The sequence below is a fragment of the Thermococcus sp. JdF3 genome (assembly GCF_012027495.1).
Taxonomy (GTDB): Archaea; Methanobacteriota_B; Thermococci; order Thermococcales; family Thermococcaceae; genus Thermococcus.
In genome coordinates this window covers 223748-331497 of sequence record NZ_SNUK01000003.1, presented here as the reverse complement: position 1 = coordinate 331497, position 107750 = coordinate 223748, and the positions used below count along the sequence as shown (strand labels likewise).

Annotated in this window: 122 protein-coding genes, 3 tRNA genes, 1 pseudogene and 1 CRISPR repeat array (2 of these 127 running past the window's edge); of the genes and pseudogenes, 61 read left to right on the top strand and 65 right to left on the bottom strand. The window is 56.2% G+C overall.

The window, feature by feature from the left end:
- Positions 1–1873: the 3' portion of a CDC48 family AAA ATPase gene (locus tag E3E42_RS06835; protein WP_167903556.1), read on the top strand. The gene continues 641 nt to the left of window position 1, outside the view; only the last 1873 of its 2514 coding nucleotides appear in the window; its start codon lies beyond the left edge, outside the window; its stop codon occupies positions 1871–1873.
- 358 nt (positions 1874–2231) lie between these two features.
- Entirely contained in the window at positions 2232–2552 is a 321-nt protein-coding gene (locus E3E42_RS06830) for a PRC-barrel domain-containing protein (protein ID WP_167903555.1), read from the top strand.
- A gap of 10 nt (positions 2553–2562) precedes the next feature.
- Here the strand turns inward: E3E42_RS06830 and E3E42_RS06825 are convergent, their stop codons facing one another.
- A complete protein-coding gene (locus E3E42_RS06825; protein ID WP_167903554.1) occupies positions 2563–3270 on the bottom strand; it encodes a metallophosphoesterase in 708 nt (235 codons plus the stop codon).
- A gap of 90 nt (positions 3271–3360) precedes the next feature.
- The gene (acs, locus tag E3E42_RS06820; protein WP_167903553.1) at positions 3361–4755 is read right to left on the bottom strand and encodes an acetate--CoA ligase alpha subunit; all 1395 of its coding nucleotides are present in this window, start codon (positions 4753–4755) and stop codon (positions 3361–3363) included.
- A gap of 198 nt (positions 4756–4953) precedes the next feature.
- On the opposite strand from acs, the gene E3E42_RS06815 reads away from it, so the two are divergent.
- Together E3E42_RS06815 and fen are read left to right on the top strand one after the other, a co-directional pair.
- Positions 4954–5442, top strand: a complete 489-nt coding sequence (locus E3E42_RS06815; protein ID WP_167903552.1) for a phosphate-starvation-inducible PsiE family protein — start codon at positions 4954–4956, stop codon at positions 5440–5442.
- Positions 5443–5491: 49 nt separating this feature from the next.
- Positions 5492–6517: a flap endonuclease-1 gene (fen, locus tag E3E42_RS06810; RefSeq protein WP_167903551.1), complete on the top strand. Its 1026-nt coding sequence runs from the start codon at positions 5492–5494 to the stop codon at positions 6515–6517.
- A 13-nt stretch (positions 6518–6530) separates the two neighbouring features.
- Here the strand turns inward: fen and E3E42_RS06805 are convergent, their stop codons facing one another.
- From E3E42_RS06805 to E3E42_RS06770, 8 genes are all read right to left on the bottom strand, one after another.
- Entirely contained in the window at positions 6531–7430 is a 900-nt protein-coding gene (locus E3E42_RS06805) for a transcription initiation factor IIB (RefSeq protein ID WP_058938946.1), read from the bottom strand.
- Positions 7431–7468: 38 nt separating this feature from the next.
- Positions 7469–7747 carry a hypothetical protein gene (locus tag E3E42_RS06800; protein ID WP_167903550.1) on the bottom strand — a complete coding sequence of 93 codons (279 nt, stop codon included), beginning with the start codon at positions 7745–7747 and terminating at the stop codon, positions 7469–7471.
- A 17-nt stretch (positions 7748–7764) separates the two neighbouring features.
- Positions 7765–8103, bottom strand: coding sequence for a DNA-binding protein (locus tag E3E42_RS06795; RefSeq protein ID WP_167903680.1), 339 nt, complete (start codon positions 8101–8103; stop codon positions 7765–7767).
- Positions 8104–8162: 59 nt separating this feature from the next.
- Positions 8163–9140: a hypothetical protein gene (locus E3E42_RS06790; protein ID WP_167903549.1), complete on the bottom strand. Its 978-nt coding sequence runs from the start codon at positions 9138–9140 to the stop codon at positions 8163–8165.
- Positions 9141–9266: 126 nt separating this feature from the next.
- Positions 9267–9719, bottom strand: a complete 453-nt coding sequence (locus tag E3E42_RS06785) for a 30S ribosomal protein S19e (RefSeq protein WP_139681173.1) — start codon at positions 9717–9719, stop codon at positions 9267–9269.
- Between the two features lie 3 nt (positions 9720–9722).
- Positions 9723–10139 (bottom strand): YhbY family RNA-binding protein, encoded by a 417-nt coding sequence (locus E3E42_RS06780; protein WP_167903548.1) that lies wholly within the window; start codon positions 10137–10139, stop codon positions 9723–9725.
- A gap of 62 nt (positions 10140–10201) precedes the next feature.
- On the bottom strand, positions 10202–10600 hold the full coding sequence (locus E3E42_RS06775) for a type II toxin-antitoxin system VapC family toxin (RefSeq protein ID WP_167903547.1): 399 nt from the start codon (positions 10598–10600) through the stop codon (positions 10202–10204).
- A 1-nt stretch (position 10601) separates the two neighbouring features.
- Entirely contained in the window at positions 10602–10844 is a 243-nt protein-coding gene (locus E3E42_RS06770; protein WP_167903679.1) for an AbrB/MazE/SpoVT family DNA-binding domain-containing protein, read from the bottom strand.
- A gap of 92 nt (positions 10845–10936) precedes the next feature.
- Here E3E42_RS06770 and E3E42_RS06765 point away from each other — a divergent pair, with 92 nt between their 5' ends.
- The gene (locus E3E42_RS06765) at positions 10937–11542 is read left to right on the top strand and encodes an asparagine synthase-related protein (protein WP_167903678.1); all 606 of its coding nucleotides are present in this window, start codon (positions 10937–10939) and stop codon (positions 11540–11542) included.
- Positions 11543–11574: 32 nt separating this feature from the next.
- Entirely contained in the window at positions 11575–12342 is a 768-nt protein-coding gene (locus E3E42_RS06760) for a hypothetical protein (protein WP_167903546.1), read from the top strand.
- 9 nt (positions 12343–12351) lie between these two features.
- Here the strand turns inward: E3E42_RS06760 and rpl18a are convergent, their stop codons facing one another.
- From rpl18a to E3E42_RS06715, 9 genes are all read right to left on the bottom strand, one after another.
- Positions 12352–12582, bottom strand: a complete 231-nt coding sequence (gene rpl18a, locus E3E42_RS06755) for a 50S ribosomal protein L18Ae (protein ID WP_014013577.1) — start codon at positions 12580–12582, stop codon at positions 12352–12354.
- A gap of 17 nt (positions 12583–12599) precedes the next feature.
- On the bottom strand, positions 12600–13286 hold the full coding sequence (locus E3E42_RS06750) for a translation initiation factor IF-6 (RefSeq protein ID WP_167903545.1): 687 nt from the start codon (positions 13284–13286) through the stop codon (positions 12600–12602).
- Between the two features lie 27 nt (positions 13287–13313).
- A complete protein-coding gene (locus tag E3E42_RS06745) occupies positions 13314–13583 on the bottom strand; it encodes a 50S ribosomal protein L31e (RefSeq protein WP_167903544.1) in 270 nt (89 codons plus the stop codon).
- Positions 13584–13594: 11 nt separating this feature from the next.
- Positions 13595–13750, bottom strand: coding sequence for a 50S ribosomal protein L39e (locus E3E42_RS06740; protein ID WP_167903677.1), 156 nt, complete (start codon positions 13748–13750; stop codon positions 13595–13597).
- Between the two features lie 94 nt (positions 13751–13844).
- Positions 13845–15506 carry a CGP-CTERM sorting domain-containing protein gene (locus tag E3E42_RS12190; RefSeq protein ID WP_167903543.1) on the bottom strand — a complete coding sequence of 554 codons (1662 nt, stop codon included), beginning with the start codon at positions 15504–15506 and terminating at the stop codon, positions 13845–13847.
- A gap of 4 nt (positions 15507–15510) precedes the next feature.
- Positions 15511–15786: a hypothetical protein gene (locus tag E3E42_RS06730; protein WP_167903542.1), complete on the bottom strand. Its 276-nt coding sequence runs from the start codon at positions 15784–15786 to the stop codon at positions 15511–15513.
- A 71-nt stretch (positions 15787–15857) separates the two neighbouring features.
- A complete protein-coding gene (locus E3E42_RS06725; protein ID WP_167903676.1) occupies positions 15858–17546 on the bottom strand; it encodes a methylmalonyl-CoA mutase in 1689 nt (562 codons plus the stop codon).
- Positions 17547–17633: 87 nt separating this feature from the next.
- On the bottom strand, positions 17634–18449 hold the full coding sequence (locus tag E3E42_RS06720; RefSeq protein ID WP_167903541.1) for an ABC transporter permease: 816 nt from the start codon (positions 18447–18449) through the stop codon (positions 17634–17636).
- Positions 18446–19384, bottom strand: coding sequence for an ABC transporter ATP-binding protein (locus tag E3E42_RS06715; RefSeq protein WP_167903540.1), 939 nt, complete (start codon positions 19382–19384; stop codon positions 18446–18448). Before E3E42_RS06715 ends, E3E42_RS06720 begins: the two co-directional genes overlap by 4 nt.
- Positions 19385–19448: 64 nt before the next feature.
- Between E3E42_RS06715 and E3E42_RS06710 the strand changes: the two genes are divergently transcribed.
- From E3E42_RS06710 to E3E42_RS06700, 3 genes are all read left to right on the top strand, one after another.
- Positions 19449–20333, top strand: a complete 885-nt coding sequence (locus E3E42_RS06710; protein ID WP_167903539.1) for an MBL fold metallo-hydrolase — start codon at positions 19449–19451, stop codon at positions 20331–20333.
- A 365-nt stretch (positions 20334–20698) separates the two neighbouring features.
- Complete coding sequence (locus E3E42_RS06705; protein WP_167903538.1) at positions 20699–21184, top strand: Hsp20/alpha crystallin family protein; 486 nt, start codon at positions 20699–20701, stop codon at positions 21182–21184.
- A 196-nt stretch (positions 21185–21380) separates the two neighbouring features.
- On the top strand, positions 21381–23768 hold the full coding sequence (locus E3E42_RS06700) for a CDC48 family AAA ATPase (protein ID WP_167903536.1): 2388 nt from the start codon (positions 21381–21383) through the stop codon (positions 23766–23768).
- 180 nt (positions 23769–23948) lie between these two features.
- Here E3E42_RS06700 and E3E42_RS06695 read toward each other — a convergent pair whose 3' ends face one another.
- Together E3E42_RS06695 and E3E42_RS06690 are read right to left on the bottom strand one after the other, a co-directional pair.
- Positions 23949–24098: a hypothetical protein gene (locus E3E42_RS06695; RefSeq protein ID WP_167903534.1), complete on the bottom strand. Its 150-nt coding sequence runs from the start codon at positions 24096–24098 to the stop codon at positions 23949–23951.
- A 193-nt stretch (positions 24099–24291) separates the two neighbouring features.
- Positions 24292–24441, bottom strand: a complete 150-nt coding sequence (locus E3E42_RS06690) for a hypothetical protein (protein WP_167889536.1) — start codon at positions 24439–24441, stop codon at positions 24292–24294.
- A 64-nt stretch (positions 24442–24505) separates the two neighbouring features.
- Between E3E42_RS06690 and E3E42_RS06685 the strand changes: the two genes are divergently transcribed.
- Positions 24506–24904 carry a M67 family metallopeptidase gene (locus E3E42_RS06685; RefSeq protein WP_167903532.1) on the top strand — a complete coding sequence of 133 codons (399 nt, stop codon included), beginning with the start codon at positions 24506–24508 and terminating at the stop codon, positions 24902–24904.
- A 1-nt stretch (position 24905) separates the two neighbouring features.
- Here the strand turns inward: E3E42_RS06685 and mobB are convergent, their stop codons facing one another.
- Positions 24906–25640, bottom strand: coding sequence for a molybdopterin-guanine dinucleotide biosynthesis protein B (gene mobB, locus E3E42_RS06680; RefSeq protein ID WP_167903530.1), 735 nt, complete (start codon positions 25638–25640; stop codon positions 24906–24908).
- Between the two features lie 9 nt (positions 25641–25649).
- On the bottom strand, positions 25650–25865 hold the full coding sequence (locus tag E3E42_RS06675) for an LSm family protein (protein WP_167903528.1): 216 nt from the start codon (positions 25863–25865) through the stop codon (positions 25650–25652).
- Between the two features lie 62 nt (positions 25866–25927).
- Here E3E42_RS06675 and E3E42_RS06670 point away from each other — a divergent pair, with 62 nt between their 5' ends.
- Positions 25928–26755: a hypothetical protein gene (locus E3E42_RS06670; protein WP_167903526.1), complete on the top strand. Its 828-nt coding sequence runs from the start codon at positions 25928–25930 to the stop codon at positions 26753–26755.
- Here E3E42_RS06670 and E3E42_RS06665 read toward each other — a convergent pair.
- Entirely contained in the window at positions 26739–27446 is a 708-nt protein-coding gene (locus E3E42_RS06665; RefSeq protein ID WP_167903524.1) for a 6-hydroxymethylpterin diphosphokinase MptE-like protein, read from the bottom strand. The genes E3E42_RS06670 and E3E42_RS06665 overlap by 17 nt on opposite strands.
- A 168-nt stretch (positions 27447–27614) precedes the next feature.
- On the opposite strand from E3E42_RS06665, the gene E3E42_RS06660 reads away from it, so the two are divergent.
- The 5 genes from E3E42_RS06660 to E3E42_RS06640 are packed head-to-tail and all read left to right on the top strand — an operon-like array spanning position 27615 to position 33018.
- Positions 27615–29129 (top strand): ABC transporter substrate-binding protein, encoded by a 1515-nt coding sequence (locus E3E42_RS06660; protein ID WP_370519620.1) that lies wholly within the window; start codon positions 27615–27617, stop codon positions 29127–29129.
- A gap of 47 nt (positions 29130–29176) precedes the next feature.
- Complete coding sequence (locus E3E42_RS06655; protein ID WP_198362167.1) at positions 29177–30196, top strand: ABC transporter permease; 1020 nt, start codon at positions 29177–29179, stop codon at positions 30194–30196.
- 10 nt (positions 30197–30206) lie between these two features.
- On the top strand, positions 30207–31055 hold the full coding sequence (locus tag E3E42_RS06650) for an ABC transporter permease (RefSeq protein WP_148881901.1): 849 nt from the start codon (positions 30207–30209) through the stop codon (positions 31053–31055).
- A 5-nt stretch (positions 31056–31060) separates the two neighbouring features.
- A complete protein-coding gene (locus E3E42_RS06645; protein ID WP_167903520.1) occupies positions 31061–32032 on the top strand; it encodes an ABC transporter ATP-binding protein in 972 nt (323 codons plus the stop codon).
- Entirely contained in the window at positions 32029–33018 is a 990-nt protein-coding gene (locus E3E42_RS06640; RefSeq protein ID WP_167903518.1) for an ABC transporter ATP-binding protein, read from the top strand. The genes E3E42_RS06645 and E3E42_RS06640 overlap by 4 nt, the downstream gene beginning before the upstream one ends.
- On the opposite strand, the gene E3E42_RS06635 is transcribed toward E3E42_RS06640, so the two are convergent.
- Positions 33012–33479 (bottom strand): Mut7-C RNAse domain-containing protein, encoded by a 468-nt coding sequence (locus tag E3E42_RS06635; protein WP_167903516.1) that lies wholly within the window; start codon positions 33477–33479, stop codon positions 33012–33014. The two genes, E3E42_RS06640 and E3E42_RS06635, sit on opposite strands and share 7 nt — an antisense overlap.
- Positions 33480–33543: 64 nt before the next feature.
- Here E3E42_RS06635 and E3E42_RS06630 point away from each other — a divergent pair, with 64 nt between their 5' ends.
- Entirely contained in the window at positions 33544–34293 is a 750-nt protein-coding gene (locus tag E3E42_RS06630; protein WP_167903675.1) for an MBL fold metallo-hydrolase, read from the top strand.
- Positions 34294–34316: 23 nt separating this feature from the next.
- Positions 34317–34880 (top strand): nitroreductase family protein, encoded by a 564-nt coding sequence (locus E3E42_RS06625; protein ID WP_167903515.1) that lies wholly within the window; start codon positions 34317–34319, stop codon positions 34878–34880.
- On the opposite strand, the gene E3E42_RS06620 is transcribed toward E3E42_RS06625, so the two are convergent.
- On the bottom strand, positions 34867–35319 hold the full coding sequence (locus tag E3E42_RS06620; protein WP_167903513.1) for a dual specificity protein phosphatase family protein: 453 nt from the start codon (positions 35317–35319) through the stop codon (positions 34867–34869). The genes E3E42_RS06625 and E3E42_RS06620 overlap by 14 nt on opposite strands.
- A 126-nt stretch (positions 35320–35445) precedes the next feature.
- Between E3E42_RS06620 and E3E42_RS06615 the strand changes: the two genes are divergently transcribed.
- On the top strand, positions 35446–36177 hold the full coding sequence (locus tag E3E42_RS06615) for a DUF2202 domain-containing protein (protein WP_167903511.1): 732 nt from the start codon (positions 35446–35448) through the stop codon (positions 36175–36177).
- A gap of 3 nt (positions 36178–36180) precedes the next feature.
- On the opposite strand, the gene E3E42_RS06610 is transcribed toward E3E42_RS06615, so the two are convergent.
- Genes E3E42_RS06610 through E3E42_RS06600 form a run of 3 tightly spaced genes read right to left on the bottom strand, consistent with a single transcriptional unit; the run spans position 36181 to position 37876 of the window.
- Entirely contained in the window at positions 36181–36861 is a 681-nt protein-coding gene (locus E3E42_RS06610; RefSeq protein WP_167903509.1) for a carbon-nitrogen hydrolase family protein, read from the bottom strand.
- The gene (locus E3E42_RS06605; protein ID WP_167903507.1) at positions 36858–37478 is read right to left on the bottom strand and encodes a methyltransferase domain-containing protein; all 621 of its coding nucleotides are present in this window, start codon (positions 37476–37478) and stop codon (positions 36858–36860) included. The genes E3E42_RS06610 and E3E42_RS06605 overlap by 4 nt, the downstream gene beginning before the upstream one ends.
- Positions 37475–37876 (bottom strand): metallopeptidase TldD-related protein, encoded by a 402-nt coding sequence (locus E3E42_RS06600; protein WP_370519619.1) that lies wholly within the window; start codon positions 37874–37876, stop codon positions 37475–37477. Before E3E42_RS06600 ends, E3E42_RS06605 begins: the two co-directional genes overlap by 4 nt.
- Positions 37877–37950: 74 nt before the next feature.
- Here E3E42_RS06600 and E3E42_RS06595 point away from each other — a divergent pair, with 74 nt between their 5' ends.
- The 4 genes from E3E42_RS06595 (at position 37951) to E3E42_RS06580 (ending at position 42038) form a co-directional block, all read left to right on the top strand.
- Positions 37951–38880: a hypothetical protein gene (locus E3E42_RS06595; RefSeq protein ID WP_167903505.1), complete on the top strand. Its 930-nt coding sequence runs from the start codon at positions 37951–37953 to the stop codon at positions 38878–38880.
- 186 nt (positions 38881–39066) lie between these two features.
- On the top strand, positions 39067–39723 hold the full coding sequence (locus tag E3E42_RS06590; protein WP_167903503.1) for a hypothetical protein: 657 nt from the start codon (positions 39067–39069) through the stop codon (positions 39721–39723).
- 9 nt (positions 39724–39732) lie between these two features.
- Positions 39733–40122, top strand: coding sequence for a hypothetical protein (locus E3E42_RS06585; RefSeq protein WP_240913650.1), 390 nt, complete (start codon positions 39733–39735; stop codon positions 40120–40122).
- A 26-nt stretch (positions 40123–40148) separates the two neighbouring features.
- A complete protein-coding gene (locus tag E3E42_RS06580; RefSeq protein WP_167903501.1) occupies positions 40149–42038 on the top strand; it encodes a hypothetical protein in 1890 nt (629 codons plus the stop codon).
- A 13-nt stretch (positions 42039–42051) separates the two neighbouring features.
- Here the strand turns inward: E3E42_RS06580 and E3E42_RS06575 are convergent, their stop codons facing one another.
- Genes E3E42_RS06575 through E3E42_RS06565 form a run of 3 tightly spaced genes read right to left on the bottom strand, consistent with a single transcriptional unit; the run spans position 42052 to position 43203 of the window.
- Positions 42052–42261, bottom strand: a complete 210-nt coding sequence (locus E3E42_RS06575) for a hypothetical protein (protein WP_167903213.1) — start codon at positions 42259–42261, stop codon at positions 42052–42054.
- 2 nt (positions 42262–42263) lie between these two features.
- Positions 42264–42752, bottom strand: a complete 489-nt coding sequence (locus E3E42_RS06570) for a hypothetical protein (RefSeq protein WP_167903499.1) — start codon at positions 42750–42752, stop codon at positions 42264–42266.
- Positions 42753–42762: 10 nt separating this feature from the next.
- The gene (locus tag E3E42_RS06565) at positions 42763–43203 is read right to left on the bottom strand and encodes a winged helix-turn-helix domain-containing protein (protein WP_167903497.1); all 441 of its coding nucleotides are present in this window, start codon (positions 43201–43203) and stop codon (positions 42763–42765) included.
- A gap of 238 nt (positions 43204–43441) precedes the next feature.
- Between E3E42_RS06565 and E3E42_RS06560 the strand changes: the two genes are divergently transcribed.
- The 3 genes from E3E42_RS06560 to E3E42_RS06550 are packed head-to-tail and all read left to right on the top strand — an operon-like array spanning position 43442 to position 45923.
- Positions 43442–44254 carry a GNAT family N-acetyltransferase gene (locus E3E42_RS06560; RefSeq protein WP_167903495.1) on the top strand — a complete coding sequence of 271 codons (813 nt, stop codon included), beginning with the start codon at positions 43442–43444 and terminating at the stop codon, positions 44252–44254.
- A 9-nt stretch (positions 44255–44263) separates the two neighbouring features.
- Positions 44264–45289 (top strand): aminopeptidase, encoded by a 1026-nt coding sequence (locus tag E3E42_RS06555; RefSeq protein WP_167903493.1) that lies wholly within the window; start codon positions 44264–44266, stop codon positions 45287–45289.
- Positions 45290–45302: 13 nt separating this feature from the next.
- On the top strand, positions 45303–45923 hold the full coding sequence (locus tag E3E42_RS06550; protein WP_167903491.1) for a GNAT family N-acetyltransferase: 621 nt from the start codon (positions 45303–45305) through the stop codon (positions 45921–45923).
- Here the strand turns inward: E3E42_RS06550 and E3E42_RS06545 are convergent.
- Complete coding sequence (locus tag E3E42_RS06545) at positions 45916–46638, bottom strand: GNAT family N-acetyltransferase (protein WP_167903489.1); 723 nt, start codon at positions 46636–46638, stop codon at positions 45916–45918. The two genes, E3E42_RS06550 and E3E42_RS06545, sit on opposite strands and share 8 nt — an antisense overlap.
- A 58-nt stretch (positions 46639–46696) precedes the next feature.
- Here E3E42_RS06545 and E3E42_RS12005 point away from each other — a divergent pair, with 58 nt between their 5' ends.
- Positions 46697–47107, top strand: coding sequence for a hypothetical protein (locus E3E42_RS12005; RefSeq protein ID WP_240913649.1), 411 nt, complete (start codon positions 46697–46699; stop codon positions 47105–47107).
- Complete coding sequence (locus E3E42_RS12000) at positions 47086–47337, top strand: GNAT family N-acetyltransferase (protein ID WP_240913648.1); 252 nt, start codon at positions 47086–47088, stop codon at positions 47335–47337. The genes E3E42_RS12005 and E3E42_RS12000 overlap by 22 nt, the downstream gene beginning before the upstream one ends.
- On the opposite strand, the gene E3E42_RS06535 is transcribed toward E3E42_RS12000, so the two are convergent.
- Entirely contained in the window at positions 47310–48011 is a 702-nt protein-coding gene (locus tag E3E42_RS06535) for a hypothetical protein (protein WP_167903487.1), read from the bottom strand. The genes E3E42_RS12000 and E3E42_RS06535 overlap by 28 nt on opposite strands.
- A gap of 67 nt (positions 48012–48078) precedes the next feature.
- Between E3E42_RS06535 and E3E42_RS06530 the strand changes: the two genes are divergently transcribed.
- Positions 48079–49260 (top strand): MFS transporter, encoded by a 1182-nt coding sequence (locus E3E42_RS06530; RefSeq protein WP_167903485.1) that lies wholly within the window; start codon positions 48079–48081, stop codon positions 49258–49260.
- Positions 49261–49267: 7 nt separating this feature from the next.
- Entirely contained in the window at positions 49268–49546 is a 279-nt protein-coding gene (locus E3E42_RS06525) for a hypothetical protein (RefSeq protein WP_240913658.1), read from the top strand.
- Between the two features lie 131 nt (positions 49547–49677).
- Here the strand turns inward: E3E42_RS06525 and E3E42_RS06520 are convergent, their stop codons facing one another.
- Together E3E42_RS06520 and E3E42_RS06515 are read right to left on the bottom strand one after the other, a co-directional pair.
- On the bottom strand, positions 49678–50244 hold the full coding sequence (locus E3E42_RS06520) for a nicotinamide-nucleotide adenylyltransferase (RefSeq protein WP_167903483.1): 567 nt from the start codon (positions 50242–50244) through the stop codon (positions 49678–49680).
- On the bottom strand, positions 50245–51024 hold the full coding sequence (locus E3E42_RS06515; protein WP_167903672.1) for an S-adenosyl-l-methionine hydroxide adenosyltransferase family protein: 780 nt from the start codon (positions 51022–51024) through the stop codon (positions 50245–50247).
- A gap of 51 nt (positions 51025–51075) precedes the next feature.
- Between E3E42_RS06515 and E3E42_RS06510 the strand changes: the two genes are divergently transcribed.
- Genes E3E42_RS06510 through pgsA form a run of 3 tightly spaced genes read left to right on the top strand, consistent with a single transcriptional unit; the run spans position 51076 to position 53792 of the window.
- Positions 51076–52683, top strand: coding sequence for a transglutaminase-like domain-containing protein (locus tag E3E42_RS06510; RefSeq protein WP_167903481.1), 1608 nt, complete (start codon positions 51076–51078; stop codon positions 52681–52683).
- A complete protein-coding gene (locus E3E42_RS06505) occupies positions 52680–53216 on the top strand; it encodes a tRNA (cytidine(56)-2'-O)-methyltransferase (protein WP_167903479.1) in 537 nt (178 codons plus the stop codon). Before E3E42_RS06510 ends, E3E42_RS06505 begins: the two co-directional genes overlap by 4 nt.
- Before the next feature lie 9 nt (positions 53217–53225).
- Complete coding sequence (gene pgsA, locus E3E42_RS06500) at positions 53226–53792, top strand: archaetidylinositol phosphate synthase (protein ID WP_167903477.1); 567 nt, start codon at positions 53226–53228, stop codon at positions 53790–53792.
- Positions 53793–53865: 73 nt separating this feature from the next.
- Here the strand turns inward: pgsA and E3E42_RS06495 are convergent, their stop codons facing one another.
- Positions 53866–54576: a TIGR02253 family HAD-type hydrolase gene (locus tag E3E42_RS06495; RefSeq protein ID WP_167903671.1), complete on the bottom strand. Its 711-nt coding sequence runs from the start codon at positions 54574–54576 to the stop codon at positions 53866–53868.
- Between the two features lie 288 nt (positions 54577–54864).
- Here E3E42_RS06495 and pfdA point away from each other — a divergent pair, with 288 nt between their 5' ends.
- A complete protein-coding gene (gene pfdA / locus E3E42_RS06490) occupies positions 54865–55308 on the top strand; it encodes a prefoldin subunit alpha (RefSeq protein ID WP_167903475.1) in 444 nt (147 codons plus the stop codon).
- Between the two features lie 88 nt (positions 55309–55396).
- Positions 55397–57076 (top strand): DUF2341 domain-containing protein, encoded by a 1680-nt coding sequence (locus E3E42_RS06485; protein ID WP_167903473.1) that lies wholly within the window; start codon positions 55397–55399, stop codon positions 57074–57076.
- On the opposite strand, the gene E3E42_RS06480 is transcribed toward E3E42_RS06485, so the two are convergent.
- Positions 57051–57983 carry an SDR family oxidoreductase gene (locus E3E42_RS06480; protein ID WP_167903471.1) on the bottom strand — a complete coding sequence of 311 codons (933 nt, stop codon included), beginning with the start codon at positions 57981–57983 and terminating at the stop codon, positions 57051–57053. The genes E3E42_RS06485 and E3E42_RS06480 overlap by 26 nt on opposite strands.
- Before the next feature lie 35 nt (positions 57984–58018).
- Entirely contained in the window at positions 58019–58321 is a 303-nt protein-coding gene (locus E3E42_RS06475; RefSeq protein ID WP_167903469.1) for a hypothetical protein, read from the bottom strand.
- A gap of 112 nt (positions 58322–58433) precedes the next feature.
- Here E3E42_RS06475 and E3E42_RS06470 point away from each other — a divergent pair, with 112 nt between their 5' ends.
- From E3E42_RS06470 to E3E42_RS06450, 5 genes are all read left to right on the top strand, one after another.
- Positions 58434–59135 (top strand): ATPase domain-containing protein, encoded by a 702-nt coding sequence (locus tag E3E42_RS06470; protein WP_167903467.1) that lies wholly within the window; start codon positions 58434–58436, stop codon positions 59133–59135.
- 111 nt (positions 59136–59246) lie between these two features.
- A complete protein-coding gene (locus tag E3E42_RS06465; protein ID WP_167903465.1) occupies positions 59247–60296 on the top strand; it encodes a glycosyltransferase family 2 protein in 1050 nt (349 codons plus the stop codon).
- A 92-nt stretch (positions 60297–60388) separates the two neighbouring features.
- On the top strand, positions 60389–61297 hold the full coding sequence (locus tag E3E42_RS06460; protein WP_167903670.1) for an inorganic phosphate transporter: 909 nt from the start codon (positions 60389–60391) through the stop codon (positions 61295–61297).
- 41 nt (positions 61298–61338) lie between these two features.
- The gene (gene tgtA / locus E3E42_RS06455; RefSeq protein ID WP_167903463.1) at positions 61339–63081 is read left to right on the top strand and encodes a tRNA guanosine(15) transglycosylase TgtA; all 1743 of its coding nucleotides are present in this window, start codon (positions 61339–61341) and stop codon (positions 63079–63081) included.
- A 38-nt stretch (positions 63082–63119) separates the two neighbouring features.
- Positions 63120–63196 (top strand) — tRNA-Val (locus tag E3E42_RS06450).
- 380 nt (positions 63197–63576) lie between these two features.
- On the opposite strand, the gene E3E42_RS06445 is transcribed toward E3E42_RS06450, so the two are convergent.
- The 3 genes from E3E42_RS06445 to E3E42_RS06435 form a co-directional block, all read right to left on the bottom strand.
- A complete protein-coding gene (locus tag E3E42_RS06445) occupies positions 63577–64665 on the bottom strand; it encodes an ATP-binding protein (RefSeq protein WP_167903461.1) in 1089 nt (362 codons plus the stop codon).
- 194 nt (positions 64666–64859) lie between these two features.
- On the bottom strand, positions 64860–66152 hold the full coding sequence (locus E3E42_RS06440) for a DEAD/DEAH box helicase (RefSeq protein ID WP_167903459.1): 1293 nt from the start codon (positions 66150–66152) through the stop codon (positions 64860–64862).
- Positions 66153–66221: 69 nt separating this feature from the next.
- Positions 66222–66299 (bottom strand) — tRNA-Lys (locus E3E42_RS06435).
- A 112-nt stretch (positions 66300–66411) separates the two neighbouring features.
- Between E3E42_RS06435 and E3E42_RS06430 the strand changes: the two genes are divergently transcribed.
- The 3 genes from E3E42_RS06430 (at position 66412) to E3E42_RS06420 (ending at position 67807) form a co-directional block, all read left to right on the top strand.
- The gene (locus E3E42_RS06430; protein ID WP_167903457.1) at positions 66412–67158 is read left to right on the top strand and encodes a DUF835 domain-containing protein; all 747 of its coding nucleotides are present in this window, start codon (positions 66412–66414) and stop codon (positions 67156–67158) included.
- Between the two features lie 44 nt (positions 67159–67202).
- Positions 67203–67290 (top strand) — tRNA-Leu (locus E3E42_RS06425).
- A 154-nt stretch (positions 67291–67444) separates the two neighbouring features.
- A complete protein-coding gene (locus tag E3E42_RS06420) occupies positions 67445–67807 on the top strand; it encodes a hypothetical protein (RefSeq protein ID WP_167903456.1) in 363 nt (120 codons plus the stop codon).
- On the opposite strand, the gene E3E42_RS06415 is transcribed toward E3E42_RS06420, so the two are convergent.
- The gene (locus E3E42_RS06415) at positions 67800–69707 is read right to left on the bottom strand and encodes a helicase C-terminal domain-containing protein (RefSeq protein ID WP_167903455.1); all 1908 of its coding nucleotides are present in this window, start codon (positions 69705–69707) and stop codon (positions 67800–67802) included. The two genes, E3E42_RS06420 and E3E42_RS06415, sit on opposite strands and share 8 nt — an antisense overlap.
- 49 nt (positions 69708–69756) lie before the next feature.
- Here E3E42_RS06415 and E3E42_RS06410 point away from each other — a divergent pair, with 49 nt between their 5' ends.
- On the top strand, positions 69757–70107 hold the full coding sequence (locus E3E42_RS06410) for a hypothetical protein (RefSeq protein WP_167903669.1): 351 nt from the start codon (positions 69757–69759) through the stop codon (positions 70105–70107).
- Here the strand turns inward: E3E42_RS06410 and E3E42_RS06405 are convergent.
- A complete protein-coding gene (locus tag E3E42_RS06405) occupies positions 70097–70795 on the bottom strand; it encodes a hypothetical protein (RefSeq protein WP_167903454.1) in 699 nt (232 codons plus the stop codon). The two genes, E3E42_RS06410 and E3E42_RS06405, sit on opposite strands and share 11 nt — an antisense overlap.
- A 90-nt stretch (positions 70796–70885) precedes the next feature.
- Positions 70886–71932: a M42 family metallopeptidase gene (locus tag E3E42_RS06400; protein ID WP_167903667.1), complete on the bottom strand. Its 1047-nt coding sequence runs from the start codon at positions 71930–71932 to the stop codon at positions 70886–70888.
- A 225-nt stretch (positions 71933–72157) separates the two neighbouring features.
- Here E3E42_RS06400 and sfsA point away from each other — a divergent pair, with 225 nt between their 5' ends.
- Positions 72158–72868 (top strand): DNA/RNA nuclease SfsA, encoded by a 711-nt coding sequence (gene sfsA, locus E3E42_RS06395; RefSeq protein WP_167903453.1) that lies wholly within the window; start codon positions 72158–72160, stop codon positions 72866–72868.
- On the opposite strand, the gene E3E42_RS06390 is transcribed toward sfsA, so the two are convergent.
- On the bottom strand, positions 72865–74103 hold the full coding sequence (locus tag E3E42_RS06390; protein ID WP_167903452.1) for a glycosyltransferase family 2 protein: 1239 nt from the start codon (positions 74101–74103) through the stop codon (positions 72865–72867). The genes sfsA and E3E42_RS06390 overlap by 4 nt on opposite strands.
- 97 nt (positions 74104–74200) lie before the next feature.
- On the opposite strand from E3E42_RS06390, the gene E3E42_RS06385 reads away from it, so the two are divergent.
- Together E3E42_RS06385 and xerA are read left to right on the top strand one after the other, a co-directional pair.
- The gene (locus tag E3E42_RS06385; protein ID WP_167903665.1) at positions 74201–75100 is read left to right on the top strand and encodes a toprim domain-containing protein; all 900 of its coding nucleotides are present in this window, start codon (positions 74201–74203) and stop codon (positions 75098–75100) included.
- A 1-nt stretch (position 75101) separates the two neighbouring features.
- On the top strand, positions 75102–75944 hold the full coding sequence (xerA, locus tag E3E42_RS06380) for a site-specific tyrosine recombinase/integron integrase (protein WP_167903451.1): 843 nt from the start codon (positions 75102–75104) through the stop codon (positions 75942–75944).
- Positions 75945–75966: 22 nt separating this feature from the next.
- Here the strand turns inward: xerA and E3E42_RS06375 are convergent, their stop codons facing one another.
- The 3 genes from E3E42_RS06375 to E3E42_RS06365 all read right to left on the bottom strand — a co-directional run bounded on the left by E3E42_RS06375 (position 75967) and on the right by E3E42_RS06365 (position 79489).
- Positions 75967–77238 carry an ATP-binding protein gene (locus tag E3E42_RS06375; RefSeq protein ID WP_167903450.1) on the bottom strand — a complete coding sequence of 424 codons (1272 nt, stop codon included), beginning with the start codon at positions 77236–77238 and terminating at the stop codon, positions 75967–75969.
- Between the two features lie 72 nt (positions 77239–77310).
- Positions 77311–78690 (bottom strand): ADP-specific phosphofructokinase, encoded by a 1380-nt coding sequence (gene pfkC, locus E3E42_RS06370; protein ID WP_206206043.1) that lies wholly within the window; start codon positions 78688–78690, stop codon positions 77311–77313.
- An 85-nt stretch (positions 78691–78775) separates the two neighbouring features.
- Positions 78776–79489: an aspartate/glutamate racemase family protein gene (locus E3E42_RS06365; protein WP_167903449.1), complete on the bottom strand. Its 714-nt coding sequence runs from the start codon at positions 79487–79489 to the stop codon at positions 78776–78778.
- A 95-nt stretch (positions 79490–79584) separates the two neighbouring features.
- Between E3E42_RS06365 and E3E42_RS06360 the strand changes: the two genes are divergently transcribed.
- The 10 genes and pseudogenes from E3E42_RS06360 (at position 79585) to E3E42_RS06315 (ending at position 85972) form a co-directional block, all read left to right on the top strand.
- Positions 79585–80193, top strand: a complete 609-nt coding sequence (locus E3E42_RS06360; RefSeq protein ID WP_167903447.1) for a nitroreductase family protein — start codon at positions 79585–79587, stop codon at positions 80191–80193.
- Between the two features lie 44 nt (positions 80194–80237).
- Positions 80238–80564, top strand: a complete 327-nt coding sequence (locus tag E3E42_RS06355) for a hypothetical protein (protein WP_014013658.1) — start codon at positions 80238–80240, stop codon at positions 80562–80564.
- Positions 80565–80568: 4 nt separating this feature from the next.
- Positions 80569–81714 carry a tRNA uracil 4-sulfurtransferase ThiI gene (gene thiI / locus E3E42_RS06350; protein ID WP_167903445.1) on the top strand — a complete coding sequence of 382 codons (1146 nt, stop codon included), beginning with the start codon at positions 80569–80571 and terminating at the stop codon, positions 81712–81714.
- 48 nt (positions 81715–81762) lie between these two features.
- A complete protein-coding gene (locus tag E3E42_RS06345; RefSeq protein WP_206206055.1) occupies positions 81763–81930 on the top strand; it encodes an antitoxin family protein in 168 nt (55 codons plus the stop codon).
- Positions 81923–82300, top strand: a complete 378-nt coding sequence (locus E3E42_RS06340; protein ID WP_167903443.1) for a PIN domain-containing protein — start codon at positions 81923–81925, stop codon at positions 82298–82300. Before E3E42_RS06345 ends, E3E42_RS06340 begins: the two co-directional genes overlap by 8 nt.
- A 5-nt stretch (positions 82301–82305) precedes the next feature.
- Complete coding sequence (locus E3E42_RS06335; RefSeq protein WP_167903661.1) at positions 82306–82860, top strand: DUF998 domain-containing protein; 555 nt, start codon at positions 82306–82308, stop codon at positions 82858–82860.
- Positions 82861–82902: 42 nt separating this feature from the next.
- Complete coding sequence (locus tag E3E42_RS06330; protein ID WP_167903442.1) at positions 82903–83493, top strand: hypothetical protein; 591 nt, start codon at positions 82903–82905, stop codon at positions 83491–83493.
- 157 nt (positions 83494–83650) lie between these two features.
- A pseudogene (locus E3E42_RS06325) lies at positions 83651–84472 on the top strand (cysteine synthase family protein); the annotation flags it as partial.
- Positions 84469–84810 carry a hypothetical protein gene (locus E3E42_RS06320; protein WP_167903440.1) on the top strand — a complete coding sequence of 114 codons (342 nt, stop codon included), beginning with the start codon at positions 84469–84471 and terminating at the stop codon, positions 84808–84810. The pseudogene E3E42_RS06325 and the gene E3E42_RS06320, both read left to right, overlap by 4 nt.
- A gap of 37 nt (positions 84811–84847) precedes the next feature.
- Entirely contained in the window at positions 84848–85972 is a 1125-nt protein-coding gene (locus tag E3E42_RS06315) for an MFS transporter (protein WP_167903439.1), read from the top strand.
- Positions 85973–85994: 22 nt separating this feature from the next.
- Here E3E42_RS06315 and E3E42_RS06310 read toward each other — a convergent pair whose 3' ends face one another.
- The 4 genes from E3E42_RS06310 to E3E42_RS06295 form a co-directional block, all read right to left on the bottom strand.
- The gene (locus tag E3E42_RS06310) at positions 85995–86705 is read right to left on the bottom strand and encodes an acetate--CoA ligase family protein (RefSeq protein WP_058938905.1); all 711 of its coding nucleotides are present in this window, start codon (positions 86703–86705) and stop codon (positions 85995–85997) included.
- A gap of 26 nt (positions 86706–86731) precedes the next feature.
- Entirely contained in the window at positions 86732–88150 is a 1419-nt protein-coding gene (locus tag E3E42_RS06305; RefSeq protein ID WP_167903438.1) for an acetate--CoA ligase family protein, read from the bottom strand.
- A 103-nt stretch (positions 88151–88253) separates the two neighbouring features.
- Positions 88254–89021, bottom strand: coding sequence for a sugar phosphate isomerase/epimerase (locus tag E3E42_RS06300; RefSeq protein ID WP_167903437.1), 768 nt, complete (start codon positions 89019–89021; stop codon positions 88254–88256).
- Positions 89018–90211 carry a magnesium transporter gene (locus tag E3E42_RS06295; protein WP_167903659.1) on the bottom strand — a complete coding sequence of 398 codons (1194 nt, stop codon included), beginning with the start codon at positions 90209–90211 and terminating at the stop codon, positions 89018–89020. Before E3E42_RS06295 ends, E3E42_RS06300 begins: the two co-directional genes overlap by 4 nt.
- 109 nt (positions 90212–90320) lie before the next feature.
- Here E3E42_RS06295 and E3E42_RS06290 point away from each other — a divergent pair, with 109 nt between their 5' ends.
- Together E3E42_RS06290 and E3E42_RS06285 are read left to right on the top strand one after the other, a co-directional pair.
- Positions 90321–90929, top strand: coding sequence for a potassium channel family protein (locus tag E3E42_RS06290; RefSeq protein ID WP_167903435.1), 609 nt, complete (start codon positions 90321–90323; stop codon positions 90927–90929).
- Positions 90922–91500 carry a potassium channel family protein gene (locus E3E42_RS06285; RefSeq protein WP_167903433.1) on the top strand — a complete coding sequence of 193 codons (579 nt, stop codon included), beginning with the start codon at positions 90922–90924 and terminating at the stop codon, positions 91498–91500. The genes E3E42_RS06290 and E3E42_RS06285 overlap by 8 nt, the downstream gene beginning before the upstream one ends.
- A 97-nt stretch (positions 91501–91597) precedes the next feature.
- Here the strand turns inward: E3E42_RS06285 and E3E42_RS06280 are convergent, their stop codons facing one another.
- Together E3E42_RS06280 and E3E42_RS06275 are read right to left on the bottom strand one after the other, a co-directional pair.
- On the bottom strand, positions 91598–93943 hold the full coding sequence (locus tag E3E42_RS06280; protein ID WP_167903431.1) for a DEAD/DEAH box helicase: 2346 nt from the start codon (positions 93941–93943) through the stop codon (positions 91598–91600).
- A gap of 3 nt (positions 93944–93946) precedes the next feature.
- On the bottom strand, positions 93947–94375 hold the full coding sequence (locus E3E42_RS06275; protein ID WP_206206042.1) for a DUF5658 family protein: 429 nt from the start codon (positions 94373–94375) through the stop codon (positions 93947–93949).
- Between the two features lie 123 nt (positions 94376–94498).
- On the opposite strand from E3E42_RS06275, the gene E3E42_RS06270 reads away from it, so the two are divergent.
- Complete coding sequence (locus tag E3E42_RS06270) at positions 94499–94930, top strand: hypothetical protein (protein WP_167903429.1); 432 nt, start codon at positions 94499–94501, stop codon at positions 94928–94930.
- On the opposite strand, the gene E3E42_RS06265 is transcribed toward E3E42_RS06270, so the two are convergent.
- The 8 genes from E3E42_RS06265 to E3E42_RS06230 form a co-directional block, all read right to left on the bottom strand.
- Complete coding sequence (locus E3E42_RS06265; protein WP_167903427.1) at positions 94927–95586, bottom strand: ScpA family protein; 660 nt, start codon at positions 95584–95586, stop codon at positions 94927–94929. The genes E3E42_RS06270 and E3E42_RS06265 overlap by 4 nt on opposite strands.
- Positions 95587–95591: 5 nt before the next feature.
- Positions 95592–96011, bottom strand: a complete 420-nt coding sequence (locus E3E42_RS06260; protein WP_206206041.1) for a nucleotidyltransferase domain-containing protein — start codon at positions 96009–96011, stop codon at positions 95592–95594.
- A complete protein-coding gene (locus tag E3E42_RS06255) occupies positions 95998–96402 on the bottom strand; it encodes a HEPN domain-containing protein (RefSeq protein ID WP_167903426.1) in 405 nt (134 codons plus the stop codon). Before E3E42_RS06255 ends, E3E42_RS06260 begins: the two co-directional genes overlap by 14 nt.
- Before the next feature lie 5 nt (positions 96403–96407).
- Positions 96408–99974: a chromosome segregation protein SMC gene (gene smc / locus E3E42_RS06250; RefSeq protein WP_167903425.1), complete on the bottom strand. Its 3567-nt coding sequence runs from the start codon at positions 99972–99974 to the stop codon at positions 96408–96410.
- A gap of 95 nt (positions 99975–100069) precedes the next feature.
- Positions 100070–100495 carry a DUF835 domain-containing protein gene (locus E3E42_RS06245; protein WP_167903424.1) on the bottom strand — a complete coding sequence of 142 codons (426 nt, stop codon included), beginning with the start codon at positions 100493–100495 and terminating at the stop codon, positions 100070–100072.
- A 176-nt stretch (positions 100496–100671) separates the two neighbouring features.
- The gene (mce, locus tag E3E42_RS06240) at positions 100672–101073 is read right to left on the bottom strand and encodes a methylmalonyl-CoA epimerase (RefSeq protein WP_058938916.1); all 402 of its coding nucleotides are present in this window, start codon (positions 101071–101073) and stop codon (positions 100672–100674) included.
- The gene (meaB, locus tag E3E42_RS06235; protein WP_167903655.1) at positions 101070–102029 is read right to left on the bottom strand and encodes a methylmalonyl Co-A mutase-associated GTPase MeaB; all 960 of its coding nucleotides are present in this window, start codon (positions 102027–102029) and stop codon (positions 101070–101072) included. Before meaB ends, mce begins: the two co-directional genes overlap by 4 nt.
- Before the next feature lie 47 nt (positions 102030–102076).
- Entirely contained in the window at positions 102077–102508 is a 432-nt protein-coding gene (locus tag E3E42_RS06230) for a cobalamin B12-binding domain-containing protein (protein ID WP_167903653.1), read from the bottom strand.
- Between the two features lie 121 nt (positions 102509–102629).
- Between E3E42_RS06230 and E3E42_RS06225 the strand changes: the two genes are divergently transcribed.
- The gene (locus tag E3E42_RS06225) at positions 102630–103286 is read left to right on the top strand and encodes a PHP domain-containing protein (RefSeq protein WP_167903423.1); all 657 of its coding nucleotides are present in this window, start codon (positions 102630–102632) and stop codon (positions 103284–103286) included.
- Between the two features lie 27 nt (positions 103287–103313).
- Positions 103314–106438: direct repeats of the CRISPR family, unit length 30 nt; unit sequence CTTTCAATTCTCCTGGAGTCTTATTGCAAC.
- Positions 106439–106892: 454 nt separating this feature from the next.
- Here E3E42_RS06225 and E3E42_RS06220 read toward each other — a convergent pair.
- Positions 106893–107453: a Maf-like protein gene (locus tag E3E42_RS06220; protein WP_167903422.1), complete on the bottom strand. Its 561-nt coding sequence runs from the start codon at positions 107451–107453 to the stop codon at positions 106893–106895.
- A gap of 118 nt (positions 107454–107571) precedes the next feature.
- Positions 107572–107750, bottom strand: partial view of a hypothetical protein gene (locus E3E42_RS06215; protein WP_167903421.1) — the 3' portion only. It continues 55 nt past the right edge of the window; the window shows 179 of its 234 coding nt (coding positions 56–234); its start codon lies off the right edge, out of view — the gene reads right to left on this strand; the stop codon is at positions 107572–107574.

The window sequence follows — 107750 nt, the reverse complement described above, 5'->3', positions numbered from 1 at the left end:
CGGCCTGAACGATGCGATTCAAAAGATACGCGAGATGGTCGAGCTTCCGCTCAAGCACCCGGAGCTCTTTGAGCGCCTTGGAATTGAACCGCCGAAGGGTGTGCTCCTCTACGGTCCGCCCGGAACCGGTAAAACGCTGCTTGCGAAGGCCGTTGCCAACGAGGCCAACGCCCACTTCATAGCCATCAACGGTCCGGAGGTCATGAGCAAATTCTACGGTGAGAGCGAGGAGCGTTTGAGGGAGATATTCAAGGAGGCCGAAGAGAACGCCCCCAGCATCATATTCATCGATGAGATTGACGCGATAGCCCCCAAGAGAGAGGAGGTCGTTGGGGAGGTTGAAAAACGCGTTGTCAGCCAGCTGCTTACTCTGATGGACGGCCTGAAGGGACGCGGAAAGGTCATAGTCATAGCAGCTACCAACAGGCCGGATGCCCTGGATCCAGCCCTCAGAAGGCCCGGACGCTTCGACAGGGAGATAGAGGTGGGGGTTCCCGACAAGAAGGGCAGGAAGGAGATACTCCAGATACACACAAGGGGGATGCCCCTCGAGCCGGATTACGACAGGGAGACCGTCCTCAGGGTTCTGAAGGAGCTCCTCAAAAAGAAAGCCTTTGACGAGGAGGTTCTCAGAAAACTCGTGGAGCGCATCGAAGGGGCCAGGGACGGGGATGAGATAAAGGAAATCCTGAAGAGTGCGAGCGAGGTTTACCCTGAGGTCAGAACCCGGCTCATCGACAGGATGCTCGAAAGAATCGCGGAGAAGACGCACGGCTTCGTCGGCGCAGACTTAGCCGCCCTCGCCAGGGAGGCCGCGATGGTCGTCCTCAGGAGGCTCATAAACGAGGGCAAGATAAGCCCCGAACACGAGAAGATACCCCCCGAGGTTCTCCAGGAACTCCGTGTGAGGAAGGCGGACTTCTACGAGGCCCTCAAGATGGTCGAGCCGTCGGCGCTCAGGGAAGTGCTCATCGAGATGCCGAACGTCCGCTGGGAGGACATAGGCGGCCTTGAGGGGGTAAAGCAGGAGCTCAAAGAGGCGGTCGAGTGGCCGATGAAATATCCCAAGGCGTTCCAGAGGCTCGGCATTGAGCCACCGAGGGGTGTGCTCCTCTACGGCCCGCCCGGAACGGGTAAGACGCTCCTGGCCAAGGCCGTGGCGACGGAGAGCGAGGCCAACTTCATCGGTATCCGCGGCCCGGAGGTTCTCAGCAAGTGGGTGGGCGAGAGCGAGAAGCGCGTGAGGGAGATATTCAGGAAGGCAAGGCAGGCGGCTCCAACGGTGATATTCATAGACGAGATTGACGCGATAGCCCCCGCCAGGGGCATGGAGGGCGACCGCGTTACGGACAGGCTCATCAACCAGCTCCTCACCGAGATGGACGGCATAGAGCGCAACAGCGGTGTGGTCGTCATAGCGGCGACCAACAGGCCGGACATCCTCGACCCGGCTTTGCTGAGGCCGGGAAGGTTCGACAGGCTGATACTCGTTCCGGCACCCGATGAGAAGGCCAGACTGGAGATACTCAGGGTCCACACGAAGCGCGTTCCTCTTGCGGGGGATGTAAACCTCCGTGAGCTGGCGAAGAAGACCGAGGGATATTCCGGTGCCGACATCGAGGCCCTCGTCAGAGAAGCGGCCCTGCTGGCGATGCGCAGGATAATGGGAGAGATGCCGGTGGAGGTCGTCGAGGAGGAGAGCGAGGAGTTCCTTGAGAGGCTCAGGGTTTCCAGGAAGGACTTCGAGGCGGCCCTCAAGAAGGTACGCCCGAGCATAACGCCCTACATGGTCGAGTACTACCAGAACTTCGACGAGAACAGGAAGAAGAGGACCGGAAAGAAAACGGAGGGACCCGACTACTACACCTTCTGATTTCCCATTTTCTGTGATTTCGTTCTTTTCCCAATAACTATCTTTTGGGGAACATCTGCAAAATTAATCCTGTCGAAATCCTTAAATATTTCCCGGTCATTTAAACAACGGAAAGTCCCTCGGGAGTCCGCCTGTCTTTAATGGTATTCCCCGTACCCCTTTCCAGGGTCTAAACTCCGGGGAATTCGAATGATAACCCCAATCCGGTTTGCCGGTGGGGGTAACGGGCCTGGGGCCGGGCCTGTGGTGGGAACCGAAACCGGCAACGGGAATAGGTGATGAACCCACAAACCGATGGGAGATATGTTCTCCCAAAGGAGGCCGGACGATTAAACCGGGGGATATCGAGGTGACGAAAATGGTCAAGATAATGGCTTCCAAGCTTAGGGACGTCGAGCTCATAACCGACACCGGGGTAAGGCTCGGCTGGGTCTACGATCTCAGCTTTGATGAGGAAACCGGCGATATTCTTGTGATAGTGGCCGAGCCGGACGAGGACCTCGACACCGGCGAATTCGTCACGGATCACGAGGGTCTGCTCCTCATCCCCGTCAGCGCCGTTAAGAGCATCGGTGAGGTCATAATCATCGACTCGAGCAAACTCGCCGTCAAATCCAAGCTCAGAAGACCACCTTCCTCCGTGAAGGTCTCAGGGGGATCCTCCGGCCTCGGACGGTGATTCCTCCTTTTCAATACCCCTCGTACAGCCTCTCCGCCAGGAAGCGGGGCAGGTCGGCATCAAGTATCTTTCTCGCCGCTTCCTGAACGTCGTACTCCACCCTGCGGAACTCAACGTTATCAGGGGGCTCCCCATCGGTGTCGATCAGTGCACATGCCGCCCTCCAGTCCCCGTCCCTGGGCTGCCCAACGCCTCCGGGGTTGATGATCCTCCTGCCCCCCAGCACCCTCAGCATGGGCACGTGGGTGTGGCCGACCAGGAGATCGTCCTGACGGACGTAGCTCAAAACCGCTTTGAACTCCTCATCCGGGAGCCATGGAAAGAGGTACTCGTCCAGCGGGGCCCTCGGGGAGCCGTGGATGAGGAGGTAGCTCCGGCCGGTGTCGTCCGTAAAGAGTTGCCTCACTGGGAGTCTTCTGAGAAATTCGAGGTTTTCAATGCTCATCACCCGCTGGTGCCACCTGACGGCTTCCCGCGCGTAGGGGTTGAAGCCCCACTCCGCTCCGAAGGCTATAGCGTTGTCGTGGTTGCCGCGGACGCAGAGGAAAGTCCTTTTCTCCATCCGCTTCCTCACGAACTCAACGACCTCGTTTGGCGAAGCCCCGTAGCCGACCAGGTCGCCCATGCAGAGTATCGCGTCGGCCCGTTTAACCTCCCGCCAAACGGCTTTCAGCGCTTCGATGTTGGAGTGGATGTCGCTTATGAGGGCGATGAGCATGGCACTCCCCTATGTTTATATGGGAGACGCACGTTAAAAACACTTGGGAGGACTGGAGAACAGCGAAGAGATTTAGAAGAAATGAAAAAATCACTCCCTCCTCTGCCTGGCCTTCCAGTTGCTCCACTTGTAGAGGGCCGCGAGGGACTTGATGGCCCTCTCCGGCTCCGGATAGGCCGGGATGCCCTCCTCGTTGAGCATGTCGATGGCTTCCTTGGCCTCTATGCCGCCGACGATTGCAACGACGAGGGGCTTCTTCCTGCCGCTCTCGTTGTACTCGCGGATGACGATCCTGGCCAGGTCGCGCGGGTCGAGCACGGCGGTCTGGCAGTAGAGCACGGCCACGGCGTGCATGTTCGGGTTCGCAAGGGCGTCCCTGACGGCGCCCTCGTAGCTCTCCGCGCCGGCCATGCCGGTGAGGTCAACCGGGTTCTTGTAGCTTCCGAAGGGCGGCATGTGGTTGGCGAAGACCTTGAGCTCCTCGAGGTCGTCGTAGAGGTGCAGTCCCTCCTCCTCGGCGGCATCGGTGGCCATAACTCCTATTCCACCGCCGTTGGTGAGGATGACGACGTTCTCCCCCTCCGGCTCCGGGAGGTTGCTCAGAGTCCTGGCCCAGTCGAAAGCCTCGCCGATGGTGAGGGCCCTCAGGACGCCGCTCTGCTTGAACGCTGCGGTGTAGATGCTGTCAGCGCCGGCGAGCGAACCGGTGTGGGAAGCGGCTGCTTTGGCACCGCGCTCGCTCCTTCCGGCCTTGATGATGATTATCGGCTTCTCCTTGCTGACCTCCCTGGCAACCTCCATGAAGCGCCTCCCGTCCTTGACGCCCTCCATGTAGATGAGGATGGCCTTGGTGTTGTCGTCGGTCTTGAAGAACTCGAGAAGGTCGGCGTCATCTATGTCGCTCTTGTTTCCGACACTGACGACGGCTGAGAGGCCGACCTTCTCGAGGATGGTCCAGCCCATGAGGGCTATTCCCAGCGCACCGCTCTGGCTGATGAGGGCCAGGTTGCCCGGCATGACGTCGGTGGGCCCGAAGGTGGCGTTCATCTTGGCGGGGGTATAGACGACGCCGAAGATGTTCGGGCCGAGGATCCTCATGCCGTACCTGTGGGCGGTCTCGACTATCTGCCTCTCGACCTTCTTGCCCTCCTCTCCGAGCTCGCCGAAGCCCGAGCTGATGATCGGGAGAACCTTAACACCCTTCTGGCCGCACTCCTCGACGACCTGCGGGACGAACTTGGCCGGGACGACGATGACGGCCATATCGACCTCGTCCGGAACGTCGAGGATGCTCTTGTAGGACTTGAACTTCTTCCCGTTTATCTCTATCTCAACACCCTTAACGTTGACCGGGTATATCTTGCCCTCGTAGCCGTACTCAACGAGGTTCTTCATAACAGCGTAGCCGATCTTGCCCGGCTTCTCCGAAGCGCCGATAACGGCGATGCTCTTCGGTCTGAAAAGTGCCTCAAGGTTCCTGTCCATCTCAATCACCTCACTCCGATGAGAGTCACATTTTCCCGTCCGTAAAAGCGGTTATAACTTTTCTCCTCTCTTTTTGACGATGAGGGAATCGACGGACGTTAAAAGAACCAGAGGTTGGACACCGTTGATTTAAAACCCGGCCAAAACTCCAAAATCCTTATTAATCCCGACGTCCAAACCAACAATTCAGGTGATAGCGTGAGGACTTTCGGAAGCAGGGCCGAGCGAAGGGCCCTACGACTGCTGAGCATTCTCTTCGACTTCGTTGTCATAGCCCTCGGCACGCTCACCATGCTCTATGTCGTCAGGATGATACTGGACCTGGCGATAAACTCACTGGTCAATTTCGCGCCAGAGCAGGCTCTTCAGGGCATAGTCCTCGTCCTCATCTTCCTCGAAATCTTCGAGATAATCGTCATGTACATCATCTACCACCACGTTCCGATGAAGAACGTAGTTGAGATAGGCGTGCTGGCGCTGGTAAAGGAGCTCCTCATAACTCTCGACCTCACGGAACTCGGCTGGGGGGTGCTCCTCGGGATGGCGGCCCTCATAGCCGCTATGGGCTGGGTGTACACGCGGGAAAGGCAGCGGGAGGACAGCTACAAACGCTTCCTCATCGAACACGGCATCACCGAGGAGGACGCCGACGAGCTGACTAAGACCCTTGGGGAGGTCGAAGAATAGACAAACCCTAAATAGGGCCGTGACGTTCTTCCCATCAAGGGGTGATTGTATGGGCGTACAGATAGGCGAGCTCGTTCCTAGGAAGGAGATAGAGCTGGAGAACCTCTACGGAAGGAAGGTCGCGATAGATGCCTTCAACGCGATATACCAGTTCCTCTCGACCATTCGTCAGCGCGACGGAACGCCGCTCATGGACTCCCGGGGAAGGATAACCTCCCACCTCAGCGGGCTCTTCTACAGGAACATCAACCTCATGGAAGCTGGGATAAAGCCGGCGTACGTGTTCGACGGCAAGCCGCCGGAGTTCAAGAAGAGGGAGATAGAGAAGCGCCGCGAGGCAAGGGAAGAGGCCGAGGAGAAGTGGTACGAGGCCCTCGAAAGGGGCGACCTCGAAGAGGCGAAGAAGTACGCGATGCGCGCAACCCGCGTAAACGAGGGGCTCATAAACGACGCCAAGAGGCTCCTTGAGCTGATGGGAATCCCGGTAGTCCAGGCGCCGAGCGAGGGTGAGGCCCAGGCCGCCTACATGGCGGCGAGAAAGAAGGTCTACGCCTCCGCCAGCCAGGACTACGACTCGCTCCTCTTCGGTGCGCCCAGGCTTGTCAGAAACGTCACGATAACCGGGCGGAGAAAGCTCCCGGGGAAGAACGTCTACGTCGAGGTCAGGCCGGAGCTGATAGTTCTGGAGGAGGTTCTCAAGGAGCTCGGCATAGACAGGGAGAAGCTCATTGAGATGGCCATCTTGGTGGGCACCGACTACAATCCGGGCGGGATTAAAGGCATCGGGCCGAAAAAAGCCCTAACCATCGTCAAGCGCAGCAAGGACCCACTGAAGAAGTACAACAAGGACAGCGACGTTGATTTGTACGCCATAAAGGAGTTCTTCCTCAACCCGCCGGTTACCGATGAATACGAGCTCAAGTGGCGCGAGCCGGATGAGGAAGGAATCCTCAAGTTCCTCTGCGACGAGCACGACTTCAGCGAGGAGAGGGTGAAGAACGGTCTTGAGAGGCTGAAAAAGGCGGTAAAGGCGGGAAAGCAGGCAACGCTGGAGAGCTGGTTTGGGAAGCGCTGACCTTTTCTTTTCCTCAAACCGGTATCTTCAGGTTGAGCTTGTCCACGAGCTCCTTGTAGCGGTTCCTCACGGTGACCTCGGTGACGCGCGCTACCTCGGCCACCTCGCGCTGGGTTCTCTTCTCGTCCTCCAGTAGGCCGGCGATGTAGAGTGCAGCCGCAACCAGGCCGGCCGGGCTCTTTCCGCTTGTGAGTCCGCGGTCGTAGGCCTCCTCGAGTATCGCGATGGCCCTTCTCCTCACCCTCTCACTCAGGCCCAGCTCGTCCGCGAACTTGTTTACGTAGTCGGTTGGCTTGACGAAGAGCTTCTTTGGCGTGAGGTTGAGGTTCCGGGCTATGAAGCGGAAGCTCCTTCCTATCTCCTTCTTGTCAACGCGGGAGATGTCGGCTATCTCGTCGAGGGTTCTCGGGACCTTCAGAAGCCTGCAGGATGCGTAAACGCATGCCGCTATTACGCTTTCAATTGAACGGCCCCTTATAAGCCCCTTCCTCACTGCCTCACGGTAGAGCCTCGCGGCCTCCTCCTCCACGTGCCTCGGGAGCTTCAGCTGGGAGGCGATTCTATCCAGCTCGCTCAGTGCGAACGCGAGGTTACGCTCGGCGGCGTCGCTGACGCGGAGGCGGCTCTGCCACTTCCTGAGCCTGTACATCTTCTCACGCATCAGTCCGGAGAGGTTCCTGTCGATGCCGATGTCGGTTGAGAGTCCCTTGTCATGAAGGAGAATACTCTCCGGGGCTCCAACGCGGGCACGCTTCTCCCTCTGACTGGCGTCAAAAGCGCGCCACTCCGGTCCCGTATCAACGACGTTCTCCTCAATAACGTAACCGCAAACCTTACAGATTATCTCACCCCTACCCGGGTCGTATATGAACTCCGTCGAGCCGCAGACCGGGCAAACCCTACGATTGCTCACTCCAACACCCCCAACCGGCCGGCTATTTTATATAGCCCTTATAAACCTTCGCCTTTTTTAACCACGTAGCGGAGTAACCAGGCGAGGTCCTCGCGCTTGAAGGTTATCCTCTCCAGAATCCGAACGTCCCAGTCCTCCTCAACGATATTCGCGTAAATCCAGAGGAAAACGGGGTCGTCGTCGGTTCCAACGTGGAGGTTGCGGTAGAGAAGATCGACCGTCCCGTCCTTGTTCTTCTTCACCGAGACGGCCTTCCAGGTGTCCAGACTAACCTCTCCCTTTTCGTCAAGGATCTCCACTATCTGCCTGGCGTCCATTGGGTCACCTTCCGGGCTCACCACTTAATCGTGTAGTCCCTGCGCGTTCTCTCGTCTATCTGGGCCAGAATCCTCTTGAGCTTGGCGTCGTCGATGGGCTCCCTTATCTGGCCCGCCTGGTAGAGCTGGACCAGAACGAGCTCAACCTGTCTCGCGAGCTCTGGCTTGACGAGTTTAACCCTGCCAAGCCTCTCCCTGGCCTCGGGGGTAAGAATTCTCCGCATTATGGCATCGAGCTGGGCCTCAAGCTCCATCTCCTGCCTCAAAGCCTCCTCCTGGGCCTTCTGCTGTTCGAGGTACTTCCTCTGAAGTTCCATGAGCTTGCGCTTCCTGATCTCCTCTATGTCCTCAGCCATGGCCCTCACCTCCGGGTTAAGATTGGGGAGGGGGTTAAAAGGCTTTGCGTTTCAGGGCTTCACCTTCTCCCCAGGGTCAGGATGAGAACCACCGCCCCAAGGACCGCCACGACGAGCCACACCGCCGTTGTGAAATCTTCGGATGGTTCAGGGCCGCCGGAACATTGGGAATAATTGAAACTGACCCACCCGGGCCAAGAAGCTGACGACCCCGTATAAGCGGGTTCTACGAGGGTGTACACCGCGAGAGTTCCGCCGCGATAAAAGAGCAGTGGAACTTCGGAGGGATTCTCAATGGGAATCGAACTGTTGTCCGGGTGATGACCGGGAACGTAGTAGATGAGCACTCCACCGGCGACCGGAACCGCCGCGAGATGCTCGAGGTCCTGCCTGGAGTAGTATTCCTCCAGCTCCGCGAGGGGTATCTCGTACCGCCCCCCACCGCCCTCAACCACGAGGCTCTGACCGGAGATGCTGACGTTGAACCCGGGTGGAACGTAAGAGACGTGCTCCCCGGCGGGCTCGTTTACCCTGAAGAAAGCGTCTTCGGTAACGCGGTAAACCTCAAACGTCCCGTTGCGGTGGGCAACGTAAACGTCCGGCGGGCTGAGCCTCACGCTTCCGAAACCCTGGCGGAGTTCACCCAGCGTGCGAACGCATTTCTCTTCAGGCATGAACCAGAACAGATGGGTGCCGTTGAAGACGAGCCAGGCGTTGGAGGGCAGATCTGGGAAACCCGGAGGTACAAAGGCGACCGGCAAGTCCCCGGCGTATCCCGATCTTCCAACGTAGCTCAGGGAGGTGCCGTTGAAGTGGTAGATGTCAACCCAGGCGGAGACCGGTGCGGGGGAACAGCACGGCTCGGTTCCCGGGCACTGGCACTGATAGTCATAGAGCCACCAGGTGGCCAGCAGGAAAGCGTCCTCGCCGTTGGAGATGACCGTTATGGAGCTCAGACGGAACTCTCCGGCACTCGCAAGAGGGAGGATGAGCAGATACAGCACAGCAAGGACCGTGAGGGTTTTTCTCAGCGGCATATCCTCACCTTAGGTAGCGTTCGGGGTATCAATCGAAACCCATAGAAAAATTCGAGGTTGCCCTAAAAACATTTCCTGGCATAGACAGCCGGCAGAAGGGGGCAGAGGTTTGAAAAAAGGCCGAGCTCAGTACTTCTTGAGCTCGGGTATCTGCTCCTCGAGCTCCTTCTTGAGCTCGGTGGCAATCTTGTCAAGGAAGCTCTGTCCCTGCGGGGTAACGACCCTGCCCTCTCCCGGAACCTTCTGGACGAAGCCGGCAGCCTCGAGCTGCTGGAGGGCCTTCCTTATGATGCTTCCCCCGGCCTTGTAGAAGTGCTCCGGGGCGTGGCCGCGGTTTTTCCTGCCGCCGTACCAGGTCCTGAGCCTCTCGATGCCGACCGGGCCGTCGACGTAGACCTTCCTGAAGACGCTGGCAACGCGGTAGTACCACCAGTCGTCCTGCTCCGGGATTCTCTCCTTGTGCCTCCCGGTCTTGACGAACGGGGCCCACTCGGGCGGCTTTATAGCCTCTATCTCCTTGAGCTTCTGCGCAACCCTCTCAACGAGCAAATCACCGGGAACGTCGTAAACGGTCGCCATCCTTCAATCCCTCCCCTTCTTGAATTTCCTCCTGAATTGAGCGATATCGAGCCTGACTTTCTTAACGGGCTTCTCCTCCCGCTTTTCCTTCGAAAGCTCCTTTCTCTGGAGCTTCCTTAAATACTTTTCCCAACCTTCCCTCGGTTTGAACAATATAAACCTTTTGCCGCGCACGTCGATGAGTTCGCTGTCGGTCATTTCCGCGACTTTTCTGGCCAGGGTCTGCCTGTCGAGTCCAGTGTTGATAAGGGCGCCCTTCCTTATCTCAACCTTGAGGATGCCGTCCTTCTCCAGCTGAGTCCTTATCTCTTCGATGACACCCTCATCAAGCCCTCGCTTGCCTATCCACGCCCGTGGAGGGATATCGTAGTATCTCGCCCGCACGGCGCGTCTCACCTTACCCGGTAAGCGTTTCTCCATCTCTCTCACCTCTAAGCCTCTCGCGGTTTGCTGAAGGCCTTATAAAGGTTGGCCTTTTAAAGCTAATCCCCAAAATGCTGCATCGCTTCCTCGGGAGTCAAGACCTCGGGGAACCACTCGAAGTGCTTCTTGTTGTAGGTTATGAGCGGTGCGTTGAGCTTCAGGGCCAAAGCCCCTATCATGTAGTCCCTTGCGTTCTCGGAGAAGTCCCAGCGACCGAGGGCCTTTTCAACAGCCAGCCGGGCCGATTCGACGTCAAAGGCCATGACCTTAATTCCAATCGCCCATAGAAGGGTTTCAAAGTTCTCAAGCGCGATTCCAAAGTCGCCTTTCTTCTTGGCGATGTGGTAGAGGTACTCGGTGTAGGTTACTGTGCTTATGAAGGGCTCTAGGCTTGAGGATTTGAGCCACTTGAGAAACCTCCAGTTGTTAAAGGCGTTGGTATCCAGGACGACCTTCATCTCAGTCACCCAGTTCCTTCAGGGAGCCTTCCACTCCCTTCCCGAGTCCCCGTCTGAGGTCATCAACGGTCTTCTCCACGTCCTTTGCCAGCTCGGCCATCTCCTTCAGGAACTCGTCGAGGGGTTTTATCACATACCCCTCCGTGGTTCTCACGAAAACGACCTCGTCCCCGGCGTTGATCCCAAGGGCCTCCCTGACCTCCTTGGGTATCGTGACCTGGTATTTCTTCGTGACAACGGGCATTACATCCACCAATCAGGTATTACCCAACTCCCCTAAAACCCTTTCGGGTCAGCTTAATAAGGGCTCCCCACCTCATTCCCCTGGTGATCGTCGTGCTCGTCCATCATCTCTATTCAGGTGGAAAAGACTCAAGTTTAGCCGCGTGGATTCTAACCAGGCTCGGCTACGAGGTGAAGCTCGTAACGGTGAGCTTCGGCCTACTCGACAACTGGCGTTTCGCCAGGGAAACCGCGGAAAGGCTGGGCTTCGAGCACCAAACCCTCTACCTGCCCAGGGAAATTCTGGAAAATGCGGCTGAGATTGCCATTGAAGATGGGCATCCCAACAACGCGATACAGTTCATCCACGAGAAGGCTTTGGAGGCCCTCGCTTCTCTCCCGGAGGTTGAGAGGGTCAGCGACGGAACGAGGAGGGACGACAGGGTTCCGCTCCTCGACCTGCCGAAGGCCCGCTCGCTGGAGGACCGCTTTGGCGTTGCCTACGTACGCCCGCTCCTCGGCCTCGGCTACAGGACGGTACGCGAGCTGACCGAGAGGCTCTTCGTCGTTGAAATCAGGGAGAGCGAGGAGCTGGAGAAGGCCGACTACGAGGTCGAGCTGAGGCACCTCATAAGGGAGAATGGACTCGACCCCCTCGAAATCTTCCCGAGGAGGCACTACCAGTCGAGGGTTCTTGGCTGGAGGGAGAAAGGGATTTAAATTTTCTCTCCCACTCCTTTGGGGGACGTTGAATGAGAATCCTCACGATTTCCGGCGGTCGATTTTTCTCCAGCAGAGTCAGAAAACTTGTCGAGGAAGTTTCCGGGAGGATTGAGGTTCTGGAGAACGCGGTCCTGTTCCCAGAGAGCGTTGAGGTCGAATACGGAAGGTTCAACGCGGTAAGCTCCGTCCTTTTGGGTCCCAGGATAGGGGCAAGGGGCTCCAAGTACTACACCTCGGGCTGGCTCTTCAATACATCAAGAAAGTTCGTGCCGGAGGAGGGCGTCCTCTCCAGCGAGCTCCCATTGGTTCCGGCCCAGTACAGGGTCGAACTCGACGTCCCCGGCTCCGGAAGGATCGAGCTTCCTGGATACCGGCTCAAAAACGGTGTTCTGTTTCTCTACATTACGCCGAGTTACCGGGTCACGTTCCCGGGCGATGTTCTGGAGGCGGGAAACCTGGAAGACTACGCCCAGGTCTCCCTAAAACCTCTGGAAAACGGCTTTGAAGGAGCGATTGCATTAAACCTCCAGAAGGCCGGCTACGCTGACCTTCTTCTGCTCGGCAAGATGGTCGAGGATATCGTCTTCTTCGGAAGCGAGCAGGGAAGGTTCACCTACGAGTTCATCAGGGAACCGACGCTCATAATCTCCCACGAGAAAGTTCTCTCACCGCGGGGACTCCAGAAGGCCATGAGTGGCTTTATCGGCCTCAGCGGACACGGAAAATTCACGCTCAGGCTCAGCGTTGGAAAGGCAAGGGAAGAAATGGCTTTCTCAGTGAAGCTTGGGATGGAATAGAAAAGGAAATCAGAGCCCGCTGAGCTTTCTGACTATCGGGTTCTCGGCCTCTTCGGGCTTTATCTCCTCGACGCTCTCGATCCATATCTTGTTCCTCGGAACGCGGTGCTTGCTGCCGACCTCGGAGTAGAGTATCTCAACGACGTCCTCGGCTTTGAGGCCGCGGTATTCCCTGGTGAACCTCTCCCTCTTTCCGTTCCTCTCGAAAACGCCCTTAACGCGGAAGACCTTAACCTCCATAGCTCACACCTCCATCATCAATCAAGGAAGCCCAAGGCTTCTTCAATCTTCACTATCTCGGGTCCGGTGGTCAGGTGCCCAACGACGACACCGTGAGAGTTCGCCAGCATGCATGAGCCAACGAAGGGAACGCCCATGTTGGCGGTTCCGACGTAGATGTCAACCTTGAAGAGGTCGCGGAGCCACTCGAGCTCCTCGTCGGTCGCCTCCGGATGAACGAGTCCGCCCCTGTTGGTGACGACCCCGACGCTCCCGACGGCGTGGAAGTCACCTATCATCCCCCTCTCGACCTCGACGCCGAGTACGTCCTCGAGCCTCTTGGCCTCCTCGCGGCTGAACTTCGCGCTCACCAGCGCCGCCCTGTCGTTGGCGAGGATGAGGTTGCCGAAGGCGGTGAGGGTGCTCTGGAACGGGACTATCTCGGTGTCAATCCCGTGCTCTCTGAGCTGGCCGTTTATCCTCTCCAGCTCGGCGTCCCAGACGTACCAGGGGACGACTATGGTGCTGGAGTTGCCGGCCGCGAATATACCCACTATGCGCGACTTCATTATGCTCGTTTCAATGAGCGGAACCTTGAGAACCTCCCTGAGAACCTCGAGCTTCTTCTCGCCGAGGCCCTCCCTGATAAGGGCTACCCTGTCGGTGGCGGTACCGTAAACGCCCAGATACGGAGAGTTCTCAAAATCGAGCCTTTCTATGTGCATCTCGTCACCTCGTTAAATTAAAAGGAATCAGGCGAGGGCGACCTTGGCAATTCTCTTGCCGTCTTCCTCTTCGACGATAACCTTAACACGGAGCTTGCTGGGCGGCTTTTCTGCGCCGCGCTCCCAGAGCTTCTCGTTGACGTCGGTGCCGATGATGACCTCGTCGGCCTTGGCGTGCCTGGCTATCCACTCGCGGACGAACTTGGCGGCCCTCGGGGCCCTCTTCCAGCGTGGAACGCGCTTCTTTATTTTCTGTATGGGAACGACGAATATGACTTCCTCTCCGGGCTTGATCATCTTAACTCACCTCACTCCTTGAGCTTGGTTCTCCTCCACATTCTCCTCTTGGGGTGGGTCATGACATTCCTGTTGGTCTTGACGATGACCCAGACCGGAATGCGCCTGTTCTGCTTGGCGGCCTTGGCAAGTCTGAGCTTCTTCGCAAGCGGCTTGTTTCTCGCCATAACTACACCTCCCGGGATTATCATGATGCCTGTTGATGCTTTGGCTATCCTTTTTTAAGCTTTTTCGTGGGGTTTTAAGGTTTTCCACCCGGAGCTATCCCCGGCGTTTTCTCCTCAGGAGGAGGGGGATTACCGAGAACCCGATTATCGCGGCCGGACCGCAAACGCTCGAACCCTCTTCCCCTGGCAGGGTCTGAGTGGGCGTGCTTTCCTCCGGGAGCTCCGGGGAGACGTTGAGGGCGTTGCCCGTATCAATATACGGAATGCCGAGTTTAACGCTCCAGTTCCCGACTGGCACCGTTACAACGGCGGTCTCGGCCTTCAGAGCGGAAGTTATTCTGCCGTCTGAGTAGTAGAATGCCAGGCAGGTACCGTCGAGTGTGGTGGGGGCGTTTGAGGAGTAGTCGCCCCAGACGGTTGCCCAGCCGCGCCCCTCGAGCGCGATTCCCGTAACGTAGAATGGGTAATAAAAGAGTATCCCCTCCCCCACTTTAATCCCGCGGAGCATTGACGCAGCTTTTGAAGAGGGGACACACCGAGAGAGGTTTTCCAGAGGGATCCAGGAGATATCGAGGGAGGGCGTTATGAAACTAACGGCGCCCCGGTTGGCCTTCCACGCATGGAACTCATGGGAGGAATCACGTCCCAACGTGCTCACTTCAATGGGATGGAGAATCCTCCCAACGGGGTCGTAGACGAAGGTTTCGTTGAAAGCTGGTCCCCAGTAATCGATGCAAAAGTCTCTGAATCCTCCACTACTCAGCCTCCCGTACACCCACGAGCCATTGACGTTGAGGAACAGCCCTGGAAAAGGTGTCTGGAGGAAGGACACCGGTGACTCACCAAGCCTGGCATGGAGGATTTCCTCTCTGTTAACGCAAAGATCCACGAAAGTGAAGTTTTCTGGGGAGTAATGGGGTACGGTGCGGACGATGGAGATATAGACCCTGCCTTCATCGGGGGGAAGTTCCAGCTCGGGAACGGAAGAGTTTCCCCCAACCCGGGCAAGGGTTCCGTTTGGAAGCTTCAGAACTGGCTGAGCACAGGTAAACGCCTCACCGGAACCGTCGGAGGCCCGGACATAGGTCTCAACCGAGAGGTTCAGAAGGGGGCTGAGCTTTCCGTTGTGGTAGTACAGCAAAGGCGGGAAGAGTCGTTCTGTCAGGGGAGTCGCGCTGGCGTTATTGGGGGAGTAGACGAAACCGGAGTGCCCAACCCACATGTGGGGGAAGTAAACGCTGGACCTATTCCCAATGAGGAGGTATTCCCTGACGGAGTATGGCTCTGGAGTGTAGGCCTCAAGCCCGTAGCTTGGAAGGTAAAGGATGATTCCTCCGCGGAAGGGTACCGCCCGGAAGAGCTTCAGCAGGCTCTCCGCATTCAGGCCGCTGGAGTCGCTGAAGTTCAGGAGGCGGAGGTACTTCTCAAAGGCCTCAACCGGAACGGGATATGTTTCGTTGGCGTAGGGGAAGGAGAAGACCAGCGAGCCGTTGGAGAGTGTCCCGCTCACAGCCATAACACCGGGCAGGTTGAAGAGAACGTCCGAGTCAATTTGAGAAAGGCGAACGGGCCTCCCAATCCGTTCCTCCTCCGGGAGGTACTCCATGACGGTGTAGCTTACGTTGGTGCAGACGTCGAACTCGCAGGGGGAAAGGTGGCGGACACCGATGAGGAACCACTCCCTCCCGAGGGGAGCAACTGAAAGGACGGTGAAGTTGAACCTCGCCAACGAGTCCGTGACATTAACGTACTTCACGCCGTCACCGACTTCGAATGAGGATATATTCCCTTCCGGAGAGCTCGCGGCAGCCGATGTAAGTATCGGGAGAGTCTATTGGGCACATATGGTCGGGCAGCTTTCCATACTCGGACACAGTAATCCCAATGAGGGCGAAGCTTCCGTTGCTGGCGACGCTGAGGTGCATCATAACCGGATGGTCTGGAAACCGATACCCGGGTGCAGGTTCGGCAATAACCTGCTGGGAGAGAATGGCACCGATGAGGAGCAGAAGGACAAGGAAACGGGAGGTTCTCATACCACCACCGATTTAACTATCGCATGGAATTAAAAACGTTTTGGAATGGAAGAAGAAAATGAAACGATGCGTCAGAATATCAGCGGCGCCCTGTACTCGCCCCAGACCTCGCGCAGGACGTCGGTGACCTCCCCAAGGGTCGCGAGGTGCCTGTGGGCCTCGATGATGTAGGGCATGAGGTTCTCGTCGTCGGTTTCCGCCGCCTTCCTGAGCTTATCGAGGGCCTCCTCGACCTTCTTGCTGTCCCTCTCGGAGCGGAGCTTCTTGAGCCTCTCGATCTGCTTCTCCCTGATGCTTGGGTCGACCTTGAGTATCTCGACGTCGAGCGGCTCGTCGACGATGAACTCGTTCACACCGACGATGATGCGCTTCTTCTCCTCGACCTCCCTCTGGTACTTGTAAGCGCTCTCCGCTATCTCCTTCTGGATGTAGCCGCGCTCGATGGCCCTCATCATACCGCCCATCTTCTGGATCTTCTCAATGTACTTCAAAGCTTCCTCGTAGATGTGGTCGGTGAGCCACTCGATGTAGTAGCTGCCTCCGAGTGGGTCTATCGTATCAACGACGCCGCTCTCGTAGGCGATTATCTGCTGGGTCCTGAGGGCTATCCTAACGCTCTTCTCGGTCGGAAGGGAAAGGGCCTCGTCGTAGGAGTTGGTGTGCAGGGACTGAGTTCCTCCGAGAACCGCCGCAAGGGCCTGAATCGCGACCCTGACTATGTTGTTCTCCGGCTGCTGGGCGGTGAGCGTTGAGCCGGCCGTCTGGGTGTGGAAGCGCAGGAGCATCGAGCGCGGGTTCTTGGCGTTGAACCACTCCTTCATTATATACGCCCAGAGCCTTCTGGCGGCCCTGAACTTGGCGATCTCTTCAAGGAAGTTGTTGTGGGCGTTGAAGAAGAAGCTCAGCCTCCCGGCGAACTTGTCGACGTCCATGCCCCTGTCTATGACGGCTTTGACGTACTCGATACCGTCGGCGAGGGTGAACGCAACCTCCTGGACGGCGTTGGCTCCGGCCTCGCGGATGTGATAGCCGCTTATCGAGATTGGGTTCCACTTGGGGACGTTCTCGGCGCAGTACATTATGATGTCGGTCGTAAGGCGCATGCTCGGCTGCGGCGGGAAGATGTAGGTACCGCGCGCGATGTACTCCTTGAGGATGTCGTTCTGAACCGTTCCGCGGAGCTGGCTCGGAGCAACGCCCTGCTCTTCAGCCACAAGGATATACATGGCGAGGAGGTTAGCGGCGGTCGAGTTGATGGTCATCGAGGTTGAGACCTTGTCGAGCGGGATTCCGTCGAAGAGGACGCGCATGTCCCAGAGGGAGTCAATGGCGACACCGACCTTTCCAACTTCACCCTCGCTCATCGGGTGGTCGGAGTCGTAGCCTATCTGGGTCGGCAGGTCGAAGGCGACGCTGAGGCCGGTCTGGCCCTGTTCGAGGAGGTACTTGTAGCGCCTGTTGCTCTCCTCAGCGGTTCCGAAGCCGGCGTACTGCCTCATCGTCCAGAACCTTCCGCGGTACATGGTTGCATAAACTCCGCGGGTGAACGGGTACTCACCGGGGAAGCCGAGCTTTTCGAGGTAATCCCAGTCCTCGCCGAGGTCAGCGGGAGTGTAGGTGCGCTTTATTTCAAAACCGTCGTCGGTCATGAACTTCTCCTTTCTCTCGGGCCTCTTCTCAATGAACTTTTTAACCGTTGTTTCGTCCCAGCGCTTTTCCTCCTCCCTAATCTTCGCGAGCTTCTCCTTATCGAAAGTCATGCCTACCACCTGCCCCTATTTGGGCGCCGGCCTATAAAAAGCTTTTACATAACTAAAGGTTGTGCTTGACATCGGATAAATTATCCATCAATCGGGGAAGTCGCGGCCTACGAGCACCGCCCAGGCAACGGCCAGGAAGATGGCCCCAACTGCACCAAAAAAGACGGCCGTATGGGAGGGATTCCCGATGAAGGCGCCCAGGTCAACCTTATCGAACCCGGCCTTCAGCAGAACCACCGCCTGATAGCCGAGGGTGTAGCGCTCCGGGGTTTTGACGTAGGGAATCTGGGGCAGGAGGAACTGAAGGAGAAAGACTATCCCAAAGGTCGCCAGCGAGGCGTAGAGCGGGCGCGTTATGATGACCGAAACCAGCATCGCCAGGGCGCCGAGGGCGGCCAGAACAAGGAGCGTCGCTCCCAGGGCAAGGAGAAAGTCGGGCAGGCCTTTCCAGAGTCCGTTCGCACCGGTATCGTAAACGAGGGGGTTGTAGAGCCAGATAACGGTGTAGGGAACTCCAAAGAGAATCGCAAGGGCGCCGAGTCCAGCGAAAAACTTCGCGGCTACAACCTCGCTGAGCCTCACCGGCCTCGCAAGCAGTACCCTTATTGTTCCCCGGTCTATCTCACCCGCGAGGAGGTCGCTCATGAGGATTATCGCGATGAGCTGGCCGATTATACCCAGCCAGTAGTTGGGGACCAGATCAAGCATGAGAGCCTGAAACGCCTTGAGCATAGCATCAATGCCGGTTCCCGATGCGTTTGGGCTGAGAAGGTATATGAACGCAGGAAAGAACGTAACGAGGAATAGGACCTTGAGCTTCCTTGAGCGGATCAATCTCCTGAACTCGCTCTCAAAGACCACCCAGAGGGCGCTCTGGAAGGGCTTCATGCCGTTATCGCTCATTCCTTCCACCCCACGTTGAAGCGCTTCATCAGGATCCTCTCCAGCGGACTCGTGTGGGACTTGAAGAGCTTGAGGGCGAGTCCCTCTTTGGCCAGAAAGGCGGGTAGCTCAACGAAGAACCGCTCCGCGAACCTCTCGTCGAGCTTCACTCGGAGGATTCCCTCCTCTTCCCATGCCTCCCTCACGTAAACCCTGTCCTTCAGGAATTCCAGGAGCTTCCCGTTGTCCGAGACAACAACGTCGTAATCTGTCCCCTCGACGTTCACCAGGTCTCTAACGCGCCCCTGTTCGATGAGCTGGCCGTCCTTAATCAGGCCGACGTGGTTGCACATCCTCTCTATCTCGCTGACTATGTGTGAGCTTATGAAGATGGTCTTTCCAGCCTTGGCCAGTTCCAAAACCCTGCCGATGAATTCCATTCTCCCGAGGGGGTCGAGGTTGCTCGTCGGCTCGTCGAGGATTAGAAGCTCAGGGTTCCCAAGGAGGGCCATGGCAAAAGTAACCCTCTGCCTCTGACCGCTTGAGAGCTCCCGTATCCTGTTGAAGGCCAGCTTTCCAACTCCGGTGTAGGCCATCAGCTCCCTCGCCTGCTTCACGGCCTCCTCCTTGGGAAGACCTAAGAGACGGCCCATATAGGTCAGGAACTCGAAAATCGTTATGTCCTCATAGGCAAGGGGCTTCTCGGGCATATAGCCGACCTTTCGCATTATCTCAACCCTCTCACTCGGCATGTCCAGGCCAAAAATCCTTATCTCGCCGTAGGTCGGCTTCAGCGCCCCGGTAAGCATCTTTATTGTGGTGGTCTTTCCGGCGCCGTTGGGGCCGAGAAAGCCGTAGACTGCACCTTTAGGAACCTTCAGGTTGAGATGATACACAACGTTCATCCTGCCGAAGAATTTGGTGAGCTTCTCAGTCTCGATGATGTAAGTGGACATCTCAACACCCAGAGGAATGTCGAAACGAAGATAAATAAGGGTTTCGGGAGCTTATTCAAAAATAATGATAATAGACAACGTAGGCCTCGACAGCTCGGCCCGCTTTGCCTTCCAGAGCCACGCCCACACGGACCACTTCGTCAGCGGAGAGGTTATCTACTCCACCAGGGCGACCAAGTTCCTTAGCCACCTCCGAAAGGGCGGCTTCTACAGGGAAATCGAGTTCGGAAAGACCTTCTACCTCGGCGATTTCAAGGCGAAGCTCTATCCAGCCGGCCATATGCTCGGCTCGGCCGGAATAAAGCTGTGGCTCGAGAACGGGACGCTGTTCTACACCGGCGACACCAAGTGGTTCAAGCTCAGAACGGCCGAGAAGAGCCGCTTCCCGAGGGCGGACTTTCTGATAATCGAGGCCACCTTTGGCGTTCCGCACTTCACGTTTCCAACGCCGCGGGAAGCCGAGAAAAAGCTAATCGCCTTCGTCGAGGAGGCGCTGGAGAGGGGCAAAAAACCGGTTCTTTACGTCAACCAGATGGGGAAAGCTCAGGAAGTCATGAAGATACTCGACCTTCACGGCTACACCGTCAGGGCCTCGCGGGAGATGGTTAAAGTGGCGCGCGTTTATTCGAAGTTCGGCCTTTCCTTCGGCAACATCTCGGCAGATGGTGAAGTCCTCCTCCGTTCCTACCGCTCGCCCAAGGTTGAGAACTCCCTCTCGCCCTGGGAGCTGACGGTTTCCGGTTTTGGAACCCTCAAGCTCAGCAACCACGCCGACTTCTGGGAGCTGATGAGGATCGTGGAACGGGTAAACCCGGAGAGGGTTTTCACAGTTTACGGCTTTGCCGAGGAGTTTGCAAGGATTCTTAATGGGATTGGATACGAATCAACGGCTATCGAATCCACCACAACATTGTCGGGGTACTGGAAATTTTTTAACCGAACTTTTTAATCGTTGTTGAATGTACAACAAAGAACGCGAAAGATTAATATATATCCTGCACTTACATTACAGTGCAGGAGAAGTGGGCGACCAACATTTAAGTTTGTACGTAGCAGCGTTGCGGGCCCTGGTAGGAACGCCCGCTGCCCGGAAGCTTGAGGTCTCCCTCAAGAAAGAACGAAGGGGGTGGTGCCCCAAGCTTCCCCCCTCCCTCTTTGTACTTCTTCCAATCACAGTCCGTATAATGTTGTAGTTTTTCCACATCCCCGCTATGTCTCTGGCTCTTCTTTAATGTCCATTTATGAACACAAAACTTTTTAAACTCTTCCCTTTTAGTAACTACTGGTAACCAAAAGGTTGAGGGGGGTGGGAGTATGGTCTGGAGGAGGGACCGCTACTGGGACCCCTTTGACCTGATGAGGGAGATACAGGAGGAGATCGACGCCATCTTTAGGGACGTCTTCCATGGACCGCGGCTCTGGAGCACCCGGGAGCCCGAGCGCTACGAGTTCGTCAGCGAGACCTGGCGCGAGCCCTTCGTGGACATCTTCGACCGCGGTGACAGGTTCATCATAACCGTCGAGCTTCCGGGAGTGCGCAGGGAGGACATCAAGCTCCGCGTTACGGGGGACACCGTCTATCTCGAGGCCCAGGTGAAGCGCGAGAAGGAGCTTGAAACCGAGGGAGCCATAAGGATCGAGCGCTACTACAGCGGTTACAGAAGGGTCATCAGACTGCCGGAGGAGGTCATCCCGGAGAAGACCAAGGCCCGCTACAACAACGGCGTCCTTGAGATAGAGATACCCAAGAAGGCCCCCAAGAAGGAGGAGGGAGAGGGCTTCGAAGTCAAGATTGAGTAACCCTTTCGTTGTAAGGGAAGACAAGGGGGACACCCTCTTATCTTCCTCTACCATCAAACCCCCGATGTGGGGCTTCGCCCCACGACCCCGCTTTAATTTAATACCGGAGGGGGCTCCGCCCCCTACAACCCCCAAGTAAAATAAAAACATTGAATCTCACGATCATCGGTCATGAGAAGTTTGGAGGTGGTGAAAGATGACCGAAAAGAGGGAAGTTAAGCTCAAGGTCGCCTCTGCTTACCAGAGGGACGTTGGGAGGGGAATAGTTAGAATAGACCGCAAGTCAATGCGTGAAATCGGCGTTCAGAGCGGCGACATCATCGAGATAATCGGAACCAAGAACACGGCCGCGGTGGTGTGGCCGGCTTATCCAGAGGACGAGGGGCTCGGCATCATAAGAATGGACGGAACCATAAGGAAGAACTCCGGTGTCGGCCTCGGTGACGAGGTGACCGTCAGGAGGGCCGACGTCAAGGAGGCGAAGAAGGTCATAGTCGCCCCGACAGAGCCCATACGCTTCGGCCACGATTTCGTTGAGTGGTTCCACAGCAGGCTCGTCGGGAGGCCCGTCGTCAGGGGAGACTACATCAAGGTCGGCATCCTCGGACAGGAGCTAACCTTCGTGGTCACCGCTACGACCCCAGCGGGAATAGTCCAGATCACCGAGTTCACCGAGTTCACGGTCAGCGAGAAGCCGGTCAAGGAGGTCTCCAAGACTGCCGCTCTGGGGGTGACCTACGAGGACATCGGCGGCCTCAAGGACGTCATCCAGAAGGTCAGGGAGATGATAGAGCTCCCGCTCAAGCACCCGGAGATATTCGAGAAGCTCGGCATTGAACCGCCCAAGGGTGTCCTGCTCTACGGCCCGCCGGGAACGGGTAAGACCCTCCTTGCGAAGGCTGTGGCAAACGAGGCGAACGCCCACTTCATAGCCATCAACGGTCCGGAGATAATGAGCAAGTACTACGGCGAGAGCGAGGAGAGGCTTAGGGAGGTTTTCAAAGAAGCTGAAGAGAACGCGCCGGCGATAATCTTCATTGATGAGATCGACGCCATAGCTCCGAAGAGGGAGGAAACCCACGGCGAGGTCGAGAAGCGCGTCGTTTCACAGCTGCTCACGCTCATGGACGGTCTCAAGAGCCGCGGAAAGGTCATAGTCATAGGCGCGACCAACAGGCCCGACGCCATCGACCCGGCCCTGAGGAGGCCAGGAAGGTTCGACCGCGAGCTTGAGGTCGGCGTCCCGGACAAGCAGGGCAGGAAGGAGATACTTCAGATACACACGAGGGGAATGCCCATCGAGCCCGAGTTCAGAAAGGGCAGGGTCATCGAGATACTCGAGGAGCTTGAGAGGAACGACGCCTACCGCGAGAGCGCCGAGAGGGCTCTGATGAAGGTCAAAGGAGCGAAGGATGAGGAGATTCCGGAGATACTCAGGGGCATAGACGAGAAGCTCTACGACGAGGTCAAGGCCAGGCTCATCGATGCTCTCCTCGAGGAGCTGGCTGAAGTCACCCACGGATTCGTCGGTGCCGATCTGGCGGCGCTGGCGAGGGAGGCGGCGATGGCCGCTCTGAGGAGGCTCATCAAGGAGGGCAAGATCGACTTCGAGGCCGAGCACATACCCAAGGAGGTCCTTGAGGAGCTCAGGGTCACCAGGAAGGACTTCTACGAGGCTCTCAAGATGGTCGAGCCGTCGGCGCTCAGGGAGGTGCTCCTGGAGGTTCCGAACGTCCACTGGGACGACATAGGCGGCCTTGAGAGCGTGAAGGAGGAGCTCCGCGAGGCCGTTGAGTGGCCGCTCAAGTATCCGGAGGCCTTCCTCGGGCTCGGCATAACCCCGCCGAAGGGAATACTCCTCTACGGTCCGCCCGGAACCGGTAAGACCCTCCTGGCAAAGGCTGTAGCGAACGAGAGTGAAGCGAACTTCATCGCCATCAAGGGCCCAGAGGTGCTGAGCAAGTGGGTCGGTGAGAGCGAGAAGAACATCAGGGAGATATTCAGGAAGGCTCGCCAGGCTGCGCCAACGGTCATATTCATAGACGAGATTGACGCCATTGCTCCGCGCAGGGGAACCGATGTCAACCACGTCACCGACAGGCTCATCAACCAGCTCCTCACCGAGATGGACGGAATCCAGGAGAACAGTGGAGTGGTCGTCATAGCGGCGACCAACAGGCCGGACATCATAGACCCGGCCCTGCTCAGGCCCGGCAGGTTCGACAGGCTGATACTCGTGCCAGCACCGGACGAGAAGGCCAGACTGGAGATACTCAAGGTGCACACCAGGAACGTGCCGCTCGCAGAGGACGTCAGACTTGAAGAGCTGGCGAAGAGGACGGAGGGTTACACGGGAGCCGACATAGAGGCGGTGGTCAGAGAGGCCGCGATGCTCGCCATGCGCAGGGCGCTCCAGGAGGGCATCATAAGGCCCGGCATGAAGGCCGATGAGATAAGGGGGAGGGTCAAGGTCACGATGAAGGACTTCGAGGAGGCCATGAAGAAAATAGGGCCGAGCGTGAGCGAGGAGACCATTGAATACTACAGGGAGATTCAGGAGCAGTTCAAACAGTCACGTGGATGACAGCGCGACCAGCGAACGAACGTTCGCGCGGGGTCGGGGCGGATGTCCCACTTTACATCTTTCTTTTGAAAGCTTCGCCCCTCACGGCGGGGAGGAGGTCAGCCTTTAGAAGAAACACTCTACAGTTGCGACGTCAGAGAGTCGTCGATAAACGTCAAGGGAAGGGAAGCAAAGGGAAGGCTAAGCGACCCACTCAAGTTCGTAGCCCCTCGCGCGGAGCTTTTCCATGTCCTCCCTTGCTATCCTTTCCGCCTTCTTTATGTCGTTGGTGACGACTATCCTCTCTTTGGGTAGGGTGTTGTTCATGTAGTAGACAATTCTCACGAGCATGCCATCACCCCGGTATATCACTGTGAGTGATAGGAAAATCGGGAGGATTTAAAAACATTGTTGCACAGATTTTAACATTAAAGTACACAACAGCCCGGACCAAAATATGCATCAACGTACAATATTGTTGCGATGGCCACAAGTGTCGCTCCGCGGCGGAGAATGCCAAAAAGAATAATTTGGGGAAGAAGAATCACTCGATCTTCTCCAGCTCGAAGACCCTTGCGTCCTTCCGCTTCATTTCCCTTACCGCCATCCTCCTGGCTTCATCGGCGCTGTCGGCGTGAAGGATTATTGTTTCGCCGTGGTTTTCCCCACCGTGGAGGGTAAGGGCCCATTTCATCGTATCACCGGCAGAACTTCGTCACATCTCCAAGCTTTATAAGTCTAACGGGGGAGTTTTAATCATGAGGCTGGTAATTCGACAAGATGATTTAAAAGGGATTATCAAAATGACAGAAAGGAGTGCTGTTGAGGTATGTGGCTTCCTCTTCGGGAGGCGAGAAGGGAATGACTTCATCGTCGAAGAAATTCGCTTCATCCCCAACAGGTTGAACTCGCCCACCGCCTTCGAGATGGAGCCGCTCGAGATGGTGGGGGCCATAGACGGGGCCGAGGAGAGGGGCCTTGGGGTGGTCGGCATATTCCATTCCCACCTAAAGTGCCCGCCGGGACCGAGCGGCAGGGACTTGGAGGGCATGATGCTCTGGCCGGTCGTCTGGCTGATAGTGGACGACAGGGGAAACTACGGGGCTTATGTGCTGGGGGGAGACAAAATCCGGGAGGTGGAAGTTAAAATTGTCTAACTCAATCCTCTCTTATCACGATCTCTATCCTTCTCCCCTCGTGGTAGCCCTTCATCGCCGAGAGCATGCCCTTTATCGTCTTCTCCACCAGCTCCTGCACCCAGTCCTTCATCGGGAGAACCTGCCCGTCTATCTTGACGGTGACCTTCGGCTTCGAGCTGAGCACAACGCAGTCCTTCAGCGTCTTCTCACCGTTCACTATCATCCTCGCCATCTCGGCGCACTTGAAGCCGCAGAGGCCGCAGTCGATGTTGGGCAGCATGAAGGCTCTCTTCTCCACCAAATCCGCGAGCTTCTCCGGCTCTTTGGTAGCGTCTATGACAGGAAGGCCCTCAACCCCATCCGCGCCCGCCGAGGCTATAACTCCGCTCACCGCTACGGCAAGGCCGTCGTTGAGCTCCCTCACGTCCTCCTCGTTCCTCGCGCATATTATCTTGGGAACGTGCTGAACCGATTTAAATCCCTCGAGCAGGAGGAAGTCCGCCGAGACCATTGAGAACAGCGCGTTGATGTCCTTGGCGTTGAAGAGGAGAGCATCGGTATCGTTCGCCCTGACAAGGACGGCATCGGCGACCTTTGAGAAGCGCCACGTATCGCTCCCCTCCCTGTCGAAGTCGACGTGCATGCTCTTGGCTATGGCAACGCGGTAACCTCTCTCCTTGAGGACCCTCGCGACGGCCTCAATCGTCGTCGTTTTCCCGCTCTTCTTGAAGCCAACGAAGGCAATGCCCCTCATCCCGATCCCTCACAGGAGCATTATCCAGTTGAGGTCGTCTATCTTCACCACGAGGGCCTTGGCCCTGTTCCCGGCTATGTCCACCACGTCCCTCAGGAGTATGACCTCCTCATCGAAGTCATCCAGGATTCCGGTGAAGGAGTGCTCGTTGCTAACAGCCAGGGCAACCCTCTTTCCCTTCCAGGCCTCCAGGGTTCTGTCGAGCAGGTACTGCTTCTCGCCCATGCGCTCACCTCCAGAAACCAAAAACCTATAAGGCTTTTAACCGTTTCCGGTTCGGTGATAGAATGAGGTTCGTTACGAAGAGTGAATCGGTGAAGAAATCGTTTTTCGATGACCTGAAGAGGGAGGGCATTAAGTTCGAGCTTCATGAGAGACTCGGATACGAGGCGTTCGTCGGGTACCTGCTGGAGGGAACCCTGGAAGAGATAAGCGCACAGATAGACGTCATCGAGGGGGCCGACAGGGAGGCCCTCAGGGAGGGATTCGTCTCCTTCAGGGAGAGCCTGAACCACATACTGGAGCACATCAAGGTCGGCGAGAGGTTCGAGACCCTCCTTCAGGAGGGCCCATGGGTCGCCGAGCTCCTCGACCAGCTCACGAGGAACGGCGCCATAGACTACGAGGACGGCGTTATAAAGCTCCGCGATGGGGTGGACGTCACGAAGCTCCGCTTCGAGTTCAAGTTCCCCTTCAACCTCGTCCACAGTCCGGAGAGCGCCGAGAGGATAGCCAAGCAGTTCGCCTTCACCGACCTCACCATGGAGTACGAGTTCGAGGTACTGGAGCTGAACATAGCCAAGATAAACACCCTCGGAAAGATCGCATCGCGCTACTTCCCGGAGGACTACCTCCTGAGGGTCTACTTCGCGCTGATAGGCCGCTCGATCCTCTCAGGGGAGATACTCAAGTCCCTCTGCAACGAGAAGGTTCCGGAGGAAGACCTGGTCAAGGCGTTCATGAGGGCCTCGCCCCTCTCGATACCCACGGAGAAGGGAACCCTCGTCATCAACTACTCCCCGAGGGCCGTCGAGGAGGTCCTTCGCTTCCTCAAGAGGGCCGGTTACGTCGAGATAAAGGCCGGGAAGGTCAAGAAGCTCAGGGATTTGGTCTAAGGTACTCGATCCTCGCCTTCCCATTCTTTTCCAACCATTTCAGTAGTTCCTTCGCAAACTCGAATTTCTTCCTTTTGCTCCCCCATATCGGGGCGTGCTCCCTCAACCCGGGCTTGCTCCACCTCCCCACGGTCTCGCCGAAGTCGAAGCCGACCAGAACTATCTCCCTCGCGCCCAGCTCCTCGGCCAGAAAAGCGGCCCTGTCGCCGTCGGTAAAGCCCCCGAAGTTGTAGACGATGTCGAGAGGCTCGGTCTGGGTCGTTCCAAGAACCCTTGAGAAGAGCGGCACGTATGCGGTCAGTTTATCCATGTTGTCGCCGTGGGCGTGAACCGCCATGAACGCCCCCCTATCGTTGGCTATCCTCAGGTCCGGAATCCTGCCGTCAAGGTCAGAGACGATGATGTCGGGCACCATATCGTGCTCCAGAAGTGCAGAAGTTGCCCCATCTACGGCTATCAGCGTTCCATCAGAGAAATCAAACTCCACAAGGGCCTTCTCCAGGCTGGGCCCGCAGCCGAAGACGTAGGCCTTTCTCCCGACGACGGCCGCCAGTTCGTCCCGCAGGATGTATTCATCCCCCTCAAGCAGAAGCGCCCTCAGGAGCTCGGCCGCCTTCCGGTCCTCTTCAACCGAGTATCCCATCTCCTGGACTATGCGCAGGTAGAAGGACTCCCATTCCCCCCAGTCCATGGAAGGAGATTGCATTGAGCATATATCAACTTTACCCCTATACCAGATTCTAACTTCGTCGGTTCGATAATGAACACTACGAAAGGTTTAAATGCATTGATGTCCGTAAATATCCATTGGTGACATCCTATGCGGCTACAGTACGCAACATTGGCTCTGGTGGTTTTGGTGATTTTTTCGGTAGTGGCCAGCGGCTGTATAAGCGGTGGTGGCGGAGAGGAAGAGACAGCGACGATAGTTATGGGGGTCACCGACAAGGTGACCGACCTTGACCCCTCGAACGCCTACGACTTCTACACCTGGGAGGTTCTCAACAACGTTATGGAGGGCCTGGTAAAATACAAGCCGGGAACCCTGGAAATCGAACCGGCTTTAGCCGAGAGCTGGGAGGTCAACGAGGACTCGACCGTTTGGACCTTCCACCTGAGGAAGGACCTTAAATTCGCGGACGGAACTCCCCTGAAGGCCCAGGATGTTGTCAGAAGCATCGAGAGGGTAATGACCATTCAGGGCGACCCGTCCTGGCTCGTTACGGACTTCGTGGACAAGGTGGAGGCCAAGGATGACTACACGGTTGTCTTCTACCTCAAGCAGCCAACCGCATACTTCCTGGCCCTCCTCACGACCCCGCCGTACTTCCCGGTCCACCCGGACTACGCCCCCGACCAGATACAGAGCGACCAGACCGCCGGCGGTGCGGGCCCCTACAAGATAACCAAATGGGTTCGTGATGAGGAGCTCGTTCTCGAGGCCAACCCGAACTACTACGGCGAGAAGCCCAAGACCGAGAAGATAATCATCAAGTTCTACCGCGACGCCTCGACAATGCGCCTCGCCCTCCAGAACGGCGAGATAGACATCGCCTGGAGGACGCTCAGGCCCAGCGACATAGACAGCCTGAAGAAGGACGAGAACTTCAACGTCATAGAGGTTCCTGGCGGATTCATCCGCTACATCTGTCTCAACACCAAGAACGACCCGACGAGCAACGTCAAGGTCAGGCAGGCGCTCGCGGCGGCCGTTGACAGGCCGGAAATAGCCCAGAAGGTATTCATGGGGACCGTCGAGCCACTTTACAGCCTAATACCAAACGGAATGTGGAGCCACAAGGACGTCTTCAAGACCGCCTACGGCGACGGCAACATAGAGAAGGCCAAGGGGCTCCTCAGCGAGGCAGGCTACTCCGAGAGCAACCCGCTGGAGATACAGCTCTGGTACACGCCGACCCACTACGGCGACACCGAGGCCGACCTTGCCCAGATGCTCAAGGAGCAGTGGGAAAAGACCGGAATGATAAAGGTCACCATCAAGAGCGCCGAATGGGGAACCTACACCGACTACGCCAGGAACGGCCAGATGCAGGTCTACCTGCTCGGCTGGTACCCGGACTACCTCGACCCCGACGACTACACCACCCCGTTCCTCAAGACCGGCGCCAACAAGTGGGCCGGAACCGGCTACTCCAACCCGACGATGGACGACCTCCTGAGCCAGGCCCAGAGGCTCAGTGACCAGAACGAGAGGACGAAGCTCTACGAGCAGGTCCAGGACATACTGGCGGGGGACGTTCCCTACATACCGCTGATACAGGGCAAGCTCTTCGTGGTTACCCAGAAGAACGTCAAGGGAGTGACGATAGGCCCGGACATGATATTCCGCTACTCGACCCTCTACAAGGAGTGATTTCCTTCTTTCACTCCTTTTTGTCTCAATTAAGAAGGGGTGATAACGTGGCCAGGGGACTCGGTCAGTACATAATAATCAGGGCGCTCATGATAATTCCGACGATCCTCATTCTCTACACCCTCGTGTTCTTCTTCCTGAGAATCCTTCCCGGAAACCCAGTTATGGCCGTCGTCGGAACGAAGAACATTCCCCCGGAGCAGCTGGAGCACCTCATGCACATGGCCGGGCTGGACAAGCCCCTGTACGTCCAGTACTTCGACTACCTCAAGGGCGTCCTCCACGGAGATTTCGGGGTTACGCTGGCGTTCCCGATGGGGAAACCCGTGTGGGACTACATAGCCCAGCGCTTCCCGGCGACGCTGGAGCTCGCCCTCTGGGCCTTCACCGTCAGCGTGCTCCTCGGCCTCCTGACTGGAGTGATAGGCGCCACAAGGAAGGGAACGAAGACCGACACGGCGATGAGGGTGTACAGCATAATCGCCTACACGCTCTTCATACCCTGGTTCGGTATGATGCTCCAGTACCTCTTCGGAATCCACCTGCACTGGTTGCCCACTTCAGGCAGACTCGACCCGGGGGTTAATCTGCACACGATAACGGGCCTCTACGTCCTGGACAGCATCCTCACAGCCAACTGGGATGCCCTCGTGAGCTCCGTTAGGCACCTCATCCTGCCGGCGCTCACCCTCGGAATAGTCCTCAGCGGCGCTTACACAAGGCTGGTGAGGAACAACATGGTTGATGTCCTCAGCCAGGACTTCATAAGGGCCTACCACGCGAGGGGTGTTGCCGACAGAAAGGTCATGTGGTACGCGCTGAAGAACGCCTTCATACCCGTCGTTACCCTCATGGGACTCCAGTTCGCCATACTCCTCGGCGGTGCGGTTCTCACCGAGACGACCTTCAGCTGGCCGGGAATGGGAACGTTCCTCGTGGACAGAATAGACTACCGCGACTACAACGCCATCCAGGGTGCGGTGATATTCTTCGCCTTCTTCGTCGGCATCATCAGCCTCATAGTGGACATAGTCTACGCGCTGCTCGACCCGAGGGTGAAGTACTGAGGTGGTCAAGATGGAGATAGCAGGAAAACTTACGGAGTTCGTCTTCGGGAAGAAGCCCGGCAGGGGCATGCTCATCTTCGGCATAATCATCGTCCTCATCGTGGTCATAATGGCGGTCTTCGCCCCCTGGATAGCCCCCTATGACCCGACGCAGAGTAGCGACGACGTCTTCGCCCCGCCCAGCCCGGATCACCTCATGGGAACCAACAGGCTCGGCCAGGACATGTTCTCGAGGATAGTCTGGGGCTCGAGGGTCGTCCTCTACGTCGTATTCATAGCGACGCTGCTCTCGATGGCGATAGGAATTCCCCTCGGACTGCTCTCCGGCTACCACGGTGGAAAAATCGACAGAACGCTGAGCGTGATAATGGACAGCATCTACGCCTTCCCTGCTTTGATCCTCGCGATGGTCATCGCGGTGGTTCTGGGCCCGAGTCCGATAAACACGGCCATAGCGATAAGCTTCGTCTACGTGCCGACCTACTTCAGGATGGTCCGTGGGCAGACCCTCAGCTTCACCGGCCAGCTCTTCGTTGAAGCGGCCCACGCGATAGGCGCGAGGGACAAGGAGGTCATGTTCAAGTACATCCTGCCCAACCTCGCACCAACCATCCTCGTCGTCTTCACACTCAGCGTCGCCGATGCCATATTGACCGAGGCCGGCCTGAGCTTCCTGGGACTGTCGGTAACGCCGCCGACGCCCGACTGGGGGTACGACCTGCGCGTCGGCCAGCCCTTCCTCCTCGACGGCTACTGGTGGCTGGTCTTCTTCCCGGGAATAATGATAATGCTCCTGGCCATGGCCTTCGCGCTGATAGGAGAGGCCCTCAGCGAGAGGCTCTCCCTTGGAACGAGGTGATGTGAATGCTGCTGGAGGTCAAAAACCTTAGCATCTACTACTACACCCTTGCGGGAGTCGTCAAGGGGGCCGAGAAAGTTACGTTCAGAATAGACAGGGGTGAGTGGGTCACCTTCGTCGGGGAGAGCGGGAGCGGGAAATCAACGGTCGCCCACGCGATAATGAACATCGTTCCATCACCTGGAAGGATAGTGACGGGGGAGGTCATCTTCGAGGGGAGGGACCTCCTGAGGCTCGGCAAGGACGAGCTGAGGGACATCAGGGGTAAGGACATCAGCATGATATTCCAGGACCCGATGACCAGCCTTGACCCCCTCAGGAAAGTCGGGGACCAGATGGTCGAGGTCATGACGGTTCACGGCGTCCCGGAGGAGGAGGCGAGGGAGAGGGCGAAGGAGCTGTTAGAGAAGGTAAACCTGCCCCCAGACAGGCTCGACTACTACCCGCACCAGCTCAGCGGCGGCCAGAGGCAGAGGATAAGCATAGCGATGGCGATGGCCTTCAACCCGAAGCTCCTCATCGCGGACGAACCGACGACCGCCCTGGACGTCATCGTGCAGGACTCCATAATGGACCTCATCGACAACCTCAAGGCGGAGGGGACGAGCATATACTTCGTCACCCACGACATCTCCCTTGCGGCCGAGAGGAGCGATAAGATAGCGGTAATGTACGCGGGAAAGCTCGTCGAGTTCGGAACCGTTGAGCAGATAGTCGAGAATCCTCTCCACCCTTACACAAGGGCGCTCATCGAGGCGGTTCCGGACCTCTGGAAGGAGAGCGAGGTCAGGGCGATTCCGGGATATCCCCCAGACCTCAGAAACCCGCCGAGGGGATGCCGCTTCCACCCGAGGTGCCCGGTTTTCAGGGAGCGCCCGACCCTCAAGGGCCTCTGCGACGCGGTGGAACCTGAAATGATAGAGTACGAGAAGGGTCACTTCGTGGCCTGCCATCTCTACGGGGGTGCGGGGGAATGAGCGAGCCACTTCTTCGCGTTGAGAACCTCAAAAAGTACTTCCCGGTCAAGAGGAACATCCTGGAGGTTCTCAGGAAGGAGCCGCCGCGCTACGTCAAGGCCGTTGACGGCATCAGCTTCGAGATAGCCAGGGGAGAGGTGCTCGCGCTCATCGGAGAGAGCGGCTGCGGTAAAACCACAGCCGGAAGAACCGTTCTGAGGCTCATAGAGCCCACGGACGGCAGGATAATCTTCGACGGGACGGATATAACGGAGCTCTCCCGCGAGGAGATGAGGCCCTTCAGGCGGAGGATGCAGATAATCTTCCAGGACCCATACGCGAGCCTGAGCCCCAGGATGAAAATCGGCGACGCCATAGCCCATCCGCTCCTCGTCCATGGGATGGCCGAGAAGGAGGAAGCGAAGGAGATAGCCCTCAAGATGCTGAAGCGCGTCGGCCTGACCCCGGAGGATGAGTTCTACGACCGCTATCCCCACCATCTAAGCGGTGGCCAGAGGCAGCGCGTTGTGATAGCGAGGGCGATGATACTCAAGCCGGAGTTCGTGGTTGCCGACGAGGCGGTCTCGATGATAGACGTCTCGATGCGTGCCTCGGTACTTGAGCTCCTTGAAAGCTTCAGGGAGGAGTACAACCTCAGCCAGCTCTTCATCACCCACGACATAGCGGTCGGCAAGCTCATAGCGGACAGGATAGCGGTGATGTACCTCGGCAGAATAGTGGAGATGGGCCCGACGGAGGAAGTCCTGAAGAACCCGGCCCACCCATACACGATGGCCCTCATCCAGGCGGTACCCTCAATAGCGCGCAGGAAGAAGGAGAAGAAGCTCAAGATAACAGGGGAAGTTCCAAACGCGGCAAACCCGCCCAGGGGATGCAGGTTCCACCCGAGATGCCCATTCTCAAGCGAGGTCTGCATAGCCCACGAACCGGAGCTGGTGGAGGTAAGTCACAACCACTTCGTCGCCTGCCACCACCCGCTTCACTGATTTATTTTTCTCAGCTTTTTGTCCATCCTGAGCATCTCCTTCCACTGCCTCCCGGGCCAGTACACCTGCCCGCAGTTCTCGCAGACGTAAAACCCGTCGTACCTCTCGTACACCGCCTCCGGAACTCTCCCCCTGATTTCTTCCTTCGAAACGCGCTTTATGGGCCCGTTGCACTTAGGACAGCGCGCGCTGGCCGGGAAGAGCTCCTTAAACTCCACGCCAGAACCCCTGAGCTCCTCCATCTGACCCTCCAGGGAGTTCGAGGTGAGTAGGATAACGCTCATTCCAAGCTTCCTAGCCCTCCCTGCAAGGCCCGAATCCCTGGTCAGAAGAACCCGGTTCTCGGCCAGGGCAATCCGGAGTATGTCCTCATCCGCCTCCACCCCGTAGAGGGTGTCGTGGCCGTAAAGCCGGAGCCACCTCGCGAGCCGGCCGAGCATCATGTCGGCGATGAACCTCATATGCTGAAGTTGGCGGCAATCCTTATAAGGGCCTTATTTCACAGCCGTAAAATAGGTGGTGGATTTGATAGTCTACTTCATAGGCACCGGCGGCAGCGAGGGGATTCCCGCCCACCTCTGCACCTGCCCGACCTGCACCGAGGCGAGGAGGTTCGGCTTCGCCCAGAGAAAGCCCTCGACCCTCGCTGTGATCACCGAAAAGGGGAAAGCGGTTCTCTTCGACGTGGGCACGGACATAAGGGATTACCTCAACGTCCCGCTCGAGGCAATATTTCTGACCCACTGGCACCACGACCACATCTACGGCCTCTACAAGCTCCGCTGGATGGAGAGCGAGACGGTTCTCTACGCTCCGGAGGGGCACGCCGACGCCCTGATCCTCCGCGAGCCCAAGAACCTCCAGCCGAGAACGATAAAACCCGGAGAGACCGTTGAACTTGACACCCTAAAAATCACCGCGTTCCGGCTCAATCACCAAGTCGAAACCCTCGGCTACCTCATCGAGGAGGACGGGAAGGCCATCGCAATCCTCTACGACACCAAGGGGCTCCCCGAGGAGACGGAGGAGTTCCTGAAGGGGAAGGCTCCCCTCAGACTCGCCATCGTCGATGCAACCTACCCGCCGGGAATTGAGGATCCTTACCACAACAACGTTGATGAAGCTGCCGAAATGGGCCTCAGACTGGCCGAGAGGACGGTTCTGAGCCACATCTCCCACAAAAACCTGCCCTTCCTTGAGCTGACGGAGTACGTGAGGCGGAGGTGGGGGAACGGGGTTCTCGTCGCCTACGACGGCATGGTGTTCTACGTTTGAATCCAGCTCTGGACGGTGATGGTATGAGGACCCTTGAGCTCGCCAGGCGGAGGAAGACCGTGAGAAAATTTCTGCCTGATGCGCCTCCCAAGGAGGACATAATGACGGCCATCAAGGTGGCCAAGGAAGCGCCGAGCGGCATGAACGCCCAGCCCTGGAAGTTCGTGGTGATAGACGACCCCTGGCTGAAGGGGAAGGTAAGGGAACTCTGCGAGGGGGAAGAGAGGAAGTTCTACTCCAGAACTAAGGGAGATTTGATGGCATGGCTCAGCGCGAAGGGCTTCACTCCGGAGAAGCCCTTCCTCAGCGAGGCGCCCTACCTGATACTCGTCTTCGGGCACACAAAAGCCCCCTACTGGCTCCAGTCAACGTGGATAGCCGTCGGCTACCTTCTCCTGGCCCTGGAAGAGCTCGGCCTCGGGACAGTAACCTACACGCCACCGAACCCGAAACCGGTAGAGGAGCTTCTAAAGGCTCCTCCGGAATACAAGCTCCAGACGATACTGCCCGTTGGCTACCCCGCCGACCCGAAGCCGAAGTACGAGCGGAAGAGTCTGGAGGAAATAGTGAGCTTCAACGGCTTCTGAGGAAGCTTTCCAGTTCTTTTAAAATCTTCATCTGTTCAGGGGTTTCCACGGCCCCGGGCCTTATCCTCCTGACCCTCGCGAGGGCCTCCCTCAGCGGGAGTCCCTTGGAGTACATCAGCCACGCCACAGCCACCGTTCCGCTCCTTCCGAGGCCGCCCAGACAGTGAATCAGAACCTTCTTGCCTTCTCTCACCCTCCCTCCAATCCAGTGCAGGATTTCAAGGAGCTGGCTCAACGTCGGCGCTGTGAAATCGGGTATCGGGCTGTGGAGAACTTCAACGCCCCTCTCCTCCCATTCCTCGATGGAATAAGGAAGCTCGAACTCCTCAACGAGGACAACTACTGCGTCGAACGTCTCCGCAACCCGATCGATTTCACTCACCGCTGGCATCCTTGAGAAGGCAACGCCCTCATCGATGAACCTGGCAGAGCTCCACATACTACCACCTCTGAACATTCCGGGGACTTACAGATAAATCTTTTGACGGAATACCCATTTCAAATGGGCCGATGAACCAAAAGGTATTTATGAACCTTCGGTAAGATTATTGCGTGGGGACCCACCATGAGAGGAAGGCGTTATCTTGTCGTCTTAACAGTGCTCCTGCTGAGCATCACAGTAGCAGGGTGCATAAGCAGCACCCAGACGCCGACCGAGACGAGTCCCTCGCCCACCAACACCGTTCCGCTCGTGGGCGACACCAACGGGGACCTCAACACCCAGGACCTGCAGGCGTACATAGACTCCCTTCCGACCGAGCCGCTGACGGAGGACGAGAAGAAAGGACTCCTCTATATGGTTGAGGAGGAGAAGCTCGCCCACGACGTTTACACCAAGCTCTACGAGAAGTGGGGGCTTCCGATATTCAACAACATCGCCAAGAGCGAGACCACCCACGTGGAATCCGTGAGAATGCTCCTCAAAAAGTACAATCTAACGGATCCAACGGCAGATGAGGGTATCGGTGAGTTCCAGAACGAGGAGCTCCAGGCCCTCTACGACCAGCTCATCGAGATGGGCATGAAGAGCGAAATTGATGCCCTTAAGGTCGGCGCTCTCATAGAGGAGACCGACATAAAGGACCTCCAGGAGTGGATATCAAAGACAAACAAGATAGACATCATCATGGTCTACGAGAACCTGATGATGGGCTCGAGAAACCACCTTCGCTCGTTCGTCGGCCAGCTGGAGAGCAGGGGAGTGACCTACGAGCCGCAGGTTCTCCCCAAGGACGAGTTCGAGGCGATAATCAGCAGCCCGATGGAGACCGGCGGAGGCATGGGCGGCAAGCCTTGATCCCTATTTTTCTTCCCATACCAGCAGTTCATCCCTCTTGCTCTCTGCAAGCAGGGTTCCGTCCCTGTCAAAGAACCACGCGCCGCCGAAGCTGTCCCAGTGGCCAAAGCTGTTTACGATGAACGTTCTGACTCCAAGGAGGGCAACTCGCCTGCCCATGTCATCCACTTCCTCCGCGAGGTTGAAGTCGCCCCACGGTGAGCGATCCATTGGCATGAAGACGTAATCTGGCCTTTTCCGTCTAATCCACTTCGCTATCCTCTTGTTGTAGAGATCGCCGCAGATGATTATCGCGACTTTGCCGAACTCCGTTTGAGCTGTTTTCACGGTGTTGCCGGTGCAGAACTTCATTGGCTCCTGGAACTTGCGATGCTTGAGGAGCACCTCGCCGTTTCGACCGATCAGCAGGGCGGAGTTGTAGACGCAGTTCTTGTAGGGCTCAAGGAGGCCGAAGACAACGTAAACGCCGTTCTCTCTGGCCAGTTCACTCACCCGCCCGACTATCTCATCGTACAGCTTTGCCCCTCTGAAGTCCCACTCCTCAAAGCCGGTGAGGCAGTACTCGGGAAAGACCACGAAGTCGGGCTCGTGTTTCAAAGCCTCATTGAAGCGCTTTTTGAACTCGTCCCAGTTGGCTTTGAAGTTTCCAACCTCAACGCGCATCGGTATCAGGGCGACCTTCATTTTTTGGCCTCCCAGGGTTTTTCAAGGACGAGCAGGAAGGCATCGCACTCCCTACCGTGACTTGTTGCCCGTCCGAGGACGAGCTCCTCACTCACAAGGAGCCCATAAAGCCCGGTGAGCTCCTTTACCTTTTCTCTCAACCCATTAAGGTCGAAGTCGCCGATGAGGACTCTACCTCCGGGCGAGAGAACTTCAGCGGCCCGTTTTATGAACGACTCCGGTTCAAGGTCGTGGAGGATGTAGGAGAAGACCACAGTGTCAAAGTCCCGCCCAACGTCGTCGCTGAGGAAGTCCGCCCGGATGAAGACCAGCCGTCCGTTCTCAAGCTCCCGAAGGAAGGGAAAGAAGTCGGCCCTCTTTTCGACTCCGATGACGGTTCCCTTCTCGGAGAGCGCGAGGGCGAGCAGTCCGGAACCGGAGCCGACCTCAAGAATTCTCCCCCGGGCCCTCCTTAGGATCTCCTCCATGGTTCTGAGCCTCAGTCTGACCTCTTCCCTGTGGGCAGGAAACAAAGCCAGCGCCGAACCGGTGAGCCACTTGAGTTCCTCCTCCGTGCCACCGGCCTTCCTGAAAGCTTCGAGGACTTTGAAGTGGAAGTTATCCAGGGTTTCTCTCACATAACCACCTCCGTCCTCAGGGAGGGTAGGGACAGCGAGAGCCCTTCGTCGAGCCAGATTCTCGCGAGCTCGCTTCCAACTCCTGTGGTGTTTTTGAGCAGTTCCCAGACGTTCCCTTTGAGCTCAAAGCGGGAGAAACCAATGGTTTCGCCGTGCTCGATTATGAGGGCAGGAGTAGCGACCACCGAGAAGTCCCCCGTCGTCGGATCTAGTGCGTTCGCACCCCTGACGTCAAGGACCAAAAATCCCTTATCGACTTCACCTATAAGCTCATCGAGGCCCTTCCTTCCGGGGACGAGCGCCAGGTAAACCGGCCCGAGAATGATGGTGGGGGCAAAGAATACCGCTATCGCCAACAAGACGACAGCGGCGTAGAGGCCTTCCCTCACTGGCTTCACCTGAATTCACCATCATAGATAAGCTTTAAAAACTTTTTTGAGTGGTAACAACGATGGCCGTTGGAGGGTGAGCCATGAGAACCTACTCCTTCGGCGTTGAGACGGTTCCGGCAGCTCTAGCGGACGACCTGATAGTTGGAAGCGTCCACGACGGGAGGAACTACAGGGTAATACTGGCGAGGGTTGTAGGGGAGGAAATCATTGAAACCCGCTTTCTGGCTGGAGAAAACGACTGGGAGGGCCACAGCGCAGCGGAACTGGACAGCGGCTACATCATCGGCGGGGCCGTCGAAGGCGTCGCAACACCGGACGGCGGCGAGGGCTGGAAGGCCTACGTCGCGAGGCTCGACGAAAGCTTAAACGTCCTCTGGGAGCGGAAGATTGATGTGAGGGAGAACGGGGCCGTCTATTCGGTTCTCCCGGCGGAGGAAGGTCTCTTCATCGCCGGCGAGACGGGAAGGCCCGGCGGCAAGGGCTTCTTCCTCGGGAAGCTTTCACTCGAAGGTGAACTCCTCTGGCTGAGGGACTTTGGGCACTGGGAAGACGTGATATTCACGGCCCTCCTTCCATCTGAGAACGGCTTCAAGCTCATCGGGAGCGTGAAAACCGGGCGCTGGGAGGTTAGGGCCTTTGACTTTGACTCCAGCGGGGAGCTTCTCGGAGAGGAAGCCCTCGCGGAGGGAATAGCGCTGACTGCCGGTTTGTGGTGTGAAAAGCTCGTCCTCGCGGGCTACTGCGGCGAGAACTTCTGGGTTCGGGTAGGGAAGTGGGACATCACACTCGGGGAGGGAACCGCCACTTCGATGTTCGCCACCAAAGACCGCCTTCTCGTCGGCGGGGAGCTCGAAGGAAACGCCGTCATCGTTGAACTCTCCGGAGGGGGAGAAGTGGTGGGCAGGAGAAAGCCCTGGGAGAACGGCTCGGTAGAGGTTTTGGGGGAAGGCGTTGCCCTTGGAGTGAGGGAGGGGGAGAGGATTGAGATGGTCATTGCCAGTTTTCCTTAATAATCACGATATCAGAACAACCAGCCCCTGAATTCTACCGAGTTAACGAAGCGGTTGGAGAGGATCAGAAAGGCCAGTGAGACCGTTAGGAAGACTCCCCGTATCCATCTCTCCATTCCCCACCACTGAAAACAACTTCATAGGAAAAATTTAAAACCATTTTGCATTGTTATCTCTGGTGGGAAAATGAGGAAGCTCGTCCTCTTCGCCCTCGCCTGGTTCGTCTTCGTTATCTGGGGCCTTGAGATTGGAGTAGCGTGGGTTTTTAAATCGATAACCGGTTCCTGGATTTCTCAGAGCTCGTCCATATACGTCTCAAAGGTGTGGACGATAAACTGCCTGAGAATCCTGGCCTTATGTGTCCTTCTCAGGTGGCTCAACCTCAGCTTTCTCGATCTAACCACCGGAAAGTTTGGGTGGAGGGAGCTGAAGTACTCGACGGTTATCATCGTTGCTATCCTTGCGATTGAGGTAGTGTATCTCAAAGACTATTACCCCCAGATTCTCCGGGAGTTTCACTACCACCTCGGGATTTCCCAGAGCACATGGCTTGCCCTCGCCTCGCTGGCGTCGGAGTACGTTTATTATCTCCTCGAAATCCTCTCCGTTAACCTCCTCTACGCTGGCTCGCTGAAGCTGGGCAACGAAAGGTTTGCCGTTCTCCTGCCCACCGTTCTATGGGGTTCCGCTCACGCCCTCAACATCGTAGTTACTTCTTCCATCGAAGCGCTCCTTCTCGGGGTTTATATGACGATTTTCGCGCTCCTGATGTACATCTCGGCCAAAAAGACCAAAAGCCTCAAAGTCCCGATTTTCATATGGCTGACCAGCATGGTTTTGTGAGGTGATTCTATGCGCCCGGTAATCCTCAGAGGAAAAAAGGTCTCGCTCGCAGTACTCCTCCGTGAGGACTTAAAGAAAAGCTGGGATTGGTTTAACGACAGGAGCACGGTCAGATACCTCCTCAACTCGGCCCACTTCACCCTCCCCGAGCAAGAAGAGGAGTTCTACGGGGATTTGAAAAAGAACTGGGACAAAGCCCCGATGTTTGGGGTTGTGGAGAACGAGGAAGAAAAGCCAGTCGGTGTGGCGGGCTTCAACTGGATTAACTGGCAGGCTGAGGGAGCACGTATGGAGCGACGGGAGATACATCGACGAGCTGATTTACGAGAGGCTCAGAAGGAACCCGGACGGATGCCAATCCTTGGACAACTTGCAAGGGAAAAAATACTTATAATTTGAAATCCAAAAATCTCCGGGGATCCCCCATGAGGCGCGTCGAAATTATTGTTTCATTCATCCTCATAATTCTGATCACAACGTCCAGCGGATGCATCAACGGTCCGCCTGGAGAAGAAACCGGAAGCCCTGAAACGGAAACGGCCTTCAAAAGTGGAGAACATGGACCCCCCATGAACATTTCCCCTCCGGAGGCTGTAAAAGCCACGTTTCCGGGGGGAACATTCGAACCGAAAACAATGGACTGGTTCGCATACCCGCCGGAGTACGCGATCCTTGACGTCGTCTCCAATTTATCGAAACGGTACAACGTCACCGAGGGGAGGGTGAGCATACCCCAACCTCAGAGGAGCCTCTCAAGCTTTACCGGAACGGCGAACGGCACCGAGTTCGGCCTCTTTGTTTATCCCAATTCAACCGCCGCAGGGGAGGCCCAGGAACATGTTGTAAAACTCCTGCAGGAGAACGGATTTCAGCAGGGAGACGGGGAGGTCTTCTGGGAGAAGAGAAACGAGACCTACATGGTGTTCCCATTCTACGAACGTTACTTTTACGTCCTGACCGTGGCGAGAGTCACCGGGGGGAGCACAGAAGAAAGGAGGGAAAAACTCTCGGGGTTCCTGGAGAGTGCCATCGCTTACGGACCCAGCCCCGGCAAGGTTCTCGGCCCCTTCCTGCAGGTCAAAGTGATCGCGGAGAAATGGAGTGAGGAGAGGGGTCTGAAGTTTTCGGGCTACCTGGACGCCCTCGAGGGGAAGGTTAAGGGAACCAACGTCAGCGCGGTTTTTCTCGTCTACCGGCCCCGTGAGGGGAGGGAGGTTTACCTCCAGCTCAAGGAGGCGTTTCTCAGGAACGGCTGGGTTGAGGGTGAGTACATCAACACAAACACCCGGGATCCGGCGGGACATCTCGTGGCGAGCGACTACGTCGAGGCCAACGACACGGGGGCCTACATAGAGCTGGCGAGGATCGCCGGCCTGGAGCGCGTTGCCCTCCTGCTCGGGAAGTCCAGAGAGGTCAAAGCCATCGTAAACGACCTGTGGTCCGAAGGAGACCCGACGGAGGGGCTATCCTTCGAGCGGGGGACAGAGGTGCCAGGGGGCGTTTTCAGGCCGGTCAGCGAAAGGGGCGTGAGACCTGAAACGGTGATATCGAGGGTCCTCGATGGCCTCAGGAAGGAGTTCAACATCACGGCGGACTTTGTGGATATCCCCGATGTCCCGGCGGCAGCCTGGTACAGCGGAAGAACTGCCGACGTCGAGTTCATGTTCCTCGTCTATCCGAACGCCACCGCTTACCTCAAAGCCCTCGACGAGCTGACCGAAAAGCTCCTGGCTGAAGGCTGGGAGAGAACCGACGACGGAAGGGAACCCTACGCGAGGACCTTCGCCCGGGATTCAGACACCCTAACGGCCTTCGTCCAGTACCGCTACAACCACTACCTCGCGATCGTCGTCAAGAAGCCCAGGTACTCGACCAGCGACTTCTTCTGGCACGTGGTCGGCACGGGCGAAGCAAGTCCAGGTGCGCTGCTCTCCTTCGGCAAACTGAGGAACGACGTGAGGCCCTGGAACTGGACGGAAAAGGCCGGACTGAGGTTCGAGGGGTACATATACAAGCTGGAGGGGAACGCCTCAGGTGACACGAAAGCGGTGGTGCTGTTCTATCCTGCCCGGCTCGGCATGGAAGTCTACTTCCAGCTCAAGAAAGCGTTCCTCGAAACGGGGTGGGTGGAGAGGGACTACGTCGAGCTTCCCTCCCACGATGAGAGGAGACACTTGGTGGCCAATGACCTCTTCGAGAAAAGCGGGAAAGCGGTTTACATCGAGATCTCCACCTACGGGGACATGGACGTCCTGATACTGCTCTACGGGGACAAGCCGGGTGTCAAAACCTCCGCCGGGGCAATGTGGGAGTGAGTGGGGGAGGCGGCTATTTCCTGGAAAACCTGAAAAGTGTCTCCCTGAGCGGTGCCGAGGGGTCAAAGTGCTCTACCAGCTCATCGACGACGTCGGTTGGGAGACCTCCATCCAGAAGCGCCCGTTTAAAGCCGCGCTTCGCCCGATTTGCCACTCCAACTATGCCCGCCATCCTGAACGCTATCACAGGCAGTCGAAGAAAAAAGTGAAGGAGGCCCTTCAAGCTCACTCCTCCCCGTTCTCAGGCTTTTTGGGTTGGAATCCCTGCATCATCGTCCAGTGGCCGTGGCCGCCTTTGCCCACCAATTCACCCAGCATCTCCATGAGCTTCTTACCGGGGTTTATCGCGTCCATATACTCCTTCGTCAGCTCAAGGGCCGCATCCCTGTCCATTCCGGCCTCGGCCAGGTTCTTGTAGAACTCGGCCACGCTCTTCCCCATCGCCTCAACCCTCTCCGGGCTGTAGAGCTCGTTGAGGAGCTCCTTGAGGGGCTGGAGAATGTCCTCCATCATGTCGCCAACCTTATCCATGAGGGCCGGTATCTTGTCGAGGTCCCTGTCGCCCTCGTAGGCCTCGATGAGGTCCTCCACGACCTCTGCCTTCTTCTTGAGAACCTCTACCTCCTCCACACTCTGGGCGTTCCTTATCCCCTCGACCAGCTCGTCGAGGAGCTCCTCCAGTTTCTTCGGGGTTCCTACCTTTTCATCCACCATATCAACCACCTCAATAATCATTAGTGTGGTCAAGCCTAATTGGCATTCCGATCATTTCGAGCCACTTTTTGACCACTTCGCGGGAAAGGGCGTAGACCTTCCCCCTCTCGCCGGGAGCCTCGACAACGATGCCCATCTCCCTCAGCTCGGCCAGCTTCGCCCTAACGGTGTTCCGCGAGGCCTTTCCGCGCCTCCCCTTCAGCTCCCGCGCTATCTGACTCACGTTGGCCCTCTTCAGGTCGAAGAGAATCCGGACTATTTCACGCGCTATCGGGTCGCTCCTGACCTCCGGAACGACTAGGTCTATGCTGAGCCCACCGTACTGGGCGTATATGTTGATGAGCCTCAGATAGGCCTGCGCCATCTGGGAAACGACGGCGAAGCTCTCCCTGAGCTCCTCAAGTGCCTTCCTGAGCTCCTGGACTTCCCTGGCAAGGTCTTCATCGGGCATGATTGTCCATAGAGTGGTCAATCATTTAGCCTTTCCGGTCAGAGGTGAGCAGTTTAATCTCCACGGCCAAATGCACTGTCCAATCCAGAGACAAGCTTATCGAGTGATGGGAACCGGTTAGGCCGAAAACACCCGGCCCGCTCATCGTTCAGAAGGAAGCAACACACCTCATTAACACCACCACTCGTAATAACGAAAGAACCTTAAAAGGTTTCCCTCAAGCAGTACCGGTGATATCATGGAACCCTTCATCCGCGAGGCAAGGCCTGAAGATAGACCCTTCATCGAGGAGATTTCAAGGCTCACGTGGGGCGGAGAAGACTACCTGGCAAGAGTTTTTGACGAGTGGCTTAGCGATGGCGGTTTTTACGTGTTGGAGGTTGATGGAAAGGTAATCGGCACGGCGAAGCTGACGCTTCTCCCGGGAAAGGTCGGCTGGCTGGAGGGACTGAGGGTTCACCCGGATTATAGAGGTAGGGGCTACGGGAGGAAGCTCCACGGCTTTATGCTTGAACTGGGCGAGAGGCTCGCAAGGGAGGGTAAGGTCGAGGCCCTGGAGTTCGCCACCTACTTCATCAACCGCGAGAGCATTTCGATGGCCGAGAGAACGGGCTTCCACGTGAGGGCTAGGTTCTTCGTCTTCGGGGCCAAAACTGAAAGCTTCGAGCCGGAGGAGCCGGAGCGGGTAGAGCCGACCCTTGAGGATCTGACGCTCGGCACCGTTCCCGTCGGCTGGAAGTTCGTCCACAGGAGTGAGGAAGCTTTAGAGTGGATTAGGGTAAACGCCGAGCTCTACGACATCAACGGCTTCCGCTTTTTGGTCCCGAAGGAGGGAGCGACCTTCACGCCTCTGGACGTCGGTCTCGCGACGCTCAAGGCCACCCTTCCAGCGATGGCCTGGGTCGCACGGGAGAGGGGATGGGAAGAGTTCGACCTAATGCTCCCGAGCGGTGTTAAGCCCCTCCTGCCGGGACTGAAGAGGCTCGGCCTCTTCCTCTGGGACGAGACCGAGGAGCCTAACGTGCTGGTATTCAGGAAAAAGCTGGTTTAGGTGTTTGAGATGGAGAACAGTCTCAGGAGCGCCGCCGGGTGCATAATCAAGGACTCGGCGCTTGTTAGGACAGGTGAATCGGTGCTGATAATCCACGGGGCACACAACAGGAACTTCGCCAGCCTGCTGGCTGAGGAGGCCATCCGCGTTGGCGCGCTCCCATTCCTCTGGAGTTTCAACGACTCCCTGGTAAGCGACTTTCCAGAAAAGCCTTCAGAAAGCGTTGCCGGCATCCTCGGGAAAGCTGACGTCGTGATATGGCTCTCCCAGTACACGGCCGTCGATGATCTATCCGAGAACGTTCAGGAGAAGGTCTTCTCCTTCTGGGACTCTATATATGGCCTCCTGCAGGAGGAGAAGGTGCCGACGCTCCTCGTGAACCTTCCCCCGCCGGCGTGGCTTGAGGAGGAAGGGATAAAGCCCAGTGAATACCTCCTAGAGTTCATCTCCGCAGTAGACGTGGACTACGTTCGGATGCGCGAGCTCGGGCTTATTGTGGCAGAGAGACTCAATGGGGCGAAGGAGGTTCTTATAACAGACGAAAACGGCACACATCTGAGGTTCAGCGTTGAGGGGAGAAAGCCAGGCCTTGAAGACGGGACGCTCCGCGACTGTCGGTTGAAGCGTAAGGAGTGCGAGGTCGAGATTCCAGCGGGGGAGGTTTACATAGCCCCCATAGAGAGCTCCGCCTCAGGGCGGCTCGTCCTTCCCCACGAGGGTCTGGAGCTGGAGTTTCATAGAGGTAAGGTCATCTCCATAGGGGGCGAAAAGGCCGATGAGCTCAGGGGGAGGATTGAAACGCCTGGAGGGAATGTTATAGCGGAGTTTGGAATAGGGCTGAACCCCGGGGTAAAGCCCCTCGGCCTCAGGATGTTCGATGAGAAGGCCCTTGGGACGGTTCACGTGGCGGTCGGCCACAACCTGCACCTCGGGGGAGCGAACGAGTCGGAAATCCACATCGACTTCGTTGTCATGAACCCTACTGTGCTCGTGGACGGGGAGCCCCTGATGGAAGAGGGGACGCTTAGACTGTAGGAGGGACAGGAAGATGGAGATAGTTCGCCTCGATGAGGAACACCTTCCGGATTTCCAGGAGCTCTACATCGAATTCTTCAAGGAGCTCAGGGGGAAGCAGGGCTGGAGGCCGGACGAGGAGGAAAGTTATAGGAAGGAAGCGGAGAGCTATTTCAGGCGTGGCGACGTTATCTTTCTCGCCTACGAAAGAGAACCAGCGGGCTTCATACGGCTCTCCTCGCGCGAGGGCTGCTTCTGGATTGAAGAGCTCTTCGTCAGGCCGGAGTTTCGGGGCAGGAGCATCGGGAGGGTACTCGTTGAGAGGGCTGAGGAGGAGGTGAAGGAGCACGACGACGCCCTCTACCTCTACGTTCTCCCCCAGGACAAGGACGCGGTAGCCTTCTGGAAGAGGCTTGGCTACGGCACGATAAACACCATCGAGCTCGTGAAGGACCTCAAGCCCTCGGGGCGCACGGCCTTTCACGCCGTCGAGCTTCTTGGCGAGAGGTTCAGAATCTTCCGCTGGAAGGGCGAGAAGTTCACGGAGGAAGAGAGGCGTTTCATGGAGCTGTTAGATGAGTTCTACAGAAAGGGAGGGACTAAAGAAGAATTCTTAAGGATGATGAACCGGGCATTAAAAGAGTGGCTTAAGTGAAAACCTTCTCCATCCATTCAACCTTACCGATTTCCCTAAAGCCTTCTCCCTCTAAAATCTTCCAATCGTTCATCCAGACCTGAAGGAATAATCTTTTTCCGATTTTTCCAGCAAGACACTCAATGACTTCCACAATCTCTTTGTTGAGTCTCCTTCCGTAGACAACGGCATTTACATAGCTTCCTTCATCAACAAGAAGTATTGTAAAGTCCGCAAATCTGAATCGGGAAGCTTTTTTGTGGAGGTTCCAAAGGAAAAGACCTGAAGTGTAAACGGCTGAAATATTTGGAAACTTTGGTGGGCCATCATGATATGTCTCTACTTCTACGTCGCATCCTTTAACATCTTTTATGCCCTTCACTTGCCAGTCTTTAAATTTAAATCCGTTTTTCCAATAAAACTGCATTGCATTCCCGTCTTCTGGGATGACGCTTAGTCCTTTCAGCCCTTGCTTCTTTGCCCATTCCTCGGCAAACATCAAAAGCTTTGAGCCTATTCCCTTACCCCTGCACCCCTCCCGCACCCAGAGAACATGAATGTGTGCTTTCCCATTGAATGGTAACAGTTCAATCTCTCCCTTATCTTCGTAAAGAAATACATCCCCACCAGAGTTCCTAATGGCTCTTAAGTAAATCTTGAAATCGCCCCATGGAGGCTCTCCAGCATGTATTTCTTCTAAAATACTCCCATCCTCAATTCTTGCCCTTCTTATCATCAAAAAAGCTTAAATTCAACGTCTTAAAAATATTGACGATGAGAGCTGAAATCAAAAAATGGATAAACAAACTGTCAAAAAGGCCGGAAGAGAGTTTAATATTTCTTCCAAAGAGCTTTGCACCTATCTAACTGCAGAGACTCATGAGGACGATAAAATACACCCCTTAGGACATCTGAGATATGCCGGATGTTTCCTTATGGGCTCAGAGAAAGGATTCTGCAGCCAATCAGGAGGATTGAAAATGAGGATAGAAACATCCAGAGACAACGTGAAAAGTTGCCTTGAAATTGCCAAGGAACTGCCAGAGTGGTTCAACGAGGCCGGTCTGAGGGCTATGGGGCGGGATTTGAGAGAGGAGAAGACCTTCGTTGCCGTTGAAGGGGAGGAGGTTCTCGGCTTTGTAACGGTCAAACCGCTCAACGAAAAGCCCTTGAAATCCTCTGGATGGCCGTTAGGCGGGAGCTGAGGGGTAAGGGGATAGGTACGAAACTGCTCGAGTTCGTTGAGGGGTGGGCGAGGGGGAGGGGCTTCGATCTTCTCGTCGTCAAGAGCTCGGGCGATTTGACCTACAAACCCTACGACGCGACGAGGCGCTTCTACGAGAGGAATGAATTTGTGAGAATAGCGCTGATAGACCCGTATCCGGGGTGGGGCGAGCCGGCGCTGGTTTACGTGAAATGCCTGAAGAGGAAGTAGGCGGAGATTAGAAACCGCGCGGTTATGTAGCCTGCAAAAGCCGCAGCGCCGAGGGGATGGAGGAGACACCACCAGAGGGGGAGCTCGGAGAGCAGGTAGGTAAAGACGAGGGCGAAGGGCTTCCCCTTGGCCGAGTAGGAGTACGCAAAGGCAGCCCCAAAGAAAACTATGTCCTCCGGTCTCCAGAATCCCCCAATCAGGGGCTGGTTGTAGTTGAGGGCAAAGACCGCCGTGGCACCAAGTATCCCGGCGATTCTCCCGCGTTCACTGAAGAGTTCGTAGGGAACCGCATCGTAGAAGAATGCCGTCAAAATACCGTTCAGAGTCCAGAAGAGGAGGGCATAAGGGACGAGGGAGGGTCTCCATTCCCCGGCAAAGCCCGGCTTCGCCATGTCCATGAACCTGTCCGCGCCAAAGTAAAGCATGGCAGCGAACGAGAAGGCGTAGAGGGGGAGCATGAGGGCAATGGCATGGGAGACGCTGTCTTCCTCGGCACCCCACCTCATGGGGGCACCATAGAAAAGCCTGGACACAAGATACGCCAGGGCGAGGGCCAAAAGACCTCCAAAGAGCCTCCCAACCGGCGTTGAGAAAAACTCCACCCTCGCCGAGAACGCCGAGAGGGCGTAGAGTGAGAGCGTTATCGAAAGGAGGTAGCCGATTCCTCTGAGCATGGAACCACTTCTCAATGTTCGGCGTTAAACCTTAAAAGCCCTCCGGAAAATATGAACGGGGTTTCACATGCGCTGGAGTGAGATTCCGAAGGATGCCAAAGCGTACATGCTCTACCACACGCTCATCGCTCCCGGCCTGATAGTCTGGATACTCTTCCCGCTCTACCTCCTGGAGACGGGCTACTCCGTCCTTGAAGTCGGGGCGTTCTTTACCGCTGTGAACATCATCTCGATTCCCCTTACCTATCTCTTCGGGAGGCTCTTCAACCGCTGGGACATCAAGAAGGGGCTGATTGTAATAGACATCCTAGACGGCATCGCCTACGTCCTCTACGGTCTCGCCAGAGGTGCCGTAGCCCCGCTTGTGCTCTTCGCAGGGAGGACGATAGAGAAGCTCTCAACCGTGCTCTACCCCCTCTACCGTGCCTACGAGCAGATAATCTATCCCGCGGATAAGTACGAGGAGATATTCGCCTGGCATCTCCGTTTGCCGGAGGTGGCGAGGCTGATAACCTTTCCCATCCTCGGCTACGTCTTCGGCTACCTCTACCCCGGCGCGGAGAGCTACCGCTGGGCCTTCATCTTCTTCGGTCTGTTCTCGGCCGTTACGGTGGCATACATCTGGCTCTTCCTGCCTTCGGTCGGCAAAGAGGAGCGCATCAGCGCGGAGGGCTTCACCTTCAAGGTCGGGGAGTTTAAGGTCCTTCTCGCCTTCGAGGCCTTACTAACTCTCGCCTGGGCGCTCGCCCCCGAGATAGTGCTCATCAACTACGTCGTTTTCGTGCTCCATAAGACGGTCTTCGAGGTGACGCTCATAGCCTGCGCGAGCAGTCTCGCTTCGATAATCGGCACCTACGCCAGCGAGAGGGTTCCAAAGGGGAGGGGCTTTCAGGTGATTGGGGTAGGGATGTTCATCAACGCCGTCTATGCCCTCGTCATGGCGCTCTCACCGCCCTTCTGGCTGGCGCTGATTGTCTACGCGGTGGGAGACTTCGGGAACACCCTCTGGTTTCCCTTCTACCGCTCCTGGCAGTTCTCGCTGATTCCGAAGGAGCGAGCCAGCGAGTTCCACGCGGCAATATCGAGCTACAACAGGCTGATCGGCCTCGTCACGCCGTTCATCGCGGGTGCTTTAGCGAGCGTCCACGCAACTCTCCCGTACGCGGCGAGCTTAGCGATGTTCCTGCTGGCGGGGGCGATGTTCTGGTGGCTGGCGGGAAAAGGTATTTATTCCGGTGGGTCAAGTTAGTGGTGTGATGGCGATGAGCGAGGTCGTGATTTCGAAGAGGGACGTGCTGGCTCACGAGAGGCTGAGGGTAATCTCCGAGCTTGCTCCGATACGCGAGAAAATCAGGATGTTCGAGGAGAAATATGGGACGACGATTGAAGAGTTCGAGAAAAAACTCAAAAGCTCGAAGGAGTCTTTCGAGGCATGGGACGACTACATTGAATGGAAGGCCTACGTAAAGAAACTGGAAGAACTCAAAAGCAGGCTCAGGGAGATTGAGCATGCTCAGAGAGTTAGAGTTGCTTGATGGCAGTCCCGTTGTTAAGGATTACGAGTGAAGGACTAACCTGCCATAAGACCCAAGCTTCCGATCGGGAATCCCTTCATGGAAATGATTGAAATGGCCGCACGTGGCCCTAGTTCAAAGGAGGGGATCTTCTAAAACTCAGGAATCCTAATCGGCGCCTGGAGCTCCTTCTCGTTCTTTTCGAGGTTCGTGGCGAGCATCTTTATCCTTTCACAGCCCTTTATCTCCCTGATGAACTCGGCGACGCTCCTCGGCACGAGTTCCTCCCACGGCTCGCCCTCGACCATACGCTTCCGTATCTCGGTCGCCGAGAGGATGTCCTTCCTGAACATCGGCTGGACTATCACTTCATAGCCCTTCTCGCGGAAGAGCTGTGCAACGAGCGAGTTGCCCGTGAAAACCACATCGAAGTGAGGCACCATGCTCACCACGTAGGTCGCCCAGATGGCGTTGAAGTTGATGTCCGGGAGCGGAATCAGGTAGTAGCGCTTGTCCGCCAGGTGCGTCTCGTTCAGCGCCCTTATCAGCATCTCCATCCTCTCGCTCGTCGTGAAGGGGTTCTTGAGCGTGTGGCTCGCCTGCGCGCTTCCGATTCCGATTATCACCTCATCAACCTGCGAGAAAACGAACTCAAGGGCCTTTATGTGTCCGTTGTGAACCGGCTGAAACCGGCCGACGAAGAGTCCGCGCCTTACCATTCAATCACCTCCAATCAACTTCACTCTCACCTCATCCCCGACCTTGAGGCCAAGCCTTTCCGCCGCGCTCCCCTGATTGACGGCTATCTCGAGGTAGTCGTGGCTTCCGGGTAGGGCCAAAAGCTCTCCGGGCTTTACGTAGCCGTAGGCGTCGAGGTAGGGGATACTCAAGCCGAAATCCGGAAGTTCAACGGCCTTTGGCCTTCCGTAGTTTTCCAAATTAAGGATAACGTTGCCGAAGTCGTCGATGTAAATCACCTTCAGGAGCCATGCCCCGCCCTCCTTCCTCGGCTCGACGTCGAGCCTAATCAGCGAGTCGAGAGGAATCTCCTCCGCGAACTCTTCCGGAGAAACGCCCCTCTCGATTAACGCACCCGCTGGACCGAAAACGTCCCTCCCGTGGAAGGTCGAGCTTATCCTCCAGCCGGTGAAGCGCCTTATCCTCTCGAAATCTATGGCCCAGGCCCTTCTGGCGTTTACGTGGTTGAGCGGGAGCGTGGCTAAACCGTTGTCGGGAACGACCAGCCACTGGTCGCCTTCGATTATTACCGCCCTCCTCTCGGTCCCGACGCCTGGGTCAATGACGCCGACATGAACCGTTCCCTCCGGGGAATACTTGACCACCTGCTCCATGACGAAGGAGCCCTCGATGATGGAGTGTCGTGTAACAGCATGCGTCACATCGACGATCCTCGCGTCGGGGTTGACCCTCAGCATTGCCACCTTCATCTCGCCGACGTAAGGCCCCTTAAGCCCGAAGTCCGTCGTCAGCGTTATCATTTCCACCACCTAAAACTTATTAACGGTTGTGGGCTTTAAAGGGTTTGGAAGATGAAAATGAGAAAAGCCATCCTGGTTCCTCTCCTCATTCTCATAGTGGTGGTCTCGGGATGCCTCTTCAAGCCGCCGGCGGAGGTTAGGTTCTCGGTTGACAGAACGGTCGTCACGCCCGACGGAACGCTACACGTCATCGTCTTCGTGAACAACACGGGCAAGGTCGGATTGACGGGGGCAACCCTCGTCCTGGGCGACGACAGCTTCCAGATACTCCAGGAACCAAAGTTCCCGGACGTTCTGCCCGTGGGCCAGTCCGTTCAGCTGGTCTGGATACTCAAGGCCCCTGCCATACCCGGTTACTACAACCTCAAGCTCTCCCTTGAGCTGACCGATGAGCTTAAGCGAACCTGGACGGGCTTCTATGGTCAGTTCAGGGTGTTCGTTTCCAGGGGGGCGGCACCCTCGGACGAGATAGGGCTGGGGATAAGCGGACCCGAGACCCTCCATGGCGGTGAGACTTCCACGATAACGGTCACAATAAAGAACAAGCTGGAGGCTCCGATCGACCTGCTGGACATCCGGCTCGACCTCCTCGATGGAATGAAGGTGATGAGCGCAGACGCGCTTCCGGAGAGCATCAATGAGAACGGGAAGATAACCCTCAGGTACACCGTGAAGGCTCCGTACGCATACCGGAAGGGATACATCTCGGCGATGCTCCGGTACAAAATAGGCGGCTCCGAGAAGAGCGTCATCGAAAGCGTACCCCTGGAGGTGACCTGGACGCCCTGGAACGCGGACAGCGGGACGCTTAGGGACGCATATGAACTCAAATATCACTGGATAACCGATGGGTACCTCGTTGACGGCTACTGGTCCGAGCGCTACAACTCAACGCCCTCCTTCAACAGGGCAGAGCTCAGGAATCTCGCCCTCAGGATAATCGGGAACGCCAGTTCCGAGCCAGCCGCTGCGAGGGCCATTTATGACTGGATGATGCGCACCTACTCCTTCGGGGACACGACCTCCACCCTTGAGCCGGAGAAGATACTCCTTCAGGACAGGCTGAGCTACGCGGAGGGCCAGATACTCACGACTGCAATGCTGCGCTCCATAGACATCCCCGCGAGGATCGTAACGCTCTACAACGGGACGGACTGCACACGGAGGCCCGTGACGGAGTTCTACACCGCGGACGGCTGGTACATCGTGGACATCGAGCACGGCTTCATAGGCTCCCTCGAGGAGTACCTGGCCAGCCCGTACTTCCCCAGACTGTACCAGATAATAACCGAGAACGGCTACAGGATGGTGGCTCAGAGCCCGACGGAGCTCAGCGGTCATGAGCACGTTGACGTTACGGGGGACTTCATTGCGAACCTCGAGGACAGGCTCATAAGCGTTGTGAGCGGAAGGCTGAAGCCGGAGCTGCGCTCGAAGCTGATGATGCTGGTCAACAACCTCAACGAAAATGAGAGGCTTTACGCGCTCTTCATCCTCTCGTCTGCCCCCAGCGACGATGAGTTGAACCTGGTGGTGGAGAAATACAGTGTTGGCAAGATGGAGCAAAGCATAAAAGCCATGTACGAGTTTTACAGGGACATGGAGTGGAGCGACGATTTCACGCGCTACTGGAAACTATTCGCGGGTGATGTGGGATGATAACCGTCCTTCGCCTTGGACACAGACCCGAGAGGGATAAGAGGATAACGACCCACGTGGCCCTGACGGCGAGGGCCTTCGGGGCGGATAAAATAATCATCGCCGCCGAGGAAGACGAGCATGTGAGGGAGAGCGTCGAGGACGTTGTTCGGAGATGGGGAGGACCCTTTGAGATAACCTTTGACCCCAGCTGGAAGAAGATTCTGAGGGAATGGAAGAAACAGGGAGGCGTGATAGTCCACCTCACGATGTACGGGGTTCACATCGACGATGCCATGCCAGGAATCAGGAGCGAGCTGAAGGATGGCAGGGACGTGCTCGTCGTCGTCGGCGCCGAGAAGGTGCCCAGGGAGGTCTACGAGATGGCAGACTACAACGTCGGCGTGGGGAACCAGCCGCACAGCGAGGTCGCCGCTCTGGCAGTCTTCCTGGACAGGCTCCTGGAAGGAGAGGGGCTGAGGAAGGAGTTCCAGAACGCCAGGCTGAAGATAATCCCCCAGGAGAGGGGAAAGAGGATCATCGAGCTTGAGTGAGGGTTGCGGATGGTGCTCAATAACTACCGCGAAAACGTCAGGGGTTACCTTGAAGCCATCGTCCGGCCCCTCGCGAGGGCGGGTGTTACGCCGAACACGATAACCGTCCTCGGCCTGCTGATAAGCCTCGCCGGCGCGTACTTCTTCTATCGAGGAGAGCAGGTCATAGCGGCCCTTGTTCTGCTCTTCGGCTCGCTTATAGATGCCCTCGACGGAACGCTCGCAAGACTCACAGGGAAGACGAGCCGCTTTGGAGCCTTCCTCGACTCCACCTTCGACAGGATAAGCGACGGAGCGGTTCTCTTCGGAATAGCCCTCGGAAACCTCGTGGACTGGCGCGTTGCGTTCATAGCTTTCATGGGGAGCTACCTGGTGAGCTACGAGCGGTGCAGAGCCGAGCTGGCAGGCTCCGGAAGGCTGGCCGTTGGAATAGCCGAGAGGGCGGAGCGGCTACTGATAATAATCATCACCGCACTCTTCGGCTACGTTGAGTACGGCGTCTACGCAGTTGCGGTTCTGGCGTGGATAACCGTTCTCCAGAGGCTTTACGCGGCCTACCAGAGGCTCAGGGAGTGAAGAAGAGGGGGATGACGAGAATTTCGCTAGGCGAGCCGCAGGGGCAATGAAGAGCCCTGCCGTTGCGGACCCCTCATTTTTCCATCAGGCCCTTCACGATTTCAACGACCTCGCTCAGCTTTGAAACCATGAAGTCGCAGTTGCCCCACAGTTCTCTCTTTGTCCCATTCGGGTCGAGGAGGACGCTGGACATTCCAACGTTTTTCGCCCCAACGCAGTCTTTGGCGGGGTTGTCGCCGACGTAGAGGGCTTCGCCCGCTTCAACGTCGGCCCTTTCAAGCGCGAGCCTGAAGGGCCCCTCGTGGGGCTTGTAGAAGCCGGCATCCTCGCTGGTTGTTATGGAGTCGAATAGGTCGTAGATTCCGAGGGCCTTAAGGTGGGCCTCGATGTAGTCGTTGTCTGAGTCTGTTATGATTCCGACGTGGAGGCCGAGGTCTTTGAGCGCCTTAATTGTCTCCACGGCATCGGGGAAGAGCTCTCCGAAGCGCTCGTGCATGGCGATGCTTATCTCCCAGAAGTCGTCGGGAACCGAAAAGCCGTAGTGCTCGGCCACCTTCCGCATGGCCTCGGTATCAACGTCCCGGATTTTGACGTAGGGCTTGCCGGCGAGCTCCTTGAACATGGCGGAGCTTTCGGCCTCGTACTCCTCCCAGAGCCTCACGTAGTCGAGGTCTTCCCTCCCGGCCTTTCTGAGGACCTCCCTCATGATGTTCTGATGGGTAACGTTTTCGCCCTCCTTCGTTATGAGCGTGCCCACGAAATCGAAGAAGACCGCCCCGAGCATCACAACCACCGGAGGGGGTTTGGGGGCGGACGTTAAAACCCTTGCCCGACAGAACGACAAGTTCTGTTGTGAAACTTTCCAAAATTTGCTGTTTGGACAGGGAAATGTTTGAAAATTTTTGGCTCTCGGCAATTTTTGCGGGGAAGCGGGCTGGAGGGCATCACCACCCACGTTGGGTGTCTCCCATGTTGCACGTTATGGCCATCGAATGGTTCCTGCTCTTCAGGAAAAAGTGAATCTGACCTAAACCTTAAAAGCCTCCCCGCGTAGTCTCCCCGGTGGTGTGAAATGGCCGAGATGAACGAGCAGCTTGAAAGGCTCGCTTACGAGTACCAGCTCCTTCAGGCCCAGGCGCAGCTCCTGGCCCAGAACCTTGAACTGCTCACCCTGGGGAGGAACGAGTTCCAGGCGGTTAAGGAAACGCTGGAGGAACTCAAGAAGGTCGAAGAGGGGAAGCCGGAGATCCTGGTGCCGATTGGCGCGGGCTCCTTCCTGAAAGCCCACATAGACGACAAGGAGAACGCGATAGTCAGCGTCGGAGCCGGCTACGCCATCGAGAAGAACCTCGACGACGCGATAGCGTATCTGGACGCGCGCATCAGGGAGTACGACGAGGCGATAGCCAAGACCCAGGAGGCCCTCAGAAAGCTGGAGGGGCAGCTGGGAGAGCTCGCCCAGAAGGCGCAGGAGCTTCAGCAGAGGCAGGCCATGAGCTTCAGCGTAAGGAAGTGATTGAGATTCTTTCTTCCTCCTTTTCAGGATGGAAACCGAAACCCGGGGGATAATATTTTAAACTTTTCCGTCCATAGCTGTTTTTAAGATGCTGACAAGGATCAGAACGGCTTCAACTGCGCTGGTTTTAATCATAATTCTCGGAACGTTTGGATTAGCCGTGCCCGGGATTAACATCAGCGCTCAGGAGATTGGGGCTGGCTCAAACTACCTCGTGAGTCCTGTCCGTGAGGGAAGGTACGCCCTCTGGACCACTAACGGGAGGTACAATCCCTATAACCCGCTGGGTGATGTGGTACATGTGGAGTTGATTCTTGGGGGGGACCTGCCAGAGGGCTCTGAAGTTACGGTTGTGCTGTATAATTCCTCCGGCCAGCGTATTTCTGATGGTACGTTTGTTGTGCCGCAGGGGGGTCTTCCCGGGGGAACTGCATTTAACGTCAGCGTATCACAGGTGCCCTCCTCCTGGGTTGATGTGTCAAAAACCAGAGTGGTTGTGCTCTCAAGGGATTATGCCTACGATGCGGGTAAACCAATCTTTGTGGATCTTCAAAAGGTTGGATTGGGTACCTATGACGAAAAATATTCCCAGATCATGATTATAACTGGAAGCAATGTTCCGCTGAATTGGTATACGATTCCTGTTGGGCTCGGGATTTCAGATCCCAACTTCAACTGGGACACTGTCTATTTCACTAATGCCTCGGGAGATTGTTTGTATTACTGGATGGAGAGTCAGGAGGTTAGTTCGCAAGGCTCATCGGCGTGGTTCTGGCTGAATGTGACCAACATTCCTGCTAATTCCCGGACGGAGATATACATCAACTACGGCGGCTCCGGAAACCCGTGCGTTGATCACAACGATCCAGACAAAGTTTTCCTGCTTTACGATGACTTTAACGACATCTCCAATTGGAATTCCTGGGGTGGTGTTTCCCCTCCTTCAAACGGCGTTCTGTCACTCTATCCTGGGCAGTGGATCTGGACAAAGCGTCAATTCCCTGCACCATACCATGTCGAAGCTGTAGTCTCTCTGGGGCCGGATAATATGACAACTCCCTATGATGTTATTCCGTTTGTAGACATTCAGATTGCCCTGGGTTCTTTTTTCCTTCCATGGATACTGCCGTCTGGAGAAGGGCACGGTGAGGGAATTGGTAACGCTTACTGGTTCACTCGGATTCCTCTGAACGGGGAGGCTCGGTTCAACGTCAACTCCCAGCGGCTGGATAAAAACAGTGTGTCCTGGAACTACGGAATTTCCGGTTCACGGTACACTGTGGGGCGGTGGAGTTTTATTGATATGTTCTCCCTCGGGGATGCCATTGCCGTTTATCAGAACGGGAATTCAATGGCCTATTACAACGTTCCCCCTGGCCAGTATGGTTCGGTTGGATTTGGCCAGTATAGCGGGGGCCCCCTGTTGATTGATTACCTCTTCGTTAGGAAGTACGTTAATCCAGAGCCCACATGGGATCTGGGGAATTTCTACTATCACATTACCTTTAACCCCCAACCTCCCCAAGCAACACCTTCCATAACAGTCTCCAGCCCGAAATCTGTTAACATTGCCTCTCTCCCCACGATCCCCCCTGAATTGCCTTCCCAGCAGATTTCACAGAAAACCCTTTCCGTAACTCCCTATTTCAATGACAAATGGAATTTGGTGGGGCTCAATTTAACATCCGCCAGGATTGAAAGATACGAACAAAATTTGCTTGAAAAAAGAATTCGAGAGCTGGTCACTCCACCACGGGGTGGTTCTTAGAGTACCACTCCACCGTTTTCTTCAGCCCTTTCTCAAGGCTCCACTCCGGCTCGAAGCCAAGACTCCTAACCCCGCTTATATCCGCTAGACTGTGCCTTATGTCACCCGGTCTGGGCTTGTCGAAGAGTACGGAGCTGTTGGCGCCGGTTATCTCGATTACCTTCATCGCCAGCTCGAGGATGGTCGTCTGCTTTCCGGTTGCAACGTTGAACACCCGCCCGTTGCTCCTCCGGCTCTCGGCGGCGAGTATATTCGCCTTAACGACGTCCTTCACGTAAATGAAGTCCCTGGTCTGCTTGCCGTCTCCGAAGATAACGAGCGGCTCGTTCTTCAGGGCGCGATTGATGAAGATGCTTATAACGCCCGCGTACTGGTTGGCGCTCTGCCGCGGTCCGAAGACGTTGAAGTAGCGCAGCGCAACGACTGGCAGGCCGTACAGCTCGTGAAAAACCCGGAGATACTCCTCGGCGGTCGCCTTGGTCACACCGTACGGGGAAAGGGGTTTCGGCCTCTCAGTCTCCCTCAGGGGCAGGTTCGGGTTGTCCCCGTAGACCGCCGCGGAGGACGCGAAAATCAGCTTCCCGTGCCCCTCCAGGAGTGCCTTTAAAATGTTCAGGGTGCCCATAACGTTAACTTTCTCCGTGAAAACCGGGTCTCTGACGCTCTCGACGACGCTCACCTGGGCCGCCTCGTGGAAGATGTAGTCCGCGTGGCTTATCAGTTCCGCAACGGCGCTGTAATCCCGGATATCGGCCTTCACAAGCTTCGCACCCGGGGGCACGTTCTCTTCCTTCCCGGTGTAGAGGTTGTCTATTATAACCACCTCATTGTCCCTGACAAGTTCCCAGGCGATGTGGGAGCCAATGAAGCCCGCTCCTCCCGTGATGACGACAAGCTTGTTCTTCATGTATTCACCCCTAAAAAAAATAAAAGAGGCATCCTCTAAAATTTATCCGTCCGCGTTCCGTGCATTCTCATCTTTACCTCCCTCATGATGTCCTCTTTATTGGGGGATACATCCTTGGAAGATTTATATGCATCTTTGATGTCCCTCAGAACGTATGTCAGTTTTTCCAGAATGTCTTTGCTCTTATTCCAGGGGGTTGCATAGCGGAACTCGATCATCTCCGCCAGCTCGTCAATGGTGAAGCTGCACACGGTCTCTTGGGTCTTACAGTTAACTATTTTGAGGTTTCCTCCCTCCAGCACGAGCCGGAATTCCTTCTCCTCCTTCATGATGATCACGGATTATTTTAGGGCTTTAATGGTACTTTAAGGTTACGCAGGAAATTTCGGGACAGTCTCGAAAGATTCTTATATATCCTTTCCGCCACAACATAATTAGGGGAACGGGAACATGGATGAGCGGGTTTCCACGGGAATCCCTGGACTGGACTTCATGCTGAACGGGGGTCTTATTCCGGGTAGAACGTACCTTATTAAGGGGGCCCCCGGTACCGGCAAGACCACCCTTGCGATGCACTTTGCAATGGCGGGGGTGGATAACGGTGAAAACGTACTGTATGTTACGTTGGAAGAACCCGCTGAGAACCTTAAGATGGATATGATGAAGTTTGGCTTTAACCTCGCCGACCTTCATTTTACAATAATAGACGCCACTCCGACCGCGGAGAGGTACGTTCTCATGGAAAACTTCTTCGAGTCCTTTGCGGAGGGCATGGACAAGATGCTGGCTGCCATAAAGGAACAGTTCAAACAGAGATACTACCACAGGGTCGTCATTGATCCTATAACCATGCTCAAGGTGGCTACGAAAGATGATATCGAGTACAGAAGGTCGTTTCTTACTTTTGTCAAAGCGGTGGGGAGGTTAAAAACCACCGTAATCCTGACATCGGAACTTCAGAGGACGGATGTTGAGGAGTACATGGTCAACGGGGTTATTGAGCTCAAGATGTTTGAGATGCAGGGGAAGCTCGCCCGCGGCATCAGGATAACAAAGTTCCGCGGTAGTGCCTTTGATGGCACCATCCGGCCGTACAAGATAACTGACAGGGGAATTGTTGTGTACCACGACCACGTTCTCCCATTGCCCTGACATTTTCCCCTCAAGCCTCGTCCTTCAGGGCGGAGAGGATGTCAGATCAGAAGAATGTCAGCCATCACGTGGAGTGAGAAAAGTTAAAAGCCTTCGCTCGATTCCTCCGTCATGAATCCGCTCCTCCTCTGTCTTGCTGTCATCTTCCTCTGGGATGGATACTTCTTCGTTAATTACCTACTCCACCTTTTCACGGAGTATCGAACCGGACAATGGCTGCCTAAGGTCTCGATACTCATCCCGGCTTACAACGAGGGGGAGCACATTCTCAGGGCCCTCAGATCAGCGCTCGCTCAAGATTACCCGGACTTTGAGGTCATAGTGGTCGACGATGGGAGTGAGGATAACACCTTTGAGGTTGCCTCCTCGGTCAAGAGTCCCGTGCTGAAGGTATATCGAATGGAGCACGGTGGAAAAGCCAGGGCCCTGAACTTCGGCCTCTCGAAGGCTTCCGGCGAGGTCATAGTAACGACCGACGCCGACAGCTATCTCGAACCCGATGCCGTGGGGGAGCTGGTGAGGCGCTTCCACTCCGATGAAGTCCTCGGAGTCGGCGGCCAGGTTCGCGTCGCAGGGGGCTCTTTCCTTGAGATGGCGCAGGACGCGGAGCACCTCAGGATAGCGATGTTCCGCAGGGCGAAAGAGCTCGATGACCTGAGCCTCGCCCCGGGTCCGATAGCCGCCTTCCGCAGGGAGGCCCTTGAGAGGATCGGCGGCTTCGTCGAGGACGTCGTGGAGGACTACGCGACGACGAAGGCCGTTAAAGAGTTTGGAAAAGTCGTCTACGCCCCTCGCGCGAGGGTATGGACAAAAATGCCGAAGAGCCTTGCCGTCCTCTGGCGCCAGAGGAAGCGCTGGTTCCTTGGAGACCTGAAGAACCTTGGGGGAGGCTTCACGAAGGATTTGGCCTTTCTGCTCCTTTCAGACGTCGTGGCGTTTTTCGATGTGATCGTCCCGCCGCTTCTCCTTATCACAGGTCAGTTTGAACTCTTCGCCCTCTGGTGGTTCTTCGAGACCTTCACGATGCTCCTGCCTACCCTCTTCAAGGGTGGAAGGCTGATAAACGCGCTCCTGTTTCCCCTTATAATCTGGTTCTGGGCGGTATTTTACCTGACTCTCCACCTCTACGGCTATCTCTCGGTGCTCCTGCAGAGGGCATGATGCAATACGGGGCGAAACACTTTTAAATGCTCACTTCCGTGCTACATAGACTATATAGATTATGGGCCAACAAATAGAATATAGTGATGACGATGATAACGGCGCTCTTCATGGCGTGGGCGATAGGCGCAAACGACAGTGCAAAGGCCGTTGGAACCGCCGTTGGCTCGGGCGTGCTCGGCTTCAAAAGAGCCGTGCTCCTCATAGGGGTATTCACAACTCTGGGCGTTTTTCTTGGAGGTTCTGGCGTTTCCGGAACGGTTTCCGGGCTCGCCGAGGGCATGTCCGCGGGTGAGGTCGGTCTCGTCCTCTTCAGCGCGGCCTCTGCCGTAACCCTCGCGAGCCTCTGGGGAAGGCCTATCTCAACGACCCAGTCCATAATAGGCGGTCTCGTGGGGGCTTCCCTCGCCCTCGGGCTGCCGGTTGACTGGTGGACGGTCTGCAGGATAGCATCGGCGTGGGTCCTCTCACCAATCGTCGCCGCGCTCTTTGCGGTGGTGGTCTACAGGCTCTACAAGCCCCTGCTGAGAAGGATAAAGTGTCTGAGGAACCTTGAACTGACCCAGAAGTGGCTCGTCTTCACGGCGGCGGCCTTTTCAGCCTTCAACCTCGGCGCCAACGAGCTTTCGAACGTGGCCGGACTGATGGAAGGCCTCGGCGTGGACGGTCCGTTTAAGCTTATTCTGGCACTCATCCTTACCCTGGGGGCGCTGACCTTCAGCTACGACGTGATGATGACGGTCGGGAGGGACATCTCCCCTCTTGGGCCAACTTCTGCCTTTTCAAGTCAGTTCGGAGCATCTCTGGCCGTCAGCGCGGCCAACCTAATAGGCCTGCCGGTCAGCTCCGGTCAGGCCATAGTTGGAGCCATAAGTGGTCTGGGCCTCTACAAGGGCGAGCATGTGAACCTTAAACTCCTCACGGGAATCGTGAAGGGCTGGGTGGTGGCCCCGGTTTTCGCGGGTGCGATATCCTACGTTCTCATCACGTTTCTGGCTTAGACTTTTAAACCGACCGCCGAAGGGCTTAGCGGTGTTGAGAGATGGTCGAGTTCAAGTTTGAGATCAAGGCGAGAGACGCCGCTGGAAGAATAGGAAAGCTGACCGTTAACGGAAAAACGATAGAGACCCCCGCAATAATGCCGGTCATCAACCCGAAGCAACTGATAGTGACGCCGAAGGAACTCAAGGAAATGGGCTTTGGAATGGTGATCACCAACTCCTACATCATCTACAAGACGCCCGAACTCAGAGAGAAAGCCCTCGATGTGGGAATCCACAGGCTTCTCGACTACGACGGCATCATCGAGGTCGATTCCGGCTCCTTCCAGCTCATGCGCTACGGCGGCGTGGACGTTACGAACCGCGAGATAATCGAGTTCCAGGAGAGGATAGGCGTCGACATAGGCACGTTCCTCGACATCCCGACCCCGCCCGACGCACCGAGGGAGAAGGCCGAGGAGGATTTGAGGGTAACCCTTGAGAGGGCGAAGGAGGCCGAGGAGGTTAAAAACATTGCCATGAACGCGGCCGTGCAGGGCTCCACCTATCCGGACCTGAGAACCTACGCCGCTAAAAAGCTCAGCGAGATGAACTTCGAGATTCACCCGGTGGGAGCCGTCGTCCCTCTGATGGAGAGCTACCGATACAGAGACCTGGTGGACGTGGTGATAGCTTCAAAGCTCGGCCTCAGGCCCGACAGGCCGGTTCACCTATTCGGTGCCGGTCACCCAATGATTTTCGCCCTGGCCGTGGCGATGGGGATTGACCTCTTCGACTCAGCCAGCTACGCCCTCTACGCCAAGGACGACCGCTACCTGACGCCCGAAGGCACCAAGAGGCTTGAAGAGCTGGAGTACTTCCCGTGCTCCTGCCCGGTGTGCTCACGCTACACACCCCAGGAGCTCCGAGAGATGCCGAAGGAAGAGAGGACGAGGCTTCTGGCCCTGCACAACCTCTGGGTAATCCGCGAGGAGCTTAACAGGGTCAAACAGGCGATAAAGGAGGGAACGCTCTGGGAGCTCGTTGATGAGAGGGCCCGCTCCCACCCGAAGATGTTCGCGGCCTACAAGCGGCTGCTGGAGTACCGGGACTACCTTGAGAGGAACGAGCCGGTGACCAAAGCCTCGGCTTTCTTCAAGGTAAGTGAAGAGGCACTGCGCTGGCCGATCGTCCAGCGCGCTAAAGAGAGGGCTGAAAGGGTCGTCAGGAAGTTCCCCGGGAAGGTGAGCCACCCAATCTTTGGCGAGATTCCGAAGTACCTGGGCCTCAGCTACCCCTTCGCCCAGAGCGAGGGCGAGGAGGACTTCACCATAACCAAGCCGGGGAAGAGCGAGGCGAGGAGCTACATCATGGCCATAGCTGAGTACCAGTTCGGAGAGGGTGCTGGGGAAGCCTTCAAGGATGCCTTCGTCGAGCTTTCAAGGAAGACAGGAATGCCGAGGCAGATAAAGGCCAAGGGCAGGCACCTCGCGACCTTCAGGGCTGAAGATGGCCTCTTGACCCTCGGCATCGAGGGTGCCAGGAGACTCCACGAGGTTTTGCCGTTCCCGAGGATGAGGGTAGTGGTCAATTCAGATGCAGAACCCTTCGCGAGGCGCGGAAAGAACGTCTTCGCCAAGTTCGTGGTCGATGCAGACCCCTCAATCAGGCCCTACGACGAGGTTTTGGTGGTGAACGAAAAAGACGAACTCCTCGCGACCGGCCAGAGCCTACTGAACGGCGAGGAGCTGAAGGTCTTTGAGAGCGGTCTCGCCGTGAAGGTGAGAAGGGGAGTTGAGAAGTAGAAAATTTTATAACGTCCCTTCCTTCTCCTATTTCGGGCGGGCCCGTGGTCTAGATGGTTATGACGCCACCCTTACAAGGTGGAGGTCCGGGGTTCGAATCCCCGCGGGCCCACCAGTTACAAACTTCGCCTGCGCGAAGTTTGATCAAGGTTCGTAGCTCCTTCTTGAAATGCCGGTTTCCAGGGGGTTTCTTATTATTGGAGCAGTTTAGCGTGGAGAATTGCTTTAAAGGCCTCTTTGTGCAGGGTTTGCTTTCTTTTGATGCCCTTCGGACATCTTTTCGAAGTCAAACCCCTTTGCAAGGAATCTTTGGAGGTTCTCACAGGAAAAGTTGACCTCGAGTTTAGAAACCCACCCTCAGAGTACAACATTATAAAAGAGCTACCAACTTTTGGTCAAGCTTTCTTAAAGCTTGCTCTGTACTCTCAAACCCCCGTAGTGGGGTTTTGCCCCCACGCCCCCGAAAACTTTGCCTGCTTTCTGTAATAACCCGCTTTATCTCCGCAACGCGAACTCCAGCACGGGGTCGGCTATGTGGTAGGTTATGTTCCTGCCGTCAGCCTTTTTCTCTATGAAAGAGGCCCTGAGGAGGGCATCGAGGAGCCTCGCGAGGGTAGCGTCTGTTATCTCGCGCTTTTCCGCTTTTTCAAGCTCTCTCTTCAGCTCGCTCCAAGTGTTTCTTCCGCGGGCTATTGCATGAAGAACCGTTAAATAACGCTTCCTCGCGAGGGGTCTCTTCTCAAGGAAGCGATCAAGCTCTCCCAAAGCCATCTTCGACGCTTCTTCAAGAACCCTATCCACAGTTTTTTTGTTCAGTCCTTCCTTGAGCGAAATCACTCCAAACTTAACGAGCCATCCAACTATGCCGTCAAGCCTGTTAACTGCCTCCTCCAGGATCTCTGCCGGCGCTTTGATTCCCGCCTGTTCAAAGCCTCTAGTTAGAAAATCCAGGCTCTGCTCTCTCGAAAACCGCCTGAGTCCTATTTCATGACAGACCCTCCCGTAAAGGGGTGCATTGGGGTTCTCAATGCCAATAAAGTCGTAGAGAAGCCCAACCTCGCTCCCGGTTAAGATGAAGCTTGTCTCGCCGTAGTCATAGAAATGGGCTATTAGTGAAGCCAGCTCCTTCCCAGCCGGGCCCCTAATCTCCTGGACCTCATCGAACGCTATTACAAACCCTTCGCTTTCAAGGGCAGAGATCAGGGAATACAGCGTTTCGGGGTTTCTCCATGAGAGCGAAACGCCTATACCTGAGATTCTCACTCCATCTATGAGTCTTATCCTGTCCTTTAGTTTTTTGAGAAGGGGAGCGTTTTTCGAGAGGTACTCGTTGAGTGCCGCTTGAAAGCGGAGGTAGAGGTCACGCCTTGAGTTGGGATTCACCCCCCTGAGATCAACTATGACGTGGGGGAGTTCCGCTTCGTTAAGGGCCACCCTTAGGAGGGAGGTCTTCCCCAGCCTGCGTATTCCTTTGACCAGTATGAGGGGCTTCCGTGAGTTTATAGCAGTTAGCAACTCTTCCAGCTCCCTCTCTCGGTCATAGAGGTCATCTCTCCTGACCTTTGGTCTTTCATCAAAGTACAAACTACCACCCCGATAGTATACTATCACCCCGATAGTTAAAAAGGTTTAGTCGCCCTCTTCTCCTCGGGGAACTTCCAGTTCTTCGTTATTCTTGTCACGGACGGGTCTCCAGAGGACTGTTAAGAAGAGCGATGCGGTCTGAATATGGGTTGAGATAGAGGGCAACGACCCGGTCGTCACCATCTACCTGCCACTCAATAGCGGTAATCGTGCGAGTAGCCGTCGGAATAGTTTCTCCTTCCGTTTCTTCCACCCTTCTTGCTCCTTCCGTCCCTGCCGTAGCTCCTCGAGCGGCCCGGGTTTCTGGGGTAGCCCCTTGAACCGCGCCCCCTCTGGTTCTCCCTCTCGTACCTCTCGCGGTACTCGCGCGGAATTTCCTCGCTCAGCTCGGACTTGCGTATCTCAACACCCGCAGTCTGGGCGATGTAGCGGAGCCTCCTGAACTCGCCGGGCATTATGAAGGTCATCGCCTTTCCTTTCTTTCCCATCCTGCCGGTTCTGCCTATCCTGTGGACGTAGTCCTCGGCCGTCATGGGCAGGGAGTAGTTCACGACGTAGTTTATGTCCTGCACATCGAGGCCCCTGGCGGCGACGTCAGTCGCAACGAGAACCCTGGTTTTTTTGGTCTTGAAGCGCCAGAAAGTTCTCTCACGTGCGGCCTGGCTCATGTCGCCGTTGAGTGCCTCGGCGCTGTAGCCAGCCCTCCTGAGCTTCTCACTGAGCTCCCGGGTTTCCCTCTTGGTGGCGCAGAAGACTATCCCGTAGAAGTCCCCGGCGCCATCGAGTATCTTCCTGAGCATCGTGAGCTTCCTCGCCGGGACAACCTCTATGTACTCTTGGTCCACCATCTCCGGGACGAGCTCGTCGCTGCTGACGCTTACCACCTCGTAGTCACCCATGTAGCGCCTCGCGAGCCTCTTTATCTCCGGCGGCATCGTAGCGGAGAACATCAGCACACGCTTCTTTCTCGGCGTCTCCCTGAAAATCGCCTCAATATCGTCTATGAATCCCATGTCGAGCATCCTGTCGGCCTCATCGAGGATGAAGAACTTTACGGAGCTCAGGTCGAGGGTTCCGCGCCTTATGTGGTCGAGAACTCTGCCAGGGGTTCCAACTACGACGTGGGTGCCCCGCTCGAGGGCCCTTATCTGCGGTCCTATCGGCTGGCCGCCGTAGACGGCGTAAACGTAAACCCTCTTCCTCCCGCGGAGGCTTTTGATTTCATCCGCCACCTGGAGGGCAAGCTCCCTCGTTGGCGTCAGTATTATCGCCTGAACCGCCTTGACCTTCGGGTCGATGGCCTCGATTATGGGGAGCGCAAATGCCGCTGTTTTTCCCGTCCCTGTCTGGGACTGGCCGATTATATCGACGTCGCCCGATAGAAGACGAGGAATGACCTCCCTCTGAATATCCGTCGGACTTGAGAAGCCCTTCTGCCTGACGGCCACTAACGTGGCCTCCGATAAGCCCAAGCTTTCAAAACTCATTTTCCTAACTCCTTACGTTGCTCAAACGCATCCCTTCTCAAACGGAACGCGTCGAGAAGAAACGCGGTCTGGCGGGCCGGGGGGGATTCGAACCCCCGACCACGGGATTAAGAGTCCCGCGCTCTAACCATGCTGAGCTACCGGCCCTCAACCCGAAACCATAGACGGGAGGTGGCTTTATAAATTTTTCGGTAGGGCTTCAAAAGCCACATCTTACCCTCGCGAAAAGGATATAAACCCTGACCCTCATGTTGAAACGATGATCACTTACGAATATGTGAAACTTGCGGCAGAGGTTGTGGCATTTGTTGCGGTGATGGGGGCGATTTACTCCTTAATGGCTGTACGAAGGGTTATCAGAGACACCCTCGGTGAGGGCGTTTTTCGTGCCCTTGTCTTCGGAAGCCTGCTACTTCTGCTGGGTTATGGGGTCAACGTGCTTAATGATGTAATATCCTCGGAGTTTCTGAAGATCCTGGACGACGTCCTAGTTGCCCTCGGTATGGGCATTGTCATGGTGTGTTCCATCACCACGAGGAGGGCAATTGCAACACACGTCGAGCCCCACGTTGTTTTTGACGGCACGTCCACCATCTCACCCGGGCCGTACCTCGTAAGATCGATGTCGGTTGCCTCGGTTTTACGCCTCCTCTCCGGCAAGAAAATTCTCGGTGTCACCCGTCTCCCGGAGGTATACATGCGCTGTGGTGCCTCCTACATCTGGATCAGCAACGTTGGGGGATCGAATGTGGTGTCTCCCACTGCCCTCGCACCGCTCCTCCATGCGGTAACAACGAGCGTTGACAGGGATACCTTTGTTATACTGGACAGTGTGGATTATCTTGTGCTGCACAATGGGGAGGAGGCTGTTCTGCGCTTTGTTCTCCACATGAAGGATATACTGCTGACTAAAGGCGCTGGGCTGGTTATAATTGCTCCCCCCGAGACGCTGAGCGAAAAGATGGTAACCCTGCTTGAGAGGGAGTTCAGAAAGCTCCCCATGTGACCGTAAAATTTATAAAGGCTCCCCGAGCCTTATAGTTTGGCGACGCGGGGGTTGCCAAGCCTGGTCAAAGGCGCGGGATTGAGGGTCCCGTCCCGTAGGGGTTCCGGGGTTCAAATCCCCGCCCCCGCACCAAATAACGCTCTTCTGGTTCTGGAGAATCTTCACCTGGAGTTTAAGTGTCGGTACGGTTGTTTTAGGTTGTACGGCAGAAAGAACTTCTGAGAATGTGTGTCAAAATTTGTGTGTACCGAAACATTTATCGTTAGAAACACATCATTTAGTGGCGATGAAGATAATAAAAATCCCCGGTAAGGACAGTGTGGGCGTCATAACCGTTGGAACCCCCTTAGAGGTGGAGCTGGACATCGAGGTTAAACCGCGCAAAGGGGAACTGGTTCTCTGGGTATCCAACCCGAACACGGTAAAGGTTGAGATTGACAATGAGATTGAGCTGTATGAGTACATCGGATTCTGGCAGAAGCTGGATCCGGAAATAGTTTTTTTGAACCGGAGGATTGTTTTAATTCCCGGCGAGACCATCGAACAGCGCATCCCCGTCGATCTGCCTCCCGGACGCTACAAGGTCGTTAAGTTTGCGTACGTGAAGGGCGCCAAAATTAGGGTGGAGAGGGAGTTCACAGTTAGGTAGCCCAGAACCTCTTGAGGTAGAGCCGCATTCTTCCCAGATCAACGGGTCTCACCGTTTCCACCATCCAGTCCGGCAGGTCTTTTTTTATCCCTCTCCAGAGCAGGCGGTAGTCGAGGACCACTATCGAACCCTTCTCCTCCGCCGAACGGTGCACCCTCCCCGCCGCCTGGACGAGCTTTCTGTGGGCCGGCAGGTAGTAGCCGTAGTACCTGCCCTTCTCCGGGAACTTGCGCTCGAAGTACCTTATCCGGGCCTGGACTCTGGGTGTCGGCCTCGCGTAGGGGATTCCGACGAGTATTACACCGTTCATTTCGTCCCCGCTGTAGTCCTGTCCCTCGCTGTTCCTGCCGCCCATGACTCCGAGGAGAACGGCACCGTTGCCCCTCGCGTGGGCCTTGAACTGGGCAACCATTAGGTCGTTCTCAGCCGAAGAGGCGCCCTGCTTCTCGATGAATACCGCTTTTCCCGTCCCTTCCAGTCTAACCTGGAGGTTCGCCGATAGAAGGCCCTGGAGAACCTCGTAGGATGCCGCGAAAACCCCGACGTTCTTCGGGATTATCCTCGCCGCTTCCACTATGTAGTCCACCATCTTTCTGTAAACCTGGAGCGAGCGCTCATCGCCCCTCGTCGAGACGTCTCTGGCCACCAGAACCTGGGCGTTTTCCCGCCTCACCATCCTCGGGAACTTCTTCAGGCGGGCGTTTTCCACGCCCATGACATCGCGGAAGGCCTCAAGCGGGGTGAGCGTTCCGGACATGAATATCGCGCTCTGGACATCCTTTATGAAGCCCAGGGCCTTGGATGGATCGAGGGCAACGAGCTCGAGGCTCAGCCCCCTGTCCCGGCTCATTAGGAAGAGGTAGTCCTCCCTTCCGATGAGGGAGAGCCACAGGAGAAGGAACTCGCCGACGCGTCCGATGTAGGAGCGGGGAGGTTTGCCCTTTTCTATCCTGTCCTCCCTTATCGAATCCCCGACCGCCACCATGTCGTTGAGTGTCTTGACGAGCCATCTCGTGTCCAGTCCGAGGACATCGACAACGTGAGAGAACACCAGCTCCGGCTGGATGACGGTCTCCTGGACGTCCCTGTTCGAGAGCTTCTCCTGGAACAGTATCTCCAGCCCCCTGCCTAGGATGCTCAGGAAGTTTGCTATCTCGTGCTCGTTGTACTCATCGGCCTCTTTTATTGCCCTGTTGATTGTGTTTATGCTTATTTTATCGCTGAGTGCTGAAATCGCCTGATCCGGAAGGTTGTGGGCCTCGTCAAAGACGACTATGAGGTCGGAGTAATCGAGGTCCAGGGAGCTTATGAAGTTCTCCCGTATGGTGGGGCTGAGGAGATAGAGGTAGCTGGCGACTATCACGTCCGCCTTCTCCGCTATCCTCTTGGTTAAATCGTAGGGGCACAGCTCCAGGGTCTGCGAGTAGTCGAGTATCTCCGAGGGGTGACTCGGCTCCCCGAGGAAGAAGCGCACCAGCTCGTCGAACTCCGCCTTTTTCTTCTTTTCGTTCTCGTAGAACTCGCACTTGCCCATCTTCTTGAGGTTCTTGCAGACGACCATGGCGGTGTATGCGTCGCTCGTGAACTGGGTGAGGTACGTGTGCAGGCAGAGGTCCTTCCTGCTCCTGAGCTCAACGCCGGAAACGGGGCTCTTCCTGCTTATCGCCTTCAGCTCCTCTATGACCCTGTCCATCTGTCTGTGGGTTCTGGCCAGGTAGAGCACCTTGTAGCCCATTTCCTTGGCGTGGGGGAGTACTCCGGCCAGAACGCTCACGGTCTTTCCGAATCCTGTGGGCGCCTCGATGATGACGTTTTCTCCGTTTTCAACTGCCTTTGAGACCAGTTCTATGAAATCGCGCTGGTTCGGTCGCAGGTTTTCGTATGGAAAGTAGTCGGTCATGGGAAAGAGTTTTAACGGCTCGCTTTTAACTTTTCCCCAGGTGACAGTAATGGACGAGAAGACGAGCAGGCTCATTGAATACACTGTCGAGGCCCTCCTGGTAACGTGGCTGGGATACCTGTTCCTCTATCAGAACTACCTGCTCTACCGGTGGCACCGTGGGCTCCCGTTGCCCTCCAGATCCCCGTTCATCCTCATCGGAGTGATTCTTGGGATTCTGTTCTTCTGGTACGAGTGGAACAAGTTCGAGAAAGAGCTCGCTAGGAGGAAGGAAGCCGCCAGTGAGCCTGCGATCCCCGTGGTTTCCAGAAGCTCGAATCCAGAGGCCGAAGCCGGCTCCCCAGAGGAGCCCTCCGAAAGGACCCCGGAGACCACGGAAAGCGAAGAAGCTACCCGATGACCCTGATGATGTACTCCCCCCTGGCATCCATTCCTTCAAAATCCTCCGCTCCCACGCTCAGAATTTCTTTCTCAACCTCTATGATCGAACTTCCGGAATCCGACCCGTACTCGACCCCTTTTACGGTGTCCTTTTCCACGGTGACGGTGAACCACTCCCTCCCGTTATCCCCTTTGATGGTGAAGGAGGGGCTTCCGATATTGAACCGGACGTACCTTATCGTGTGTGCCATTAGGAAAGGCTCAAAGTTTCTTATTATAAAGTTCCGGGGGGAGCCAAAGGCCCTGGCCGCTATCGTGTGGTGGCTCTCCGCCATTCTGGCCAGGGCAGTACCCGAGCGCTCTGCCAGAAACTCAAGCTTCTTGCCCATCATTCTCTCGCCGGGGATGTCGGCGGAGGCCTTTGCGATGAGCCCCCCGTCCGCAGCGAAGGAGAGTATCAGAAGCCCCCGGGGTCCTTTCACGACGTAGGTGACGTGGGGTTCGTTAAAGGTGAACTCGAGAACTCCCTCAAACTCGAACCTGAGCAGAAACTTCCTGATGGCAAACCTGGCAAAGAGCTTCTTGCCCCTCTGGGTTACCCCGGCCTCATACGGGAACATCGAGAAAACCTTCTCCGGCCTTGAAGCTGTCCCCACAAGCGCTTCCCATCCTGCCGAGAAGGGCACCTCTGCCGTTCTTGACTCCATGGGGCGCACCCTTGTGCATTCGTCCCCGGAATGTACTCGAACGGGTTTTTAAATTTGGCGATGGAAAACGATGAAAAAACGGAGGAAGGCTCAGAGCTTCAGCTCCGGAATCTCCTCAAGAACCTTGACGGTCAGCTTAACGGCTGCATCGACGTCGCGCTCGTCAACGACCTCCGTGTTGGAGTGGATGTAGCGCGCCGGAATGCTTATGCCACCCGTTGGGACGCCGGCCTTGTTGAGGTGTATCGCTCCCGCGTCGGTTCCGCCGCCGGTGAGGATGTCCCACTGGTAGGGAATCTCGTGCTTCTTGGCTATCTCTTCCATCCAGCGGACGATCGTCGGGTGGCAGATGACGGAGCGGTCCATTATCTTAATCGCAACACCCTTTCCGAGCTGGCTTATCTGCTTGTGCTCCGGCGTTCCGGGAACGTCGGCCGCTATGGTGACGTCGAGGGCGAAGCCGTAGTCGGGGTCTATGCCGAAGGACGAGACCTTCGCACCGCGGAGACCGACCTCCTCCTGGACGGTGGCGACGAAGTAGACATCAGCATCGGTCTCGGCCAGCTGCCTCGCGGCCTCGACGAGGATGTAAACCGCTATCCTGTCGTCGTGGGCAATGCTAACAAGCCTGTGCTTGCCGAGCCTCTCGAGCCTCCCGTCCCAGGTGATGACGGTGCCTATCTTAACCCCCATCTCCTCGGCCTCTTCCTTGCTCTCGGCGCCTATGTCTATGAAGACCTGGTCCCAGGTCGGGGCCTTGTTCCTCTGCTCCGGCTTCTGAATGTGGGGCGGAACGCTTCCACCGACGCCGTAGATGAACTCGTTCGGCCCAACCCAGACCTTGAAGCGCTGGGCGATGAGCGTCCTCGGGTCAACACCGCCAACGGGGGCGACGCGGAGGAAGCCGTTCTTCTCGATGTGGGTCACCATGAGGCCGATCTGGTCCATGTGTCCGGCGAGCATGACCTTCGGGCCCCTGCCCTTCTTGTGGGCTATGACGTTGCCGAGCTTGTCAACCTTAATCTCGTCGACGTGGGGCTTGAAAGCCTCGATGACGACGTCCCTGACGCCAAGGAACTCGTAGCCGGAAACGCCCGGCGCCTCTATAATCCTTTTGAGCAGTTCGAAGTCCACCATTGACACCACCGTTTAGACAGTCATCATAATGGGCTTTTAAGGGTTTAGGTGAGAGAGAAGTTCCTCAAGGGTCATGCAGTCGTCGCACTTCCGCCGGAAGCCCCTGGCGATTAGTTATCCCGTCCTTCCCATCTTGAACTCCGTTATCATCCACCGGCTGGATTGCCCAGTTCTGGATAAAGGGTTATGGCCAAGTTTATATTCCCCGCACCCATAGAACACCCCATGAGGGAAGTCCTGCTGAAACTGAACGTCGTTCCCTGCGTCTTCCTCAAGAGGCTCAACCGCTTCGTGGCGCTGGTTGAGGTCAATGGAGAAATCAGGAAAGCCCTCGTAACTAACACCGGGCGTCTGGAGGAGTTCATGGTTCCCGGAAGGAGGGCTTTCTGTCTCCCGAAGAGCGGGGGCAAGACCGATTTCGTTCTGCTCGCTTTCGAGGACCTGGACGGAAAGGGAGCGGTGATAGACACGAGGACTCAGGCGAAGGCCTTCGAGAGGGCCGTTGAGCTCAACCTTATCCCCTGGCTGAGGGACTGCTCAATAAAAAGGAAGGAAGTCCGCATCGGAAACTCAAGGCTGGACTACCTCTTCGACTGCCCGGAGGGGGAGATATACGCCGAGATGAAGAGTGCCGTTCTCCGGGGCGGTGAGAGGGGAGAGTACGCGATGTATCCCGACTGCCCAAGCGTCAGGGGCCAGAAGCACGTCAGGGAGCTGATAGGGCTCGCAAGGGCAGGGAAAAAGGCGATGATTTTCTTCGTCGGAGCGATGCCCGGTGTAGAGAAGTTCAGGCCCTACGGGAAGGGTGATCCTGAGATAGCGAGACTTTTGGAGGAGGCCAGCAAAGCGGGCGTTGAAATCCACGCGCTCAGCATCTCCCTCCTGCCCGAGGGGAGGGTCGTTCTTGAGAGGCAGAGCCTTGAGATCGACCTCTAAACCGCCGTTCGTGGAGTCTTGTACCACACCTTCTTGGCCTTTCCTGCCTCCCACAGACCGGCGAGGGAGATTAATATCCACATCTGAGAGTATGTGTAGTACATGAGCGGTGCGAGGAGCCAGCAGCCGATGCTCCTTATCTTCCCGTCGTAGAGGCCTGCGAAAATCTCCAGCAGGAACGAAAGGTACACAAAGCTCAGAATAAGCCCCGTGAACCACGTAACGTTTCCGAGGGTTATCAAAAGTGCCAGGAAGGCCACGTCCGCAACTATGACGGCTATCGCCAGGAGGTAGTACACCATCAGCGTGAGGAGCAGGTCAAAGCGCAGGCCCCAGCCCTTTATCTCGCGGAACCTCTTTACGTGCTCCCTCACGGTGTAGACGTTTCCGGCCGCCCAGCGGGTCCGTTGCCTGAACCACACGCGCCAGCTCTCGGGCTCCTGCTCCCAGGTGACCGCGAGGGGGTTGTAGGCTATCCTCTTGCCCAGCGCCAGTATCCTGAAGGACATCTCCAGGTCCTCGGCGAGGGCCTCTTCGTCCCAGCCGCCCAGCTCTTTGAGCAGATCCCTCCTGATTACGAAGTTCGTCCCGGGAAGTACTGCCGTCCCGTACAGCTTGCTCTTTCCGCTCTGGCCGGCCAGCTGGAAGTAGAGGTACTCCATGCATATGAACCGTGTGAGTATGTTCCTGTTCCAGTTTATCGTCCGGACTTTTCCGGTTACTGCAGGCGTCTCGTCGCTCAGCATCGCCACCAGGCCCTTGAGCGCCCCCGGCTCCGGCCTGTTGTCGGCGTCGTAGACCGCTATAACCTCTCCCTTTGCCAGTTTAAGGCCGTAGTTCAGGACGTAGCTCTTCCCCCTTCCACCGCCCTCAACGCGGACCACCCTGATGAAGGGGTGCTCCCTCGCCACATCCTCGGCTATCCTCACCGTTTCGTCCGTGGAACCGTCGTCGAGCAGGAGGACCTCCAGTTTGTCCTTGGGGTAGTCGAGGTTTGCCATCGCCAGGAGCGTGTCCCTTATCACCACACCCTCGTTTCTCGCCGGGATGAGGATGGTGACGGAGGGAAGCTCGTCCGGGATTACAGGCTGCTTGAACCTCGAGTTGTACCTCAAACCCGCCATCGTCAGAGCTATGTAGTAGAAGAACACCGGGTAGATAACTGCGGCCGAAAACAGCCAGATGATGTGGAGGATGGATACCACGATATCCAGGGCACGAGTTAAGGGCTCCATGTTACCCCTTTCAGTTTTATGTTCTTTGTCCTTATAAGCCTGCCCCAACACGGAAGCGTTTTAAACCCGAAGGGGGAGAGAAAGTCAGGTGATGTATATGGCCATAGTCGATGTTAGAATCCTCGTGGAAGGTGCGAGCGACGTTGAGGTTGTAAGTAAGGCCCTTCAGGGCCTGGCACTGGGAAGCGAGTACAACATCACGATCTCCGCGATAATCCCAACGACCAACGTTGAGATAGCGAAGAGCGCCGCCGCGGGCGCTGACCTCCTCATCATAGCGACCGACGCTGACCGGGTCGGAAGGGACCTGGCCGAGAGGCTCTTCAGTGAGCTGGGGGAGATGGTCGGGCACGTTGAAAGGATGAAGCTCCCCCTCGGCCACGATCTCGAGCACGTTGACGTTGAGCTCGTCAGGAAGGAGCTCAAGAACACCCTCGTCCGGGCGGGGTTGAAGACCCTCCAGCTTCTTCCCGGATACGTGGAGCTGAGGAAACAGCTGCTGGATGTGAAGGGACAGTACGATCTGCTGGCTCAGGAATACGAGAACCTTGAAAAGGAACATGGAGAGCTCCAGGAAAAGTATGAGGAGCTTCACGCCGAATACGTTAGGGTTAGAAACGAGAACGAGGGATTGAGAGAACTGCTGGAGAAAAAGAGCCGGCCCCTCAAAATAGACGACGCGTGGAAGTCCCTCTTCCCTGCGGAGCCGGTTCCGGACGAGGGGGTCATAGCCCTGGCCGTGAAGAAGCTCGGCCTGGCGGGTAAGGTGATAGTCGGGCAGGGCTACATCTTCGCCGAAGAGAAGGAACTCGTGGAGGAACTGCTGAAGACGGTCTACCTAAGCCTGAGTATAAAAGAGGAGCTTCCCAGGCCGCCCGAGCCACCGGTTGAAGAGCCACCGAAGTCCAGGGAGTCCGAACCCGGGAGCGGGCCGGAGGTCGTTGAGAACGCCGAAGTAAAGCCCGAGGACATTGAGGGGCTTCTGAAGGGGCTGTGAGATGGAAGTCCCCGAGCTGATGGAGGAGTACGAGACATACCTCGACCTCGAGGGGAAGAGTCCGAACACGATTAGGATGTACTCCTACTACGTGCGCCGGTATCTGGAGTGGGGCGGCTCCCCAAACGCCCGCTCCGCCCTCCGTTTTCTTGCGAGACTTAGAAAGGAAGGCTACTCCAACAGGAGCCTCAACCTCGTGGTTCAGGCTCTGCGCTCCTACTTCCGCTTCGAGGGCTACGACGAAGAGGCCGAGAAGCTCAAGCCCCCAAAGGTCCCCAGGAGTCTTCCAAAGGCTCTGACGCGCGATGAAGTTAAGAGGCTTCTCTCCGCCATTCCGCCGACGAGAAAGCGCGATAGACTCATAATCCTCCTCCTCTACGGCGCCGGTCTGCGCGTCAGCGAGCTGTGTAACCTCAAGAGGCGCGACGTTGACCTGGAACGCTCCACCATCGTGGTTCGCGGCGGCAAGGGTGCCAAGGATCGCGTCATACCCATTCCGGAGTTCCTTGCAAGTGAGATACGGGCATACCTTGAAACGCGCTCCGACGACAGCGAGTACCTAATCGTTGAGGACAGGCGCAGAGAAAAGGACAGGCTCTCCACCAAAACCGTGTGGTACCTCCTGAAGCGCTACGGCGTCAGGGCCGGCGTTGATGTCACGCCCCACAAGCTCCGCCACAGCTTTGCGACTCACATGCTCGAAAACGGCGTCGATATAAGGGCCATTCAGGAGCTCCTCGGCCACTCAAACCTTTCAACGACGCAGATTTACACCAAGGTTACCGTCGAACATCTCAGGAAGGCGCAGGAGAAGGCCCGGCTGATAGAGGGGCTGATGGAGTGAGGGATGATGTCAGCCTTCCCCGTTATATGCCCAGCAGGAACTTCCAGAGGGGGACGACGTTTATTCTGAGGTCGTTCACCTCCACGGCGTCTTCATCTTCGAGCGTCACCACCGTCAGGTTCTTGCAGCCGAGAACCCTGCCGGCATGGATGAGCGCGGATATCTCGCGGTCCATCGTCCCTTCCAGGCTCATTGTCACCTGAATAAGCTCCACGGGCCTTCCGGACTCCGAGACCACGAAATCAACCTCCATCTCACCGGACCCCCCATAGTAGTGGATGCTGAGGAGGGGGTTTGAATAGTGCTTCCTCCTGAGGAGTTCAAGGAAGACCGCGTTTTCCACGTCCCTCGCAGGGTCTTTCCTTGAGAAGAGGGCAAGCCCGGTATCAATCAGGTAAACCTTCCTCGGGGCCCGGAGGGACTCCTTTCTGGAGGGGGCGAACTTTGGAAGGAAGAAGACGAAGAAGGAATCCTCCAGGGCCCTCAGGTATTCCAGGACGGTCGTCTTCGACGTTCCGAACTCTGACTTCAGGAAGCGATGTATCGAGCTGTACGAGGTGTACTTCGCGTAGTTCGAGAGCAGGAGCTTGACGATAACCTCAACCAGGGCAACGTTTCTTATCCTGTGTCGCTCCACGATGTCTTTCGTTATCATTACCGAGAGGTACTCCTCGAGGATTCTGACCCGGTCGTCGAGCAGGGCCACCTCGGGGAAGGCACCGTACCTCAGGTACTCCTCCAGGAGCTTTTTTATCAGGTGAACCTTCCGCCCATACAGCTCGTGCTTTTCAAACTCGACCCCCTTGAAACGCAGGAACTCCCTGAAGGACAGCGGGAGCAGGGTGTACGAAACCCCCCGTCCCCTCAGCTGGGTTGCAACCTCCCGTGAGAGGAGCTTCGAGGACGACCCAGTGACGGCAACCCTGAATCCCTCGTCGAGCAGGTACCTGACGCCCGTTTCCCAGCCCGGGACGTTCTGCACCTCGTCGAGCAGAAAGAAAACATCCGCCCCAACGTTTTCAGGGTAAAGGTCGAAGTAGGCATCCACTATCCCCGGAAAATCGCGGCCGGAGGTTCCAAAAAGGAGCGGGTTCTCGAAGTTCAGGTAAACGTAGCGCTCCCTGTTCTCACCAACCATCGAGTATAGGAGGTATGTCTTCCCGGAACGTCTCGGACCGATTATGGCAGTGGCCTTTCCTGGATTCAACGGGGGCTGTAACTCCCTTTCCATGGCCCCCGGCAGGTCCCTCTCATGGAACAGACGGATGTACCTTTTGACCTCGTCCGGATTCATGGTACGATATAAAATACCGATACTTATAAATATTTGGTACAGTATAGAGTACCAATCCAAAGAATCAAAGACTCACAGCGCGCCCTTCTTCCTCAGCATCGCCAGATAGCTCGTGAATGCCCCGGCGGAAATGGTGTCGCCCAGGCCGACCGTTGAGACCGGGTTCTTGACGAGCCTTGTGGGGATTATGACGACCTTGTACTCCCTGGTTCTCAAGCGCCTCTTCGCCTCCTCGAAGCGCAGTTTGACGTACTCTCCGCGCTCGTTGTACGGCACGTTGGTGCCCACCTTGAAGTCCTCGGGCGAGCGGATTTCCCCAAGGGACGCCCTAGCGGCCGCGAGGGTGGTGGCGAGCTCAAGACTGCTCCTCAGCTCGTCCTCGCTCAGCGGGTTGTCCGCGTGGGTGATGTACATCAGGTAGTAGATCGTGTGTATTTGCAGAACCTCAAGGTTCATCTCGTCGATGAGTATCTTCCCCCCGAGGACGGTGTCCTCGATGCGGTTGTAGGTGAATATCCGATCGGCGAGCTTGGAGTAGCCGAGGGCGTTGAGGACGTGGGCTATCTCGGCCTCGTCCATGCCAACGCTGTCTACCAGCGGGAAGAGGTTGTAGACGACCTTCTTCCTGAGCTCGCGGTTCTGTATCGAGGCGAACTCGAGGTGAACCTTGACGTCCTTCTCCCGCTTGAGCAGGAGTATGTCCTTTTTGGCCTCCCTGAGGTAGTGGTTGGCGTCCTTGCCGTCCGAATAGCGGAGCTTTATTCCCTGGTAACCTGAAAGGATCGCCCCGTCAGCCTGGAGGCCGATCTCCGGCAGGAACGGCTTCAGCTCGGGCTCGGTGTATATCCTTATGCTCTCAAACCTCGCCGAGACTATGAAGCGGCCGGAGAAGGGGACGGTAATCCTTTCACTTCCCAGCTTAAATGTCGTCCCGGCGCGGAACTCGAAAATGCGGTTCACCTTGATAGGGTCGTTCTCGCGGTAGGCCTCGCGGGGGTGTTTGAAGGTCAACCTGCCATCCTCGACGACCGGGTATGCGAGGTTCGGCCTGTCCACGAACATCTCGGCCTGTTTTTTGGCGAGGTGGGGGGTGTAAACCATCACCCGCCTGAAATCCAGATTCGCCAGTAGGTTGGCTATGATTCCCGCCTGACCGCCCATCCTCTCAACGTCGTATTTGAAGTGGGAGTCGAACCACGTGTGGAGCTCCTCGTTGACGAGGGGCACCGCCATCGGCTTGCCGGTCTTGAGGGCATGTACCAGCCTGGCAACGAAGTCCAAGGGCTCGTTTATCTCTCTGGGATAGTCGTCCATCCTTTTCCTGACCGCTTCGGCCCCAAACTCGTCTATGAGTCTCTGCACTATCTCCCCTTTCAGAAAGGTTATCGCATCGACGTTCGTGTTGTAGGCCGTGTATACCGAAAGCTTCCTTGCCTCGTCCAGGAGCCCCATATGTATCACCCTCAGTGACTAACACCTAAGAAATGTGGAGGAGTTCTTAAAAGGATTTCGGAATGAAGGGGTGGAAACAGGAGAGTCAGAAATCGATGAACAGCTTCCCCAATCCTGGGATCCGCTCCATAACGTCCATCTGGCGGAGGGCCAGCCACAGCGAGGCCTGGTTGCTCGTAACGACCGGGACGCCGAGGTCTTCCTCAAGGGGCTCGATTATCTCGAAGGTTCTCAGGTTGGTGCAGCTGATGAAGATCGCGTCGGCCTCGTCCATGAAGCTCGCCTTGGCGAGGCGGTAGGCCTCGTGGGGTTCGAGCTTTCCAATCTGGGTGTTGTCCTCTATTCCCAGACCCCGGATGTCAAGGACCTCGAAGTCATTGGCTTCGAGGAACTCCCTCTCCCGCGCGTTTATCTCGTCCGTGTACGGGGTTATCACGAGTACCGCCTGGGCATCGAGTATCCTGAGGGCCTCAACGACGGCAGTGCTCGTGCTGACAACGGGAACGTTTACCTCCTCCTCGACGTTCGCCTCGATCTCCTTTTCATAGTCCTTCCCCCCGATGAAGGAGCCGCTCGTGCAGCCGTAGAGGATAAGCTCAACGCCCGCGTCACGCAGAAGCCTGGCGCTCTCAACGGCCATGGCGTTCATCTTGACAAGTTCTTCCTCCGTGACATTCTTAAGCGGAACCCTCGCGGTGTGAAGGGAGACCCCTTCGGGGAGCGCGGAGTGAAGCTCCATCTCCATGGTAGTGTTCGATGATGGAACGATAAGACCAAGCCTGCCTCTCCATCCGTACATGCTTTCACCTCTTGGAGATTACTCCGGAGTTCTCTTAAACCTTTGGTTTCGGAAAGGCTGATTAATGCCGGCGAGAAGTCCCTGGGGGTGATAGCGTGGAGCTCGACGACGCGATATTGAACAGGACTTCCGTGAGGTATTTTGAGGAGAAGGACGTCCCTGCGGAGCACGTTAGAGCGCTTGTGGAGGCCGCGGTGAGGGCACCGACCGCGAGCGGTCTGGAGAACTGGAAGTTCGTGATTTTCGGGAGTGAAAACGCGAGGGAGAGGCTCTACAACCTCATAGCGGAGGGCATGATCCGATACTACCGCGCCGTGAACCTGCCCGATGAGAAGATAGAGAAGCTCAAGAAACGCATGTACGAAAGCGGGATGTACCGTGCGCCGGTCTACGTGGCGGTCTTCATTGACAGGCGCGTTCGGTTCCTCCCTGGGGAGGACTTCGATGAACTGGAATTCATCTGGAGCGTTGAGAGCGCCGCGATGGCCATCCAGAACCTCATGCTCAGGGCCGTTGAGCTCGGCCTCGGAACGGTCTACATAGGCGTTACGAATTTTCAGGGCATAGAGGAGGAAGTCAGGGGGCTTGCGGGCCTCGACGGGAACCACTATCTCGTTGGGGTCATCCCGGTCGGCTATCCGCGGGAGGAGACACGGCCTAGAAGACGGAGAAAAAGTATCGACGAGGTGCTCAGGTTCGTCTGAGTTACCTTTTTATTGCCCCCACCTTACCAACCTCCGGTGGGACGATGATAGAGTTCGTGATACTGCTCGGGGTCATAGGCGGCTGGATAATAGTGGCCTCGACGCTCTTCCTGATGCTTGCGCTGGGCCAGACGTGGGGCCTGATCGGCGTCGCCCTGCTCATCGGGTTCATCCTGGTCAACCACTCCCTCAAGAGGAAGTACATGAGCACGATAGTCGATGCGACGCCCAGGGCCAAGGCCATAGCGGCGCACATCTTTGAGATGAACGAGCTTATCCTGCTGTCCTCGTATCTGGTTTCCCTGCTCCTCTACGAGGGCATACAGAAGTACGTGGAGATAATCATCAAGTTCCCGGGTACGGTGGGGTGATTCTATGTTCAACGTGGTGATCGTCAGATACGGCGAGATAGGAACCAAATCCCGGCAGACGAGAAGGTGGTTCGAGAACATACTCATGAACAACATCCGGGAGGCACTGGTGAGCGAGGGGATTGAGTTCAAGAAGGTCGAGGCGAAGCACGGGAGGATTCTTGTGAAGACGAATAAAGCGAGGGCGGCCGTTGACGTTCTTGGGCGGGTCTTTGGCATAGTGTCGCTCTCCCCCGCGATGGAAATTGACGCCGAGCTGGATAAGATTCACCGGACGGCCCTGAAGCTCTTCAGAAGGAAGAAGAGGGAGCTTGGCCTTGAAAGGCCCCGCTTCAGGGTCACCGCCAGGAGAATCACCAAGGAGTTTCCGCTCAAGAGCCCCGAGGTTCAGGCCAAGGTCGGCGAGTACATCCTGGAGAACGAGGGGTGCGAGGTTGACCTCCACAACTACGACATCGAGGTCGGCGTCGAGCTGATGGAGGGTAAAGCCTACGTCTTCGTTGATAAAATCCACTCCTGGGGCGGCCTGCCGATTGGCACCCAGGGCAAAGTGGTGGCACTGCTCAGCGGCGGTATAGATTCGCCGGTTGCCGCTTTCCTCATGATGAAGCGCGGCGTTGAGGTTATTCCCGTCCACATATACATAGGTGAGAAAACCCTTGAGAAGGTCAGGAGGATATGGAACCAGCTTAGGCGGTACGGCTACGGCGGAAAGGGTGAGTTGATAGTCGTCAAGCCCAAAGAGCGCGAGAGAATCCTTGAAAAGCTGCGCGAAATGAAGAAGGAGAAGTACACCTGCGTCTTCTGCAAGTACATGATGGTGAGGCACGCGGATAGAATAGCGAGGGAGTTCGGGGCGAAGGGCATCGTCATGGGTGATTCCCTTGGACAGGTCGCTTCGCAGACCCTTGAGAACATGTACATCGTCAGCCAGGCGACGGATCTGCCAATATACCGCCCGCTCATCGGCATGGACAAGGAGGAAATCGTCAGGATAGCGAAGGAGATAGGAACCTTCGAGCTCTCAACCCTGCCGGAGGATGAGATTCCGTTCATACCGAGGCACCCGGTTATAAGGGGCTCCTGGGAGGAGTTCAGGAAGCTCTACCGGGCGGTTTTTGGTGAAGAGCCGGGGAAGAGGGGGTGCTGAAAGGTTAAAAATGGGAAAAACAAGTTGTTATGGGGTGAGAACGTGCCGATGGTTGTTGAGGCAGTGTATGAAAACGGAATTTTAAAACCCGTAAAGAAGCTCAACCTGCCTGAAAAGAGCAGGGTGCTCATAAAGGTTGAGATTTTCGGACTGCTGAAGGACTGGGACGTTGACCCTCAAAAGCTGAAGGATGAGCTGAGGGAGGTACATGGCTAAGTTCTTCGCCGATACCTACGCCCTCGTTGAAATCCTCAGAGGAAACCCCAACTACTCAACATATGCTGAAGAGGAACTGTATACAACCGAATTCAACCTGCTAGAGCTGTCGTATGCCCTGACAAGGGACTTTGGAGAGAAGAAAGCCAAAGCTACCGTGGAACTCGTGAGGAGCATTCTTATCGTGCTGACGCCGGATATCCAGCATTATGTCACGGCCTCAACGCTCAGGCTCCAGACGAGGAAAGAAGGGAAAAAGCTGTCTCTGATAGATTGTCTGGGTTACGTTCTAGCAAAGGGCATGGAAATGAGGTTTCTCACGGGCGATAAAGAGTTTGTAAACATGGAAAACGTGGAATTTGTGAAGTGATCCCCATGACTCTCCAGCGTTTATGGTCGTACGTGGCCATCTCCCTCCCCATTATCTTTATCGTGGGACTGCTCATCGTTGTGAGCCAGAACCCATGGTTCTCCTTCAAGGGAAACGCCCTGAGCGACATGGGCTCAATACGGAATCCGGTGAACTACTACTTCAACGGCTTTCTGATGGTCTTCGCGGTCATCGGTTTCATTGCCTCCATCGGGGCCCTCAGGCGTGGTCTCTCCTACCTGATGCCCCTCGCGATGGTTCTCCTGTTCCTCGTTGGAGTTTTTCCTGAGGAGTACGCGCCGCACGCCCCGGCGGCGGTCTTCTTCTACGTTCTGGCCCTGGCGGATATAGCGATAGTTGGCATAAAGCTCGGGAGAAACGGACTTTCGGCCGGCTACGCCTGGAGCGTTCTGGCGGTTCTCACCTTCGTCCTGATGCTATACCTCGTGAAGGCTGGGGTCTTTAAGGGGCTCGCGATTCCAGAGCTGGTTGGCGCCGCCACGATACTGGCCTGGTTCGTCTACATCGGCCTGCTCCAGCTCAAGGGTTTCAAACTCTGAGTTGAGGAAAGCTTCATATATCCTCCGTCCCTTCTTCCGAACATGAAAGCGGTGGCGCTGCTCAGCTCGGGCATAGACTCGCCGGTGGCGATATACCTCATGCTCAGGAAAGGCTTTGAGATAACCCCCGTTCACTTCCGGCAGAGCGGTACGAAGGAGTCCAAGGTTTTTGAGCTCTGCGAGGTTCTCGGAAAGTACGGAAAGCTGAATGAGCCGGTTATAGTAGATGCCTACGAGGAACAGGCTCCGGTTTTTTCGAAGCTCGCCGAGATTGGAAAGGCCAAGTGGACGTGCCTCTTCTGTAAATACACGATGCTCAGGAAGGCGTGCAGGGTGGGACACGAAATCGGGGCAAGGGCTATAGTTACGGGCGACTCCCTGGGGCAGGTGGCATCGCAGACCCTCGACAACCTTCTTATCATAAGCACCGCGAGCGACCTGCCTATTTTGAGGCCCCTCATCGGCCTCGACAAGGAGGAGATAGTTAGAATTGCCAAGGAGATTGGCACGTTTGCGATAAGCATCGAGCGGGAGGAGCCGTGCCCGTTCGTGCCGAGGCACCCGATAGTGAGGGGTTCACTCGGTGAGTTTGAGAGGATAAAGGAAAGGCTCGTGAGGGAAGGGGTGCCCTGATTACCCAATTTTGTCCACAACTGTTCGTTTTAGGAAAGTTTTTAAAGCCCTTCTCTCACCCGTTTTCGGTGATGGCAAATGAACGTGTTTAACAGCACCCTCGAACTGTTCGAGAAGTACAAGCCGACCCCCCTGGTCAAACTCTCGGCGGAGAGGGGGGATGTATTTTGCCAAGCTGGAGTTCTTTAACCCCTTCAGCAGGAGCATCAAGGACAGGGCCGTTTTTAACATGCTTATGAAGGCCATCGAGCGCGGGGACATCAACGGCACGGCCCTTTTTGAGGCCACCTCCGGCAACGTTGGGATTTCTCTGGCCGCTTTAAGCAACGTTTTTGGCATCGAGTTCAGAGCCTACCTGCCGAAGCCAACACCCAGGGCGACGCAGATTCTCCTGAGGGTTCTCGGTGCAGAGGTCGTTATGACGGACTTCGAGACGATAGACCCGACGATGGTGCGCTTTGTGCAGGAAGAAGCCAGAAAAGCCGGTGCGATGAACCTCAACCAGTTCGAGAACGACGACAACTTCGACGCCCACTACCGCTTTACCGCGGGGGAGATAGACGAGCAGCTGAGGAGCATAGGGAAAACGCCCGACGTCATAATAGCCGGCATCGGAACTTCCGGACACATAGCCGGCATAGCGAGCTACTTCAAGGAGCGCTACGACACAAGGATCATCGGCGTTGTCCCCGCCAAAGGAGAGAAGATCCCCGGTATAAAGCGCCTCGAGACGAAGCCCAAGTGGTACTTCCAGGTTGAGATAGACAGAGTCGTGGAGATCACGAGGAAAGAGGCCATCGAAGGGGCCATCCGCGTTGCCAGAAGCGATGGCCTTCTCATAGGCCTCAGCTCCGGTGCCGTTGTTAAGGGTTATGAGAAAGTCGTCGGAGAGCTAGGCGAGGGTACCTACGTCCTCATATTCCCCGACGATGGGTTTAAATACGTTGAGGTATTTGAGGGCTATCTGGGGATGACATGAAGCGACTTGCCCTTGCCACTCTCCTTCTTTCAATCAATGGAGTACTGCTACTGTATTACGCCTATTCTTGGGGGTCCCTGGTTTACCTGGCCTTTGCCCTCCTGAGCCTGGTCCTTGCATACGGTGTGGGAGCGGAGAACAGAACCGCGGTAAAGGTGGCGCTCATCTACGCGGCCGTGGAGTTCTTCTTTGCCCTGCTGTTCCTTATCGCAGGCAACCTCTTTTCGGCGATCGATGCCGCGATAAGCTTCTTCATACTCCACGACATCCTGGGCTACATCAAAGAGGTGGCCCTGGAAGATGAGGGGGAGAAGCCTGAAGCCGGCGCGGGGGAATGAATGAGCTGTCTCTCGTCAACGACTGGGGATGCGGGGAGTGAGAACCGACTCCAAGGCCCTCTATCCCATCCTTATCGCGGGATTCTTCGCGATCCTAGGTTCCACCATGGGCAAGTCCCCGACCCTTCCCCTCTACTCCCAGAGCATCGGGCTCGGAAAGGGAGAAATCGGCCTCGTTGCCGCCGCCTCTACGGTGACGGGCATCTTCATAAACTTCGCGTCGGGCCTTCTCAGCGACGTTTACGGACGGAAGAGGCTCCTCAAGATGAGCGGCTTCGTTTTTCTCAGCGCCCCGCTGCTGTACTTTCTCGCGGGCGACGCTTTGACCCTCGCCCTCGTCAGGGTTTACTACGGCGTTGCGACGGCAATCTTCGTCCCGGTGTCCTTCGCATTGGTCAGTGACCTGTACCCGGACCGTAAGGGCACCTTCATGGGCTTCCTGAGCTCATCAACCCTCGTTGGCCGCGCCCTAGCTCCTGTTCTCGCGGGGAGCATCATCTATTTCCTGGGGTTCTCGGTGGTCTTTGTCCTCTGCTCACTGACGGGACTGGTCGTTTTTGCCCTTACCTTCAGGTTCCCTGAAACTGGTGGAGAGCTGAAGAGGTTTGAGTTCACGTTCAGCGGAGAACTCCTCCTGATAGGCCTTCTGGACGCGGCCGTTTACATGGCCTACCAGGGTATAGAGACCTTTCTACCCCTATTCTACTACCTCCAGGACAAGGCGTGGCTCTCCGGGCTGATACTCACCGTTGAGATAGCCATAATGGCGGTCGTCAAGCCCTACGCGGGCTACCTAAGCGACAGGGTGGGAAGAATCAAACCGATAGTGGCCGGCATGACGATGGTGGGCCTGGCGATGTTTGTGTTCGCCCTTTCAGACTCCCTTTCTCTTGTGGTTCTGGGTGCGGTGCTTTTCTCGGTGGGCGCCTCGATAAGTGAGGCCTCAACGAAGCCCCTGGCCACCGAGGTATCGAGGCTTCGCGGAACGGCACTGGGATTTCTGGAGAGCGTAAAGGACATCGGCCAGGCGCTGGGGCCGGTTTTGATAGGATTTCTCGGGTTTAGAACAGGATTTCTCTTCGTGGGGGTGTTTGGATTGGGGGCATTGGCGGTTTTTCTCCTGCGGGCCAACAGCGGTTTTTCGCGGGGAATCAACCGTTGAAAATGGTGGGGAAAAAGGGAAATCAGCCCTTCAGGATTATCCTGGCGTCAACGACGACGGCACCCTTGCCCTTCTCGTAGACGAAGACGGGGTTGAGGTCCATCTCCTTGATGTAGTCGTCGAGATCGTTGACGAGCTCGCTGACCTTGAGGAGGAGGTTGACTATTGCGTCTATGTCCGCCGGCTCCTCGCCGCGGGCCCCTGCGAGAATCGGGTAGCTCTTTATGTCCCTTATCATCTTCCTGGCATCGCGCTCGGTTATGGGCACTATGCGGAAGGTGACGTCCTTGAGAACCTCGACGAAGATTCCGCCGAGACCGAACATGAGGGCGTGGCCGAACTGCGGGTCTTCGGTGACGCCTATGATGATCTCCCTTCCGACCTTGAGCATCGGGGCCACGAGAACACCCAGGATTTCAGCGTCCGGGCGGTATTTGCGCGCGTTCTCGTGGATGAGCTCCCACTTCTCCTTCAGCTCCTCGGGGGTCTTGATGTTGAGAAGGACGACCTTGGCGTCGCTCTTGTGGAGAATCTGCGGGGACATCAGCTTCATGGCGACGGGGTAGCCGATTTCTTCGGCGTACTTGAGAGCCTCGTCCAGGGTCTTGGCGAGCTTTTCCTCCGGAACCGGGAGGCCGTAGGCTTTGAGAACCTGCTTTGCCTCGTACTCAACGAGCGAAGTCCTTCCGGACTTCAAAACCTCTTCAATAACTTTAAGGGCTTCCTCCTTCATGATACCACCACCGGAAGATTGGGGGGTCAGGCCCCCCTCCTGAGGTATTCAGCGTACTTAACAAGGCCCGCCAGGGCGCGGACGCCCCTCTCAGGGGTTGGATAAACGGGAACTCCCTTGTCCTCGAGGATTCTGGCGTAGTGGTCGGTCTTCTTACCGCCCATCGCCACCGCAACGATCGGCTTGTCGCTCTTCTTCTGGTACTCGGCTAGGATGTCGATTATCTTCTCCTCCTCGAGGAGCGGGACCTGGAAGAGGACTATGACAAGTATCGCATCGACGTTCGGGTCGTTCACGAAGCCCTCGATGGCGATTCTGTACCTCTCGGCGTCGGTGTCTCCAACCACGTCGGTGGGGTTTCCTGCCACCGCGTGCGGCGGGAAGTTCTCCTTCAGGAACCTGAGGGTCTCCTCGCTGAGGTCGGCCATCCTGAGACCGAACCTGGCAACGGCATCGCTGGCCATGACTCCCGCTCCACCGCCATCGGTGATGATTCCTATCCTGTCGCCCTTCGGGAGCTTGTCCTTGAGTGCGGCAAATGCCTTCGCGAGGTCGAACATGTGCTCGAAGTCCTCGGCGCGGATGACACCGGTCTGCTTGAAGACGGCATCGTAAATCGTGTCGGCACCGGCGAGCGAACCGGTGTGGGAAGAGGCGGCCTTGGCACCGTACTCGGTCCTTCCGCTCTTGAGGGCTATGACGGGCTTGACCTGGGTTATCCTCCTGGCGGCCTCTATGAACTTCCTGCCGTCCTTGACTCCCTCGATGTAGAAGGTGACGACGTTTATGCCATCGTCGTGTATGAAGTAGTCCATGAGGTCGGCGTCGTCAACGTCGAGCTTGTTGCCGTAGCTAACCATCTTGCCTATGCCTATCCCGGCCATCGCGGCCCAGTCGAGCATCGCGGCCGCGAAGGCTCCGCTCTGGCTGACGAAGGCTATCGGGCCGCTCTTCGGCCTGTCCATCTTGCTCTCCGGCAGGAAGACGGTGTCAACGCCGGTGTCCGGAACGTAGACGCCGACACAGTTCGGGCCGATGATCCTTATTCCGTTCTCCCTGGCTATCTCAAGAATCTCGCGCTCCAGCTTCTTACCTTCCTCGCCGAGCTCACCGAAGCCGCCGGTGATGATGATGACGGACTTTATCCCCTTCTTTGCCACCTGCCTCATGGTGTCCGGGACGAACGGGGCCGGAATCGAGATGACCGCCAGGTCGGTGTCCTCGGGGAGCTCATCGACGCTCTTGTAGACCCTGTACCCCTCTATTTCGTCGAGCTTGGGGTTCACGGGGTATATGTTGCCCTTGAAGATTCCACGCTCCTTGTTCATCTTGAAGTTCTCAAAAATGACGTTTCCAACCTTACCCTTCTTGTTGGTTGCACCGATGATAGCGACCGCCTTTGGGTCGAAGAAGGGCCTCATTTCCTCAACTATCTTTTCCACCATTGGTATCCCTCCGCCAGAAACTGCTTCTCGCAAGAACTTCATTTTAAATGTATAAAAGAGTTGCGTTTTGTAAAAACTGGACGCCAATGAACTGAAAAGTCCATCAATGCAGGCTTTTCAGAAATTCGAGGCTTCTCCGGGCGGATTCGAGGTCGTTGACTTCGAGGGTCCGCGTCACCTTGGGGAGTTTTGGGAGCACCCTGACCCACGGGACTGTGCCGTCCCCCAGGGCGAGATGGTCGTCTTTCTGGCCGCGGTTGTCGTGGAGGTGGACGTGGACTATCCTGTCCCCAAAGAGCTCGATGAAGCGCTCAAAATTCCCTGTTGTGGTGTTCAGGTGCCCGACGTCGAAGGTCACCCCAATCTCGACGTCTTCAAGTATCTCCCACAGCCTCTCGCACGTCTGTGCATCGAGGATTACGAAGCGGGGCATGTTTTCAACGCCAATCCTGACCCCGTACTCCAGTCCCCATTCGGCGATTCTCCTCAGGGACTCCCTGTGTATCTCCAGGTACTTTCTCCTGTTCCTCACGCTCACCGGCGAGCAGTGGCCCGGGTGTATCGTGACGGAGAGGGCGTCGAGCTCGGCCGCCAGTTCGATGGCCTCGCGGATTACCTCCAGCGATGTTCTCCTCAGCCTGTCGTTGAAAGAGCCTATGTTGACGTCGCTGAACGGCGCGTGAACGGTTCTCTTCATGCTCCAGCCGTCAAGAACCTCCTCGAAGAGGCGGTGGTTGTCCCTCGTCAGGTAGTGGGGCCATTCGCTCAGAATCTCCACGAAATCAAAGCCCAGCTGTCTTACCCTCTGGACCCATCCCTCCAGGCCGGAGAGGTCCTTTCCGGAATAGGCGGTCATCGAAAGGCCGATCATGCTCCCACCATCAGCTTGGCCATCAGCACGACGTATATCGTCCCGAATATATCGCTGTTGTTTGATATGAGGGGGATGGCCACGTGGTCGGGGTCTATGTTCTTCCGGAACAGGAAGTAGGATACCGTGTAGGAGTAGAGCATGATGAACAGGACCATGAACGGATACGTGAGAGCCACTACCCACGCGGAGCCGGGAACCGCCATACCGGTAGTCAGCTTCACAAGGGCGATGCCTATTAAGAGCTTCGTCGTTCCAATGACCGGTGCGGTCGTGAAGAGCGCCAGGATGTCGGTGAATGCCTTGGGACAGAGAAAGCCCTCTATCTCGCCGAGGTGGAGCTTCGTTGAGGTCTTGGCGGCTATTATTGAGCCGTAGTTGCCGAAGCTGCTGAGGAGCGAGGGGTAGATGAAGCTCAGTATCACGGAGGCCTGGATTATCCCGCTGAATCTGGCGAGTATTGAACCGGATATCGTCGAGAGGAGCGCCAGCCCGGTTATGGTTATGAAGACCTGTTTGAGTTCAAGGAACTCCTCCTTCCTTACCCTGCTTATCGCGGCGACGACGGCAAACAGGAAGAGCACGACGTAGTTGAAGACCCTGAAGCCCTCTGGGGAGTGCTCTATGAGGAGGATGAACAGCACCAGCGAGGGAACCGTCAGGAAATCGCCCATTGAGGCGACCAGCGGGGCCGCAACGCTGTCGGGGTCTGTGCCGCGCCTGAAGGCGAATATCGTAACGAATGAGGTGAAGTATCCGAGGATGAAGGAGACCAGTATCGTTGAGGTGACGACTATGAGGAGGACGTCAAAGGCGTTCTTCCTCACACCGGTGGCGACGCCTATGGCCCACAGAAGGAGTATCGGGATGAGCGAGATGAGCATTCTCAGGACTATCTCCTTGAGAACCTTCTTGTCCCTCATGGAGGGTTCGAGGTCACCGAGGTAGAGCATCGTGGAGAAGCGCGATGCCATCGAGCCGAAAACGTTCCCGCGGAGGCCCATTATGCCCGGCAGAACCACCAGGAGGCCCGGGAACTGGGTTCTTATGGTCTCGAAGTACTTACCCAGAAACGTGCCGCCGAATAGGCCAAATATCTGGGAGGTGAACAGGGACGGCAGCGTAACCCTGTAGGCTTCCTTGATCTTTCCCTTCAGCTCCTCCCTGACCTCTCCGCCGATCACTGCCATCACTCTCCATCACCCTCACCCCGTGGACGTTGGCCCTTGCGGGTATTAAACTTTTCGAAGGCGAAAACTAAATAAGATTTCCCTCCCTCCCCCCATCGGTGAGAGCCGGGTGGAAGAGTGGGACGAAATCGAGGTTCCGAGGAACGTTAAGGACATCTTCGTTGAGATGAAGAACACCGCCGAGCTGATGGTTGACCTGGCCTACTCCTCCATACTCTTCAACGAGGAGGAGATGGCCGAGGAGGTGCTCGAACTCGAGGAGTACCTCGATCTGCTCAACTACCACCTCATGGTCCATGCGGTTCTTGCCGCAAGGCGGCCGAAGGAGGCGGAGCAGATAACGTCCATTCTCCACATGGCGCACGCCATAGACGACATGTCCAACGCGGCGGCGGACCTCGCGAAAATGGTCATCGACGGCGTCGAGCTCCACCCCGTCATAACCGAGGCGATCCTCGGCAGCGAGGAGATAATCGGCAAGATTTTTGTCTCGGCCGAGTCCATACTCGTCGGAAAAACGCTGGGGGAGCTGGACCTCGCGGCCAACACCGGCGTCTGGATAGTCGCTGTGAGGAGAGGCAAACGCTGGATTTTTGACCCCGACGGGGACTTCAAGATATTCCCCGGGGACATACTCATAGGAAGGGGAACGAACACCTCGGTGGACTACCTCAAGGAGATAGCCCGGGGCAACATCAAGGTGATGTCCAATGAGTGAGCTTGAGGAGATCAGAAACTGCCTCATTGAGATGAAGGACCTCTCGTCTCTGATGGTTGACCTGGCGTTCTCTTCCGTCATGTACAAGAGCGAAGACATCGCGGAGGAGGTTTACCTGCTTGAGGAGCGCATGGACGAGCTGACGCTTAAGGTCAAGAAACTCGCCCTGAGGCTCGCCAAGAGTGAGGAGGACCCGGTGAAGCTTCTCAGCGTCATAGACATGGCCGAGATAAACGAGCAGATAAGCGACGCGGCCTACAAGATATCCGACCTAATCCTGCGCGATGTGGAGCCCCACCCGATAATCCGGAAGATTATGGAAGACACGGAGGAGGAACTCGGAAGGGTGACGGTTCACACCGGTTCCGTTCTGCACGGCAAGACCCTGGAGCAGCTCAAGCTTCCGAGCAAGATAGGCACGAGGATACTCGCCATAAAGCGCGGGAGCCGGTACATCTACAACCCCGGAAGGAACGACGTTATTAAGGAGGGCGACGTTCTCATAGCGGTTGGCTCCGACCTCGACAGGCTGAGGAAGCTCGCCGGCGAGGAAGTGGATGAGGAGGAGTAGCGGTTGTGCCCCCGGGGAGCGAAGGGAGGTCACGGCTCGCCAAGACGCTCCCTCCCCGCGGTTTCCGGGGGCGTTGTCTTGTAATTCCGACGGGAACTTAAATTTTATCCTCCCCTACGTAGGGTGCGGTTATCACCTTCCTTATCTCCCTCGCCTTCTTCGGACCTATTCCCTCGACCTCCTTCAGCTCCTCCTCCGTTGCAGTGAAAACGCGTTCAACGTTGCCGAAGTGCGTGAGGAGGCGCTTGGCGAGTGTTGCCGAGACGTTGGGCAGGCCCTCGACTATCAGGCGCTGCCTCTCCGCCAGGGTTAGGGCCTTCTTCTCGCTCCTGAGGCGGACCTCCTTCTTCCTCTCCTCCTGCTCGCGCTTTGCCATCAGGTATATGAACTGTGCCGTCTCCTCGATTCCTGAGGAGAAAAGAATGGGCACCCCCCAGTCGAGGGTCACCGCCGCTATCGCCCCGCGAATCGCGTTGGGGTGTACGTTCCTTACCCCGTAGAGGCCTCCTTCAATGATTATGACCGGCTTTTCGTAGGCCCTTTTGAGCCTCTCAACTTGGTCGAAGAGTCTGCCGTCGATGATTGACTGGATGAAGTCGTTGGCGCTCTTGCGCTCTATGCCGACGTCCTCACTCACCACGTAGTCGGCAACGTCGAGTGTCCTGACCTCAACCTCGGCGCCAAGCTCGCGGAGGTGCTTCGGCACCCCGCTCCTCAGCTCGCGGCTGTCGGCGTAGATCACTATACCCTTCTGTTTCTTTACGAAAACGGGGTTCTTCGGAGGCTTTTCGGAAGCCCCGGATTTCTCCTCGGTTTTCTGGACCCCCTTCGGCTTCAGAAACGCATCAAGGGAAGTTATCTTCCCCCTGCTCATCCCGGCACGCTCCGGTGTTTTTTCAACGATTTCAGCAGGTCCCGACCGCCCCCTGGGGCGGGCCCTTTCAAGCTCCCTCGCTATGGCCCTTATGGCATCGAACATCCCCTTCTCCTTTCGCTTCGAGCTCCAGTAGTAGGCCTCGTCCCTCGTCCCCCGGGCCATCAGGATTACAACCTTCCCCGGCCTGTGCCTGCCGGTCCTGCCGCGCCTCTGGATGCTCCGTATGGCCGAAGGCACCGGCTCGTAGAAAACGACCAGGTCCACCTCGGGAACGTCCAGTCCTTCCTCGCCAACACTTGTGGCGACGAGGACGTTGAACTCAGCGCGGGAGAAGCGGTCGAGGACTTCCTTCTGCTTCTTCTGGCTCATCCCTTTGTCCTTCCCCCTGCTCGCCTGGCCGATGAACCTCTCGGCCGCGATCCCCATCGCCTCCAGCTCCTCCACTATTCTCCTCCCTGTGTCCCGGTAGTTGGTGAAGACGATTACCTTGGAGTCCGGCTTTCTTTCGAGCTGCCTTTTGACGAGCTCCTTCAGCCGCTCCATCTTCGGATGGTCCACCCCGCTCTCCTTTGCCTGAACGAGGAGGTAAACCACCTTCCTCATGTGCGGGTCTTCCATGAGCTGCTTGCTCGACTTCGCCCGCTTATCCTCCCGAAGCTTCCTGAGGTAGGTGCGCAGGGCGGTCAGCCCCTGAGTCTCGAGGAGCTCGATCGCGTGCTGGAGCTTGACGGCCTTGGCCTGGTGGAGTCTGAGGCGGCCGATCTCATAGTTGCCCCTCGCGACCTCCTGATTGATCTTTGACCCCGCCTGAAGCACTTCCCTCTTTGAGATGTCCGGGGAATAAGTCGAGACGAGCTTGAACTGGGCGAGGGGCTTGAGACTCTCCTTCAGCATCTCGCGGAGGAGTTTTCTAACCTCCTTGTATATCTCGGGCAGCTCGACCTTCACCCACTCAAATGCAATGCTCTGGACGTAGGGTTTAACGTCGGGAGAAGCCTCGGTTCTCACCTCGACGTGTTCGATGCCGAGGTTTTCCACTATCTCGCGAATTTTATCGGCGTCGCTCCCTGGGGATGCGGTCAAGCCGAGAACCAGCGGGTGCCTGGCGGTTTTGAGGTACTCCCTGGCGATGAAAACGTACGAGTAACCGCCAACGGCCCTGTGGGCCTCGTCGATTACCAGAAGGGAAACGTCCTCCAGCGAAATCCTGCCCGTGAGGATGTCGTTCTCGACGGTCTGGGGGGTGGCGGTGATGATCACGCTCTCCCCCCACACCCGTCTGCGCTTTTCGGGGGAGAGTTCTCCGGTGAGGACGTTTATTCTTTCCTGGGGGAGATTGAAGAGGCGCCTAAAGCTCTCGGCGTGCTGGATGGCCAGGGGTTTGGTTGGCGCGAGCATGAGGACCTTACCGCCGTACCGGGAGAGCCGGTAATCGGCTATGAGCATCGCTATCAGCGTCTTTCCCAGCCCCGTCGGGAGAACGACGAGGCAGCTGGTCTCTTTACAGCGGGCGTAGATTATCTCCTGGTAAACGCGGGGCTCGATGAGGTCTCGGCGAAGGTACATGGTTTAAGCTTGGAGGGAGCGAATAAAAGCTTTCCTGACGTCCCGGGTGGATGCGGGCTTTTCGGACCCGGCAATGAGCATCGCCGCGAGAGGAAGCACTGGAACGAACGGTATCAGGAATCCAAAGCCGAATAGCAGGTAGAGGTTGTTGACCGCGGGGGCGGCTTTAAGAAGCACGAAGACCGCGGGGAAGTATCCGAAGACACTGGAGATGCCTGTTAAGGCGGAGGATGCAAGGATCAGGGCAACACCCAGGGCCGTGAAGAGGGCAAAGCTTCCGAAGAAAAGGGCGGGGTCTGAGATCCTCTGGGCTATGACGGGATTTGCCTCGGAGAACCCTCTACTCACGCCAAACCAGGTTGTAAGCATATCAAGAACCGAAAACGCCACAAAAAATCCTGCGTACACTTTGCCTCGCATCCCCTTCACCACACTGTTATCTACGTCGTTCCCTTTAAATACTTTACTCCGTAGTCAGAACCTACATGTGTACAAACATAGGTACGTACACTGGGAACAGGCAAAGGATTTAAGCCGCTCGCCCCATCGATCACCATGCTCCTCACGAGACACGCAAGGGAAAGGCTGATCAAGAGGCTGGCAAAGAACAGGAAACCCGAGAGATTCTACCCTCTGCTGTGGGCATTCCTGGACCGCTCGAGGAGGATCGATGTAAACAGGGGTATCGTAATCTTCACGGACGGGACAAAGAGTCTGGTCTGCTCCAGGCTCGACTGCGAGAGACTTCCACTCGAGGAAATAAAAGAGCGCGTTGGGGGCATCTCCAGAGCCTATGAGTGCGTTTTTCTCGATGGGAGAACCGCCAGAGAAACCATCCCCAGAAAGTTTCTCGAGTCCGTCCCGGACGGCGAGTACTGCTTCTATATCAACAGGGAGAAGCGGAGCATTTACATAGGCAGCGCCCCGCCGCTGCTTGCGATAACCCTGCGGCCGGCGAAGAAAAGCGAGAGGGAATGCGCGGACTAGGCGCTCTCCCCCACGGGCACGACCAGTATCTCCCCAAAGGGCTCCTCCTGAATGAGGTCCACCTTCCCCATGTTGGAGAGGAAGAGGAGGTAGAGGAAGGTTCTGGCTACTATCTTCGGCGTCGGGTCGAACACCAGGTCCCAGAAGTTTATTGGCTCCCTTGTTTCCCGGTACATGTTCACGACTATCTCGTGGAGGCGGTAGACGTGCTTCTCGATGTCAACGCGGAAGTCATCGACGACGAAGACCTCCTCTTCAATCTCGACCTTCTTTTTCTTCCGCGGCTTTCTCTTCTCAGCCTCCTCAAGGGCATCCATGAGGGCGTCCAGGAGGTCGTCGAAGGTGTAGTAGCGCTCCACCCTGCGGAGGGGCGGGGCCAGCGGCTCGACATCAACGTGGAGCTTCTCCTCGTGCTCCTCCTCTTCCTCCTCGTCGCCGTAGAGCAGGGCCTCGCTCTTCATCCTGACGAGTATGGATGCGGCGAGGATGGCCCTGGCGGAGACGCGGAGGTCGAGCTCCTTCATCTCCCTGAGTCTCTCGATGTACTTCTCGGTCAAATCCACGATGTCGATGTTCCAGGGGTCAACCTTCCCCATGGTGACGAGCTGGAGGAGAATGTCAACGGGCGTTATTTCCTCCTCGCGACGGGATTCCATGAGTTTCACCTCTCAATTCTAATCCAACCCCGCTCAAAACGGCGGAACTTTCTTCTGACGGCGTTGAACATCGCCGTCAGTTCCTCAAGATATTCCTCATCAGCGTAGAGAACCTTCCCATCGGACAGGGCGTCGAGTATGAGTGGATGCCCCCTGAGGAGCATTTTTCTGACCTCCCCCGGGGTGTAGGCCTTCGCATCAATCGGAGCGCGGGTTCTGTCGAGGTCGTAGAGAAGTCTCAGACGCTCGTTCGGATTCCTGGGAAGGTCCTCCGCAACCACCAGAACGTCCACGTCGCTTCCCAGGCCGAACGTCCCCCTGGCAACGGAGCCATACAGAAGTATCAGTTTTGGATTGAGGGCCTTTTTGATGGCCTCAACGTACTCCCGGATTTCCCGCCCGTAGGGAATGTCACTGGGCCTCATCGGCAACCCTCCTGACGAAGGCTATTATCGCGAGCGATGAGTTGATGGCCTCCACGGCATCTTTTTCCCCGTAGTACTCATGGGGGGCGCCCTCTATATACGCATCCGGGTACCTCGGGGGGATGTAATGCCGGTCCAGCAATCTGGCGCTGTCAAAGAGTTCCTCTGGAACATCGACCTCTTTAGAGAGCACGTCGAGTAGCCTCTTTATTGAGTGACCGTACGCCATGATTCCAAGCCCAAATAGCAGGGCCTTGACGGCATACTCCGCGGCCTGCTGTGCCTTGAAGCATGCCCACGAATAGAACCCAGACTTCATGTCGTTTTCAGCACTCCTGAGGGTGTACTCGGCCTGGGAGAGCCATCGCTCGAATTCCTCCCTGTCAAACATCGAGCTCACCCGCCCAGGTGGCCGAACATCTCCGCGTGCTCGGCCTCACTCCTCTTCCTCGCTTCTTCCAGTATCTTCATGGCCTTCTCGAGGCTGAGGGCAACGACGCGCGAGACGCCCTTTCTCATGCTGACCCCGATTATCTTGTCCGCGTTGGCCATCATGACGTCCCTCAGGGTAACGACTATGAACTGGCTGTTCTGGGAGGCCTCCTTGATGAGGTCGGCAACGCGCTTGACGTTGGCGTCGTCGAGGTGGGCATCGATTTCATCGAAGAGGTAGAACGGTGCCGGCTTGTAGCGCTGTATGGCGAACACGAATGCCAAAGCCGTTAGAGCTTTCTCGCCGCCGCTCATGGCCTCTATGCGCTTAACGTCCTTTCCGGCAGGCTTGGCCTCAATTTCAAGGCCTCCAGCGAAGGGATCGTCCTCGTTCTCAAGGATGAGCCTTGCGCTTCCTCCCGGGGAGAGCTTGGCGAAGAGCTCCGAGAAGTTCCTGGCTATCTCGTTGAGGGTCTGGAGGAAGACCTGCTTCTTCTGGCCCTCTATCTCCTCGATGAACTCCTCTATGCTCTCCTTCTCGGCGATGACCTGCTCGCGCTTGCTCTTCAGCTCAAGGTAGCGTCTTTCAACGACCTCGAAGTCCTCGATGGCCTTCATGTTGACCGGTTCGAGGGCGCGTATCTCCTCCTCCATTTTCTCTATCTGCTCGCGGAGCGCCTCGAGCTCGAGCGGCACTTCCTTGATACTCTTTATGAGCTTGGGGTCAAAGTGCTTCAGCTCGTCCCTCTTCTCCTTCAGCGCGGCCTCGTACTGTGCGAGCTTTATCTTGAGGGTGTTTGCCTCTATGCGGAGCTCCTGAAGCTTGGAGCTCAGTTCGTCCTTCTCGGCGCGTAGATCGATGATCTCGTTCTTGAGCCTCTCGCGTCTCTCACGGAGCTCCTTGAGCTCATCCTTGACGTTCTCCTCCGCCTTCTTGAGCTCCTCCAGCTCGGCCTCAAAGTCTGTTATGGCCCTCTCGTTCTCCTCGATGTTGGCCCTGAGAGCGTTTATCCTGTTGATCAGGCCCTCTATCTCCTCCTCCAGATCCGCCCTCCTCGGGAGCAGCTCCTCGTTTATCCTGACGTCGAGGCCCTCCAGTTTGCTCTCGACCTTGCCGAGCTCCTCGCGGAGCTTGCTTATCTCGGCCTCGACCTCCCTGATCTTCTGGTTCAGTTCCCTGGCCTCCGGGTTCTCCAGGGCCTTCTTCAGCTTCGTCCTCTTCTTCTCCAGCCGCTCAATCCTGCCGCGGAGCTTTGCCATCTCGCCCCGGGTATCATGAATCTTCTTTTCCAGGGCCTCTATGAGGGCCTCGTTCTCTCTGATTTCCTCCCTGAGGGCCCTGTCCTCCGCAAGGAGGCGATCCATCTCACGCTGGGTCACCTGGAGATCCTTGCTCAGCTCACTCCTCTTCATGCGGAGCTCAAAGAGCTCGTTCTGAAGACCCTTAACCTCAACCCTAAGGGCATTAACGGCCGATTCCAGGGCCTCTTTCTCACGTTCGAGCTTCTCCACCCTTTTCCTTATCTCGTCCACGTTTACCCCGAGCTTCCCCCTCAGCCTGTAGTGACCACCGGTTATCGCCCCGCTCCGCTCGAGGAGTTCCCCTCCAAGGGTCACCATGCGGACCTTCCCTATGCCGACAGCCCTGGCCTCATCCATGTCGTTCACTATCAGCGTGTCCCCGAGGGCATGGGCCACCGCGTTTCTGAAGCGCGGGTCGTACTGAACGACGTCCAGGGCCGGAACCCCGAGGGCGGGCTCCCCCTTCATGGAGCGCGGCTTTATCTTGTTGAGGGGGAGAAAAGTTAGCCTGCCGAGCTTCTTCTCCTTGAGCAGCCTTATGGCTTTCTCGGCAACGCGGTCGTCCTCCACGACCACGTGATCGTAGCTTCCACCGAGGGCGACCTCGACGGCCAGGGCGTAGCTCTCATCACGAACGGTGATCAGCTCACCGAGGGAGCCGTAGAGGCCCGGGATGTTCTGAGCCTTGAGGAATTCTATAGCACGGTTCCCGCGGACCTCGCGCTGCGCCTCGGCTTTGATGAGCTCCTCCCTGGCTTTTGAGAGTTCGCCCTCGATCTTCTTGAGCTTTCTGCTCTTCTCCTCCAGCTCCTTCTCGGCCTTCTTCAGCCTCGCCTCGGCCCTGCCCATCCTGCCCTCTACCTCTCCAAGCTCCGAGCGTTTGGTCTCAAGGGCGCTTTTGGCCTCATCGATCTTGGACTTGAGCGCGACTTTCTTTGCGTTGTTCTGGGCTATCCTGCCCCTTGCGCGCTCTATTTCCTCCTCGAACTTCTTGATATCGCTCTCCTTCATGTAGAGCTCCTTTTTGGCCTCCTCCAGCTCCTCGACCACGCGGTCAAAGTCCTGCTTCGCGATGGCAAAATCCCGGTCTATCTCGCCCAGTTTAACAACCAGCTCGTTCTTGATGACTTCCTTCTCCTTTATTTCCGCCCTGAGCTTCTCGCGTCTCTTGCTCCAGCGGCTTATGGCATTTCTGCTCTTCTCTATTTCCTCGGAAACCTTCTTGAGCTCCTCCTTTGCCTTGGCAAGGCGGTGCTGGCCGTCCTCGATTTCCTTCCTGGCCAGCTCGATGTTCTTTCCCGCCATCTCTATCTTGGACTTGACCTCGCTTATCTTTCTGGTTACCTCAAGGATGCCGTCCTCGCTCTTTTCCTCGAGCTCCCTTTCGATCGTGTTCAGCTCCTTCTCCCTCGCCACGATCTCCCTGGCGATATCCGTGAGGCGGGCCTCCATGGCGGCTATCTCCGCCTCTATCTCCTTGTCGCGCAGGTTGCTCTCCTCTATCAGGGACTCGAGCTTTCTTATCTCGCCGAGGAGGAGCGTGACCTTTGCCCTCTCGACGCGGTCCTTGAGGTCAAGGTAGCGGAGCGCGTCGTTTCTCTCCTTCTCAAGCTTGTCGAGCTGGGTCTTGACCTCGCGGATGAGCAGATCGACCCTCGCGAGGTTCTCCTCCGCCTGCTTGAGCTCCTTCAGGGCCTTCTCCTTCTTGGCATCGTACTCCGCTATGCCGGAGATTTCGTCTATGAGCATCCTCCTCTCGGTGGGACTCATCTTGATGAACTTGGTGATGTCCCCCTGCAGAACGAGGTTGTATCCCTCTGGGGAAATCATCGCCGCGCTGAGGACGTCGAGGATGTCGCTCCTGCTCGTCCTCTTTCCATTGAGCCAGTAGGTGCTCCTGCCGTCGGGATAGACGCGCCGCTTTATAACGACCTCGTCCTCGTCGATGGGAAATCCCCTGTCCTCATTGTTGAAGTACATGGCAACCTCAGCGTACTTTGCCGGCGCTTCCGTCTTGGTACCCGCGAATATGAGGTCGCTTATCCTCGTGGCACGCATCGCCTTGGCGGACAGGCCACCGAGAACGAAGAGCACGGCGTCACCGATGTTGCTCTTTCCAGAACCGTTGGCACCAACGATCGCTGTGAATCCTTTAGAAAGCGGAACGACGACTTTCCTGTTACCGTAAGATTTGAAGCCTTTCATTTCAATCTTCTCAATGTACGGCATGCCCTACACCTAAACGGGAGAATGGCGAAGAGGGTTATATAACTTTACTCCTTTTGAAAGCCCCGTCCCTGGGCGGGAAGTACTCGGCTGCGTGCTCACTCGACTATCCTGCGGAGGATGTTCAGAACCCTGCTGTCGAGGCCGTCGCTGACGGTGACGTAAAACTCGGAGTCCGTGAGAAGGGTCATGTCCCGAAGCTTGCTGACGAACCTGAGCGTCGGCTCGACCCCGTTCTCTATCATGAGGTACTCTATGGCGTCTAGAATGACGTCCACGTCCTCATCCTGGAGTTGCTCCCACACCATCTGCTCGATGGCATGGAGCTTCGAAGGTGATACCGCGTTAGGGTGGGAGACTTTGGTGATCCACATCAGATAGACGTTGGGGCGGCTGACCTCAAAGGGGGGCCTCCGGGTTATGAGAATCTTTCCTTTGTTGGGGTTTTTCTTCAGAATCTCGTCGAGACGCCGGTAATCCAGTATCTTTGAGTCTTTCTTAAGGGGTCGCCCCCTAAACCGCATAAGTCATCACTTCGTACGGATTCACTAGGTTTTAATCTACATCCTATTACTGGGCACAGTAAGTTTGTTAATCCGCTTATAAACGTTACTGCGTGAGATTGAACAGACAAATACACGATCCATTGGGTTAAAGGGAAAAGGGGGTAGGGACCTCAAAACCGGGTGGGTTCCTTTGATTACTCTTTTCTTTCACACAGTTCGAGAAGCACACCGGTTACGGCCTTCGGGTGAACGAAGGCTATCCTTGCACCTCCAGCCCCAATCCTGGGCTGTTCATCGATCAGCCTGTAACCCTCCCCCTTGAGCTTCTCAAGCTGTCCCTCGATGTCATCAACACCCAGGGCTATGTGGTGTATTCCCTCACCGCGCTTGGCGATGAACTTGGCTATAGGCGAGTCCTCAGCGGTCGGCTCGAGGAGCTCAATCCTGCTCTCGCCGACGTGGATTATCGCGGTCCTCACCTTCTGGTCGGGCACCTCTTCGATCTCCTCCACCTTGAGACCGAGGCCCTCCCAGACCTTTATGGCCTCTTCCAGGTTCTTAACGGCTATACCAACGTGGTCTATCTTCTTTATCATGCCTTCACCCCCAGGGCTTTTTCGAGTATCCTATCCGCGGCAGAGTACGGGTCGATCTCGCGTCTCACAACCATCCCTATCAAAGACGAAATCTCTTCCTCGCCGAGCTTCTCCCCCACTATCCTTGATATCCTCCCCGAGACTATCGTCTTGACTTCCTCCTCAGCCCTGAACTGCCTCTTCTGCTCTATCTCCCCGCTCCTCTTAAGGAATTCCCTGTGTTCGCTGATCGCATTCCAGAGGTCGCGTATTCCCCGCATGGTCGTCGCGACCGTCTCCACGATCCGCGGCCGCCAGCCCCGTCTCTCCCAGCGCTCTTTCTCAAGGTCAAGCATCATGTTGAGCTCGAAGTACGTGGCATCGGCCCCCTCTTTGTCGGCCTTGTTGATGACGAATACGTCGGCTATTTCCATGAGCCCGGCCTTTATTGCCTGTATGTCGTCGCCCAGACCCGGGACCGTGACGAGGACGACCGTGTCGGCGGTCTTAACGATGTCGATCTCAATCTGGCCGACGCCGACGGTCTCCACAAAGATCACATCACAGCCATAGGCATCGAGGACCTTGATGGCATCGGCCGTGGCCTTGGCAAGGCCCCCGAGGGAGCCGCGCGTCGCCATACTCCTGATGAAGACGCCCGGGTCAGTCGAATGCCTCTGCATCCTTATCCTGTCTCCGAGAAGGGCGCCGCCGGTGAAGGGTGAGGTGGGGTCTATAGCTATAACGCCGACGACCTTGCCTTCCGCCCTCGCAACGCGGATGAGCTTGTCGAGAAGGGTGGACTTTCCGGCTCCGGGCGGGCCGGTGATGCCAACGATGTAGGCGTTGCCCGTGTGGGGATAGATTTTCGAGATTATCTCCCTCGCCTTTTCCTCATCGTTTTCAACGAGGGTTATGAGGCGCGCAGTGGCGCGCTTGTCGCCGGTGAGCATCCTCTCTATGAGACCGTCTAACATCGCCACCACTGGGACAAATTATCCAGGTAAGAAATTATAAAGTTTGCTCAGTTCTCCCTGAATTTCTTCAGCTTCGGCGCGTTCTTGTCTATGAAGCCGATTATATCCTCAATCGGGCTGCCGGGGCCAAAAACCCTTGCCACGCCCATCTTCTCGAGCTGTTCGGCGTCGTCGGGCGGGATTATTCCACCGGCTATAACGAGAACGTCCTCGTTGATCTTCAGGCCGCGCTCTTCGAGGAGCCTGAGTATCTTCGGTATGAGAACCATGTGGGCGCCGGAGAGTATGCTTATCCCAAGGACATCAACGTCCTCCTGAACAACGCTCTCGGCTATCTGCTCGGGGGTCTGCCTGATTCCAGTGTAGATGACCTCAAAACCGGCATCGCGCAGGGCCCTGGCGACGACCTTGGCCCCCCTGTCGTGACCGTCAAGTCCCGGCTTCGCAACGAGAACCCTAACCTTGGAGCGCTCGACCATTTTCACCACCGCCCCACTTTTGTTTCCCGCGGTATTTAAAGATTGTCAAAACTCAAGGTTAAGCTTTACGTTGGATATTTTGTCCAGAAGGCTTTATAATGTCCCCACGAGAGGATAGAGCATGCTCAAGTTTCCCCACGATGCCCACACCCACACCGCATACTCAGACGGCACGGGATCAATAGCCGACAGCGTGGCCGCGGCGGAGGCGAGGGGGCTGGGGATGCTCGGGATAACCGACCACAGCCACTACTTCGAACCCGGAACCCTCAGCCGCTACATCAGGGAGGTCAGGTACTGGGGCGAGGACGCGGAGCTGACGATTCTGGCCGGGTTGGAGGGCAACATAACTGCAGGGGGCGTCGATGTCCCGGACTTCATGGCGGAGAAGCTTGACTACGTGATAGCGAGCGTCCACGAGTGGCTCGATAGGCCGGAGGAATACGTGGAGCTGGTGAAGCTCGCCCTCGAAGACGACAACGTTGACATCATCGGCCACTTCGGAGCCAGCTTCCCCTACATCGGCTTTCCGTCCGCCGACGAGCTGGAGGAAATACTCCATCTGGCGGAGGCGAGGGGCAAGGCCTTTGAGATAAGCTCCCGCTACCGGGTACCGGACATCGACTTCATCCGTGAATGCATAAGGCGCGGGATAAAGCTCACCTTCGCGAGCGATGCCCACTCACCGGGGAAGGTGGGCGGCGTTTCCTGGAGCGAGAGGATATTCAAGAAGGCGGGCGGGGCGAGGGAAGACCTGCTGTTCGGGGAGTTCCTGTGAGCCCGGACTTTTCCATGCCCGTTCCAACTTTCAATTCTCTTAGAGTCCTATTGTCCGGGGGACGTTCCGTCCCCCCACACTCCCTCGAACTTTCGCTGGGGTTTAGTTTCAGTTCTCCCAGAGTCTTATTGCAACCCCTGACCAGACTAAACGGCCATCTTACTCCGATGCAGACTCCTTTCAATTCTCCTGGAGTCTTATTGCAACTCTACTTCGACAAGGCAATACTTGATCTTGGGGGAGTCTCATTTCAATTCTCCTGGAGTCTTATTGCAACAACAAAAGAAAGCAGGACGACAAAGGACAGAACCCCCCTTTCAATTCTCCTGGAGTCTTATTGCAACATTTCATTACGGCGGAGATAATGAGTGAGAATGGTGACTTTCAATTCTCCTGGAGTCTTATTGCAACTCTCAAGCCTGCGCCTCATCTCCTTAATCGCCCACTTCTTTCAATTCTCCTGGAGTCTTATTGCAACCGACGAACTACGCGCTGAAACTGATTATAAGCGTTGCCCCTTTCAATTCTCTGGAGTCTTATTGCAACTTGCCTTCTCTATGAGGTCGTCTTCCTCAGGCTCTTCCTTTCAATTCTCCTGGAGTCTTATTGCAACACTGATATGACAGTAACTTTTGTGGAACCTGTAACTCACTTTCAATTCTCCTGGAGTCTTATTGCAACACTGATATGACAGTAACTTTTGTGGAACCTGTAACTCACTTTCAATTCTCCTGGAGTCTTATTGCAACCCCTAAGTCTCATGAAGTCGTCAATAAGCTTCTCCCTTTCAATTCTCCTGGAGTCTTATTGCAACTCGGGCAAGTATGCCAGTGCTCGTGAACCTCTTCTCCCTTTCAATTCTCCTGGAGTCTTATTGCAACTCGGGCAAGTATGCCAGTGCTCGTGAACCTCTTCTCCCTTTCAATTCTCCTGGAGTCTTATTGCAACTTTGAACTTGCGGAACTTGTACAGTTCTTCCATGAGGCTTTCAATTCTCCTGGAGTCTTATTGCAACAACACTCTTAGTGCTCAGGTACTAGTACAGCATGACACTTTCAATTCTCCTGGAGTCTTATTGCAACTTATGTTGATGCAAGTTCAAACGCAACTGTTAGTGCCTTTCAATTCTCCTGGAGTCTTATTGCAACCCCTCTCTTTTCTCCCATAGACCGAAAGCTTTATATCTTTCAATTCTCCTGGAGTCTTATTGCAACGAGAACCACCACTCGAAATCGCATACCCCCTGTTCCGCTTTCAATTCTCCTGGAGTCTTATTGCAACCCCTCTCTTTTCTCCCATAGACCGAAAGCTTTATATCTTTCAATTCTCCTGGAGTCTTATTGCAACGGTAAAATTGAGGAGTATAATCACCCCTACGATTAAACTTTCAATTCTCCTGGAGTCTTATTGCAACATGCTTTCAAGGATTTATAGCGAGTTGCAGAACAAGGCCTTTCAATTCTCCTGGAGTCTTATTGCAACGAGAACCACCACTCGAAATCGCATACCCCCTGTTCCGCTTTCAATTCTCCTGGAGTCTTATTGCAACGTTCAGGACTACAGATGAAGTTCCTTCGCTTTTGCAGTCTTTCAATTCTCCTGGAGTCTTATTGCAACGAGGTAAAGCCCAGAGTCGAGTGGATCTCCGGAAAATACTTTCAATTCTCCTGGAGTCTTATTGCAACGAAGAGACCGGAGAATACTTCACAGAGCAGGAGATACTTTCAATTCTCCTGGAGTCTTATTGCAACTCACGGGAGATAATACTAACATTGTCGTGTCACTTTCAATTCTCCTGGAGTCTTATTGCAACGCGATAGACTACAACGCGAGCCTCATCAACAATCGTTCTTTCAATTCTCCTGGAGTCTTATTGCAACTCCAGCTCCGCCCGCCCCAATGACGACGATTTTAACCTTTCAATTCTCCTGGAGTCTTATTGCAACACTTCCACATAACTGAGATGAGCTTTGAAGAGTTCACTTTCAATTCTCCTGGAGTCTTATTGCAACAGAACCAACTCGGCGCTGATGCTCCTCGTGCTTCGGCTTTCAATTCTCCTGGAGTCTTATTGCAACAAGGAAGAGAAGCTCAAAGCACAGTTGAAAAAGATAACTTTCAATTCTCCTGGAGTCTTATTGCAACAGGTCGAGGATAGAATACGCGGAAAAGATACTGGGCACTTTCAATTCTCCTGGAGTCTTATTGCAACCCGCTTTTGGATGATGTGATAAGCCATTACATTAACGCTTTCAATTCTCCTGGAGTCTTATTGCAACGACCTCAACGGCCAGATAGCTGAACGGCTGAACCCACTTTCAATTCTCCTGGAGTCTTATTGCAACATAAATCGTGAACGCTACGGGGGTTGAACTCTCAAAATCTTTCAATTCTCCTGGAGTCTTATTGCAACATAAATCGTGAACGCTACGGGGGTTGAACTCTCAAAATCTTTCAATTCTCCTGGAGTCTTATTGCAACTTTGGATTCGAGCCGATTCGGACTTCCGTCCCAAGAGTCTTTCAATTCTCCTGGAGTCTTATTGCAACCATTTCTTCCTAATCCAGGTGCTCAATGATTACGTGACTTTCAATTCTCCTGGAGTCTTATTGCAACCGCGTTCGAACCCGATGTTTATGAAGTGACTTATACTTTCTTTCAATTCTCCTGGAGTCTTATTGCAACTCGGTTGGGAGAACCTCCTCGCGTTCCTCAAATACGACTTTCAATTCTCCTGGAGTCTTATTGCAACCAGCCGCTCACAGTCTTAGTCTCGTTCGCGTAGAGCCTTTCAATTCTCCTGGAGTCTTATTGCAACGATGATAACGCCCCCTTCCTGCCTAATGCAGCCAGCCGCTTTCAATTCTCCTGGAGTCTTATTGCAACACTGCCCCCGAGTCTTGGCCAGAACGTCGAGTTTTTCAACTTTCAATTCTCCTGGAGTCTTATTGCAACGCTCCCCTCCACGCTGATATAATCCCCTTCCCGTAACCTTTCAATTCTCCTGGAGTCTTATTGCAACGGGCCTCTTCATTGTCGATGGCGCCCAGGATGCTCCTTTCAATTCTCCTGGAGTCTTATTGCAACGCGAGGGAGTTCAAGGACTGGTTCGTCGCCCGCTTCTTTCAATTCTCCTGGAGTCTTATTGCAACAGGGCGGGAATTTCGCCCGTTTGCCCATTAAAGGTCTACCCAGGTTTGAATATTTAAACCTTTCTGGAAATCGCACCAAAAACAGCCCTGAGGGGGGAGAACCTCGGGGAAGCAGAAAAGAGTCCAACCCACAAACCGACACCTCAAGGCTTCCCCACCTCAATGAACAAAAACATGCACAAGATTTCCTGGCTGATGAAAGACCATCAAATCATGGAAACTCCATTGTATTGGTCCGAAAATCGAAAAAATTCGTTTTCCATAGGGAATGCCGATTTTCAACCGGCCCCATCACTGTTCCCAAAACTCCGAAGAAAATTCGTTACATTAGCATGCAAAAACATAACAAAAAGGCACAATCCTAAAAACACAAAAACCGATTTCCAACCCTTCCCACGGGTTCCATTCATTTCGGGGAGAAACCTAAAATCCTGGAACCAAGATCTGGGAAAAATCAGCGTGATAGAACCTCAAATCCCAGCTCCCTCAGCTTCCAGATTATCTCAAGCGGGAATCCGACGACGTTGTAGTAGTCCCCGCGGATCCACTCGACGAAGAGGCCCGCCTTCCCCTGTATACCGTAGGCTCCCGCCTTGTCCATCGGCTCGCCGGTGTCGATGTACGCCCCGATGATATCGTCGTCCAGCTCGCGGAACTTGACCTCCGTAACGGCAACCCCCGAAATCTCCCGGCCCTCGTGGATTATACAGTAGCCCGTCGTAACCCTGTGGACCCTTCCGCTGAGGAGCCGGAGCATCTCGTAGGCCTCCTCCCTGCTCCCCGGTTTGCCGAGGATGTGGCCGTCTATGCTGACGACGGTGTCGGCACCGATGACGGTTCCGCTAACGCGGCCGTGCACCTCCCTGGCTTTCCTCCTCGCCAGCTCGAGCGCGTACTCGGCGGGGTTTTCTATGCTGCACTCCTCGCTCGCATTGCTCGGAATAACCTCGAACTCCCGTATGAACCTGGCGAGTATCTCCCGCCGCCTCGGTGAGGCAGATGCCAGAACCAGCATGGTATTCCCTTCCGGAAAGGGTTAAAAAATCTTGCGAGACGGAGGAAGAAAGCCACCGGTTCACTCCATCCCCTCAACCTTTCTCTCCAGCGCCTTTATCTCACCCCTGGTGGAGATATCAGCCATCGGCGGCATTCCCCCGGCCTTTTAGGGATTCCAGCTCCGTCCTCAGGGATTCGAGCTTCTCGTTGAACTCCCTCCTCATCTCCCCCATCTTCCAGACGACGGTGCCAAAGGTGATGATGAGGAGACCAAGCCCCAGGGCACGGCCCTCGGTTATCAGAACACCCGCCAGCC

Excerpts from the sequence above, each read along its gene's own strand:
- E3E42_RS06830 (WP_167903555.1), top strand. The coding sequence starts at position 2,232 with ATGGTCAAGATAATGGCTTCCAAGCTTAGGGACGTCGAGCTCATAACC.
- E3E42_RS06825 (WP_167903554.1), bottom strand. The coding sequence starts at position 3,270 with ATGCTCATCGCCCTCATAAGCGACATCCACTCCAACATCGAAGCGCTG.
- acs (WP_167903553.1), bottom strand. The coding sequence starts at position 4,755 with ATGGACAGGAACCTTGAGGCACTTTTCAGACCGAAGAGCATCGCCGTT.
- fen (WP_167903551.1), top strand. The coding sequence starts at position 5,492 with ATGGGCGTACAGATAGGCGAGCTCGTTCCTAGGAAGGAGATAGAGCTG.
- E3E42_RS06800 (WP_167903550.1), bottom strand. The coding sequence starts at position 7,747 with ATGGACGCCAGGCAGATAGTGGAGATCCTTGACGAAAAGGGAGAGGTT.
- E3E42_RS06795 (WP_167903680.1), bottom strand. The coding sequence starts at position 8,103 with ATGGCTGAGGACATAGAGGAGATCAGGAAGCGCAAGCTCATGGAACTT.
- E3E42_RS06790 (WP_167903549.1), bottom strand. The coding sequence starts at position 9,140 with ATGCCGCTGAGAAAAACCCTCACGGTCCTTGCTGTGCTGTATCTGCTC.
- E3E42_RS06785 (WP_139681173.1), bottom strand. The coding sequence starts at position 9,719 with ATGGCGACCGTTTACGACGTTCCCGGTGATTTGCTCGTTGAGAGGGTT.
- E3E42_RS06780 (WP_167903548.1), bottom strand. The coding sequence starts at position 10,139 with ATGGAGAAACGCTTACCGGGTAAGGTGAGACGCGCCGTGCGGGCGAGA.
- E3E42_RS06775 (WP_167903547.1), bottom strand. The coding sequence starts at position 10,600 with ATGAAGGTCGTCCTGGATACCAACGCCTTTAACAACTGGAGGTTTCTC.
- E3E42_RS06770 (WP_167903679.1), bottom strand. The coding sequence starts at position 10,844 with ATGCCCGTTGTCACGAAGAAATACCAGGTCACGATACCCAAGGAGGTC.
- E3E42_RS06760 (WP_167903546.1), top strand. The coding sequence starts at position 11,575 with ATGAGAATCCTCACGATTTCCGGCGGTCGATTTTTCTCCAGCAGAGTC.
- rpl18a (WP_014013577.1), bottom strand. The coding sequence starts at position 12,582 with ATGGAGGTTAAGGTCTTCCGCGTTAAGGGCGTTTTCGAGAGGAACGGA.
- E3E42_RS06750 (WP_167903545.1), bottom strand. The coding sequence starts at position 13,286 with ATGCACATAGAAAGGCTCGATTTTGAGAACTCTCCGTATCTGGGCGTT.
- E3E42_RS06745 (WP_167903544.1), bottom strand. The coding sequence starts at position 13,583 with ATGATCAAGCCCGGAGAGGAAGTCATATTCGTCGTTCCCATACAGAAA.
- E3E42_RS06740 (WP_167903677.1), bottom strand. The coding sequence starts at position 13,750 with ATGGCGAGAAACAAGCCGCTTGCGAAGAAGCTCAGACTTGCCAAGGCC.
- E3E42_RS06730 (WP_167903542.1), bottom strand. The coding sequence starts at position 15,786 with ATGAGAACCTCCCGTTTCCTTGTCCTTCTGCTCCTCATCGGTGCCATT.
- E3E42_RS06725 (WP_167903676.1), bottom strand. The coding sequence starts at position 17,546 with ATGACTTTCGATAAGGAGAAGCTCGCGAAGATTAGGGAGGAGGAAAAG.
- E3E42_RS06720 (WP_167903541.1), bottom strand. The coding sequence starts at position 18,449 with ATGAGCGATAACGGCATGAAGCCCTTCCAGAGCGCCCTCTGGGTGGTC.
- E3E42_RS06715 (WP_167903540.1), bottom strand. The coding sequence starts at position 19,384 with ATGTCCACTTACATCATCGAGACTGAGAAGCTCACCAAATTCTTCGGC.
- E3E42_RS06710 (WP_167903539.1), top strand. The coding sequence starts at position 19,449 with ATGATAATAGACAACGTAGGCCTCGACAGCTCGGCCCGCTTTGCCTTC.
- E3E42_RS06705 (WP_167903538.1), top strand. The coding sequence starts at position 20,699 with ATGGTCTGGAGGAGGGACCGCTACTGGGACCCCTTTGACCTGATGAGG.
- E3E42_RS06700 (WP_167903536.1), top strand. The coding sequence starts at position 21,381 with ATGACCGAAAAGAGGGAAGTTAAGCTCAAGGTCGCCTCTGCTTACCAG.
- E3E42_RS06695 (WP_167903534.1), bottom strand. The coding sequence starts at position 24,098 with ATGCTCGTGAGAATTGTCTACTACATGAACAACACCCTACCCAAAGAG.
- E3E42_RS06690 (WP_167889536.1), bottom strand. The coding sequence starts at position 24,441 with ATGAAATGGGCCCTTACCCTCCACGGTGGGGAAAACCACGGCGAAACA.
- E3E42_RS06685 (WP_167903532.1), top strand. The coding sequence starts at position 24,506 with ATGAGGCTGGTAATTCGACAAGATGATTTAAAAGGGATTATCAAAATG.
- mobB (WP_167903530.1), bottom strand. The coding sequence starts at position 25,640 with ATGAGGGGCATTGCCTTCGTTGGCTTCAAGAAGAGCGGGAAAACGACG.
- E3E42_RS06675 (WP_167903528.1), bottom strand. The coding sequence starts at position 25,865 with ATGGGCGAGAAGCAGTACCTGCTCGACAGAACCCTGGAGGCCTGGAAG.
- E3E42_RS06670 (WP_167903526.1), top strand. The coding sequence starts at position 25,928 with ATGAGGTTCGTTACGAAGAGTGAATCGGTGAAGAAATCGTTTTTCGAT.
- E3E42_RS06665 (WP_167903524.1), bottom strand. The coding sequence starts at position 27,446 with ATGGACTGGGGGGAATGGGAGTCCTTCTACCTGCGCATAGTCCAGGAG.
- E3E42_RS06650 (WP_148881901.1), top strand. The coding sequence starts at position 30,207 with ATGGAGATAGCAGGAAAACTTACGGAGTTCGTCTTCGGGAAGAAGCCC.
- E3E42_RS06645 (WP_167903520.1), top strand. The coding sequence starts at position 31,061 with ATGCTGCTGGAGGTCAAAAACCTTAGCATCTACTACTACACCCTTGCG.
- E3E42_RS06640 (WP_167903518.1), top strand. The coding sequence starts at position 32,029 with ATGAGCGAGCCACTTCTTCGCGTTGAGAACCTCAAAAAGTACTTCCCG.
- E3E42_RS06635 (WP_167903516.1), bottom strand. The coding sequence starts at position 33,479 with ATGAGGTTCATCGCCGACATGATGCTCGGCCGGCTCGCGAGGTGGCTC.
- E3E42_RS06625 (WP_167903515.1), top strand. The coding sequence starts at position 34,317 with ATGAGGACCCTTGAGCTCGCCAGGCGGAGGAAGACCGTGAGAAAATTT.
- E3E42_RS06620 (WP_167903513.1), bottom strand. The coding sequence starts at position 35,319 with ATGTGGAGCTCTGCCAGGTTCATCGATGAGGGCGTTGCCTTCTCAAGG.
- E3E42_RS06615 (WP_167903511.1), top strand. The coding sequence starts at position 35,446 with ATGAGAGGAAGGCGTTATCTTGTCGTCTTAACAGTGCTCCTGCTGAGC.
- E3E42_RS06610 (WP_167903509.1), bottom strand. The coding sequence starts at position 36,861 with ATGAAGGTCGCCCTGATACCGATGCGCGTTGAGGTTGGAAACTTCAAA.
- E3E42_RS06595 (WP_167903505.1), top strand. The coding sequence starts at position 37,951 with ATGAGAACCTACTCCTTCGGCGTTGAGACGGTTCCGGCAGCTCTAGCG.
- E3E42_RS06590 (WP_167903503.1), top strand. The coding sequence starts at position 39,067 with ATGAGGAAGCTCGTCCTCTTCGCCCTCGCCTGGTTCGTCTTCGTTATC.
- E3E42_RS06585 (WP_240913650.1), top strand. The coding sequence starts at position 39,733 with ATGCGCCCGGTAATCCTCAGAGGAAAAAAGGTCTCGCTCGCAGTACTC.
- E3E42_RS06580 (WP_167903501.1), top strand. The coding sequence starts at position 40,149 with ATGAGGCGCGTCGAAATTATTGTTTCATTCATCCTCATAATTCTGATC.
- E3E42_RS06570 (WP_167903499.1), bottom strand. The coding sequence starts at position 42,752 with ATGGTGGATGAAAAGGTAGGAACCCCGAAGAAACTGGAGGAGCTCCTC.
- E3E42_RS06565 (WP_167903497.1), bottom strand. The coding sequence starts at position 43,203 with ATGCCCGATGAAGACCTTGCCAGGGAAGTCCAGGAGCTCAGGAAGGCA.
- E3E42_RS06560 (WP_167903495.1), top strand. The coding sequence starts at position 43,442 with ATGGAACCCTTCATCCGCGAGGCAAGGCCTGAAGATAGACCCTTCATC.
- E3E42_RS06555 (WP_167903493.1), top strand. The coding sequence starts at position 44,264 with ATGGAGAACAGTCTCAGGAGCGCCGCCGGGTGCATAATCAAGGACTCG.
- E3E42_RS06550 (WP_167903491.1), top strand. The coding sequence starts at position 45,303 with ATGGAGATAGTTCGCCTCGATGAGGAACACCTTCCGGATTTCCAGGAG.
- E3E42_RS06545 (WP_167903489.1), bottom strand. The coding sequence starts at position 46,638 with ATGATAAGAAGGGCAAGAATTGAGGATGGGAGTATTTTAGAAGAAATA.
- E3E42_RS12005 (WP_240913649.1), top strand. The coding sequence starts at position 46,697 with ATGGATAAACAAACTGTCAAAAAGGCCGGAAGAGAGTTTAATATTTCT.
- E3E42_RS12000 (WP_240913648.1), top strand. The coding sequence starts at position 47,086 with ATGGCCGTTAGGCGGGAGCTGAGGGGTAAGGGGATAGGTACGAAACTG.
- E3E42_RS06535 (WP_167903487.1), bottom strand. The coding sequence starts at position 48,011 with ATGCTCAGAGGAATCGGCTACCTCCTTTCGATAACGCTCTCACTCTAC.
- E3E42_RS06530 (WP_167903485.1), top strand. The coding sequence starts at position 48,079 with ATGCGCTGGAGTGAGATTCCGAAGGATGCCAAAGCGTACATGCTCTAC.
- E3E42_RS06525 (WP_240913658.1), top strand. The coding sequence starts at position 49,268 with ATGGCGATGAGCGAGGTCGTGATTTCGAAGAGGGACGTGCTGGCTCAC.
- E3E42_RS06520 (WP_167903483.1), bottom strand. The coding sequence starts at position 50,244 with ATGGTAAGGCGCGGACTCTTCGTCGGCCGGTTTCAGCCGGTTCACAAC.
- E3E42_RS06515 (WP_167903672.1), bottom strand. The coding sequence starts at position 51,024 with ATGATAACGCTGACGACGGACTTCGGGCTTAAGGGGCCTTACGTCGGC.
- E3E42_RS06510 (WP_167903481.1), top strand. The coding sequence starts at position 51,076 with ATGAAAATGAGAAAAGCCATCCTGGTTCCTCTCCTCATTCTCATAGTG.
- E3E42_RS06505 (WP_167903479.1), top strand. The coding sequence starts at position 52,680 with ATGATAACCGTCCTTCGCCTTGGACACAGACCCGAGAGGGATAAGAGG.
- pgsA (WP_167903477.1), top strand. The coding sequence starts at position 53,226 with ATGGTGCTCAATAACTACCGCGAAAACGTCAGGGGTTACCTTGAAGCC.
- E3E42_RS06495 (WP_167903671.1), bottom strand. The coding sequence starts at position 54,576 with ATGCTCGGGGCGGTCTTCTTCGATTTCGTGGGCACGCTCATAACGAAG.
- pfdA (WP_167903475.1), top strand. The coding sequence starts at position 54,865 with ATGGCCGAGATGAACGAGCAGCTTGAAAGGCTCGCTTACGAGTACCAG.
- E3E42_RS06485 (WP_167903473.1), top strand. The coding sequence starts at position 55,397 with ATGCTGACAAGGATCAGAACGGCTTCAACTGCGCTGGTTTTAATCATA.
- E3E42_RS06480 (WP_167903471.1), bottom strand. The coding sequence starts at position 57,983 with ATGAAGAACAAGCTTGTCGTCATCACGGGAGGAGCGGGCTTCATTGGC.
- E3E42_RS06470 (WP_167903467.1), top strand. The coding sequence starts at position 58,434 with ATGGATGAGCGGGTTTCCACGGGAATCCCTGGACTGGACTTCATGCTG.
- E3E42_RS06465 (WP_167903465.1), top strand. The coding sequence starts at position 59,247 with ATGAATCCGCTCCTCCTCTGTCTTGCTGTCATCTTCCTCTGGGATGGA.
- E3E42_RS06460 (WP_167903670.1), top strand. The coding sequence starts at position 60,389 with ATGATAACGGCGCTCTTCATGGCGTGGGCGATAGGCGCAAACGACAGT.
- tgtA (WP_167903463.1), top strand. The coding sequence starts at position 61,339 with ATGGTCGAGTTCAAGTTTGAGATCAAGGCGAGAGACGCCGCTGGAAGA.
- E3E42_RS06440 (WP_167903459.1), bottom strand. The coding sequence starts at position 66,152 with ATGAGTTTTGAAAGCTTGGGCTTATCGGAGGCCACGTTAGTGGCCGTC.
- E3E42_RS06430 (WP_167903457.1), top strand. The coding sequence starts at position 66,412 with ATGATCACTTACGAATATGTGAAACTTGCGGCAGAGGTTGTGGCATTT.
- E3E42_RS06420 (WP_167903456.1), top strand. The coding sequence starts at position 67,445 with ATGAAGATAATAAAAATCCCCGGTAAGGACAGTGTGGGCGTCATAACC.
- E3E42_RS06415 (WP_167903455.1), bottom strand. The coding sequence starts at position 69,707 with ATGACCGACTACTTTCCATACGAAAACCTGCGACCGAACCAGCGCGAT.
- E3E42_RS06410 (WP_167903669.1), top strand. The coding sequence starts at position 69,757 with ATGGACGAGAAGACGAGCAGGCTCATTGAATACACTGTCGAGGCCCTC.
- E3E42_RS06405 (WP_167903454.1), bottom strand. The coding sequence starts at position 70,795 with ATGGAGTCAAGAACGGCAGAGGTGCCCTTCTCGGCAGGATGGGAAGCG.
- E3E42_RS06400 (WP_167903667.1), bottom strand. The coding sequence starts at position 71,932 with ATGGTGGACTTCGAACTGCTCAAAAGGATTATAGAGGCGCCGGGCGTT.
- sfsA (WP_167903453.1), top strand. The coding sequence starts at position 72,158 with ATGAGGGAAGTCCTGCTGAAACTGAACGTCGTTCCCTGCGTCTTCCTC.
- E3E42_RS06390 (WP_167903452.1), bottom strand. The coding sequence starts at position 74,103 with ATGGAGCCCTTAACTCGTGCCCTGGATATCGTGGTATCCATCCTCCAC.
- E3E42_RS06385 (WP_167903665.1), top strand. The coding sequence starts at position 74,201 with ATGGCCATAGTCGATGTTAGAATCCTCGTGGAAGGTGCGAGCGACGTT.
- xerA (WP_167903451.1), top strand. The coding sequence starts at position 75,102 with ATGGAAGTCCCCGAGCTGATGGAGGAGTACGAGACATACCTCGACCTC.
- E3E42_RS06375 (WP_167903450.1), bottom strand. The coding sequence starts at position 77,238 with ATGAATCCGGACGAGGTCAAAAGGTACATCCGTCTGTTCCATGAGAGG.
- pfkC (WP_206206043.1), bottom strand. The coding sequence starts at position 78,690 with ATGGGGCTCCTGGACGAGGCAAGGAAGCTTTCGGTATACACGGCCTAC.
- E3E42_RS06365 (WP_167903449.1), bottom strand. The coding sequence starts at position 79,489 with ATGTACGGATGGAGAGGCAGGCTTGGTCTTATCGTTCCATCATCGAAC.
- E3E42_RS06355 (WP_014013658.1), top strand. The coding sequence starts at position 80,238 with ATGATAGAGTTCGTGATACTGCTCGGGGTCATAGGCGGCTGGATAATA.
- thiI (WP_167903445.1), top strand. The coding sequence starts at position 80,569 with ATGTTCAACGTGGTGATCGTCAGATACGGCGAGATAGGAACCAAATCC.
- E3E42_RS06345 (WP_206206055.1), top strand. The coding sequence starts at position 81,763 with ATGGTTGTTGAGGCAGTGTATGAAAACGGAATTTTAAAACCCGTAAAG.
- E3E42_RS06340 (WP_167903443.1), top strand. The coding sequence starts at position 81,923 with ATGGCTAAGTTCTTCGCCGATACCTACGCCCTCGTTGAAATCCTCAGA.
- E3E42_RS06335 (WP_167903661.1), top strand. The coding sequence starts at position 82,306 with ATGACTCTCCAGCGTTTATGGTCGTACGTGGCCATCTCCCTCCCCATT.
- E3E42_RS06330 (WP_167903442.1), top strand. The coding sequence starts at position 82,903 with ATGAAAGCGGTGGCGCTGCTCAGCTCGGGCATAGACTCGCCGGTGGCG.
- E3E42_RS06320 (WP_167903440.1), top strand. The coding sequence starts at position 84,469 with ATGAAGCGACTTGCCCTTGCCACTCTCCTTCTTTCAATCAATGGAGTA.
- E3E42_RS06310 (WP_058938905.1), bottom strand. The coding sequence starts at position 86,705 with ATGAAGGAGGAAGCCCTTAAAGTTATTGAAGAGGTTTTGAAGTCCGGA.
- E3E42_RS06305 (WP_167903438.1), bottom strand. The coding sequence starts at position 88,150 with ATGGTGGAAAAGATAGTTGAGGAAATGAGGCCCTTCTTCGACCCAAAG.
- E3E42_RS06300 (WP_167903437.1), bottom strand. The coding sequence starts at position 89,021 with ATGATCGGCCTTTCGATGACCGCCTATTCCGGAAAGGACCTCTCCGGC.
- E3E42_RS06295 (WP_167903659.1), bottom strand. The coding sequence starts at position 90,211 with ATGGCAGTGATCGGCGGAGAGGTCAGGGAGGAGCTGAAGGGAAAGATC.
- E3E42_RS06285 (WP_167903433.1), top strand. The coding sequence starts at position 90,922 with ATGAGTGAGCTTGAGGAGATCAGAAACTGCCTCATTGAGATGAAGGAC.
- E3E42_RS06280 (WP_167903431.1), bottom strand. The coding sequence starts at position 93,943 with ATGTACCTTCGCCGAGACCTCATCGAGCCCCGCGTTTACCAGGAGATA.
- E3E42_RS06270 (WP_167903429.1), top strand. The coding sequence starts at position 94,499 with ATGCTCCTCACGAGACACGCAAGGGAAAGGCTGATCAAGAGGCTGGCA.
- E3E42_RS06265 (WP_167903427.1), bottom strand. The coding sequence starts at position 95,586 with ATGGAATCCCGTCGCGAGGAGGAAATAACGCCCGTTGACATTCTCCTC.
- E3E42_RS06260 (WP_206206041.1), bottom strand. The coding sequence starts at position 96,011 with ATGAGGCCCAGTGACATTCCCTACGGGCGGGAAATCCGGGAGTACGTT.
- E3E42_RS06255 (WP_167903426.1), bottom strand. The coding sequence starts at position 96,402 with ATGTTTGACAGGGAGGAATTCGAGCGATGGCTCTCCCAGGCCGAGTAC.
- smc (WP_167903425.1), bottom strand. The coding sequence starts at position 99,974 with ATGCCGTACATTGAGAAGATTGAAATGAAAGGCTTCAAATCTTACGGT.
- E3E42_RS06245 (WP_167903424.1), bottom strand. The coding sequence starts at position 100,495 with ATGCGGTTTAGGGGGCGACCCCTTAAGAAAGACTCAAAGATACTGGAT.
- mce (WP_058938916.1), bottom strand. The coding sequence starts at position 101,073 with ATGATAAAGAAGATAGACCACGTTGGTATAGCCGTTAAGAACCTGGAA.
- meaB (WP_167903655.1), bottom strand. The coding sequence starts at position 102,029 with ATGTTAGACGGTCTCATAGAGAGGATGCTCACCGGCGACAAGCGCGCC.
- E3E42_RS06230 (WP_167903653.1), bottom strand. The coding sequence starts at position 102,508 with ATGGTCGAGCGCTCCAAGGTTAGGGTTCTCGTTGCGAAGCCGGGACTT.
- E3E42_RS06225 (WP_167903423.1), top strand. The coding sequence starts at position 102,630 with ATGCTCAAGTTTCCCCACGATGCCCACACCCACACCGCATACTCAGAC.
- E3E42_RS06220 (WP_167903422.1), bottom strand. The coding sequence starts at position 107,453 with ATGCTGGTTCTGGCATCTGCCTCACCGAGGCGGCGGGAGATACTCGCC.